The 113479-nt window shown below is 63.2% G+C and carries 105 protein-coding genes, 1 tRNA gene and 1 pseudogene (1 of these 107 only partly in view); 43 read left to right on the top strand and 64 right to left on the bottom strand.

From position 1 onward, the window contains the following. Window positions 1-49, top strand: partial view of a biliverdin-producing heme oxygenase gene (locus tag ACFZCE_RS09560; RefSeq protein WP_390938317.1) — the 3' portion only. Its footprint begins 545 nt before the window's first position; the window shows 49 of its 594 coding nt (coding positions 546-594); its start codon lies off the left edge, out of view; the stop codon is at window positions 47-49. 40 nt (window positions 50-89) lie between these two features. Beyond that, the gene (locus tag ACFZCE_RS09555) at window positions 90-434 is read left to right on the top strand and encodes a DUF454 family protein (protein ID WP_390938642.1); all 345 of its coding nucleotides are present in this window, start codon (window positions 90-92) and stop codon (window positions 432-434) included. 4 nt (window positions 435-438) lie between these two features. Here ACFZCE_RS09555 and ACFZCE_RS09550 read toward each other — a convergent pair whose 3' ends face one another. From ACFZCE_RS09550 to ACFZCE_RS09385, 34 genes and pseudogenes are all read right to left on the bottom strand, one after another. Continuing rightward, the gene (locus ACFZCE_RS09550; RefSeq protein WP_390938316.1) at window positions 439-1767 is read right to left on the bottom strand and encodes a TolC family outer membrane protein; all 1329 of its coding nucleotides are present in this window, start codon (window positions 1765-1767) and stop codon (window positions 439-441) included. Between the two features lie 3 nt (window positions 1768-1770). Then, the gene (locus ACFZCE_RS09545) at window positions 1771-3114 is read right to left on the bottom strand and encodes an HlyD family type I secretion periplasmic adaptor subunit (RefSeq protein WP_390938314.1); all 1344 of its coding nucleotides are present in this window, start codon (window positions 3112-3114) and stop codon (window positions 1771-1773) included. After that, window positions 3114-4868, bottom strand: coding sequence for a type I secretion system permease/ATPase (locus ACFZCE_RS09540; RefSeq protein WP_390938312.1), 1755 nt, complete (start codon window positions 4866-4868; stop codon window positions 3114-3116). The genes ACFZCE_RS09545 and ACFZCE_RS09540 overlap by 1 nt, the downstream gene beginning before the upstream one ends. A gap of 80 nt (window positions 4869-4948) precedes the next feature. Continuing rightward, window positions 4949-5557 (bottom strand): heme acquisition protein HasA, encoded by a 609-nt coding sequence (locus ACFZCE_RS09535; protein ID WP_390938310.1) that lies wholly within the window; start codon window positions 5555-5557, stop codon window positions 4949-4951. A gap of 64 nt (window positions 5558-5621) precedes the next feature. Beyond that, window positions 5622-8369: a TonB-dependent hemoglobin/transferrin/lactoferrin family receptor gene (locus tag ACFZCE_RS09530; RefSeq protein ID WP_390938308.1), complete on the bottom strand. Its 2748-nt coding sequence runs from the start codon at window positions 8367-8369 to the stop codon at window positions 5622-5624. 175 nt (window positions 8370-8544) lie between these two features. Continuing rightward, window positions 8545-9525 (bottom strand): FecR domain-containing protein, encoded by a 981-nt coding sequence (locus ACFZCE_RS09525; protein WP_390938306.1) that lies wholly within the window; start codon window positions 9523-9525, stop codon window positions 8545-8547. A gap of 68 nt (window positions 9526-9593) precedes the next feature. After that, the gene (locus tag ACFZCE_RS09520; RefSeq protein WP_390938304.1) at window positions 9594-10097 is read right to left on the bottom strand and encodes a sigma-70 family RNA polymerase sigma factor; all 504 of its coding nucleotides are present in this window, start codon (window positions 10095-10097) and stop codon (window positions 9594-9596) included. A 297-nt stretch (window positions 10098-10394) separates the two neighbouring features. Then, entirely contained in the window at window positions 10395-10721 is a 327-nt protein-coding gene (imm45, locus tag ACFZCE_RS09515; RefSeq protein ID WP_390938302.1) for an Imm45 family immunity protein, read from the bottom strand. Between the two features lie 47 nt (window positions 10722-10768). After that, window positions 10769-11341 (bottom strand): hypothetical protein, encoded by a 573-nt coding sequence (locus ACFZCE_RS09510; RefSeq protein ID WP_390938300.1) that lies wholly within the window; start codon window positions 11339-11341, stop codon window positions 10769-10771. Window positions 11342-11717: 376 nt separating this feature from the next. Further along, window positions 11718-12194 carry a lytic transglycosylase gene (locus tag ACFZCE_RS09505; RefSeq protein WP_390938298.1) on the bottom strand — a complete coding sequence of 159 codons (477 nt, stop codon included), beginning with the start codon at window positions 12192-12194 and terminating at the stop codon, window positions 11718-11720. A gap of 360 nt (window positions 12195-12554) precedes the next feature. Continuing rightward, on the bottom strand, window positions 12555-12845 hold the full coding sequence (locus tag ACFZCE_RS09500; RefSeq protein WP_390938297.1) for a barstar family protein: 291 nt from the start codon (window positions 12843-12845) through the stop codon (window positions 12555-12557). An 846-nt stretch (window positions 12846-13691) separates the two neighbouring features. Then, a complete protein-coding gene (locus ACFZCE_RS09495; RefSeq protein ID WP_390938295.1) occupies window positions 13692-13940 on the bottom strand; it encodes a hypothetical protein in 249 nt (82 codons plus the stop codon). A gap of 74 nt (window positions 13941-14014) precedes the next feature. Beyond that, window positions 14015-14275 carry a hypothetical protein gene (locus ACFZCE_RS09490; protein WP_390938293.1) on the bottom strand — a complete coding sequence of 87 codons (261 nt, stop codon included), beginning with the start codon at window positions 14273-14275 and terminating at the stop codon, window positions 14015-14017. A gap of 327 nt (window positions 14276-14602) precedes the next feature. Next, window positions 14603-14932, bottom strand: coding sequence for a hypothetical protein (locus tag ACFZCE_RS09485; protein WP_390938291.1), 330 nt, complete (start codon window positions 14930-14932; stop codon window positions 14603-14605). Beyond that, window positions 14925-15230, bottom strand: coding sequence for a DNA/RNA non-specific endonuclease (locus tag ACFZCE_RS09480; RefSeq protein WP_390938290.1), 306 nt, complete (start codon window positions 15228-15230; stop codon window positions 14925-14927). Before ACFZCE_RS09480 ends, ACFZCE_RS09485 begins: the two co-directional genes overlap by 8 nt. A gap of 84 nt (window positions 15231-15314) precedes the next feature. Next, complete coding sequence (locus ACFZCE_RS09475) at window positions 15315-15764, bottom strand: hypothetical protein (protein WP_390938288.1); 450 nt, start codon at window positions 15762-15764, stop codon at window positions 15315-15317. Next, window positions 15761-16069: a hypothetical protein gene (locus ACFZCE_RS09470; protein ID WP_390938286.1), complete on the bottom strand. Its 309-nt coding sequence runs from the start codon at window positions 16067-16069 to the stop codon at window positions 15761-15763. The genes ACFZCE_RS09475 and ACFZCE_RS09470 overlap by 4 nt, the downstream gene beginning before the upstream one ends. Before the next feature lie 265 nt (window positions 16070-16334). Next, window positions 16335-16646 (bottom strand): annotated as a pseudogene (locus tag ACFZCE_RS09465) (transposase); the annotation flags it as partial. 423 nt (window positions 16647-17069) lie between these two features. Beyond that, window positions 17070-17570, bottom strand: a complete 501-nt coding sequence (locus ACFZCE_RS09460) for an Imm70 family immunity protein (RefSeq protein WP_390938284.1) — start codon at window positions 17568-17570, stop codon at window positions 17070-17072. Continuing rightward, window positions 17567-19360, bottom strand: coding sequence for a hypothetical protein (locus ACFZCE_RS09455; RefSeq protein WP_390938283.1), 1794 nt, complete (start codon window positions 19358-19360; stop codon window positions 17567-17569). The genes ACFZCE_RS09460 and ACFZCE_RS09455 overlap by 4 nt, the downstream gene beginning before the upstream one ends. 315 nt (window positions 19361-19675) lie before the next feature. Continuing rightward, window positions 19676-19945, bottom strand: a complete 270-nt coding sequence (locus ACFZCE_RS09450) for an SMI1/KNR4 family protein (protein WP_390938281.1) — start codon at window positions 19943-19945, stop codon at window positions 19676-19678. Between the two features lie 122 nt (window positions 19946-20067). Next, window positions 20068-20178, bottom strand: a complete 111-nt coding sequence (locus ACFZCE_RS09445) for an HNH/ENDO VII family nuclease (protein WP_390938279.1) — start codon at window positions 20176-20178, stop codon at window positions 20068-20070. Between the two features lie 190 nt (window positions 20179-20368). Next, window positions 20369-20839, bottom strand: a complete 471-nt coding sequence (locus tag ACFZCE_RS09440; RefSeq protein ID WP_390938278.1) for a hypothetical protein — start codon at window positions 20837-20839, stop codon at window positions 20369-20371. Continuing rightward, window positions 20839-24798, bottom strand: a complete 3960-nt coding sequence (locus ACFZCE_RS09435) for a hemagglutinin repeat-containing protein (protein WP_390938276.1) — start codon at window positions 24796-24798, stop codon at window positions 20839-20841. The genes ACFZCE_RS09440 and ACFZCE_RS09435 overlap by 1 nt, the downstream gene beginning before the upstream one ends. A 901-nt stretch (window positions 24799-25699) precedes the next feature. After that, window positions 25700-27118, bottom strand: coding sequence for an FAD-dependent oxidoreductase (locus tag ACFZCE_RS09430; RefSeq protein ID WP_390938274.1), 1419 nt, complete (start codon window positions 27116-27118; stop codon window positions 25700-25702). Window positions 27119-27222: 104 nt separating this feature from the next. Then, window positions 27223-31671 (bottom strand): glutamate synthase large subunit, encoded by a 4449-nt coding sequence (gltB, locus tag ACFZCE_RS09425; protein WP_390938272.1) that lies wholly within the window; start codon window positions 31669-31671, stop codon window positions 27223-27225. 358 nt (window positions 31672-32029) lie between these two features. Continuing rightward, window positions 32030-33619, bottom strand: coding sequence for an AAA family ATPase (locus ACFZCE_RS09420; RefSeq protein ID WP_390938270.1), 1590 nt, complete (start codon window positions 33617-33619; stop codon window positions 32030-32032). Window positions 33620-33626: 7 nt separating this feature from the next. Further along, entirely contained in the window at window positions 33627-34733 is a 1107-nt protein-coding gene (aroB, locus tag ACFZCE_RS09415) for a 3-dehydroquinate synthase (RefSeq protein ID WP_390938268.1), read from the bottom strand. 57 nt (window positions 34734-34790) lie between these two features. Further along, the gene (gene aroK, locus ACFZCE_RS09410; protein ID WP_390938265.1) at window positions 34791-35309 is read right to left on the bottom strand and encodes a shikimate kinase AroK; all 519 of its coding nucleotides are present in this window, start codon (window positions 35307-35309) and stop codon (window positions 34791-34793) included. 4 nt (window positions 35310-35313) lie between these two features. Beyond that, the gene (gene pilQ / locus ACFZCE_RS09405) at window positions 35314-37440 is read right to left on the bottom strand and encodes a type IV pilus secretin PilQ (protein ID WP_390938263.1); all 2127 of its coding nucleotides are present in this window, start codon (window positions 37438-37440) and stop codon (window positions 35314-35316) included. A 32-nt stretch (window positions 37441-37472) separates the two neighbouring features. Further along, window positions 37473-38000 carry a pilus assembly protein PilP gene (locus ACFZCE_RS09400; RefSeq protein ID WP_390938261.1) on the bottom strand — a complete coding sequence of 176 codons (528 nt, stop codon included), beginning with the start codon at window positions 37998-38000 and terminating at the stop codon, window positions 37473-37475. Then, entirely contained in the window at window positions 37997-38665 is a 669-nt protein-coding gene (locus ACFZCE_RS09395) for a type 4a pilus biogenesis protein PilO (RefSeq protein ID WP_390938640.1), read from the bottom strand. Before ACFZCE_RS09395 ends, ACFZCE_RS09400 begins: the two co-directional genes overlap by 4 nt. A 2-nt stretch (window positions 38666-38667) precedes the next feature. Continuing rightward, window positions 38668-39237, bottom strand: a complete 570-nt coding sequence (locus ACFZCE_RS09390; protein WP_390938258.1) for a PilN domain-containing protein — start codon at window positions 39235-39237, stop codon at window positions 38668-38670. Then, complete coding sequence (locus ACFZCE_RS09385) at window positions 39237-40301, bottom strand: type IV pilus assembly protein PilM (RefSeq protein ID WP_390938256.1); 1065 nt, start codon at window positions 40299-40301, stop codon at window positions 39237-39239. The genes ACFZCE_RS09390 and ACFZCE_RS09385 overlap by 1 nt, the downstream gene beginning before the upstream one ends. A 183-nt stretch (window positions 40302-40484) precedes the next feature. On the opposite strand from ACFZCE_RS09385, the gene ACFZCE_RS09380 reads away from it, so the two are divergent. Then, window positions 40485-42935: a PBP1A family penicillin-binding protein gene (locus ACFZCE_RS09380; protein ID WP_390938638.1), complete on the top strand. Its 2451-nt coding sequence runs from the start codon at window positions 40485-40487 to the stop codon at window positions 42933-42935. 75 nt (window positions 42936-43010) lie between these two features. Here the strand turns inward: ACFZCE_RS09380 and ACFZCE_RS09375 are convergent, their stop codons facing one another. Then, complete coding sequence (locus tag ACFZCE_RS09375; protein WP_390938254.1) at window positions 43011-44279, bottom strand: malic enzyme-like NAD(P)-binding protein; 1269 nt, start codon at window positions 44277-44279, stop codon at window positions 43011-43013. Between the two features lie 255 nt (window positions 44280-44534). Continuing rightward, on the bottom strand, window positions 44535-44753 hold the full coding sequence (gene rpmE, locus ACFZCE_RS09370) for a 50S ribosomal protein L31 (protein WP_390938252.1): 219 nt from the start codon (window positions 44751-44753) through the stop codon (window positions 44535-44537). A gap of 156 nt (window positions 44754-44909) precedes the next feature. On the opposite strand from rpmE, the gene ACFZCE_RS09365 reads away from it, so the two are divergent. The 10 genes from ACFZCE_RS09365 to ACFZCE_RS09320 all read left to right on the top strand — a co-directional run bounded on the left by ACFZCE_RS09365 (window position 44910) and on the right by ACFZCE_RS09320 (window position 57176). Then, window positions 44910-47129, top strand: coding sequence for a primosomal protein N' (locus ACFZCE_RS09365; protein WP_390938250.1), 2220 nt, complete (start codon window positions 44910-44912; stop codon window positions 47127-47129). Between the two features lie 105 nt (window positions 47130-47234). After that, complete coding sequence (gene argS / locus ACFZCE_RS09360; RefSeq protein ID WP_390938249.1) at window positions 47235-48971, top strand: arginine--tRNA ligase; 1737 nt, start codon at window positions 47235-47237, stop codon at window positions 48969-48971. Between the two features lies 1 nt (window position 48972). Next, the gene (locus ACFZCE_RS09355) at window positions 48973-49650 is read left to right on the top strand and encodes an SPOR domain-containing protein (RefSeq protein ID WP_390938247.1); all 678 of its coding nucleotides are present in this window, start codon (window positions 48973-48975) and stop codon (window positions 49648-49650) included. Window positions 49651-49791: 141 nt separating this feature from the next. Further along, complete coding sequence (hslV, locus tag ACFZCE_RS09350; protein ID WP_390938245.1) at window positions 49792-50322, top strand: ATP-dependent protease subunit HslV; 531 nt, start codon at window positions 49792-49794, stop codon at window positions 50320-50322. A gap of 22 nt (window positions 50323-50344) precedes the next feature. Next, the gene (hslU, locus tag ACFZCE_RS09345) at window positions 50345-51679 is read left to right on the top strand and encodes an ATP-dependent protease ATPase subunit HslU (RefSeq protein WP_390938243.1); all 1335 of its coding nucleotides are present in this window, start codon (window positions 50345-50347) and stop codon (window positions 51677-51679) included. A gap of 82 nt (window positions 51680-51761) precedes the next feature. Next, window positions 51762-52136 (top strand): gamma-butyrobetaine hydroxylase-like domain-containing protein, encoded by a 375-nt coding sequence (locus tag ACFZCE_RS09340; protein ID WP_390938241.1) that lies wholly within the window; start codon window positions 51762-51764, stop codon window positions 52134-52136. 132 nt (window positions 52137-52268) lie between these two features. Next, complete coding sequence (phaC, locus tag ACFZCE_RS09335) at window positions 52269-53954, top strand: class II poly(R)-hydroxyalkanoic acid synthase (protein WP_390938239.1); 1686 nt, start codon at window positions 52269-52271, stop codon at window positions 53952-53954. Between the two features lie 23 nt (window positions 53955-53977). Further along, window positions 53978-54886: a poly(3-hydroxyalkanoate) depolymerase gene (phaZ, locus tag ACFZCE_RS09330; protein ID WP_390938237.1), complete on the top strand. Its 909-nt coding sequence runs from the start codon at window positions 53978-53980 to the stop codon at window positions 54884-54886. Continuing rightward, complete coding sequence (phaC, locus tag ACFZCE_RS09325; RefSeq protein ID WP_390938235.1) at window positions 54883-56568, top strand: class II poly(R)-hydroxyalkanoic acid synthase; 1686 nt, start codon at window positions 54883-54885, stop codon at window positions 56566-56568. Before phaZ ends, phaC (ACFZCE_RS09325) begins: the two co-directional genes overlap by 4 nt. Next, a complete protein-coding gene (locus ACFZCE_RS09320; RefSeq protein WP_390938234.1) occupies window positions 56565-57176 on the top strand; it encodes a TetR/AcrR family transcriptional regulator in 612 nt (203 codons plus the stop codon). The genes phaC (ACFZCE_RS09325) and ACFZCE_RS09320 overlap by 4 nt, the downstream gene beginning before the upstream one ends. Before the next feature lie 5 nt (window positions 57177-57181). On the opposite strand, the gene ACFZCE_RS09315 is transcribed toward ACFZCE_RS09320, so the two are convergent. The 3 genes from ACFZCE_RS09315 to ACFZCE_RS09305 form a co-directional block, all read right to left on the bottom strand. After that, entirely contained in the window at window positions 57182-57889 is a 708-nt protein-coding gene (locus ACFZCE_RS09315; RefSeq protein WP_390938232.1) for a phasin family protein, read from the bottom strand. A 31-nt stretch (window positions 57890-57920) separates the two neighbouring features. Then, the gene (locus ACFZCE_RS09310; protein ID WP_390938230.1) at window positions 57921-58355 is read right to left on the bottom strand and encodes a phasin family protein; all 435 of its coding nucleotides are present in this window, start codon (window positions 58353-58355) and stop codon (window positions 57921-57923) included. Window positions 58356-58585: 230 nt separating this feature from the next. Beyond that, window positions 58586-58861, bottom strand: a complete 276-nt coding sequence (locus tag ACFZCE_RS09305) for a polyhydroxyalkanoic acid system family protein (protein ID WP_390938228.1) — start codon at window positions 58859-58861, stop codon at window positions 58586-58588. A gap of 113 nt (window positions 58862-58974) precedes the next feature. On the opposite strand from ACFZCE_RS09305, the gene ubiE reads away from it, so the two are divergent. The 10 genes from ubiE to ACFZCE_RS09255 all read left to right on the top strand — a co-directional run bounded on the left by ubiE (window position 58975) and on the right by ACFZCE_RS09255 (window position 66629). Further along, a complete protein-coding gene (ubiE, locus tag ACFZCE_RS09300; protein WP_390938226.1) occupies window positions 58975-59745 on the top strand; it encodes a bifunctional demethylmenaquinone methyltransferase/2-methoxy-6-polyprenyl-1,4-benzoquinol methylase UbiE in 771 nt (256 codons plus the stop codon). Further along, complete coding sequence (locus tag ACFZCE_RS09295) at window positions 59745-60368, top strand: SCP2 sterol-binding domain-containing protein (protein ID WP_390938224.1); 624 nt, start codon at window positions 59745-59747, stop codon at window positions 60366-60368. The genes ubiE and ACFZCE_RS09295 overlap by 1 nt, the downstream gene beginning before the upstream one ends. Further along, window positions 60365-61972 carry a ubiquinone biosynthesis regulatory protein kinase UbiB gene (gene ubiB / locus ACFZCE_RS09290; RefSeq protein WP_390938222.1) on the top strand — a complete coding sequence of 536 codons (1608 nt, stop codon included), beginning with the start codon at window positions 60365-60367 and terminating at the stop codon, window positions 61970-61972. Before ACFZCE_RS09295 ends, ubiB begins: the two co-directional genes overlap by 4 nt. A 48-nt stretch (window positions 61973-62020) precedes the next feature. Next, window positions 62021-62422, top strand: coding sequence for a phosphoribosyl-AMP cyclohydrolase (gene hisI / locus ACFZCE_RS09285; RefSeq protein ID WP_390938219.1), 402 nt, complete (start codon window positions 62021-62023; stop codon window positions 62420-62422). Continuing rightward, a complete protein-coding gene (locus ACFZCE_RS09280) occupies window positions 62415-62750 on the top strand; it encodes a phosphoribosyl-ATP diphosphatase (protein ID WP_390938218.1) in 336 nt (111 codons plus the stop codon). Before hisI ends, ACFZCE_RS09280 begins: the two co-directional genes overlap by 8 nt. A gap of 24 nt (window positions 62751-62774) precedes the next feature. Beyond that, the gene (locus tag ACFZCE_RS09275; protein ID WP_390938216.1) at window positions 62775-63041 is read left to right on the top strand and encodes a twin-arginine translocase TatA/TatE family subunit; all 267 of its coding nucleotides are present in this window, start codon (window positions 62775-62777) and stop codon (window positions 63039-63041) included. Between the two features lie 3 nt (window positions 63042-63044). Continuing rightward, window positions 63045-63464 (top strand): Sec-independent protein translocase protein TatB, encoded by a 420-nt coding sequence (tatB, locus tag ACFZCE_RS09270; protein ID WP_390938214.1) that lies wholly within the window; start codon window positions 63045-63047, stop codon window positions 63462-63464. After that, entirely contained in the window at window positions 63461-64249 is a 789-nt protein-coding gene (gene tatC / locus ACFZCE_RS09265) for a twin-arginine translocase subunit TatC (protein ID WP_390938213.1), read from the top strand. The genes tatB and tatC overlap by 4 nt, the downstream gene beginning before the upstream one ends. Continuing rightward, window positions 64246-64953 (top strand): 16S rRNA (uracil(1498)-N(3))-methyltransferase, encoded by a 708-nt coding sequence (locus ACFZCE_RS09260; RefSeq protein ID WP_390938211.1) that lies wholly within the window; start codon window positions 64246-64248, stop codon window positions 64951-64953. Before tatC ends, ACFZCE_RS09260 begins: the two co-directional genes overlap by 4 nt. Window positions 64954-65048: 95 nt before the next feature. Further along, window positions 65049-66629 carry a methyl-accepting chemotaxis protein gene (locus ACFZCE_RS09255; RefSeq protein WP_390938209.1) on the top strand — a complete coding sequence of 527 codons (1581 nt, stop codon included), beginning with the start codon at window positions 65049-65051 and terminating at the stop codon, window positions 66627-66629. Window positions 66630-66778: 149 nt separating this feature from the next. Here the strand turns inward: ACFZCE_RS09255 and mdoH are convergent, their stop codons facing one another. From mdoH to ACFZCE_RS09210, 9 genes are all read right to left on the bottom strand, one after another. After that, on the bottom strand, window positions 66779-69346 hold the full coding sequence (mdoH, locus tag ACFZCE_RS09250) for a glucans biosynthesis glucosyltransferase MdoH (protein WP_390938207.1): 2568 nt from the start codon (window positions 69344-69346) through the stop codon (window positions 66779-66781). Then, on the bottom strand, window positions 69339-71147 hold the full coding sequence (locus ACFZCE_RS09245; RefSeq protein WP_390938205.1) for a glucan biosynthesis protein: 1809 nt from the start codon (window positions 71145-71147) through the stop codon (window positions 69339-69341). The genes mdoH and ACFZCE_RS09245 overlap by 8 nt, the downstream gene beginning before the upstream one ends. 318 nt (window positions 71148-71465) lie before the next feature. After that, a complete protein-coding gene (gene dtd / locus ACFZCE_RS09240) occupies window positions 71466-71903 on the bottom strand; it encodes a D-aminoacyl-tRNA deacylase (protein ID WP_390938203.1) in 438 nt (145 codons plus the stop codon). Next, window positions 71900-72871: a prolyl aminopeptidase gene (gene pip, locus ACFZCE_RS09235; protein ID WP_390938202.1), complete on the bottom strand. Its 972-nt coding sequence runs from the start codon at window positions 72869-72871 to the stop codon at window positions 71900-71902. The genes dtd and pip overlap by 4 nt, the downstream gene beginning before the upstream one ends. A 73-nt stretch (window positions 72872-72944) precedes the next feature. Continuing rightward, on the bottom strand, window positions 72945-73766 hold the full coding sequence (locus ACFZCE_RS09230; protein ID WP_390938201.1) for a betaine/proline/choline family ABC transporter ATP-binding protein: 822 nt from the start codon (window positions 73764-73766) through the stop codon (window positions 72945-72947). Then, window positions 73763-74611 carry an ABC transporter permease subunit gene (locus tag ACFZCE_RS09225; RefSeq protein WP_390938200.1) on the bottom strand — a complete coding sequence of 283 codons (849 nt, stop codon included), beginning with the start codon at window positions 74609-74611 and terminating at the stop codon, window positions 73763-73765. The genes ACFZCE_RS09230 and ACFZCE_RS09225 overlap by 4 nt, the downstream gene beginning before the upstream one ends. 56 nt (window positions 74612-74667) lie before the next feature. Next, the gene (hutC, locus tag ACFZCE_RS09220) at window positions 74668-75417 is read right to left on the bottom strand and encodes a histidine utilization repressor (RefSeq protein WP_390938198.1); all 750 of its coding nucleotides are present in this window, start codon (window positions 75415-75417) and stop codon (window positions 74668-74670) included. 78 nt (window positions 75418-75495) lie between these two features. Beyond that, the gene (locus ACFZCE_RS09215; RefSeq protein WP_390938196.1) at window positions 75496-76050 is read right to left on the bottom strand and encodes a lipocalin family protein; all 555 of its coding nucleotides are present in this window, start codon (window positions 76048-76050) and stop codon (window positions 75496-75498) included. Beyond that, window positions 76047-76301, bottom strand: coding sequence for a hypothetical protein (locus ACFZCE_RS09210; RefSeq protein ID WP_390938194.1), 255 nt, complete (start codon window positions 76299-76301; stop codon window positions 76047-76049). Before ACFZCE_RS09210 ends, ACFZCE_RS09215 begins: the two co-directional genes overlap by 4 nt. Before the next feature lie 265 nt (window positions 76302-76566). On the opposite strand from ACFZCE_RS09210, the gene ACFZCE_RS09205 reads away from it, so the two are divergent. Next, a complete protein-coding gene (locus ACFZCE_RS09205) occupies window positions 76567-78462 on the top strand; it encodes a methyl-accepting chemotaxis protein (RefSeq protein WP_390938192.1) in 1896 nt (631 codons plus the stop codon). Window positions 78463-78504: 42 nt separating this feature from the next. Here ACFZCE_RS09205 and ACFZCE_RS09200 read toward each other — a convergent pair whose 3' ends face one another. Both ACFZCE_RS09200 and ACFZCE_RS09195 read right to left on the bottom strand, forming a co-directional pair. Further along, window positions 78505-79512 carry a class 1 fructose-bisphosphatase gene (locus ACFZCE_RS09200; protein WP_390938191.1) on the bottom strand — a complete coding sequence of 336 codons (1008 nt, stop codon included), beginning with the start codon at window positions 79510-79512 and terminating at the stop codon, window positions 78505-78507. 202 nt (window positions 79513-79714) lie between these two features. Beyond that, window positions 79715-82156, bottom strand: coding sequence for a glycogen/starch/alpha-glucan family phosphorylase (locus ACFZCE_RS09195; protein ID WP_390938188.1), 2442 nt, complete (start codon window positions 82154-82156; stop codon window positions 79715-79717). A 183-nt stretch (window positions 82157-82339) separates the two neighbouring features. Between ACFZCE_RS09195 and ACFZCE_RS09190 the strand changes: the two genes are divergently transcribed. Beyond that, complete coding sequence (locus ACFZCE_RS09190) at window positions 82340-82744, top strand: YkgJ family cysteine cluster protein (protein WP_390938186.1); 405 nt, start codon at window positions 82340-82342, stop codon at window positions 82742-82744. Between the two features lie 249 nt (window positions 82745-82993). Here the strand turns inward: ACFZCE_RS09190 and typA are convergent, their stop codons facing one another. Together typA and thiI are read right to left on the bottom strand one after the other, a co-directional pair. Beyond that, on the bottom strand, window positions 82994-84805 hold the full coding sequence (gene typA / locus ACFZCE_RS09185) for a translational GTPase TypA (RefSeq protein ID WP_390938184.1): 1812 nt from the start codon (window positions 84803-84805) through the stop codon (window positions 82994-82996). A gap of 133 nt (window positions 84806-84938) precedes the next feature. Continuing rightward, complete coding sequence (gene thiI, locus ACFZCE_RS09180; RefSeq protein WP_390938182.1) at window positions 84939-86393, bottom strand: tRNA uracil 4-sulfurtransferase ThiI; 1455 nt, start codon at window positions 86391-86393, stop codon at window positions 84939-84941. A 329-nt stretch (window positions 86394-86722) separates the two neighbouring features. Here thiI and glnA point away from each other — a divergent pair, with 329 nt between their 5' ends. From glnA to ntrC, 6 genes are all read left to right on the top strand, one after another. Then, the gene (gene glnA / locus ACFZCE_RS09175; RefSeq protein ID WP_390938180.1) at window positions 86723-88132 is read left to right on the top strand and encodes a glutamate--ammonia ligase; all 1410 of its coding nucleotides are present in this window, start codon (window positions 86723-86725) and stop codon (window positions 88130-88132) included. A gap of 160 nt (window positions 88133-88292) precedes the next feature. Beyond that, window positions 88293-88844, top strand: a complete 552-nt coding sequence (aroQ, locus tag ACFZCE_RS09170; RefSeq protein ID WP_390938177.1) for a gamma subclass chorismate mutase AroQ — start codon at window positions 88293-88295, stop codon at window positions 88842-88844. A 61-nt stretch (window positions 88845-88905) separates the two neighbouring features. Then, complete coding sequence (locus ACFZCE_RS09165; RefSeq protein ID WP_390938175.1) at window positions 88906-89436, top strand: DUF4124 domain-containing protein; 531 nt, start codon at window positions 88906-88908, stop codon at window positions 89434-89436. Further along, entirely contained in the window at window positions 89436-90032 is a 597-nt protein-coding gene (locus ACFZCE_RS09160; RefSeq protein ID WP_390938173.1) for a DUF4124 domain-containing protein, read from the top strand. The genes ACFZCE_RS09165 and ACFZCE_RS09160 overlap by 1 nt, the downstream gene beginning before the upstream one ends. A 270-nt stretch (window positions 90033-90302) precedes the next feature. Beyond that, window positions 90303-91388 (top strand): nitrogen regulation protein NR(II), encoded by a 1086-nt coding sequence (glnL, locus tag ACFZCE_RS09155; RefSeq protein WP_390938171.1) that lies wholly within the window; start codon window positions 90303-90305, stop codon window positions 91386-91388. Then, complete coding sequence (ntrC, locus tag ACFZCE_RS09150) at window positions 91385-92821, top strand: nitrogen regulation protein NR(I) (protein WP_390938169.1); 1437 nt, start codon at window positions 91385-91387, stop codon at window positions 92819-92821. Before glnL ends, ntrC begins: the two co-directional genes overlap by 4 nt. A gap of 746 nt (window positions 92822-93567) precedes the next feature. Here the strand turns inward: ntrC and ACFZCE_RS09145 are convergent. Next, window positions 93568-94011: a hypothetical protein gene (locus ACFZCE_RS09145; RefSeq protein WP_390938167.1), complete on the bottom strand. Its 444-nt coding sequence runs from the start codon at window positions 94009-94011 to the stop codon at window positions 93568-93570. On the opposite strand from ACFZCE_RS09145, the gene ACFZCE_RS09140 reads away from it, so the two are divergent. Continuing rightward, a complete protein-coding gene (locus ACFZCE_RS09140) occupies window positions 94010-94465 on the top strand; it encodes a TrmH family RNA methyltransferase (protein WP_390938165.1) in 456 nt (151 codons plus the stop codon). The genes ACFZCE_RS09145 and ACFZCE_RS09140 overlap by 2 nt on opposite strands. 41 nt (window positions 94466-94506) lie before the next feature. Here ACFZCE_RS09140 and secB read toward each other — a convergent pair whose 3' ends face one another. From secB to ACFZCE_RS09125, 3 genes are read right to left on the bottom strand one after another with little or no spacing between them, the layout of a single operon-like run. Then, complete coding sequence (gene secB / locus ACFZCE_RS09135; RefSeq protein ID WP_390938164.1) at window positions 94507-94983, bottom strand: protein-export chaperone SecB; 477 nt, start codon at window positions 94981-94983, stop codon at window positions 94507-94509. A 33-nt stretch (window positions 94984-95016) separates the two neighbouring features. Continuing rightward, window positions 95017-95271, bottom strand: a complete 255-nt coding sequence (gene grxC / locus ACFZCE_RS09130) for a glutaredoxin 3 (RefSeq protein WP_390938162.1) — start codon at window positions 95269-95271, stop codon at window positions 95017-95019. Window position 95272: 1 nt separating this feature from the next. Beyond that, the gene (locus ACFZCE_RS09125) at window positions 95273-95686 is read right to left on the bottom strand and encodes a rhodanese-like domain-containing protein (protein ID WP_390938160.1); all 414 of its coding nucleotides are present in this window, start codon (window positions 95684-95686) and stop codon (window positions 95273-95275) included. A 195-nt stretch (window positions 95687-95881) separates the two neighbouring features. On the opposite strand from ACFZCE_RS09125, the gene gpmI reads away from it, so the two are divergent. From gpmI to ACFZCE_RS09105, 4 genes are all read left to right on the top strand, one after another. Further along, window positions 95882-97417: a 2,3-bisphosphoglycerate-independent phosphoglycerate mutase gene (gene gpmI, locus ACFZCE_RS09120; RefSeq protein ID WP_390938158.1), complete on the top strand. Its 1536-nt coding sequence runs from the start codon at window positions 95882-95884 to the stop codon at window positions 97415-97417. Between the two features lie 101 nt (window positions 97418-97518). After that, the gene (locus ACFZCE_RS09115; RefSeq protein ID WP_390938156.1) at window positions 97519-98826 is read left to right on the top strand and encodes a peptidoglycan DD-metalloendopeptidase family protein; all 1308 of its coding nucleotides are present in this window, start codon (window positions 97519-97521) and stop codon (window positions 98824-98826) included. A gap of 38 nt (window positions 98827-98864) precedes the next feature. After that, entirely contained in the window at window positions 98865-100214 is a 1350-nt protein-coding gene (locus ACFZCE_RS09110) for a S41 family peptidase (protein WP_390938154.1), read from the top strand. Between the two features lies 1 nt (window position 100215). Further along, on the top strand, window positions 100216-100992 hold the full coding sequence (locus ACFZCE_RS09105; protein WP_390938152.1) for a divergent polysaccharide deacetylase family protein: 777 nt from the start codon (window positions 100216-100218) through the stop codon (window positions 100990-100992). A 139-nt stretch (window positions 100993-101131) separates the two neighbouring features. Here ACFZCE_RS09105 and hisF read toward each other — a convergent pair whose 3' ends face one another. The 5 genes from hisF to ACFZCE_RS09080 all read right to left on the bottom strand — a co-directional run bounded on the left by hisF (window position 101132) and on the right by ACFZCE_RS09080 (window position 105809). Further along, window positions 101132-101902 carry an imidazole glycerol phosphate synthase subunit HisF gene (hisF, locus tag ACFZCE_RS09100; protein ID WP_390938150.1) on the bottom strand — a complete coding sequence of 257 codons (771 nt, stop codon included), beginning with the start codon at window positions 101900-101902 and terminating at the stop codon, window positions 101132-101134. Between the two features lie 78 nt (window positions 101903-101980). Next, window positions 101981-102718, bottom strand: coding sequence for a 1-(5-phosphoribosyl)-5-[(5-phosphoribosylamino)methylideneamino]imidazole-4-carboxamide isomerase (gene hisA / locus ACFZCE_RS09095; protein ID WP_390938148.1), 738 nt, complete (start codon window positions 102716-102718; stop codon window positions 101981-101983). A gap of 98 nt (window positions 102719-102816) precedes the next feature. Beyond that, entirely contained in the window at window positions 102817-103455 is a 639-nt protein-coding gene (hisH, locus tag ACFZCE_RS09090) for an imidazole glycerol phosphate synthase subunit HisH (protein WP_390938146.1), read from the bottom strand. Continuing rightward, window positions 103456-104049 (bottom strand): imidazoleglycerol-phosphate dehydratase HisB, encoded by a 594-nt coding sequence (hisB, locus tag ACFZCE_RS09085; protein WP_390938144.1) that lies wholly within the window; start codon window positions 104047-104049, stop codon window positions 103456-103458. A gap of 113 nt (window positions 104050-104162) precedes the next feature. Further along, a complete protein-coding gene (locus tag ACFZCE_RS09080; RefSeq protein WP_390938142.1) occupies window positions 104163-105809 on the bottom strand; it encodes an MFS transporter in 1647 nt (548 codons plus the stop codon). A gap of 354 nt (window positions 105810-106163) precedes the next feature. Between ACFZCE_RS09080 and ACFZCE_RS09075 the strand changes: the two genes are divergently transcribed. The 4 genes from ACFZCE_RS09075 to ACFZCE_RS09060 all read left to right on the top strand — a co-directional run bounded on the left by ACFZCE_RS09075 (window position 106164) and on the right by ACFZCE_RS09060 (window position 109882). Further along, entirely contained in the window at window positions 106164-108386 is a 2223-nt protein-coding gene (locus ACFZCE_RS09075) for an AsmA family protein (RefSeq protein ID WP_390938140.1), read from the top strand. Beyond that, on the top strand, window positions 108383-109447 hold the full coding sequence (gene mutY / locus ACFZCE_RS09070; RefSeq protein WP_390938138.1) for an A/G-specific adenine glycosylase: 1065 nt from the start codon (window positions 108383-108385) through the stop codon (window positions 109445-109447). The genes ACFZCE_RS09075 and mutY overlap by 4 nt, the downstream gene beginning before the upstream one ends. Next, the gene (locus tag ACFZCE_RS09065) at window positions 109444-109716 is read left to right on the top strand and encodes an oxidative damage protection protein (protein WP_390938136.1); all 273 of its coding nucleotides are present in this window, start codon (window positions 109444-109446) and stop codon (window positions 109714-109716) included. The genes mutY and ACFZCE_RS09065 overlap by 4 nt, the downstream gene beginning before the upstream one ends. A gap of 90 nt (window positions 109717-109806) precedes the next feature. Then, a tRNA-Phe gene (locus tag ACFZCE_RS09060) sits at window positions 109807-109882 on the top strand. Between the two features lie 85 nt (window positions 109883-109967). On the opposite strand, the gene ACFZCE_RS09055 is transcribed toward ACFZCE_RS09060, so the two are convergent. After that, a complete protein-coding gene (locus ACFZCE_RS09055) occupies window positions 109968-110222 on the bottom strand; it encodes a Txe/YoeB family addiction module toxin (protein ID WP_390938134.1) in 255 nt (84 codons plus the stop codon). After that, window positions 110219-110470: a type II toxin-antitoxin system prevent-host-death family antitoxin gene (locus ACFZCE_RS09050; RefSeq protein ID WP_390938636.1), complete on the bottom strand. Its 252-nt coding sequence runs from the start codon at window positions 110468-110470 to the stop codon at window positions 110219-110221. Before ACFZCE_RS09050 ends, ACFZCE_RS09055 begins: the two co-directional genes overlap by 4 nt. 138 nt (window positions 110471-110608) lie before the next feature. Here ACFZCE_RS09050 and ACFZCE_RS09045 point away from each other — a divergent pair, with 138 nt between their 5' ends. The 3 genes from ACFZCE_RS09045 (at window position 110609) to ACFZCE_RS09035 (ending at window position 112004) form a co-directional block, all read left to right on the top strand. Beyond that, window positions 110609-111067: a hypothetical protein gene (locus ACFZCE_RS09045; protein ID WP_390938132.1), complete on the top strand. Its 459-nt coding sequence runs from the start codon at window positions 110609-110611 to the stop codon at window positions 111065-111067. Between the two features lie 53 nt (window positions 111068-111120). Next, window positions 111121-111573, top strand: a complete 453-nt coding sequence (locus ACFZCE_RS09040) for a DUF3828 domain-containing protein (RefSeq protein WP_390938130.1) — start codon at window positions 111121-111123, stop codon at window positions 111571-111573. 101 nt (window positions 111574-111674) lie between these two features. Next, complete coding sequence (locus tag ACFZCE_RS09035) at window positions 111675-112004, top strand: hypothetical protein (RefSeq protein ID WP_390938128.1); 330 nt, start codon at window positions 111675-111677, stop codon at window positions 112002-112004. A gap of 75 nt (window positions 112005-112079) precedes the next feature. Here ACFZCE_RS09035 and gabP read toward each other — a convergent pair whose 3' ends face one another. Next, complete coding sequence (gene gabP / locus ACFZCE_RS09030; RefSeq protein ID WP_390938126.1) at window positions 112080-113462, bottom strand: GABA permease; 1383 nt, start codon at window positions 113460-113462, stop codon at window positions 112080-112082. Window positions 113463-113479 lie beyond the last annotated feature (17 nt).

Raw genomic sequence — 113479 nt, 5'->3', positions numbered from 1 at the left:
CGAGGCCTTCGAGCGCTTTGGCGCGCACCTGGAGCGTTGCTTTGGCTGAGCTGCCGAACACCCGGCCGTTACTGCTGCGCTGGTGCTGGATAGCACTGGCGTACCTGTTCATCGGCCTGGCGTTTCTTGGCGCGATCCTGCCCGGCTTGCCCTGCACCGAGTTCGTGCTGTTGGCCGCCTGGGCCGCCAGCCGCGGTTCGCCGCGCCTGGCCGCGTGGCTGGAGCAGCATCGGCTGTTCGGGCCGATGCTGCTGAACTGGCGCAACGGCGGGGTGATCAGCCGGCGCACCAAGGTCACCTCGGCGGTGGCTATGCTGGCCAGCCTGGCGATCATGGTGCTGACGGTCAGCCATCGGCCGTCGGTGTACTTTGCCGCCGCCGGCATGGCCTGCGGCGCGGCGTTTATCTGGTCGCGGCCAGAGCGGCGTAAGTGACCCCTCATTGCCCTCGTTGGAAAAACCGCGCGACCGCTACGAGGTCTGCCTCATCGAGGTGGCCGGCCAAGTACTTCAGTTGCAGCCAGGCATTGAGGTAACCGTAGCGCGCCTCGGCGAGGTCGCGGCGGGCGCTGTAGCGCTGCTGCTGCGCGTCGAGCACATCGAGGTTGACCCGCTCACCACCGGCCACGCTCTGGCGCGTGGCCTCGACCAGTGCCTGCGCAGCCTCGGCGGCAAAGCCGTAGGCGCGGACCTTCGCCACCGCGCTGGTACACAGGTTGAACTGTTTGCGCAGGTCATTGAGCAGCGTGTTGCGCTGCGCATCGTACTCGTAGTTTGCCTGGGCGTAGCTCGCGCTGGCCTTGCGCTGGGCCGCCAGCACACCGCCGCCGGCAAACAACGGCACACTGACTTGCAGGCCCAGGCTGCCGGTGTCGTACTCCTGGCCATAGGTGTTTTCGGTTTCCGAGCGGGTACGCCGTGCGCTGGCGTACAGCTTCAAAGTGGGTAGGTGCCCTGCCCGCTGGCGCTCCACTTCCTGCTCGGCCACCTCCAGGCCATGGCGCTGCCCCGCCAGCTCGGCGTTGGCCTGCATGGCCAGGTCGCGCCAGGCTTCGAAGCGCGCCGGCTGCAAGCTGGGCACCGTGAACGGCTCGGCCAGCGGCGCCAGTTGTTCCAGGCTGACCGGCGCGCCAGTCATGGCCTGCAGTTCGCGCAGGGCCCCGTCGAGGGCATCGCCGGCCTCCAGCTCTTGGGCTTGGGCCAGTTCGAAGCGGGCCTGGGTTTCCAGGATGTCCGTGCGCGTGCCCTCTCCGGCCTCGAAGGTATGCCGGTTCATCTGCAACTGCTCGGCGTAGGCACGCCGTTGTGCCCGGGCCAGGTCGATTTGCTCGCCCGCCAGCAGGGCTTGGCTGTAGGCGGCAAACACCCTCACCACCAAGGCTTGGCCGCGCCCCCGAAACTGCTCGCCAGCCAGCGCCGCGCGGGCCACGCCCTGGCGGTACTGGGCCCAGGCCGCGTAGTCGAACAGCGGTTGCTGCAGGGTCAGCGCGCCCACGCTGCTGGTGTAGTTGCGGTGCACGCTGCCGCCACCGGTGCTCGTTGGCGCGGTCACGTCAGCGCGGTTGCGCGCGGTCTGGTAGGCGTAGGAGAGGTTCGGCAGCAGGTTCGCCAGGCCGATGCGACGCTCCTGCAGGCCGGCCTCGTGCTGCTGGAGCGCCGCCTGAAAGGCCGGGTCGTGGCGCAGCGCCAACGCGTAAGCGTCGAGTACATCGACCGCGTAGGCGCCGCGGCCAACCAGCAACAGGGTAAACATCAGGGCAATACGCATCGCTTACTCCTCCGACAGCGCCAGGTGGCTGCGGTCGAGCAGCGGCTTGAACAGGTAGCTCAGCAGCGAGCGCTCCCCCGTGCGCACGAACGCCTCCACCGGCATGCCCGGCCGTAGCACCTGGCCCTGCAACGCGCTCAAGGCGGGGCCGGCCACTTGCACGCGCACCAGGTAATAGGGCTGGTTGGTTTTTTCGTCGACCAGCCGGTCGGCCGATACCAGGCTGACCTGCCCCTCCACCCGCGGCGTACGGCTTTGGTTGAAGGCCACGAACAGCAACTCGACCCGCTGCCCGGGGGCCAGCCGGTCGACCAGGTCAACCGGGGCACGGGCATCGACCCACAACGGCGCGCCGCGCGGTACCAGCTCCATCAACGGCTGGCCGGCGGCCACCACGCCGCCTTCGGTAAACACGTTCAGGCCCACCACCGTGCCGGCCACCGGCGCGCGCAGTTGGGCATGGGCGAGTTCGAATTCCGCGCTGCCCAAACGGCTGTGCAAGTCGGCGGCCCGTACCCGGGCGTCGGCCAGTTGCTCGCGCACGTCTTGCTGGTATTCCTCGCGGCGCTGCTCGGCCTGCAGCCGGGCCTGCAGGATTTGCCCACGGGTGCGGCCGGCGCTACCGGCATCTTGCGCGAGATCACTGTTGAGCTGGCCGTACTGGCGCTCAAGTTCCAGCACCCGGTTGCGCGCCACGAAGCCCTGGGCCGCCAACCCGCGCAGCCCTTCGAGCTGCCCCGCCAAGGAGGCGGCCGCCTGTTGGTGCTGGCGCTGAGCCGCGAGCGTGGCATCCAGGCTGGCCTGGTAACCGGCGATGCTCTGCGCCAGCCCGGCCAGCTCAAGGCGCAGGGCTGCGCGGCGGCTGGAGAGCAGTTGCCGTTGCAGTTCCATGATCGGCGCTACCTCCGTGGCCGCCGAGGCGCTCAGGGCTGACGGGAACTCGACCCTGTCCAAACCATCGCGCTCGGCACTGAGCCGCGCCTGGGTGGCCAATGCGCTCAAGTACTGAGTACCCAGCGACAGCCGCTCGGACGCGGCGCGGGTGGTGTCGAGGCTGAGCAGCACCTGCCCGGCCTCGACAGCGTCACCCTCCTTGACCCACAAGCGCTGCACGATACCGCCGCTGGGGTGTTGCACCGCCTGGCGGTTGCCGGCCACCACCACCTGGCCGCTGACGGCCACGCCTTTATCCAGCGGCGCCAGCGCGGCCCACAGCACGAAACCACCGAAACCGGCCAGCAACAGGCCCCAGCCAAGGCGTGAGTAGCGGCGATCATCGGCGGGCGCGGGGGCCTGGGGCGGCGCTGGCGGTGTAGACAGGGGGAAAGGTGCGACCGAACCGGCCATCATTGTTTTCCTTGCGGTTCAGGGCGGGCCACGGCGTAGTTCAGGCCGAACGCGGTGCTGGGCCTGGGCGCGGGTGCTGCCGGGCGGGCCACGGGCTTGAGGATTTCGGCGGTGGGGCCGAACGCTTGCTGGCGGCCAGCGGCGAGTACCAGCAACTTGCCGGCCACCGCCAGCAGGGCAGGCTTATGGGTCACCAGCACCACGGTGCGGCCTTGTTGGCGCAGGCTTTCGATGGCGGCCAGCAGGGCCTTCTCGCCGGCGTCATCGAGGTTGGCGTTGGGCTCGTCGAGTACGATCAATGCCGGCCCGCCGTACAGCGCCCGGGCCAGGCCCACTCGCTGCTTTTGCCCGCCAGACAACCCAGCGCCGCCCTCCCCCAGCTCAGTGTCGTAACCGGCTGGCAGTTGGAGGATCAATTCATGCACCCCCGCCAAACGCGCGGCGGCAACCACCTGCGCGGGGTCGGCTTGGGCGAAGCGGGCGATGTTGGCGGCCACGCTGCCGGCGAACAGCTGTACGTCTTGCGGCAGGTAGCCTATGTGTGGGCCCAGCGCGGCGCGGTCCCAGTGCTGCAGGCTGGCGCCGTCCAGGCGTACGTGGCCGGCGAGCGGCGGTGCGATGCCAACCATCGCGCGCGCCAGGGTCGACTTACCGCTGCCCGAGGGGCCCACCACACCCAGCACCTCGCCGGGTTCGAGGCTAAAGGCCAACTGGTGCAGGCACGGGGCTTGGCTACCGGGCGCGCAGGCCACCAGTTGCTCGACCCGCAAGCGGCCTTCGGGCACCGGCAAGGGCATGCCCGGCTGGCGCGGGGGCTGCGCCCGCAGCAACTGGCTCAGCCGCTCATAGGCCAGCCGCGCCTGTGCCCATTGCCGCCATACGCCGATCAGTTGGTCGATCGGCGAGAGTACCCGGCCCATCAGGATCGACCCGGCGATCATCATGCCGGCGGTGATCTGTTGGTCCAGCGCCAGCCAAGCGCCCAGGCCGAGCACCAGCGATTGCAGCGCCAGGCGCACGTACTTGGCAGCCGCGGTGAAGCGCGCGCTGGTTTCGCTGGCGTGGTTTTGCCAGCCCAGCGCGCCCCGCTGCAGCCGCGCCCAGTGTTCACGCATGGCGCCAAGCATGCCCATCGCCTCGATGGCATCGGCCTGGCGCAAGCTGCCCTGGGCCTGTTGCTGGGCCGCGATGGCCAGGCGCGAAGCCTCGGCCATGGCCTGGCGTTGCAGGCGCTGGTTCAGGTACGCCAGGGCGCCGAGTACACAGGCACCGGCCAGCGCCAGCAGGCCGAGCCACGGGTTGAACAGGAAGATCACCAACAGGTAAACGGGAAACCACGGCGCATCGCAGAACGCGAACAGCGCCCCGCCGGTGGCGAACTGGCGCAGGCTTGCCAGGTCGGCCAGCGCCTGGGCGCTGGCCTGGCGTGGCTCGCGCAGGTTGTGTTCGAAGGTGGCATCAAATACACGCTGGCCGAGCTGCGCGTCCAGGCGTACGCCCAGGCGGATCACCAGCGCGCTGCGCACCCACTCAAGTACCCCAATGAAGGTAAACATCCCCACCACCATCAGGGTCAGCATGGCCAGGGTGGTGGCATTGCTCGAGGGCAGCACCCGGTCGTACACCTGCAACATGTACACCGCGGGCGTGAGCATCAGCAGGTTGATCACCGCCGAAAACACAGCCACGTTGGCGAACCCCGCGCGGCACTGGCGCAGGGCGATCAGAAATTCGTTGGCGGTAAGCCGAGGCATGGAAAGCGTCCAGGTAGGAGGTGGCGCCGCGGCCCACAGGCCTCGGCGCCACACAACGGTTCAGAAACGGCGTGCCGGCATCAGGCCGCCAGGGCCAGGTCGCTTTCGCTGAACGCCGCCACACCCACGGTGGCCAGCTCAGCCGCGCCCACCTGGGCCAGTTCGGCCACGGTGATGGTCTCGAAGGTTTCGCTGGCGCCATAGGTGCTGTTGTAGCTGGCGATCGCGCTGGCGAAGGAATCTTCCAGCCCGGCCAGCAGGTCGGAGAGTTGGCTGAGCACGTCGCCGTTGTCGGCATCGAGGGTGAGCAGGTCGGCCAGCGCCGCGTTGGTGGTGCTGCTGTCCCAGCCCAGGTCGGTGATGCTGAAGGTCACGTCGGTCAGGGTGTAGTTGCCGCTGCTGGTATTGAGGTTGGTACCGTTGAGGTCTTCGCCGAACGCCAGGCTATCGAGGTTGCCGGTAACCACGTGGCTGAGGATGTTGTAGCTCAGGCCGGTGTCGCTTTCGGCGATGAAGCCGTAGCTGGTGGCCGAGGAGCTGGCGTACTGGGTGCCCGCCAGGTAGCCGGTGTTGAAGCCACCGGTATTGCCAGCGCCATGGGCGGCGGTGCCGAAGTTATACGCCCAGGCCTCGACCAGGTCAGTCAGGGTGTAAGCGCTGTAGGCAGTGGTAGTGCTCAAGGTTGCCATTGTCTCTCTTCCTTTTGAGGTGGCACGCAAACCGGCGTGCCGCGGTTTCCCTTGGGGGAAGCTGCTAGAACCGATACTCCATGCTGCCCACCAGCGTGCGCCCGCGGGCCAGGGTGAGGTTGGTCAGGCTGCCGGAATCGCCCATCGCCACCAGGTAGGCCTGGTCGGTGAAGTTTTCCAAAAGCAGGCCGAGGTTCAGGTTGGGAGTCACCCACCAGCTGGCGTAGGCATCGAAAACCCGGTAGCGGGGCCAGATGCGCTGGCTCAGGGTGCTGTTGTTCTGTTCGCTCTGGTCGGCCGTATCGCCCTCGCTGTAGCGAACGCGCAGGCCCAGGTCGAGGCTTTGGTCGAACCAGCGGCTACCGACGGTCAGGGCGCCACGGTCGGCCGGCATGTAGGCGGCGTTGCCGAAAATCGAGCCACACAGCACCTGGCTATTGGCCTCGTTATTGGCGGTGTAGGCGCGCACAGTGCTGTACACCGGCACCACCAGCCCCGAGGCCAGCGTTCGCGTGCCGGTTTGCACGCGGATGCTGGGCTGCGAACTGTCGCTTTGAACGATCCCGCCGAGGTAGGCCGAGTTGGCACAGAAGGTGTTAGAGCCAACCATATGGGTGTAGGTCAGGTCGCCGTAGTAACGGCCGGTGTCGTAGCTCAGCTTGTAGTCGATACCACGAAAGCGGGTGGTTTCAAGGTTGTTCACATAAGCCATCTTCGAGCCGAAGGCGGGCACCGTGGCGCCCGGAGTGTCGATGGCCAGGTCGAGGAAGGCAAAGTCATCTATGCGGGTGTTGAAGTACGCCACCTTGGCCCGCAGCCGGTCACCGTTAACGAACAGCGAGTCCTTGACGATGTTGAAGCCCACTTCGTAGTCCCGCGAGCGCTCGGGCTTGAGGAACGGGTTGGGGTACACCCGCTCGGTGCCACCACCGTGGGGGCGGCCGCTGGTGAACACCTCGGTCACCGTGGGCGGGCGCCAGCCACGCCCGTAGCTGGCGTACAGTTGCAGCCATTCCAGGCCCGGCTTGACGCCAAGGCTGGCCGACGGTGAAAACCGCCCCTGGCTTTCATCCACATCGTAGGTGTAGGTGCGGGTCGCCAGGCCGTACTCACCCTCGGCGCCAGCACCGGTGCGGGTCAGCCCGGCAGTGCCGCTCATGCGGTAATGGTCATAGCGCAGGCCGGCGCTCATGGTCAGCCAACCGCCGTAATCCCAGGTGAGGTTGTTGAACAGGCTGGCCATGGTGCGTTCGCCGTCGGGGTTCACCCCAGTGGCGTAGGGCTTGGTGGTATCGCCATCGAGGTCGCCGTAGTTGTTGGGGCGAAATGCGTCGCGGTACAGCTCGCCGCCATAGTTGTAGGCCAGCGTGCCGGCCTTGCCGAGGGCAAAGCGCGAGGTGTTTTCCAACTGCACGCCGTAGGTGTCGGTGCGGTAGTGGGCGGTGGCGGCATCGACGGTGAGCGTGGCGGCGTTGCGCTGGAAGTTGCGCGTACTGACGTAATAGAGCTTGGCCTTTACCTCGACCAGCGGGTTATCAGGGCTGTAGCTGTAGTCCAGGCCGGTGCTTTTGCTTTCGAGTTGGTTGCTGCCGTTGAGCTTGTAGACGGTGGCAGCGGTGCTGTTGGAGTTGACCGGGTCCCAACTGGCGTCGGCATAGCCCACCCGGGTGTTGGCATGGGTCAGTTGCAGGCGTTGGTCGTTCGGCAGGTTCAGGCCAAACTTGGCCAGGTACGAGCGCTGCACGGAGCCTGCGTACTGCACTTCGTCCCGGCGCCAGCGCTCACCGGCGGCGGCGTATTGGCCATCGTACTGGCCGCCGATGAAATCACTGAGGTTGCCAGTGCCTTTGCTGCCGGCATCGTAGTTGCCGACGTGGCGTTCGCTGTAGCCAAACACCCCATCCCACACCTCGTTGCGCACCGCGAACACGCTGCTGCCGGTGAAATGCATGCCATTGGCCGCGGCGCCGATACCATGGCTGGCGCGCAAGCGGCCGCCCACTTCCTGGCCAGGCTCGAGGATGTCGCCCACCTCAAGGGTATGAAACGTCGCAATGCCGCCCGACACCCCCGCCCCGCCCTGGGCCGCGGAACTGCCTTTGTAGATGTCCAGCCCGCCGAGCAGCTCGGGGTCTACGTAGATGGTGCCGTTGCGCGCCTGATGGCCCATCTGCGCGTAGTTCTGGCGCATGCCGTCGATGTTCATGTTCACCCGGCCGTAGTCCTGCACGCCGCGGATGTTCACCGACAGCCCCGGGTCACGCAGCGACACGGCGCTGTACACGCCTTCGGTTTCCTCGAGCAGGTCGGCGGCGTTGCGCACGATGTGCCGGTCCATCTGCTCGCGGCCGATGTGCGCCACTGAGCGCGGGGTTTCGAATACCCGATCCTGGGCGGTTTCAGTGCGGCCGGTGATGTCGACCGGGCCGAGCAGCAGGGCGTCGCCCTGGGCTTGCAGGCGCTCGAGGCTGACGCTGTGCTCGTTCTGGAAGCTGTAGCTCACTGGGTTGCTGCCCAGCAGCAAGGCCAGGGCCTCGCGCGGGGTATGCTCGCCGGTCACGGCCATGCTGCGCAGGCCGGCCAGGCGGGTGCTTTCGAAGAACACCTGCACCCCAGCCTGTTCGGCATAGGCCAGCACGGCCTCGCCGAGGGGCTGGGCGGGAATGTTGAACGGCACGCGCACGGTGTGCGCGGTGGCCGCGGCAGCCGTAGCCGGCGCGGCATGGGCGGGGTACCAGGCAAGGGCCAGCAGGCCCAGAGTCACGGCGGCTGCCAAGGGGGTACGGCGTGGCAGGCGGGGGGTTGTATCCATTGGTGCGTCCTGATGCTTCTCGTTGTATGGCAGCGAATGCAAATCACTATCATTTTGTTCGGCTCGGAAACAAAGACGCGCCACCGGCAAAAACCCAGTAAGGTTTTTCCCGGTTTTTTTTCAGGAAGGTTTTCAGCGGGCGGCCGCGCGCCAGAGCTGGCGCGGGCTGGAAGGGTCAGTAGAGTACGGTCAGGCCGGGCAGGTTGAACTGGCGGGCGCCAAGCTCGCGGCTGAAGGTGTCGGCCAGGCCGCCGAGGCTGTCGAGGCGAAACAGCCCGCTGACCTCACGGGCGGCCAGGGCGCGGTTGGCGATCACGATATGCCCCGGCGCGTAGCGTTGCAGGCGCGCGACCACCGCCTGCAACGGCTCGCGCTCGAAGATCACCTGGCCCTGGCGCCAAGCCGTGGCGCGGGTTACATCGAGGCTGAGCGGCTGCACCCCGCCCGCGGCGCTGTAGCTCACGCTTTGCCCCTGCTGCACCACCCGCTGCGCCTCGCCCTGGCGCGGCGGGCTGGCCAGCGCCACCGCCACGCTGTGCTCGAGCACGCCAACCCAGGCCCCGCCGCCGCCCTCGCCCACCACGAACTGGGTACCCAGCGCACGGGTGGTGGCGCCGGCGTACTCGACCACGAACGGCCGCTGCTCGGCACCCACCCTGGGCGCCACCGTGAACACCGCTTGCCCGCGCAACAGGCGGATGCGCCGCTCGCTGGCGGTGTACGCCAGGTCAAATGCGCTTTGCGCGTCGAGCGTCACCTGGCTGCCGTCGGGCAGGTCGAGGCTGCGCACCTGCCCGGTGCCGCTGGCGTAATCGGCGAACAACGGCGCCCAGGCTTGCCGCGCGCCCGGCAGCGCCACGCCAAGCGCCAGCAGCAACACTGCCGCCACCGCCGCGCCACGCCAGCGCCGCCGCCGCACCGGCCGGGCCGCGGGCAGGTGGGCAGGTGCTGGCGCAGCCGTAGGCGCTGCCAGGTCGCCGAGCGCCGCCCAGGTGCTGAGGGCGAACTCCAGCGCGGCCACATGGCGTGGGTCGGCGGCCTTCCAGGCGTTCAGCTCGCCACGGGCATCGGGCGGCAAAACCCCTTCGTTCAAGCGTACCGCCCAAAGCGCGGCGGCATCGCGGATTTGCTCCTGGTCAGGTGCTTGGCTGGTCACGGGCTAGGCTCTGTTTTTTCTGGTTATCGATGAGACGTTCGGCAACGGTATTTCCGGTAACGGGCCACTCATGTGGGCACCTGCAGCAGGCGCATCACCTCGGCCAACGCCTTGGCCAGGTGCTTTTGCACCGAGCTTTCGGAAATCCCCAAGCGCGCCGCCACTTCGGCGTAGGTCAGCCCTTCCAGGCGGTTGAGGCGGAAAATCTCGCCCGTACGCTCGGGCAACCGCGCCACCGCCTGCTGCAGCCGCTGGCGGTGCTGCGCCTCGATGCTGCGCTCGTCGAGGGTGGGCACATCTTCGAGAATGCCAGCCAGCTCATCGTGCCCCACGCTGTCGGTTTTGCGCCGCTGCTGCTGGCGCAGGTGGTCGATGAACAGGTTCTGCGCGGTGCGGTACAACCAGGCCTGCACATTGCCGATCGCCCCAAGGTCGCGCTGCTCGGCCAGGCGTACGAAGCTCTCCTGGGTGAGGTCTGCGGCCAGGTGCAGGTCACTGCCCTTGCGCCGCAGGTAGAGCTGCAGGGGCTGGGCGTGCAGCTGGAACAAACGCTTGAGGTCGGTTTCGGACAAGGTTGCATCCTGGCAAGGCTCGCGTGGGGGGGCTATGGTAGCGGATTTTGTTGAGAATTTGTCGCATTTGAGGGTGAGAGGGCTGCTTCTTTAGGAAAGTGCACTAAAAATAGGTTGGTTTTGTAGCCGGTAATCACAACAAGGCTGATGGGGCTTTAGTGATTGTTGAAATAAAACAGCATGAAATCTAACGGTTTTTCATAGGGATAAGCACACTTTACCCTCAACAACTACTTCGAGGAATCCGTCCCAAAGGCTCTCTGGCGGGGCATACTCACCCTATCTATTCGCAGGCTCTCAGATCGCCCCATCAGCATCATATCCAAAAATTAGCAATACATTGGATAATTGACATTCTGGATATACCCAAAAATCCCAGTTCTTAACTAACCAAGCCTTGCTCAGCGCACCGGGAAAGGGTGCTGCTTCTTTAGGTAGGAGCACTAAAGTCAGCCCGGCCTTGTAGCCAGTAGTAACCATAAGGCCGGTAGGGCTTTCTTGATCATTGGAATCAAACAACATGAAATCCACTGATTTTTCATAAGGATAAGCACCCTGCACTCTTAACAGACTACCTCGAGGAATTACATCTTCGGGAAACTCTTGAAGCCTGATACGTTTCATAATTACCTTACCCTAAGGTCATGCACACCGGCTTTTCCGCAAGCGAATTAGCCAATAACCCCTGAAATCACACACAACGCAGTGATGATTTGATCTGGATGATCTTCCAGCGGGACTCCCCAACCGGTAACCTCCAGCCCTCCATAATTCTGATCGGTACAAAACCACTCTTCAGCACTATCAAAATTCAAAATTGCAAACGGCAATAAATCTGAAACCAGATTACCTAAACCAACACCTCCTGGCGAAGTGCCTTTGTAGACAAGATTTTGCGAACGGTCCCCAGGAAAACTAAAATCATACACCTTAACGGCATAAACCCTCCCCCCTCTGATCATCACTGATAGAGCAGGTGTTCCTTTTAACATCTCATTGACAACGGAGTCGTCAAACAGGAAAAAAGAGTAGCCGCCGTTTCCAAACTCGTCCAAGCCACGAGTTCTCAATCGGAGAATTGGCGAACCCTCAAATTTATAAAGTTGGCCACTTGCATCAACCAAATACTCGAGAAATACACGAGACAGCACTTCGTCGCTCGCACCAAGCGGTATACCTGCGAGAGATATGGATGGCACAACTGGAGCAAACCACGATATTGAAAAGCATTTAGATAGTGTCATTCCGGAACCCACTTGTTAGAGTGTCGAGTTGAATATCACACTTTGCCCCTAAGGATTAAAACACACGCCCCGAATAAAACCTTGATCTACTTACTACATGCAAATTCAATCCCAAACTTCACCCCTCCAACACTTAAATTAGTCTCACAACCAGTCCAGGCATCTGCTCCGGCAGTCAATTTATTAGCGGAATAAGTATTCACGCAACTAATCAACAACTCTGAGCCCGCATCAACTAGGACCTGCCCGACTTTATGACATATCTCCTAATCACTCACTAGATACCACCTGGGGAATTTTTGAAATCAACAATCACTGGACGTCAACCATCAATAGAGCACCCCCTTGAAATTGATAATGAAACTCACCTACCTGTTCATCTATCAGCTTTTGTTAAATTAGAGTAACAACCAAATATGGGGATTTTTTCATAATTCCGAGACGGCTCGAAACTGGATCTGGCCTCTTCAATCTCATGAGAATTGAATTTTTCTCGCCTGATAACAAGGCTGCCTTCCTCATTGAAAATATAGGACTCCCCACCTATGACCTCGTCTCCATCCGCTTCAAATTTACGATGAGTCGCCATAGTCAAAAATAAATTATCCGCATCTGTTACTTTAAATTGGTAGGTCAGATACTCACGACACTTTCTATCTAAAAAACCGACACCAACCATTCCTTTGTCTATGGAGAACTCAACAAAGCAAGATGGCGCAGAGTCCGACCCAATGAGAGCCGTATATGACTCGCCCGAGAGATGCCTAGAATGTGCCAGAGATTCATCCATAGGCTCTATCGCAAACTTTTTCATCCGAAACCAAGACTTACAATAATAAATAGGCAGACCCATCAACACACCTTCCCATTAGTATCTCTAACTAAAAACCCTGCCTTATTGCCAGAATCCAAGATGGCTTTTTAAATTACTCCATTCTGTGGAGGAACCTCCAGAATAATGGTCTCTTGCAATTTTTGGCCATCCAAAACCCTCTAGATGTAACTTTCGCAATGGTCGCGCCAGAAGGGTACTTCGTAATAGCCTCACCATTTAGCTCTTTGCTGTCGCCTCTGAGCCTCAGAAAACTGTGTCAATTTACGAGAGACGATTTCGCCATTTATGGGGTTATACGAATCAACACGACAATAGCCATTCCCCTTGTGGTCGCTGAATATAAACTTCTTTATTCGGGTAGTTCTTAGACTGGGCTCATCACTCAAGAGCAAAATCAAACCCCTCGGAGAATCTTAAGAAGTTCGAGTGCACAGATTCTAGCACCGCCAATATCTTATAATAATCATCACCCATATTACCTTTGGAGTTTTTATGGCCCTTCCAAATCAGTAGGCATGGGCACTCCACCCCTCCAAAAAGAGTATCTCGCAAAGCACTTAAATTTGCACCGTAGTACTTAGAAATACCCAACTGCCTAGCAAACTGCCGGTGAAAATCCTCACTTGGCCTCAACAAATCCCCATCGATAAATATCTTTGTCTTAATCATTTCCAAGCCCCTATATCTTTGAACCTAGATCGCAGCTTGAAATTGGATTCAAAGAAAAACAGATAGATGCACCATCAGGTCCGCCATAAATTTTCCCGACTTCAGAGTTTTCGAATAGAAGAGTAATCTAATGCCTTTTGCACCCTTAAATCAATCCAAACTCTCGCAACCTTACCTCACTCACAAACTCCAATCCCCCAATCTCGACCTTAGATCCATCTGAGTAATGGGAGTGGCCACAGACATTACACTGAAAAGCCAACAATCCGTTCTGGTTTCCTATAAAAATGCGCATAGCAGGAGATTCACACCTAGGGCATTGTTCATCAATCTCGATAGTAACCAACTCCTCTATCGTATCGCGTAAAAACCGCGCAATTGCCTCTACGTCGCTGGCCTTATAGCGTAAAATAATTCCTCTAAAATGAGCTATGTCGTCAAGTCTAAAAGTCGAAAACTCAACGGGCATCAATTTCTCATTCACGTTCGAAAGCTGATCGAAACTATAGGCCGAGAACGGATCGACAGCGAAATATTTGTAATTGCGCCTTATCCACATAAGAATCATCTCGAGCACATCCCTCGGCGATGACTTATCACCCAAGAGCGTCACAGTCGATTGCAACTCATGCCAGACTTTTGTAGAGAGAGATCGCATCAATTACCCGCCTTAACTGGAAAGGTTGTGATCAGGTTGCCGGCTTTGTCGGTGAATACTTTTATCACAGAGGTGGGGATGACTACAGAACGGGTACAACTTGAGTGCGGAAAGGGTGCTGCCAGAGGGCAAACAGGGTGCAAAAACACCGGTGCAAGGCCGGTGCTGGGAATATCAATTTAGTGCAGCTAACTTAACTCAATTGATTTTAACTGCCCTTCCTCATCACACAAAATAACTACTGTGCCGTAATGACAATCCAGAGTTATTACTTTATCCTTATACTCCTCATCAACAATCCGAGATGCCTTGCGAGTAGAGCTGTCAAATTTAATCTCTAGAAAGTAGCCCTCCCCATTATCTTGATTTGGCAAGGAATCTTTATTGCCTTGCGCAAATAGGATTTTTTGAATTTCCTCAATATGAATTGAAGCCACAAGCCCTCCGAAAATTCAAGGTAACGGGACAGAATCGCCCTTGCCTAACATTTGGGGCTTCTACTGATGAGCAACTACTCCTCGATCAACCCCAGCGTTTCTCCCAAGCTTTCCACAAACGCTGCCTGCTCATCTGAGTACTCTATTGCAATGCTTTTAAACTGCAAGCACAAAGATGATTTAGATTCAAAGTCCATCATTTGCAATGTCGAAGCTAATTGTTCAAGCCCCTGCATTGCAGCATCTGGATTCAAGGCATCTCCCCCCGAAAACTCAAGGAGCATAGCAAACTCAACAATGGCTTGCGCAACGTGCTTATTAATTTCCTGGCTCACGAATCACCTTCACTGAAATATTTTTAATGCCTACCCAAGAGCCAGCAGAAATTTGTTACGCAGATGCTCGATGCTCTGATCGCTCAAGCCACGACTAAAGCGAACAGCGAAGGAAGGGAGGTTTTGCAGTAAGCAGATAAAACACCACCGGCACGAGGTCGGTGCAGGATGAGAACATCTATCAAATATGAGCAGAAATTCGTTTATAGAAAAACTCATAAAAACCTGAAGCGCAATTAACAATCTCACCAGACGGAAGCCGAAGACTCAGATTAAGTCTGAGACTTTTACACCTCAGCCTCTACATCTAAACCTACTGCTTAATTTTCAAGAATAAATAAAGTCTATACTTATCTTAACTTTAACCAAGTCCAAGATCACCTCACAGCCACTCCACGCTGGCAGCCCACCTGTAAGTTTATTCTCAACATACCAACTGCACAGCTCTGTTAAAAGTTTTAAAATATCTGTATTGGCTCGCCCGCCTGCCGTGAACCAGGCAACGACACCTTGTTCATCAATGTAGTCATACTCATACTCACAGCTATCTAGCTCTTGAGATAGCTGTACACGCATTATAATTTTACAGGCTCCGGCGGGAGCAACTTCAATTAAAACTCCCCCAATGTCATTGTAGATATCATCATCACTACGCATCAATCCCCCCCGGTGAGCTTTTAAATACAATCTCTTTTGGACGAGCACCGCCTATTGGATACTCCACATTAAAGCTATCTGGCCGAACACTGTTGCCAGAATACACAGGCTCAATCTTCACGCTAACCTGCTTGCCCTCCTTAAGTGCAGATGCGCATGTATTCTCCATAGATTTCCAAGTACCTTTATTCAAGTTCCCATTCATGGGAAGGAGGTTCAAGCCCTCCCCAGGCCCGTTGAATATACTAGCAATCAAGTGCCCACCTTCGTCCCCACTGATGCCGCACTTGCCTGCCACACATTAGCAGGGCTTCAAGTTCTTTCAGGCGGAGAATGGAGTCTGGTTAACAAGCCATGCACCAGCCGTTTTGATTAAAAAAGATTAAGAAACTAGCTGCTCCCCCGATAAAATCACGTCTTCGGCCAAGACATGGAACGCAACATTTTCAGATAAAAACTGAATGCTAAAATGCCTTATCCCTGATAACTCACCACTCGACACCGAATGCGCGGACTCCAGGCTAACCCGAACAAACTCTGAATCTACAAACTCGGTCAACTCACCCAGCCTAAATTTACTTGAGTCACCCTCAAATTCAAAAAAGGCGCTACCTGGGAAACTAACTCGCACAAAATCACGCACAAATTTGAAAACAATTTCCCTTCTTAAGCTAAGTACAACGTCAACTCCATCAGTATCTGAGTCATCTCTCTCGTATTCGACATCAAGTACTACGTCAGCCCCTACTGAGCGGAATGACACTTTTGACTCGCCATACCCTGGTAACCACTCATACGGATTCAAGATTAATTTTGGCTGACCAATCTTCATGGACGCACCGACTTAAGTTGCTCCGCCCCTGTAGGTGGGATCTTATTATTTAGCTGATCAGCCGCTAATTCATTGAAAGTCTTGCCCGGATAAGCCTCAACACCCGACGCGAATTTCGTTGTCCGAGCGCCTAGGCCCAGGCGCGGCGCGACTTCCCAGCGCGTTACGCCCAGGTGATGCTCCGGCGCCGCGTAAAACGGCCCCGACGCGACTTTCGGCGTTGCAAGCTGCACGCCCAGAACCGCCCCGGCCAGCAACAGCAGGCATAACCAGAGCAGCGGATTTCCAGAGTGGATTCTGTTCATGGGCACCAGCTTAGCGGCGTGGCCAGCGTTGCGCAGCTAAAAACTCAAGCCCCTGTCCGGCGCAGCCGCCGGGCAGGGCGGGTGCCAACAAGCGCAGCGCGTTAGCCTTGGCGCAGGTTGGTGAAGGGGCGGTGGCCCGCACCTCGCCCTCAGCGCGGCGCGTAGCCCGTCTCGGCCGGCGCCTTTTGCAACTGTTTATCATCATTCGGAATCAGCGGAGCGCTAGGTCCTACAGTTTCCCCGCGAAGCAATGCCTGGTTGCTCGCTAGGCTCTGTACGAAACTAATTTTCGCAAACACCGAAGCGAGCAGGCGAGCGTGACCATGGCTGAAAAGCTTCTGGCCAGCTTGTCGTAACGGCTTCCGATGCGGCGATTTTCCTTAAGCCAGCCGAACATCCTTTCGATGATGTTGCGCTGCACATATTTGGGCTTGTCGAACAGTCGAGGCAGCCCTGGCCGGGGCTTCCGCTTCATTGATCTAAGCGGGATCACAGGCTGCATGGGGTACCGGTTGCAGTATTGACGCAGGGCCTCTGCGTCGTAGCCTTTATCGGCCAGCAACCATTTGCAGCGCTCAGGACTCGTCTGCAATTTCATAGCGCTTGGCCACCAAAAAATCTCCACCTTCGAGGGGTGAATACTTTACTGAATTCAGCGGCTTGCGCTCGTCTGAATGGTTTCATCCAATTTCGTACAGAGCCTAGAAGGCAGAAGTCGGATAACCAATTGATACATAGAAAAAATACTCACCTCGCAAGAGGTGCGTGATGTGTATTGAAATTTTGCTCCTGTTAAGGAGCGAAAAATCGTGCTGAAAAAAGGGCGTATTGAGCAGGTAGACCGTAGGTCGTAAGGATGGGTGCGGAAGGTGTGCAACCTGAGTGCAGAAAGGATGCAACGTGGGAGCAAAAGGTAAGCAAATAGATAGCAAAAGAGCTGCAAATCGGATGAAAAAACACCGGCGTTAAGCCGGTGCTAAAAAAATAGAATTTCTACAGATCAGCGACGCCAGAAAGGTAACTCGTCAGAAGCAAGAGAGTTATACAAATCTTCGGAACGATTCACATCAAAAACATAATCAGGCGCGTCGGTAAAGCCGATTCTTAAAGGGACGTAATCATTAAATTCTTTATAAAAAACATCTGAACATTCGACAGCATCAAAAATAATTTTGAAGAAACGAGCAAAGATGTCAGCCAGAGTATTACCACTCAAAATCAAACGAGTATTTTTCTCGTCCACCCCGAAAGCACTTATATCAAAGCTATCCGCAGGAATGCTATTAAACTCAGCCCTTACACTCTCTAAATCCATCTTTAAATCAGCCAGTTCGTTTTTGCTTAAAGAGCGACAATAAAGCTTCTCTGTAACCAAGGGATACTTGCTTCCTCTTTTGCCGCCCTCTAGAAAAAACACAACTGACTTAAAAAAACAGTCAACATCAGAGGCTGGACCTAAGACAGATATTGTCATTGCGGCAAGAACACCTACATTTTTCATTCTGCTTTAAACCTGATGGATGAGGAAGATATTGCCCCATTTGACCTATCAACTATTCCACGAACTATTTGCGCGCGCTGCACAGGCGTAACAGCTTGCCCTCGAATATCAATAACCACTTGCTGCTGCATTCCCTGAGGCAAGTTTTCAGCTCGCTGAAGGACTTGCTTGGAAACATTACTAATCAATCCGCTTTGATTATTTGCGATGTTGTAGTTTTTCACTTCAACACTGCATACGTTACCTATACACCAGTCTGGACGAACACTACCCGAAGTACCGTAAGGAACTTCTTGTCCATTTTTATAACTGACTTGTGGGCGAGCTCCAGTACCAAGATCAGCGCCGACATCAATTTCAGACTTTTGGGGTGTGGGACGAACAGGTGTCCCAGTAGAGGCAAGATCATCTACCTTTCCAGCAGCGCCACCAGTTGCTTTTGCACCACCCCCAACAGCAACAACCCGCCCCGCCGCCTTACCCGCAACTCCCGTCGCAACCTGGGTGATACTATCAATCAAATACCGCGCCCCGACAACATCAATGCTGCCGTTGATCACCTCCGCCGTCGGATCGTCAGCATAAGCCTTGCGACCTTCACTGTCGCTGGTCCGGACATCGTCAACCGGCACCCCAGTCAACTTGCTCGCCAGCAGGATTGAAAGCTCGTGCTTTACGTCATCGATTTTCTCGCCCACTGTCTGGGCAATCGCTTGCTGCACCAACGTATTAACGAGGAATTTCGCTGGCCCCATCGCCGCCTGTGCAAGCAGGAGGGCTTTGGCAACGTCCTCACCCGGTAGGCTGTCCGCCAGCGTAACCACAGCTCCTAGAAACGCCTGGCCCTGCCCCAAGGTGATACTGGTGGCTGGCAGCTCTAGCCCATCAGCAGTTGAAATGGGCATAACCCCAATCGTCGCTTTGCTCGGGCAGGTGCCCTGGCAACTCGCAAGCTGTTGGCCCAGGGTGGCCAGATCTACCAGAGCGTCGAGCCCTCGCTGAGGGAGGCCGTTCATAACCTCGGTGGCTGCACCCGCGGCGACCAGCCCTTTAGCCACGCTCAACGCTTGGTCATCGCCCAGCTTTGCCCGCAATCCCGGCGGCAGCTGATCCACCGTCAACGCCATCGACCTGTACTGGTTGACGATGGTCGTTACGCCATCGGATATCTGCTTCTGCTGTGCATCTCCATAGTTCGTTAGGCCATCGCGCCACCGGCGGCCCGTCTCTTCGTAGTGAGTAATCGCATCGATGGCTGAACTGGTGACATACACATCCGTCCGATGCACCTCATCCCGCGTCACCTCATAAGCCTTGCTCGGGTCACGGTTCAGCCCGGCGGTAGAATCCTCACCCGGCGCATCCCCCCGCACCACAATCTCACCCGCACCCACCGTGGCACGCACCGCTTGTTGCCGGTCGGTGGTGGCGTTGTAGCCTTGCACGCTCCAGTTGTTCTGCCCTGGCTCGCCCTTGCCGGTCTGGCTGTTGTCCTGGGTGCCGCCGGTGCCATAGCTGCCGCCTACGTTCAGGTAGTAGCTGTGCTCTTTGTCCAGCCCGGCGATGTCGGCGTAGCCCAGGGTTTGGGTATCGAGCTTGAGCTTGCCGGTGTCTGAATTGAGCAGTGCGCCGTTGAGCTGGGTGTGCTCACCCGTGACGATCGCCAGCTGCCCAGCGGCGGTGATCGCGGTCTGCTCGGTGACCCAATGGGTTTCGCCGGTGGTACGCCCATAGCCCAGCGAGCCGCTGGCACTCGCCCAGCCCAGCCCGACCGTGACGGTGGCACTCACATCCTGCTGCTTGCCGCTGGCCTTGCAAGCAACGACCAAAGCGAGCAGCGAAGGAAAGGAAATTTTACAGTAAGCAGATAAAACAACACCGGCACGAGGCCGGTGTAGGATGAGGACATCTATCAAATATGGGCAGAAATTCGTTTATATAAAAACTCATAAAAATCTGAAGCGTAATAAACACTCTTGCCAGACGGAAGCCGAAGACTCACTGGGGGCATTCACCATCTTTAAACTTTGAATAGTCAAAGAAAAAGACTCCCCCTATATCAGTTTCGCTAATCACAAGCTTTTTGCCATCTACCAGATTATTTTTCATACCCACAATATGTTGACAGACAATATCCCCCCATTGACACCCTCAAAGTCCACACCATAGATACTGTAATTTTCTTCAGTACCAATCTCTCCACCCACATACGTCTTTAAAAACCACTTGTACGACCTTAGCAGTTTAAGCTCTAGCCTCTGCTCCGCCTTCTGAATCCAGTCGTCACCCACACGATCGGCCTCACTACCAAAGCACACGATATCAGGGTGCAGTGATACTAAATCCTCAATTTGATGCGTCGTAACTTGGCTCATTCTCAATTCCTAAAATCTGCAGATCGTTGCTGCCAGTATTGTACCTTCCACTTATCAAAAGCAGCCCTCTCAATTCCAGAAGGAATTGTATTAGGGTTAATGTTAATAGTTGCGCTATTGGTTTAGTGAAAGCTCTGCGTCATTTCTGCAATAGGTCCAGACTGTGTTTGCGTCATATGGTGAAGGTTCACTGATTTTCCATCTACACCAATGGGCGCTCGGCCAGAGGCCATACACTCAGCCTTAGCACCCGTTATGACCTTGCCACCTTCACGCCAACTAGCCTGCAAGTTAGTATCAAATAAAGCATTCCGCTGAAAAACCTTATTCCTATCAAACTGAATAGGATCTTTTGACCAGAAATTACGCTGTTGGGTGAAAACAGAACCCGCCTATGTAGCATTCCCTATTCCTTATGCACCTTTATCTCACAGAGGTAAGGCTCACTCCCTCACTGATCACGATTTCCTCTGGGATCTCATCATAGATAAAAAGCTCATCACCTAAGTTCAAAATGAACAGGCAAAAATCGTTATCAAACGAGAGAGCAACGCCTATCACTAGGTTTTCTGTTAAGGACTGCACAAGTGATGCTGACACCAAATACTTTCCCACAACATCGGAGAAATAAAGTTCATCAGAAATACAAAAAATTTCTTGCCTGCCGTACTCACCTAGATCGCAGCTTGAAATTGGATTCAAAGAAAAAAAGATGGATGAACCATCAGGTCCGCCATAAACCTTCCCAGCTTCAGAGTTTTCGAATAGAAGAGCAATCTCTTGAAAAGCAGAATCCCTCTCGAAAGAGAAAACATGAGACAGAGCATTTACTGATAGCAACTTCTTACCGAGCACTGCTAACAGCCAATCAACCATAAGTCTAGTGGAGCTCATTACCTGACACCTCCCTTTAATGCGCTCTGTACAGATGGATTCTGAATTGCCCCATCTTTCAAGATGGTAACGAACGTTCCATCAGGCTTAGTGACGACCACATCATTACCCTTAATCCTGAAAAACACATCACCCCGTGCGCCATTTTCCCCTTGCCCAGCAAAAGTCCCAGGAACTACCTTTTCAGGGTTACTCGCAACGTCATGAATTTTGTCGAGTACCATTTTACGATCTGCTGGACTAGCCGCATTGCCGCCGAAATCTTCAACGTGCTTACCGAGCTTTTTACCTAGCTGCTTCGAATCTACCTTAAATGCTGCACCAGCCCCTACGCCACTTGCTGGAATGGACGTAGCGCCAGGTTTTGGAAGAAGACCGGAAACTTCCCCTTTTGCACCACTCCCAACGGTAACAGTCCGCGCGACTACCTTACCACCTACCGGTACGCCCACACCAAGCGCAATATCAAGGAGCGTAGACGCCCCCTTCAGATAGGTATCGCCTTCCTGATCAAGCATGCCCGCATCATGCAAACGCTTGAGATACGCATCACTGGCCGCAATGTCGCTGCTCGAATTACCGCTAAGCGCCGCAGCCGTTGTCAGCGCAACCTGGTCCTTCACCGCCTGGATCTGATCCCCTAGCAAGGCGCCCACCAGCGCATTCCCCGCTAGCCCAACCGCAGCCTTGGCTGGCCCCATCGTCGCTTGAATGCTCAACGCAACCAATTGCGCCTTCTCAGGGTCCAGCGCGCTGAGGTAACTACCCACTACCTCCATTTTCGCCAGCAGTAATTGACCAGGGGTCTTCACCACGAGACCGCTAGTCTCCGCAACCTGCCTATTACCTTGCTCGTCAGCCCAGGCGTACCCATCCTTGTAAGGAACTTGACCGCCTTGCGAGCAACCTGTCTGGCCAACACAGGTGCCGGTGCCACTGTCGTACTGCGACAAAATCTGGGCCGCCGCTTTTACAAACTCGAGGTCGCCAGGGGTCAGCTGTGCCAGCTCCGCAGGCGACTTGCCATTGCGGACCAGATTCTTGGCAATCAGCAGGGCAGTTTCATCACTCCCTAATGCCGACTTTGCGGAAGCAGGTACTTCGTCGATCGATAACTGCTGCGCTTGTATTTCATGCCAAGCCCTCTCAGCCGCCTTGCCTGCTCCACGTACCAAGGCAGCGCCCTGATCCAACGCAGCCTGGGTGTTGTCACCATACTGGGCTAGTTGGTTTTTCCAATTATCGACGGTGGCAAACGGGTGCAGCGCGGCATTTATCGAGTTCGACGAGGCATACACATCCGTCCGATGCACCTCATCCCGCGTCACCTCATAAGCCTTGCTCGGGTCACGGTTCAGCCCGGCGGTAGAATCCTCACCCGGCGCATCCCCCCGCACCACAATCTCACCCGCACCCACCGTGGCACGCACCGCTTGTTGCCGGTCGGTGGTGGCGTTGTAGCCTTGCACGCTCCAGTTGTTCTGCCCTGGCTCACCCTTGCCAGTCTGGCTGTTGTCCTGGGTGCCGCCTGTGCCATAGCTGCCGCCTACGTTCAGGTAGTAGCTGTGTTCTTTGTCCAGCCCGGCGATGTCGGCGTAGCCCAGGGTTTGGGTATCGAGCTTGAGCTTGCCGGTGTCTGAATTGAGCAGCGCGCCGTTGAGCTGGGTGTGCTCACCCGTGACGATCGCCAGCTGCTCAGCGGCGGTGATCGCGGTCTGCTCGGTGACCCAATGGGTTTCGCCGGTGGTACGCCCATAGCCCAGCGAGCCGCTGGCACTCGCCCAGCCCAGCCCGACCGTGACGGTGGCACTCACATCCTGCTGCTTGCCGCTGGCCTTGCCGGTATCGGGTACCGAGCTCACGGTGAGGTCGCGGCCTACCTCGGCGCTCACGCTGTCAGCCCGCAGCTGCGCGCCAGCTACCGTGGTGTCGCGGCCGCTGGCCAGGTGCATGGCATTGCCCGCTTGCACCTGGGCCATCTGCGCCTGGTTGGCTTCGCGGTCGAGGGTGCCCTTGCCCATGCTTACGCTGGCGTACACGCCAACGCCTTGTTGCCCGACTGTCAGCCCTACTTCGCCGCTGCCACTGTGGCGGGCGTCCTGGCTGGCGGTAGCGTTCTGCGCAGCGAGGATATTCAGGTCGTTGCCCGCTTTGAGCTGAACATCGCGCCCGGCACTGGCCTGGGTGCCGATCAGGGTCAAGTCGTTTTGCGCGGTGGCGTTGAGGTCGCGGCCAGCGCTCAGGCTGCTGGCCAGAGAGGTTTGCTGGCTGCTGTTCTGGTCAGCTACGCCGCTGCCCGCGCCGATGCCCACCTTGAAGCCGTTGGTGGTGCCGCCCTTGATGCCACCGTTGCTTTGTTGCTGTTCGCTGTGTTGGCTTACTTGGCCGTTGGCCACACCCAGGGTTATATCTCGGGCGCCAAGATTGATGTCGCGGCCGCTACTGAGCTGGCTGCCATTGATGGCCAGGGTGTCTCCAGCCACCAGGGTGGTGTCGCCGCCGGCGTTGATCGTCGAGCCACGGGCGCCGACGGTAGTGCCAGCACTGCTCTCCCGGGTTTTGCTATTGCCCAGCGTGCCGTCGAGGGTAGGGCCACGGGCAAACTGATCAAATGCATCCACCGCCGCGAGGGTGCTCGAAGCTTTGCTGACGCTGTCTTCGCCTTTGCCCGCGCCTTTGAGGGCATCGGCGGTATTGCCCAGGTTGTGATTGACCGTCACGCTGGCGCCTGAGCGTGACAGGCTCGCCTCGCTACTAGCGGTGTCACGCTCGCGAGCGGCTTCCAGGGTGATGTTGCGCCCGGCGGAATACGCCACATCGCGCACCGCGCTGACATCCGAACCGCTTTGAACAATATCGCGCCCGGCCGCCAGGGTCACATCCCAGCCGTCCAGCGTGGAAGGGCTAGCGCCGTCGTGGCCTTGGGTGGTTTTGCCTTTGGCAGCCTCCTGCCCGGCAAATGCGCTGAACCCATTGCGGTCAGCGCTCAGGCTCAGCCCGGCGGCCGTTTTGCTGCTCCAGCTCGCTTGTTGGGCGGCTTCGCTACCAGCGGCCAGGGTTATGTCGCGGCCGGCATTCAGGGCCAGGGTGCCGTCAGCGCTCACGGCGCTGCCGGTCAGGCTGATGTCGCGCGCCGCGTTGAGCGAAGCGTCGTTACCCGCGCTAACCGAACTGCCAATGTTGGTCGCCTGGCTGCTCTCATGCCCGCTTTTCCGGCCCTGGGCGAGGCTAATACCAAAGCCGGTACCGCCTCCGCTGCCTGTTAGGCTCGAGCCGCCGACGAGCGACAGGCCCACTTTCTTCTTCCAGGACTCTGCGTACACATACGCTTCATTGCTGCCAGCGTTAAGCCGCACGTCACCGCTGGTATCCAGTACCCCCGCCTGCAGTTGCGCATCGTGCCCAGCCTCCACGGCACTGGCGCTCAACTGCACATCCCGGCCGGCAACCAATACTGCATCGTTGCCGGCGGCCAATACGCTACCCGCTTGAGTGGTCTGGGTCTGTAGCTCGGTGCGGCCGCTTTTTGAAAGGCCGAACATCCCCGATTTGGTTTTCTTGCTCGAGGCGCCGCTTTCGTTCTCCCCGGCCGCCACGGTTACGTCGCCCGTGCCGCCCAGCAGCAGGTCATTGCCGGCCGCCAGCCGGCTGCCGATCACGGTCACATCACGGCCACCATTGAGGCTTACGCCGCCATCGCTGCCCTGTTGGCTGTTGATGGTCAGGTCGTGCCCGGCGTTGATCACCGAGGCCACATTGGTGCTGTCGTAGCTTTGGGTTTCACGGGTACTGGCCAGCGCGACCGGGCCCACAGCGGTGTTCTCGGCGGGGTTGCCGGTGCCTTGGCCGCTGAGGCGGAACAAGCCGTTTTGCCCACTGGGCAGGCTGAAGCCCGGCAGCGTGGTAGGGCTGACTTGCTGTTGCGCCAGCGCCGGCGGCAGTTGTGGGTTCAGCGCCACCACGGTGGCGTAGGGGCTGCCGGGGGCGCTGGTGTCGGTGCGGCATCGGCCAGCCGCGCGTAAGCGCCTACGTCCGAGGTGCGCTGAGTACGCAGTACGCGGGGGGGTCTGTGTCTGAGGTTTTAGGGCCTATCGCCCGGCACAGCCGGCCTCCCACGGGGTCTGTGTTGTCTAGTAAATCAAGTACTTACATAAATCTGGTGGGAGGCCGTGGTCCGGCACTCCGGCTGCGCCGGGCGAGGGGCCAATCAGGTGATGCGCTCGGTAAAACCACCTAAAAAAATCCATGGCTTCTAAGCCTCGATTTAGCGCTCTGATTGCTTTAGTGAATAGCATTACGGCACAGCCTGCCCACGACGGTGAATTGAAATCACAGGAAGGGCTTGGGGAATGCTCTTGCTCTTGCTTTTGCTTTTGCTTTTGGTGCGCGATCGCCCAGGCGCCGCCGAACGCGCGATTCGGGAGGCCGAGTGGAGGTGTCGCGGAAGGGGTCGAGGCGCAGGGATGCGCCGAGAGCGGCGATTGGCCAGGGATGGCCCTTCGCCGCGGGCCCCTGGAGCGGCGCCGGAGCGAGGGAACCCCCGCCGTAGGCGGGGGCCGGACGATTGAGCGCAATGCCTTTTGGTTACTTTTGGGCGAAACCAAAAGTAACCCGCCGTAAGGGCGGAAAGGTGAAGTGGTGTCTCCAGAAAAAACGGATCAGCTCACTGGCTCAAAACCATAGAATCTCCCACGGGCGGCGTATTTCCCTTTAAATCAAGGGTTTACACAAATCTGGTAGGAGGCCGTGGTCCGCTACTCCGGCTTTGCCGGGCAAGGGGTTTGAGGGCCCACGCCCCCATAAAAAAACCCAGCCGGTTCAGGGCTGGGTTTTCTGGGAAGGCACCAAACGCCAGAGGGCTTACACCCCGAGGTAGTCCAGAATCCCTTCCGCCGCGGTGCGGCCTTCGAAGATGGCAGTGACCACCAGGTCGGAGCCGCGCACCATGTCGCCGCCGGCGAACACTTTCGGGTTGCTGGTCTGGTGCTTGTACTGCGCCTGCGCTGGGGCGACCACGCGGCCCTGGCTGTCGACGCTGATGCTGTGCTGCTCGAACCAGCCGGCCGGGCTGGGGCGGAAGCCGAAGGCGATCACCACGGCGTCGGCCGGGAGGATTTCTTCGGAGCCCGGGATCGGCTCGGGGCTGCGGCGGCCGCGGGCGTCGGGCTCGCCCAGGCGGGTTTCGACCACTTTCACGCCTTCGACTTTGTCTTCACCCACGATCGCGATCGGCTGGCGGTTGTAGAGGAACTTCACGCCTTCTTCCTTGGCGTTTTTCACCTCTTTGCGCGAGCCAGGCATGTTCGCTTCGTCACGGCGGTAGGCGCAGGTCACGGTTTTCGCGCCCTGGCGGATCGACGTGCGGTTGCAGTCCATCGCGGTGTCGCCACCGCCCAGTACCACTACGCGCTTGCCCTTCATGTCGACGAAGTCTTCCGGGGCTTTTTCAAAGCCCAGGTTGCGGTTCACGTTGGCGATGAGGAAGTCGAGCGCGTCGTGCACGCCCGGCAGGTCTTCGCCGGGGAAGCCGCCCTTCATGTAGGTGTAGGTGCCCATGCCCATGAACACGGCGTCGTATTCGGCCAGCAGTTGCTCCATGGTCACGTCGGTGCCCACGTTGGTGTTCAGGCGGAACTCGATGCCCATGCCGGTGAACACTTCGCGGCGGTTGCTCAGCACGCTTTTCTCAAGCTTGAACTCGGGGATGCCGAAGGTCAGCAGGCCGCCGATTTCAGGGTTCTTGTCGAACACCACCGGGGTCACACCGGCGCGCACCAGCACGTCGGCGCAGCCCAGCCCGGCAGGGCCGGCGCCGATGATCGCGACGCGCTTGCCGGTGGGCACCACCCGCGACATGTCGGGGCGCCAGCCCATGGCGAAGGCGGTGTCGGTGATGTACTTCTCGACCGAACCGATGGTCACCGCGCCAAAGCCGTCGTTGAGGGTGCAGGCACCTTCGCAGAGGCGGTCTTGCGGGCACACGCGGCCGCACACTTCCGGCAGGGTGTTGGTCTGGTGCGAGAGTTCGGCGGCAGCGAGGATGTTGCCTTCGCTGACCAGCTTCAGCCAGTTGGGGATGAAGTTATGGACCGGGCACTTCCATTCGCAATACGGGTTGCCGCAACCCAGGCAGCGGTGCGCCTGGTCGGCCGATTGCTGCGGCTTGAAGGGTTCGTAGATTTCCACGAATTCCTTCTTGCGCTGGCGCAGCAGTTTTTTCTTCGGGTCTTTGCGCCCTACTTCGATGAACTGAAAGTCGTTACTCAAGCGTTCGGACATGGTCGCCTCTCGGCGCAGCTATCAGCGTCAGGCTTCAAGCTGCAAGCATAAATTCGGTGTCGGGGGCAGCGTGCCCCAAGCGTGGCTTGGGGCTTGCGGCTTGCTTATTGCGGGTTGGCCCGCGTCGAAGACAACAGGTTCTTGAGGCTGGCGGCCTTCGGCTTCACCAGCCAGAAGCGGCGCAGGTAGTCGTCGAGGTTTTCCCAGACGTTACGGCCCCATTCACTGTCGGTCTCTTGCACGTATTCGGCCAACACGCTGTCCAGGTGGCTGCGGTAAGCCTCCATCGCCTCGCCGCTGATCCGCTGGATTTCCACCAGTTCGTGGTTCACGCGGTCCACGAAGGTGTTGTCCAGGTCCAGCACGTAGGCAAAGCCCCCGGTCATGCCCGAGCCAAAGTTGTAACCGGTTTTGCCCAGTACGCAGACGAAACCACCGGTCATGTACTCGCAGCAGTGGTCGCCAGTACCTTCGACCACGGTGTGCACACCCGAGTTACGCACGGCGAAACGCTCACCGGCGGTGCCGGCGGCGAACAGCTTGCCGCCGGTGGCGCCGTACAGGCAGGTGTTGCCGATGATGGCGCTGTCTTGGGTTTTGAACGGGCTGCCTTTGGGCGGCACGATCACCAGCTTGCCCGCCGCCATGCCCTTGCCCACGTAGTCGTTGGCGTCGCCTTCGAGGTACAGGTTCAGGCCGCCGGCGTTCCACACGCCGAAGCTTTGCCCGGCGGTGCCCTTGAAGCGGAAGGTGATCGGCGCGCCGGCCATGCCCATGTTGCCGTAGCGCTTGGCGATCTCGCCCGACACCCGCGCGCCGATGGAACGGTCGCAGTTGCACAGGTCGATCTCGAACTCGCCGCCGCTTTTACGCTCGATCGCGGCCAGGGCCATGTCGACCATCTTCTCGGCGGTTTCGCCCTTGTCGAACGGCGGGTTGCGGTCAACCTGGCAGAACTGCGGTTTTTCCACCGGGATCAGGTCGCTGCCCAGCAGCGGTGTGAGGTCCAGGTGTTGCTGCTTGGCGGTTTCACCCGGCAGCACGTCGAGCAGGTCGGTGCGGCCGATCAGCTCGCCGAGGCTGCGCACGCCCAGGCGCGCCAGCCACTCACGGGTTTCTTCGGCCACGTAGGTGAAGAAGTTGATCACCATGTCGACGGTGCCGATGTAGTGGTCTTTGCGCAGCTTGTCGTTCTGGGTGGCCACGCCGGTGGCGCAGTTGTTCAGGTGGCAAATGCGCAGGTATTTGCAGCCCAGGGCGATCATCGGCGCGGTGCCGAAGCCGAAGCTCTCGGCGCCGAGGATGGCCGCCTTGATCACGTCGAGGCCGGTTTTCAGGCCGCCGTCGGTCTGCACCCGCACCTTGCCGCGCAGGTCGTTGCCGCGCAGGGTCTGGTGGGTTTCAGCCAGGCCCAGTTCCCACGGCGAGCCGGCGTACTTGATCGAGGTCAGCGGCGAAGCGCCGGTGCCGCCGTCGTAGCCAGAGATGGTGATCAGGTCGGCATAGGCCTTGGCCACGCCGGCGGCGATGGTGCCCACGCCGGCCTCGGACACCAGCTTGACCGACACCAGCGCCGCCGGGTTGACCTGCTTGAGGTCGTAGATCAGCTGCGCGAGGTCTTCGATCGAGTAGATGTCGTGGTGCGGCGGTGGGGAAATCAGCGTAACGCCGGGCACCGCATAGCGCAGCTTGGCGATCAGGCCGTTGACCTTGCCGCCGGGCAGCTGGCCGCCCTCGCCAGGCTTGGCGCCCTGGGCCACTTTGATCTGCAGCACTTCGGCGTTGACCAGGTATTCCGGGGTCACGCCAAAGCGGCCGGTGGCCACCTGCTTGATCTTCGAGCTTTTGATGGTGCCGTAGCGGGCTGGGTCTTCGCCGCCCTCACCGGAGTTGGAGCGCGCGCCCAGGCGGTTCATCGCCTCGGCCAGGGCTTCGTGGGCCTCTGGCGACAACGCGCCGAGGGAAATCCCCGCCGAGTCGAAACGCTGCAGGATCGCTTCCAGTGGCTCGACGTTTTCGATCGCCAGCGGCTGCTCGGCTTCCTTGACCTTCAGCAGGTCGCGGATCATCGACACCGGGCGTTGGTCGACCAGCGCGGAGTATTCCTTGAATTTCTCGTAGCTGCCTTGCTGCACGGCGGCCTGCAGGGTGTTCACCACATCGGGGTTGTAGGCGTGGTATTCGCCACCGTGCACGAACTTCAGCAGGCCACCTTGCTGGATCGGCTTGCGCGCGCTCCAGGCTTCGGCGGCCAGGGCTTTCTGCTCGGCTTCGAGGTCGACGAAACGCGCGCCCTTGATGCGGCTGGCCACGCCCCGGAAGCACAGCTCGGTGACGTCATCGGCCAGGCCGATGGCTTCGAACAGCTGCGCGCCACGGTACGAGGCGATGGTCGAGATGCCCATCTTCGAGAGGATTTTCAGCAGGCCCTTGGTGATGCCCTTGCGGTAGTTCTTGAACACCTCGTAGAGGTCGCCCAATACCTCGCCGGTACGGATCAGGTCGCCCAGCACTTCATAGGCCAGGAACGGGTACACCGCCGAGGCGCCGAAGCCCAGCAGCACGGCGAAGTGGTGCGGGTCACGGGCGGTCGCGGTTTCGACCAGGATGTTGCTGTCGCAACGCAGGCCTTTTTCGACCAGGCGGTGGTGCACCGCGCCGGTGGCCAGCGCGGCGTGCACCGGCAGCTTGCCCTGGGCGATGTGGCGGTCGCTCAGCACCAGTTGGCTGTGGCCGGCGCGCACGGCTTCCTCGGCCTGGTCGGCGATGTTGCGCACCGCTGCTTCCAGGCCCAGGGCCTGGTCGTAGTTGAGGTCGATCACGTAACGCTGGAAGCCTTCGCGTTCCATCGTCATCAGCGTGCGCCACTTGGCCGGGGAGATCACCGGCGAGCTGAGGATCACCCGCGAGGCGTGATCGGCGGACTCTTCGAAGATGTTGCGTTCGGCGCCCAGGCAGATTTCCAGCGACATCACGATCGCTTCGCGCAGCGGGTCGATCGGCGGGTTGGTGACCTGCGCGAACTGCTGGCGGAAGTAGTCGTACGGGGTGCGCACACGCTGCGACAGCACCGCCATCGGCGTGTCGTCGCCCATCGAGCCGACCGCTTCGTAGCCTTGCTCACCCAGCGGGCGCAGCACCTGGTCGCGCTCTTCGAAGGTGACCTGGTACATCTTCATGTACTGCTTGAGCTGCTCGGGCGAATAGAAAGCCGAGCCGTGGTCGCTGTCTTCGAGGGTGGCCTGGATGCGCGTGGCGTGCTTGCGCAGCCACTGCTTGTAGGGGTGGCGAGACTTCAGGCGGTTGTCGATGTCGTCGGTTTCGAGGATCTGCCCGGTTTCGGTATCGACCGCGAGGATCTGCCCCGGGCCTACACGGCCCTTGGCGATCACGTCTTCGGGCTTGTAGTCCCACACGCCGATTTCCGAGGCGAGGGTGATGTAGCCGTTCTTGGTGGTGACCCAGCGCGCCGGGCGCAGGCCGTTGCGGTCGAGTAGGCACACCGCGTGGCGGCCTTCGGTCATCACCACGCCGGCGGGGCCGTCCCACGGCTCCATGTGCATGGAGTTGAATTCGTAGAAAGCGCGCAGGTCGGAGTCCATCGTTTCGACGTTCTGCCAGGCCGGCGGAATGATCATCCGCACGGCGCGGAACAGGTCGATGCCGCCGGTGACCATCAGCTCGAGCATGTTGTCCATGCTCGAAGAGTCGGAGCCCACGCGGTTGACCAGCGGGCCGAGCTCTTCGAGGTCGGGGATCACGTCGTTGAGGAACTTGGTGCGCCGCGCCAGTGCCCAGTTACGGTTACCGGTGATGGTGTTGATCTCGCCGTTGTGGGCGAGGAAGCGGAACGGCTGCGCCAGCGGCCATTTCGGCATGGTGTTGGTCGAGAAGCGCTGGTGGAACACGCAGATCGCGGTTTGCAGGCGCTCGTCACCCAGGTCAGGGAAGAAGGCGGCGAGGTCCGCCGGCATCATCAGCCCTTTGTAGATGATGGTCTTGTGCGAGAACGAGCAGATGTAGTGGTCGGTGTCTTCGGCGTTGGCCACCGACGAACGGCGGCGCGCGCTGAACAGCTTGATGGCGAACTGCTGGTCGGTCAGGCCTTCACCGCCGATGAACACCTGCTCGATCTTCGGCAGGCGCTCCAGGGCCAGCTGGCCGAGCACGCGGGTGTCGATCGGCACTTCGCGCCAGCCGATCAGCTCGAGGCCAGCGGCGAGGATTTCGCGGTTCATGTTCTCGCGGGCGGCGGCGGCCTTGGCGTCGTCGCGGTTGAGGAACACCATGCCCACCGCGTACTGGCGCGGCAGCTCACGGGCGAACTGCTGCTGGGCCACGGCCCGCAGGAACTGATCCGGCTTTTGAATGAGCAAGCCACAACCGTCGCCGGTCTTGCCGTCGGCGTTGATCCCACCGCGGTGGGTCATGCAGGTCAAGGCTTCAATGGCCGTGTTCAGCAGATCATGGCTGGGAACGCCCTGCATATGGGCGATCAGGCCAAAGCCGCAGTTATCCTTGAACTCGTCGGGACGGTACAGACCTGTTTTCATAGACACTTTCTCACCAGGCTGCCTGTTTTTCAGGCAAATTCTTTACTTTTCAAGCAGTTACGCCCGCACTGAACGTACGCCAGCTTTAGCGGGGCAAATGGGCGGTCATTGTACACAGCGCAGGGTAGCCTCACAAATTTTACGACGAATTGTCATAAAATCGTGTCGCCAAATTGAATGTTATTGGCGCGGCATCGTGTTAGCTATACGGCAGAGCCTACGGTGATATCGGCTTGTGGCGCAATGCCTGTAGGCGGCCACGGCTCGTTATCAGGGCAGAAAAGCCCGCCGCGCGGGGCGCGGCGGGCTTTTCAGGTGTTGCGAGGAACGCCGGTGGCCAGGGTAAGGCCACCGCGCCTTAATGGGCCGAGGCGAGCTCTTGTTGAACGCTGGCGACGGTTCTAGGCCAAGGTTTACCAGCCTGGACCTTCGCTGGCAAGTTCTTGATCGCTGCCACGGCGGCATCCCGGCTTGGGAAGTTGCCATAGGTGATCACGTACAGCGGCTTGCCCTGCAGGGTTTTCTTGAAGTAGCGGTACTGGCTGCCCTGCTCGCGCACATAGGCCTGGGCGGTGGTTTCGTTGCTGGTGCCGAGGATCTGCACCACGTACGAACCCGGCGCCTGGCCGCTGTACCAGCTGCCCCCGGCGGCTGGCTTGGCAGCGGCGGCGGTTTTCTCGGCGGGTTTTTCAACCGGTTTTTCGATCACCTTGGGCGCCGGCTTGGCGGTGGCCAGCTGGCTGGCGGGCTTGGCCGGCTTGTTGGCGGCGGGCTCACCCATCGGCTGGGTAGCCGGGGCGGCGGGCGGCAGGCTGTTGGGCGCCGAAGCCACGCTGCCGGCGGGCGGCGCGCTGGTGGTCACGGTGGGCGGTGCGACCGAGCCATTGGGCATCGGCGTGCCTTCGTCGGTGTCGCCACCGGCGGCGGAGGCCAGCGGCTCGCGCACCACCGGCTGCTGGCCGTTCATGGGCAGCGGCTTGCTGTTACCGGCAAATTCGATCGACGGGTTGCCGTCCTGGTTGGGCTGGGCACTGCCCGGCTGGCCCTGGCCCAGTGGCAATTGGGCCTGTACCGGCGCATTGCTTGGCGCCTTGCTGCGGCCAGACATCACCCCGGCGGCGGCGACAACCACCACCACGACGGCGGCGGCGCCCATTACTAGCTTCTTCGGCATCTTGAACCCCATGGTTGGACGCTTCACCGCAGAGCGGCTGGCGATCATCGCCTCGATCATCGAATCCCGGGCCGCCTGGTTGATAGGGCCAGGCCAGCCACCGGAGGTTTCGTGAATGTCGGCAATCTGGTCGTTGGTCAACAGCTGAACGCCCTGCCCCGCGCCTTCCAGGCGCATGGCCAGGTATTCACGTGTTTCTTCTACGGTGTACGGCAGCAGCTCGATGACGTGGTACAGCTCACCGGCGATGCTGCCCTGCTCCAGTTGGTCGAGCAACGCGGGCTCGCCGAACAGGAACACATGGGCGCGGCCTTCGGGGTTGCCCTGGGCCAGCGCCAGCAGCGCTTCGAGTGCCGAATCGTCGAGTTGTTCCGCGTCGTCGACGAGCAGGTACACCTCTTGGCCGGTCAGGCCCAGTTGCACCACCTGGGAAATGATCGAGCCCACCTCGGCCTGCGCCGCGCCCAGGGCCTGGGAAGCTTGCGCGAGCACGCTGGCGGCATCGCCGGCGCCGCGGGCGGGGATCACCACGCTCTGCACCGACTGCTTGTTGGTGCTGGCCACCAGCGCCTGGCGCAGCAGCGTTTTACCGCTGCCCTGGGGGCCGCTGACCACCAGCATCATCTGGCTGTAGCGCGCCAGGTGGTGCAACTGCCCCAGCACCGGCTTGCGCTGGGCGGGGAAGAACTTGAAGCCAGGCACCCGCGCCGCGAACGGGTCATGGTCGAGCTGGTAATGACCTAAAAAAGCCTCGTCGGCATGCAGACTGGACATGGAACCCTCATTCACCTTGCAACTGGGCAACGATGCCCGCGTAATCCGCGGCCAGCGTAGCCTTGAGTATTTCGTGTGGATAGTCGTCGGTCACCACGGCCTCGCCGAGGCGGCGCAGCAGCACCAGGCGCATGCGCCCATCGAGGACTTTTTTATCCACGGCCATGTGCCGCAGGAAGTCTTCCGGGGCCATTTGCGCTGGCGGCACCACCGGCAAACCGGCGCGCAGCAGCAGGCGCAGGCTGCGGTCGCGCTCGGCCTGGGTGATCCAGCCCAAGCGCATGGACATTTCCAGCGCCATCGCGGTGCCAGCGCCCACGGCCTCACCGTGCAGCCACACGCCGTAGCCCATGTGGGTTTCGATGGCGTGGCCGAAGGTGTGGCCAAGGTTGAGCGTGGCGCGCACGCCGTTCTCGCGCTCGTCGGCATTGACCACATCAGCCTTGGCCTGGCACGAGCGGCGGATCGCTTCGGTCAACGCGCGCGCATCCAGCGCCATCAGCGCGGCGGTGTTTTCTTCCAACCAGGTAAGGAACGGCTCGTCGCAGATCAACCCGTACTTGATCACCTCGGCCATGCCCGCCGACAGCTCGCGGGTAGGCAGCGTGCGCAGCGAGGCGGTGTCGATCACCACGGCCTTGGGCTGGTAGAACGCGCCGATCATGTTCTTGCCCAGCGGGTGGTTGATGCCGGTTTTGCCACCCACGGAAGAGTCGACCTGGGACAGCAGCGTGGTCGGCACCTGAATGAAGTCCACCCCGCGCTGGTAGCAGGCGGCGGCGAAGCCGGCCATGTCGCCGACCACCCCGCCGCCGAGGGCGATCACGGTGGTGCGGCGGTCATGGCGGGCGCTGAGCAGGCCGTCGAAGATGGTTTGCAGGGTTTCCCAGTGCTTGTGCGCTTCGCCGTCGGGCAGCACCACGCTGATCACCGAGCGCCCGGCCAGGGCCTGTTCGAGCTGCGCCAGGTACAGCGGGGCGACGGTTTCGTTGGTGACGATCGCGACCTGCTTGCCGGCCAGGTAGGGCAGGAAGCATTCGGGGTTGGCCAGCAGGCCCTCGCCGATGTGGATCGGGTAGCTACGCTCGGCCAGTTCAACCTTCAGTGTTTGCATGTTTTCCGCCAATCGTGGGCTTCGCTGCCCCTTGCTTGTTGTAATGCCTGCGCGGGCTCAACGGGGTGGCAGTTCCCGCAGCCGTTCGAGGATATCGAGCACGACCATGCGTGGCGGCCGCTCGTCGGTTTCTACCACGATGTCGGCGATTTCCCGGTACAGCGGGTCACGCAGCGTGAGCAGCGCCCGTAGGGTACCTGCTGGATCGGCGGTGCGCAGTAGTGGCCGGTTGCGATCACGGGCGGTGCGCCCGACCTGCTGCTCCACCGAGGCGTGGAGATAGACCACTCGCCCACCGGCGTGCAGGGCCTTGCGGTTTTCGTCGCGCATCACCGCGCCACCGCCCGTGGCCAATACCAGCCCATCATACGCGCAAAGCTCGGCGAGCATCGCGGCTTCGCGCTCGCGAAAGCCGGCCTCTCCTTCCTTGTCGAAGATCCAGGGGATATTGGCGCCGGTACGTGTTTCGATTTCCTTGTCGGAATCCTTGAACGGCAAGCGCAGCTCTTTGGCAAGCAAACGGCCGATGGTGCTTTTCCCAGCCCCCATCGGCCCAACGAGTATCAGGTTTCGCACAGCATCAACGGCCCACGGCAATCGCCTGGTTATTCATGATACGGGGGGTCAGGAACACCAGCAGCTCAGTTTTGTCGTCGGAGACGGTATCCCGACGGAAAAGGCGACCAATGTACGGTACGTCGCCCAGAAATGGCACTTTTTCAGTCGTCTTGCTCTGAGAGTTGATGAATACCCCACCGATCACGATGGTTTCGCCGTCGTTGATCAGCACCTTGGAGTTGATCTCGTTCTTGGTGATCGGCGGCACGCCCAGTACCTCGTTGAGGTAGTCGGGTTCGTCCTTGGTCACCTTCACTTCCATGATGATGCGGTTATCTGGCGTGATCTGCGGGGTCACCTCCAGCGACAACGCCGCCTCCTTGAAGGATACGGTGGTCGCGCCGCTGGAGCTCGCTTCCTGGTAGGGGATCTCAGTACCGCGCAGGATCTTAGCGGTTTCCTTGTCGCTGGTCACGACCTTGGGCTGCGACACCACCTCGCCGTTGCCGGTGGCTTCCATGGCCGACAGTTCCAGGTCGATCAGCGTGTTGTTGGTCACGAAACCGATGCCGATACCGCTGGTGGCATTGGCCGCGCCCAGGTCGACGAACGGCACGTTGGTGCCCACGCTGGTCCCGGTGTTGCCGGCTTCGTCGCCGTTGTCGTCGAGGCCGTAGATGGTGGTGTTGCCATGGCCGGTGGAGGTACCCCCCCAACGCACGCCAAGGGCCTTGTCGTAGTTGACGGTGGCTTCGACGATGCGCGCTTCGATCATCACCTGGCGGACCGGGATGTCGAGCTGGGCGACGATACGGCGCAGTTCGTCGAGGCTCTCTTGGGTCTGGTAGGCGATGATGCTGTTGGTGCGGTCATCGACGGTGATCGAGCCACGGGTTTCGCCGCCGCTGTCGGCGCCCGCGGCGCCCTTGCCGCCCGCGCCGGTCACCGACTGGAACAGCTTGGCGATGTCCGAGGCCTTGGCGTAGTTCACCTGGATCAGGTCGCGGCGCAGCGGCGCGAGGTCCTGGATCTGCTTCTGCGACTCCAGCTCCTGGCGCTCGCGGGCGGCGATCTCGTCGGCCGGGGCCACCAGCAGCACGTTGCCGACCTTGCGTTTGTCCAACCCCTTGGTTTTCAGCACCAGGTCCAGGGCTTGGTCCCACGGCACGTTCTGCAGGCGCAGGGTGATGTTGCCCTGCACGGTGTCGCTGGCCACCAGGTTGAGGTTGGTGAAGTCGGCGATCAGTTGCAGCACCGAGCGCACGTCGATGTCCTGGAAGTTCAGCGAGAGCTTGTCACCGGTGTAGATGTTCTTGTCGGCATTGCGCCGCGCCACGTCATCGGTGCTCAGGGGCCGCACGCTGATGGTCAGGCGGTTGTCGGTCTGGTAGGCCGAGTAATCGTAGGTGCCAGTGGGCTCGATGGTGATGGTGGAGGTGTCTCCGGCCATGGTCGAGCTGACGTACTGCACGGGCGTGGCGAAGTCTTTGACGTCCAGGCGCACCCGCAGTGGGTCGGGCAGTTGGGTCTTGGCGAAGGTGAGCACGATCTTGCCACCCTGCTCTTTGATGTCTGGGGCGATGCCGGCCTGGTTGAGGTCGACCACCACGTTGCCTTCGCCCAGCTCACCGCGGGTGAAGTCGACGTTGCTGATCGCCTTGCCGGCGATCGCCGGGCTGCGCGCCGGGGCGGCCGCAGCAGCGCCACGGGCAGTGGCCACCGGCGGCGGCACGGCGGCCTTGGCGGGCCCGCTGGCCTGCAGCGCGGCGGCGCCTTCGCCGATCAGCACGTACACGTTGTTGCCTTCGGCACGGGTGCTGTAGGGCGCCAGGGTGTTCATGTTGATGATCAACCGGGTGCGGTTCTGCGCCTCGACCACCACCAGGCTGCGGGCATTGCCCGAGCCCAGGTCGCGGCTGCTCGAGGCCAGGCGGTTGGTCACCCCGGGCAGGTCGAGGGCGATCCGCGCCGGCTGGTCGGTGGTATAGCCTCGCGGGGCCGGGACCGGGCTGTCGAAGGTGAGCTTGAGCTCCATACGGTTGCTCGGCAAGCTCGCCACGTCGATCGCCTTGAGGTTCGCGGCAAGCACCATTGGCGACAACAGCGCCATCCATAGCGAAATGCCAACGGCGGAGAGAAGCCTATTCATCATCGAATTCCACTATGCATGCTGACCACACCTTACGAATGCTCCTTGAGGGGGATGGTGCGCGGGCGCTCGATCCAGCCGCCCTCCCCATCTGGCACCAGTTCGACCACATCGACTTCGGCATCCGTGATAGCCACGATTTTGCCATCATTCTGCCCGAGATAATCGCCTACCTTCACCCGGTGTACGCCGCCGGCGCCCCTGACCAGCGCAAAGCGGCCGGCCGGGTTTGCCAGCGTACCCACCATCTCGAACTCTTCGATATTGAAGCCTTCGAGAAACTGCTTGACCCGGTTCGGGTCGGGCTTGATCAACCGCGAGCCTTTCGGCTTGGCCGCCAGATCGATACGGATCGGCGGTTGGAACGGGCTGCGCAGGTTCGAGGCCATGTAGGTGAACGGCTCGTAGGCCTGGAACCGCGGTATCGGTTCTATCTGGCCCTTGGGCTTGGCGTTCACCTCGGCCATGAACGCCTTGATGTCGCTGTAATCGTCGCCACCACAGCCGCTGAGCGCCATCGCCAGCACGGCCAGGCACAGGGGTTTGCTCCATGGCTTCATGGCTGGCCTCCCGGTGCGGCGGGCTTGGCGGGCGCGGCGCTGGCCGCGGCGTCGTTTTTCTCGTTGTAACGGTATGTTTTTGCCAGCACGCTCATGCGCAACTGGCTCGGTGAACCTTCACTGGCCGGCTTGATGTCGAAATCGTGCAGGGTAACGATACGCGGCAGGCTCGACACGCCACTGACGAACGTGGCCAGGTCATGGTAGCTGCCGGTGACGGTCATCTGTATCGGCAGCTCAACGTAGAACTGTTGGGTCACCTCCGGCAGCAGTTTGATTTCTTCGAACTGCAGGCCGGCGCCCAGGCCGGTACGGGTGATGTCTTCGAGCAGGCCCGGCACTTCGGTGTCGCTGGGCAACTGCCGCAGCATGGCGCCGAAGGTGGTTTCCATTTCCTGCATCTGGGCAGTGTAGGCCTCCAGGTTCGCGGCCTGGAACGCTTTGCTCTGATATTGCTGCTTGAGCTGGTCTTCCTGGCCGATGCGGTTGTCGAGGTCGGCTTCGAGGTCCTGGATGTGCAGGTAATAACCCAGGCCCAGCAGGATCAGCATCAGCAGCACGGCGGCGATGCCCTTGATCGCATTGGGCCAGGAGCCAATGTTGTTGACGTCGAGCTCGCTCAGCTCGACCTGGCGCAGGCTCTCGATCCACCCCTTGAGGTCGATTTTCATTGGCCGTCAGCCTCCCCATCGCCTTGGGGCCGGGTTTGCCGCACGTTGAGCTGGAAGGCGTTGTTCTGCTCGCTCTCGCCGCTGCCGGCCTTCACCTCGCTGAGGCTCGGCGCGGTCAGCCACGGCGAACCCTCGAGGTTACGCATCAGCTCGGACACCCGGTTGTTGTTCTGTGCCGCGCCACTGATGGCGATGTTCTGCCCGACCATCTTCACCTCGGTGTAATACACGCCGTCGGGCAAGGTGCGCGCCATCTGGTCAAACACCCGGCCGATGATCGGCCGGTTGCCTTGCAGGTCCTGGATGATCTTCATCCGCGCGATCAGCTGCTTGCGCCGCGCCTTGAGGTCGCTGATGGCCTTGATGCGCACGTCGAGCTTGGCGTTTTCCTGGGCGATGAAGTTGTTGCGAGCGGTTTGGGTGGCGATTTCGGCGCTGATCACTTGGTCGGCGGCGAACACCACCAGCACGCAGAAGGCCGCCACGGCGCCCAGCAGCACGAAGAATTGCTTCTTTCGTTCTTCGCGGCGCTGTTCGCGCCACGGCAAGAGGTTAATGGTTGCCATCAGTCGAAGCTCCTCAGCGCCAACCCGCAGGCGATCATCAGCGCCGGTGCGTCGCTGGCCAGCGCACCGGCGTTGACCTTGCTGTTGAGGGCCATTTCGGCGAACGGGTTGGCCACCATGGTCGGCGTGCCGAGGCGTTGCTGCACCAGTTGGTCGAGCCCGGGGATCGACGAGGTACCGCCGGCGAGCATGATGTAGTCGACATCGTTGTACTGCCCGGCGGCGAAGAAAAACTGCAACGAACGCGAAACCTGTTGCACGACGGCATCCTTGAACGGTTGCAGCACCTCGGCCACGTAGTCGTCGGGCAGGCCACCCTGCTTCTTGGCAAGGCCGGCTTCCTCGACGCTCAGGCCGTAGCGGCGCTGGATTTCCTCGGTCAGCTGGCGGCCGCCGAACAGTTGCTCGCGGGTGTAGATGATGCGCCCGTCGTGCAGCACGCTGAGGGTGGTCATGGTGGCGCCGATGTCCATCACGGCGACGGTCAGCGGCCGGCCGGGCTCACCCAACTGGGTGGCGATCATGCCGTAGGCGCGCTCCAGCGCATAGGCCTCGACGTCAACCACCCGCGCGGTCAGCCCGGCCACAGCCAGGGCGGTCTCGCGCACCTCGACGTTTTCCTTGCGGCAGGCGGCCAGCAGCACCTCGACCCGCTCGGGGTTGCGCGCCGAATAGCCCTGCACCTCGAAGTCGATGGCTACCTCTTCGAGCGGGTAGGGGATGTACTGGTCGGCCTCGACCTTGAGCTGGTTTTCCATTTCGTCGTCAGACAGCCCGGCGTCCATCTCGATGGTCTTGGTGATCACCGCTGAGCCGGCCACGGCCACGGCCACCGCCTTGGTGGAGGTTTTCGCCTTGACCAGCACGCGCGCCAGCGCATTGCCGACCCCTTCGAGCTCGGCAATGTTTTTCTCGACCACGGCATTGGCGGGGAGCGGCTCCACGGCGTAAGACTCGACCTTGAAACGGCCGCCAGAGCGGCTCAATTCGAGGAGCTTGACCGAGGTTGAGCTGATATCGATCCCCAGAAGCGAATGCGCTTTTTTGCTGAAGAGTCCTAGCACTACCGATTCCCTAGCATTATCCGCGACTTACGGACCATTTATGTTACAAGGCATTTAATAGCAGTCTTGACAGAAGCGCAAATGACGCTCCGTACCAAATTGCTTATAATGCCCAGCGCTTTTTTCCACGCGCTCAGCCCGCGTGGTTAACCCATTATTTTTACTGGAAATCCAAAAGCCTTGATCCGCCTGCTCAAGTTCGTTTGCTGGTCCATCCTCGCGGTTGTTTGCGGGTTGCTGCTCGGCCTGAGCGGTGCGTACCTGTATCTTAGCCCCAGCCTGCCGTCCGTCGAGGCACTAAAAAGTGTCCAACTGCAAATTCCTCTCAGGGTATACAGCAGTGATGGGAAATTGATAGCAGAATTCGGCGAAATGCGCCGATCGCCTATCAAATTCGCAGAGATCCCGCCGCAATTCATCGCTGCACTGTTATCCGCCGAGGATGACAATTTCGAGAACCACTTCGGCGTCGACCCGAGCAGCCTGGTGCGCGCCGCCGGCCAGTTGGTGACCACCGGCCACATTCAGACGGGCGGTAGCACCATCACCATGCAGGTGGCGAAGAACTACTTCCTCACCAGCGAACGCAGCTTCTCCCGTAAAAGTAACGAAATCCTGCTTGCCCTGCAGATCGAACGCCAGCTCACCAAGGATGAAATCCTCGAGCTGTACGTGAACAAGATCTACCTCGGCAACCGCGCCTACGGCATCGAGGCGGCCTCGCAGGTGTACTACGGCAAGTCGATCAAGGACATCTCCCTGGCGCAGATGGCCATGCTCGCCGGCCTGCCGAAGGCGCCGTCGCGCTTCAACCCGCTGGCCAACCCGACCCGCGCCAAAGAGCGCCGCGACTGGATCCTGGGGCGCATGTACCGCCTCGGTAAAATCGACCAGGCCAGCTACCAGGCGGCGATCGCCGAGCCGATCAACGCCAGCTACCACGCGCCAACGCCTGAGGTGAACGCGCCGTGGATCGCCGAAATGGCCCGCGCCGAGATGGTCGGCCGCTATGGCAGCGACGCCTATACAGAGGGCTTCCGGGTGACCACCACGGTGCCCAGCGACCTCCAGGCCAATGCCAACAACGCCGTGCTGGCCGGGCTGATCAGCTACGACCAGCGCCACGGCTACCGTGGGCCAGAGTCGCGCCTGCCGGGCAAAACCCACGAGGCCTGGGTCACCGAACTGCAGCGCCAACGCACCGTGGGCGGGCTCGACCCGGCCATCGTCGCGCAGGTGAGCAAAGACGGCATCACCGTGACCACCCGCGACGGCAAAGACGAGCACGTGGCCTGGGACAGCATGAAATGGGCACGCCCGTACATCAACGCCAACAGCGTGGGCAAGGCGCCGGCGCAACCGGCCGAGGTGGCGCAGGTGGGCGACCTGGTGCGCGTACAGCGCCAGGCCGACGGCAGCCTGAAGTTCAGCCAGGTGCCCAACGCGCAAAGCGCGCTGGTGTCGCTCGACCCGCACGACGGCGCGATCCGCGCGCTGGTCGGCGGCTTCGCCTTCGAACAGAGCAACTACAACCGCGCCATCCAGGCCAAGCGCCAGCCGGGCTCGAGCTTCAAGCCGTTCATCTACTGCGCGGCGCTCGACAGCGGTTACACCCCCGCCAGCCTGGTCAACGACGCGCCGATCGTGTTCGTCGACGAATACCTCGATAAAGTCTGGCGGCCGAAAAACGACACCAACACCTTCCTCGGCCCGATCCGCCTGCGCGAAGCGCTGTACAAGTCGCGCAACCTGGTGTCGATCCGCGTGCTGCAAAGCCTGGGCGTAGACCACACCATCGACTACATCAGCCGCTTCGGCTTCAACAAGCAAGACCTGCCGCGCAACCTGTCGCTGGCCTTGGGTACCGCAACGCTGACGCCGATGGAAATCGCCACCGGCTGGAGCACCTTCGCCAACGGCGGCTTCAAGGTGCAGCCGTACCTGATCGCCAAGATCGAAAGCCGCAGCGGCGACACCCTGTTCACCGCCAACGCGCCACGGGTGCCTACGCCGCAGGAAGAAGAAGCACGCATGCAGCAGGCCGCCAGCCAACCGGCCGCCACCCTCAGCGTGGCCAGCAGCAACGACACCACCGCCGCGCTGCAACCGGCACCGGTGGCGCCAGCGCTGGCCGAGCGGGTGGTCGACGGGCGCACCACATTCATCCTCAACAGCATGCTCGAGGACGTGATCAAGAAGGGCACCGGCCGCCGCGCGCTGGCACTCAACCGCGATGACCTGGCCGGCAAAACCGGTACCACCAACGACTCGAAAGACACCTGGTTCTCCGGCTACAACGCCGACTACGTCACCACCGTATGGGCCGGTTTCGACCAACCCGACACCCTTGGCCGCCATGAGTTTGGTGGCACCGTGGCGCTGCCGATCTGGATGGACTACATGGGCGCGGCGCTCAAGGGCAAGCCGTCGCACACCCAGGCCGAGCCCGAGGGCGTGGTCAGCGTGCGGGTAGACCCCGCCAGCGGCCGCGCGGCCACGGCCAGCACCCCGGATGCCTACTTCGAACTGTTCAAAAGCGAAGACACGCCGCCGTCGGTCAACGAACTGGGCAACGGCCAGGCACCTGGCAGCCCGCTGCCGGCGGGCGAAGGGGCGCCGATGGATCTGTTCTGATCCCGGCGTTACAAAGCCAGCCCTGACAAAAAAGCCCCGGCCAATGGCCGGGGCTTTTTTTCAACCGGCTGAACCTCAGCCGTTGAACACTTCATCCACGCTGTTGAGCGGGTAGTGCTTCGGGTAGCCCTGGGTGGCCACACCGCTTTTGATCGCGGCCTTGGCCACGGCATCGGACACCAGCGTCAGCAGGCGCGCGTCGAGCGGCTTCGGAATGATGTACTCGCGGCCGAACTCCAGCGAATCGACCTTGTACGCCTTGCACACTTCCTTGGGCACTGGCAGCTTGGCCAGGTCGCGCAGGGCCAGGGCGGCGGCGATCTTCATCTCTTCGTTGATGCGCTTGGCGCGTACGTCCAGCGCACCACGGAAGATGAACGGGAAGCCCAGCACGTTGTTGACCTGGTTCGGGTAGTCCGAACGGCCGGTGGCCATGATCACGTCGCTGCGGGTAGCGTGGGCCAGTTCCGGGGAGATTTCCGGGTCTGGGTTGGAGCAGGCGAACACGATCGGGTTGGTGGCCATGGTTTTCAGGCCTTTGGCGCTCAGCAGGTTCGGGCCGGACAGCCCAACGAACACGTCAGCGCCGTCGAGGGCGTCAGCCAGGGTGCGCTTGTCGGTTTCGTGGGCGAACACCGACTTGTACTGGTTCAGGTCGTCACGGCCGGAGTGGATCACGCCCACGCGGTCGATCATGTAGATGTTCTCGACCTTGGCGCCCATGCTGATCAGCAGCTTCATGCAGGAGATAGCCGCGGCGCCGGCGCCCAGGCACACGATCTTCGCGGCCTTGAGGGTTTTACCGGCGATTTCCAGGGCGTTCAGCATGCCGGCGGCGGTGACGATGGCGGTGCCATGCTGGTCGTCGTGGAACACTGGGATGTCGCACTGTTCGATCAGCGCGCGCTCGATCTCAAAGCACTCAGGGGCCTTGATGTCTTCGAGGTTGATGCCGCCGAAGGTGATGGAGATGCGCTTGACGGTGTCGATGAAGGCTTGCGGGCTTTCCGAGTCGACTTCGATGTCGAACACGTCGATGCCGGCGAAACGCTTGAACAGCACGCCTTTACCTTCCATTACCGGCTTGGACGCCAGCGGGCCGAGGTTACCCAGGCCGAGGATGGCGGTGCCATCGCTGATCACGGCGACCAGGTTGCCCTTGCCGGTGTACTTGTAGGCCAGCTCGGGGTCGCGACCGATTTCGCGCACCGGCTCGGCAACGCCAGGGCTGTAAGCCAGAGACAGGTCACGCGCGGTGGCGGTGGCCTTGGTGAGTTCTACGCTCAGCTTCCCCGGGCGGGGTTGGGCATGGTATTCGAGAGCGGCAGTTTTCAGGTCTGTCATGGTGGCGTTCCGCTTTTACTGTTGAACTTTTCGGACCGACGAGCATACGCACAAAGAAAATAGCCTACAAGACTGGCCGGTCACGGCTGTCAAGTGGTAAGCCGTTAGACTTTCTGCCAAGTTGTCGCACCTCAGCGCGGGGCAAAAACAGAATACACCCAGGTTTAAAATTGTATACAACCGAACATCCGGGCAAGAAAAAGGCGCCTCGCGGGCGCCTTTTTCTGTACCTGCCCGAAGGCAGGCTCCAGAGCCTTACTTGCTCTTGGCACCGAATACGCCGAAACGATCGGTGAAGCGCTGTACGCGACCGCCGGTGTCGAGGGTCTTCTGCTTGCCGGTGTAGAACGGGTGGCACTCGTTGCACACGTCGAGGCCCAGCGGGCCTTTCATGGTGGAACGGGTTTCGATCACGTTACCGCAGCTGCAGGTAGCGGTGAGGGCTTCGTACTTCGGGTGGATTTCAGGCTTCATGGTTGATTCCTCTGCACTGCGTGCCGCCACCCGGCACCATTGCCGGATACCGCACGTATTTGGGCTGCGAATACTATCAGAGCGCGCCGGATAATCAAGCTGCGCCCCCTGCCAGCGGTCTGGTAGGCTTGGCCCTTTAGCCCCGTGAGCACTGCCTTGCCCGCCATCATCCTGCGCGTCGCCCTGCCCTCGCCGCTGCGGCGCCTGTTCGACTACCTGGCGCCCGCGGGCCTGGGCCGCGAGGCCTTCACCCCGGGCATGCGCCTGCGGGTGCCGTTCGGCCGCCGCGAGATGATCGGCGTGCTGGTGGAAGTGGCCGAGCACAGCGACGTGCCCACGGAAAAACTGCGCCCGGCCAGCGCCCGCCTCGACCACGAAAGCCCGCTGCCGGCCAGCGTGCTCGAGCTGTGCCTGTGGACCGCCCAGTACTACCAGCACAGCCTGGGCGATACCCTGAGCTGGGCGCTGCCGGTGCTGCTGCGCCAGGGCGAGCCGGCGCAGGCGCGCCAGGAACGCTACTGGATCGCCGCGCCCAACGCCCGCGCCGACGACCCGCGAATCAAGAACGCCCCGCGCCAGCGCGAGGCCCTGGCCACGGTGGCGCAGCACCCCCACGGCGTGGCGCACTCCCAGCTCACCCCGCTGCAATTGGCCAAGAACACCCTCGACAGCCTGCTGGCCAAGGGCCTGGTGGCGGTGGAAACCCGCACCCAGCCACCCAGCGCGCGCCACGAGCACTGGCTGGCCCAGCCCGAGCTGCCGCTGAACAGCGAGCAGCAAGCCGCCTACCAGGCGGTGCAGGCCGGGCTGGGGCGGTTTCACTGCTATCTATTGGCCGGGGTGACCGGCAGCGGTAAAACCGAGGTGTACCTGCAGTTGATCCACCAAACCCTCAAGGCCGGCAAGCAGGCGCTGGTGCTGATCCCGGAAATCAACCTCGGCCCGCAAACCTTCAGCCGCTTCGCCCAGCGCTTCAACGCGCGCATCGCCCTGCTGCATTCCTCGGTGAATGACCGCGAGCGCCTCGACGCCTGGCTGGCCGCCCGCGATGGCGACGCCGACATCATCATCGGCACCCGCTCGGCGCTGTTCACCCCAATGAAGCGCCCGGGGCTGATCATCATCGACGAAGAACACGACGGCTCCTATAAACAGCAGGAGGGCCTGCGTTACCACGCCCGGGACCTGGCCATCGTGCGCGCGCGGCAAGAGAACGTACCGGTGCTGCTGGGCTCGGCCACGCCGTCGCTGGAAAGCTGGCACAACGCCTATAACGGCCGCTACGGCCTGCTGCGCCTGCAACACCGGGCGGGCCAGGCCCAGCCGCCACGGTTCTTGCGCCTGGACGTAAAAAGCCGCCCGCTCGACAGCGGCATCAGCCCACCGCTGCAACAGGCGATCGGCCAAACCCTCGCCCAGGGCCAGCAGGTGCTGGTGTTTCTCAACCGCCGTGGCTTCGCCCCCACACTGCTCTGCCACGAGTGCGGCTGGCTGAGCGAATGCCCGCGCTGCGACGCGCGCACCACCGTGCACCAGCGCTCCGGCGAACTGCGCTGCCACCACTGCGGCCACAGCGAACCCAAGCCGCGCGCCTGCCCCAAGTGCCGCTGCGTTGACCTGCGCCCGGTGGGGGCCGGCACCGAGCGCGCCGAAGAGCGCCTGCAGGTGCTGTTCCCAGACGTGCCCGTGTTACGGGTGGACCGCGACAGCACCCAGCGCAAGAACGCCATGGAAGAGCTGTTCGCCACGGTCAACCGCGGCGAGCCGTGCATCCTGGTGGGCACGCAGATGCTCGCCAAGGGCCACCACTTCCCGCGGGTTACGCTGGTGGCGATTCTCGATGCCGACGGCGGGTTGTTTTCCGCCGATTTTCGCGCCCCGGAGCGCATGGCGCAGTTGATCGTGCAGGTGGCCGGCCGCGCCGGCCGCGCCGAAGAGCCCGGCAAGGTGATCATCCAGAGCCACCTGGCCGACCACCCACTGCTGGTGCAGCTCACCGAAGAAGGCTACTTCGCCTTCGCCGAACAGGCCCTGAGCGAGCGCCGCAGCGCCGGCTGGCCGCCGTTCGCGCACCTGGCGCTGCTGCGCGCCGAGGCGCACAAGCCCGGCCAGGCCGAGGCCTTTCTCGACCAGGCCTGCGCGCTCGCTGAGGGCTGGTTGCGCGCCCAGGGCACCGAGGGCGTGGAACTGCTGGGGCCGGTGCCGGCCCCCATGGAGCGGCGCGCCGGCCGCTACCGCGCGCAGCTGTTGCTGCAGGCCAACGCCCGCGCCGGCCTGCACCGTTTGCTCGCCGCCTGGATGCTCGAACTGGAACAACTGCCCAGCGGCCGCGTGGTGCGCTGGTCGCTGGATGTCGACCCGGTCGACCTGTTCTGATTCAAAGTGCCAGGGTTGGCAAGGCCGGCATGGAACAGGATAATGCCCGGTTTCATACACCTGCCCCCGATGCGCCGCGCCTCGCAGCGGTCGAACGAGACCACCATGAAAGACACCATTCGCCTGCTGATCCAACAAGCCCTTGCCCACCTGGTGGCCCAGGGCGTGCTGCCCGAAGGGTTGTCGCCGGTGATCCAGGTCGAGAACACCCGCGACAAAAGCCACGGTGATTTCGCCAGCAACATCGCCATGATGCTGGCCAAGCCCGCCGGCATGAAGCCGCGCGACCTGGCCGAGAAGCTGATCGCGGCGCTGCCGGAGAGCGAGCAGGTGAGCAAGGTCGACATCGCCGGGCCGGGCTTTTTGAATTTCTTCCAGAACACCGGCGCGCTGGCCGCCCGCCTCGAGGCCGCGCTGGCCGACGCCAAGCTGGGCGTGACCAAGGCCGGCCCGGCGCAGCGCGTGGTGGTCGACTTGTCCGCACCAAACCTGGCCAAAGAGATGCACGTGGGGCACCTGCGCTCGACCATCATCGGCGATGCCGTGGCCAATGTGCTGGAGTTTCTCGGTGACACGGTGATCCGCCAGAACCACGTGGGCGACTGGGGCACCCAGTTCGGCATGCTGCTGGCCTACATGCAAGACCACCCCACCGACAGCGACGAGTTGGCCGACCTCGAGAACTTCTACCGCGCCGCGAAAAAATGCTTCGACGAATCCGAAGCCTTCGCCGAGCGCGCCCGCGGCCTGGTGGTCAAGCTGCAAGCCGGCGACCCAGACTGCCTGGCCCTGTGGAAGCGCTTCAACGCCCTGTCGCTGTCGCACTGCCAGGCCACCTACGAACGCCTGAACGTGAAGCTCACCCCAAACGACGTGATGGGTGAGAGCGCCTACAACGACGACCTCCCCAGCGTTGTGGCCGACCTGCGCAGCCAGGGCCTGCTGGTCGAGAGCGAAGGCGCCCAGTGCGTGTTCCTCGACGAATTCAAGAACGCCGAAGGCAACCCGCTGCCGGTGATCGTGCAAAAGGCCGGCGGCGGTTACCTCTACGCCACCACCGACCTCGCCGCCGTGCGCTACCGCAGCAACGTACTCAAGGCCGACCGCGCCCTGTACTTCGTCGACCAACGCCAGGCGCTGCACTTCCAGCAGGTGTTCGAGGTGGCGCGCCGCGCGGGCTTCATCAGCAACGGCATGCAGCCCGAGCACATGGGCTTTGGCACCATGAACGGCGCCGATGGCCGGCCGTTCAAAACCCGCGACGGCGGCACCGTGAAGCTGGTCGACCTGATCAACGAAGCCGAATTGCGCGCCTATGCCCTGGTGAAAGAAAAAAACCCCGAGCTCGACGACGCCAGCCTGCGCGAAATCGGCCGGGTAGTGGGCATCGACGCGATCAAGTACGCCGACCTGTCGAAGCACCGCACCAGCGACTACTCGTTCAACTTCGAATTGATGCTGAACTTCGAAGGCAACACCGCGCCTTACCTGCTGTACGCCTACACCCGCGTGGCGGCGGTGTTCCGCAAGGTCGGCAAAAGCTTCGAGGAAGCTGAGGGCCAGATCGTCCTCGAGGCCGAACAGGAACAAGCCCTGGCCGCGCGCCTGGCGCAGTTCGCCGAAACCCTCAACACCGTGGCCGACAAAGGCACCCCGCACACCCTGTGCGCGTACCTGTACGACATCGCCGGGCTGTTCTCCAGCTTCTACGAGAACTGCCCGATCCTCACCGCGGCCACCCCCGAGCAGCAGGCCAGCCGCCTGCGCCTGGCGGCACTGACCGGCCGCACCCTCAAACAGGGCCTGGAGCTGCTGGGCCTCGAAACCCTGGAGCGCATGTAAGTTGGCTGCGAAGAAACCTGCACCCAAACGAGGCGCCAGCCGCAACCAACCTCCCGCGAAAAAGCCGATTCCAGGATGGGTATGGCTGGCGGTCGGCCTCACGGTCGGCGCCTTTATCGTGTTCTTGATGAAGCTCGACCCCAGCCGGGACGAGGTCAAGCGCACCAAGCCCGAGCAGCAGAAGGCCGACAAGATCGCCGAGGCCAACAAGCTGCCGCCGAGCCCGGCGCAGATCAAGCCGAAGTACGACTTCTACACCCTGCTGCCGGAGTCCGAGGTGATCGTGCCGCCGGAAGCGGTGCCGGAAAAAACCCCACCGGTGCCGGCCCAGCCGGTCACCCCGGAGGTGGCGGCGAAAATCGACACCGCCCGCGCCCAGGCGGCGCTGTCTGGGCAAACCCCGCCGCCGGCGCCACCGGTGGTCAAGCCGGCGGCCACCACCCAGTACTTCCTGCAGGCGGGCTCGTTCCGCCGCCAGGCCGATGCCGACCGCGTGCGCGCGCAAATCATCCTGCTGGGCCAGGCGGTGCAGGTGGAGTCGGGCACGGTGAAAGACGACACCTGGTACCGGGTACTGGTCGGGCCGTTCAGCAACCGCGAGCAACTGACCGCGGCGCAGAAGATGCTCGCCGGCAGCGGCTTCAATAACTTGCTGTTGCAGCAACGCCAGACCCGCTGAGGTTCAAGGGCCCTTCGCCTGGCGAAGGGCCCTGCCCCCGGGGCACACATCTCTTGCCCCTTGAAGCTTGAACCTTGCCCTGGCCATCCCCATATCCACGCTCATAGGGCATTTTCGCCCCGCTGCGTGGAGATTCTCCCCTTGACCACCATCGTATCCATCCGCCGCCACGGCAAAGTCGTCATGGGCGGTGACGGCCAGGTTTCCCTGGGCAACACCGTGATGAAAGGCAACGCGAAGAAGGTCCGCCGCCTGTACCACGGCGAAGTGATCGCCGGCTTCGCCGGGGCCACCGCCGACGCCTTCACCCTGTTCGAGCGCTTTGAAGGCCAGTTGGAAAAACACCAGGGCCACCTGATTCGCGCCGCCGTCGAGCTGGCCAAAGATTGGCGCACCGACCGCTCGCTGAGCCGCCTCGAAGCCATGCTGGCGGTGGCAAACAAAGACGCCTCGCTGATCATCACCGGCAACGGTGACGTGGTCGAACCCGAAGACGGCCTGATCGCCATGGGTTCCGGCGGCGGCTTCGCCCAGGCCGCGGCCCGCGCCCTGCTGAACAAAACCGATTTGTCTGCCCGTGAAATCACCGAGGCGGCACTGAACATCGCGGCCGACATCTGCGTGTTCACCAACCACAACCTGACCATCGAGGAGCAGGACCTGGCGCAGTGATGCGTAAGGCCCAAGCACGCCCATGTCCATGACCCCCCGTGAAATCGTCCACGAACTCAACCGCCACATCATCGGCCAGGACGACGCCAAGCGCGCCGTGGCCATCGCCCTGCGCAACCGCTGGCGGCGCATGCAACTACCGGCCGAGCTGCGCGCAGAAGTCACCCCGAAGAACATCCTGATGATCGGCCCCACCGGCGTGGGCAAGACCGAAATCGCCCGGCGCCTGGCCAAGCTGGCCAATGCCCCGTTCCTGAAGGTTGAAGCCACCAAGTTCACCGAGGTGGGCTATGTGGGCCGCGACGTCGAGTCGATCATCCGCGACCTGGCCGACGCCGCGCTGAAGCTGCTGCGTGAGCAGGAAGTGATCAAGGTACGCCACCGCGCCGAAGACGCCGCCGAAGAACGCATCCTCGACGCGCTGCTGCCGCAAGCCCGCAGCTTTGGCGACGACGCCCCGGCCAGCGCCGATTCCAACACCCGGCAGTTGTTCCGCAAGCGCCTGCGCGAAGGCCAGCTCGACGACAAAGAGATCGAGATCGAAGTGGCCGAAGCCATGGGCGTCGACATCTCCGCGCCGCCGGGCATGGAAGAAATGACCAACCAGCTGCAGAACCTCTTCGCCAACATGGGCAAGGGCAAGCGCAAGGCGCGCAAGCTGAAGGTCAAGGAAGCACTCAAGCTGGTGCGCGACGAAGAAGCCGGGCGCCTGGTCAACGAGGAAGAACTCAAGGCCAAGGCCCTCGAAGCGGTCGAGCAGCACGGCATCGTGTTCATCGACGAAATCGACAAGGTGGCCAAGCGCGGTAACGTTGGCGGCGCCGATGTGTCGCGGGAGGGTGTACAGCGCGACCTGCTGCCGCTGATCGAAGGCTGCACAGTGAACACCAAGCTGGGCATGGTCAAAACCGACCATATCCTGTTCATCGCCTCCGGCGCCTTCCACCTGAGCAAGCCAAGCGACCTGGTGCCCGAGCTGCAAGGCCGGCTGCCGATCCGCGTTGAGCTGAAAGCACTGACCCCAGGTGACTTCGAGCGCATCCTCAGCGAGCCGCACGCTTCGCTCACCGAGCAGTACCGTGAGCTGCTGAAAACCGAAGGGCTGGGCATCGAGTTCGCCCCGGAAGGCATCAAGCGCTTGGCGGAAATCGCCTGGCAGGTGAACGAAAAAACCGAAAACATCGGTGCCCGCCGCCTGCACACGCTGCTCGAGCGGCTGCTCGAAGAAGTGTCGTTCAGCGCCGGCGACCTGGCCGGTGCGCAAGGCGATGCGCCGATCCTGATCGACGCCGAGTACGTTAACGCGCACCTGGGCGAGCTGGCGCAGAACGAAGACCTGTCGCGGTATATTCTCTGAGCGTTGCAAGGGGTAAGCTGCAAGGGGCAAGTGGCCGCCGCTTGTAGCTTGCCACTTGCCCCTTACCTGCCGAGCCTTTTCCATGCCAGCCCTACCTTCCGCCATCCACCTGCACAAAGCCAGCAAGGCCCTGGCCCTTACCTATGGCGGCACCACCTACACGCTGCCGGCCGAGTTCTTGCGCGTGCATTCGCCTTCGGCCGAGGTGCAGGGCCACGGCAAGCCGATCCTGCAATTCGGCAAGCTGGGCGTGGGGCTGAACAAGGTCGAGCCGGCCGGCCAGTACGCGCTCAAGCTGACCTTCGACGACGGCCACGACAGCGGCCTGTTCACCTGGGACTACCTCTACGAGCTGTGCACCCGCCAAGACGCCCTGTGGGCCGACTACCTGGCCGAGCTGCACAAAGCGGGCAAGTCTCGCGACCCTTCGGAATCGGCCGTTCGGCTGATGCTATGAAATAAAAACTTGCGGGCTCGCTGAAAATAGGCTTGCTTGCGCATTCGCTCGAACTTCGTTACCAGTGCCCGTTGGGGCGTCGGTGTGTCGCGCCCCACCGACACCGGCAAGCTGGCGGATGGAGCAAGGCGGATGAGCAACAAGCACTCGGATGAACTCAAGAGCCAGATCGCAAAGAACACACTGGGGCTGAACCCGATCATCGGGCTGCGGCGCAAGGATTTGCTCTCCTCGGCGCGCATGGTACTGCGCCAGGCGATGCGCCAGCCGCTGCACAGCGCCAAGCACCTGGCCAACCTCGGCACGGAACTGAAAAACGTACTGCTCGGCACCTCGGCGCTGGCGCCGGAAAAAACCGACAAGCGTTTTCTCGACCCCGCCTGGACCCAGAACTACCTCTATCGGCGTTACCTGCAAACCTACCTTGCCTGGCGCAAAGAGCTGCACGCCTGGATCGAGGCCAGTGAACTGAGCCCACAAGACATCCACCGTGGGCACTTCGTGATCAACCTGCTCACCGAAGCCCTGGCCCCCAGCAACAGCCTGGCCAACCCCGCGGCGATCAAGCGCTTTTATGAAACCGGCGGCAAAAGCCTGCTCGACGGCCTCACCCACCTCACCAAAGACCTGGTGCACAACGGCGGCATGCCCAGCCAGGTGAAGATGAGCGCCTTCGAGGTGGGCAAGAACCTCGGCGTGAGCGAGGGCGCGGTGATCTACCGCAACGAGGTGCTGGAGCTGATCCAGTACAAGCCGCTGACCGAGCACACCTTCGAGCGGCCGATGCTGGTGGTGCCGCCGCAAATCAACAAGTTCTACGTGTTCGACCTCAGCCCGGAAAAAAGCCTGGTGCGCTTCCTGCTCACTCAGCAGGTGCCCACGTTCATCGTGAGTTGGCGCAACCCGACCAAGGCGCAGCGCGAGTGGGGGCTGTCGACCTACATCGAGGCGCTGAAGGACGTGGTCGACGTGGTTTGCGCGCTGACCGGCAGCAAGGACGTGAACCTGCTTGGCGCCTGCTCCGGCGGCATCACCTGCAGCGCGTTGCTGGGCCACTATGCCGCGCTGGGCACACCGAAGGTCAACGCCACCACCCTGGTGGTGAGCGTGCTCGACACCAACCTCGACAGCGACGTGGCGTTGTTCGTCGATGAACAAACCCTGGAGTCGGCCAAGCGCCACTCTTACCAGGCCGGCGTACTCGAAGGCCGCGACATGGCCAAGGTGTTCGCCTGGATGCGCCCGAACGACCTGATCTGGAACTACTGGGTGAACAACTACCTGCTCGGCAACGAGCCGCCGGTGTTCGACATCCTCTTCTGGAACAACGACACCACACGCCTGCCGGCGGCCTTCCATGGCGATTTGATCGAGATGTTCCGCAACAACCCCCTGGCCCGCCCCGGCGCGCTGGAGGTGTGCGGCACCCCGATCGACCTGCGCCAGGTCACCGCGGATGTGTTCTGCGTGGCCGGCAGCAACGACCACATCACCCCTTGGCCGGCCTGCTACCGCTCGGCGCAGCTGTTTGGCGGCAACGTTGAGTTCGTGCTCTCCAGCAGCGGGCACATCCAGAGCATCCTCAACCCACCCGGCAACCCCAAGGCGCGCTTCATGACCAGCAACACCCCGCGCATGCCGGCCAACGCCGAAGCCTGGCAGGAAGACGCCATCAAGCACACCGACTCCTGGTGGCTACACTGGGCGCAATGGTTGGGCGAACGTTCCGGCAAGCTGAAAAAAGCCCCCGCCCTGCTTGGCAGCAAAGCCTACCCGGCCACCGAAGCGGCGCCCGGCACCTACGTGCACGAACGCTAACGCCGCGCCAAAGGATCGCACCCATGCCCTTACCGTACGTCTTCAGGACGGTGGACATCGACGGCCAGGCCATTCGCACCGCGGTACGCCCGGGCAATGGCCGGCTGACGCCGCTGTTGATCTTCAACGGCATCGGCGCCAACCTCGAGCTGGTGTTCCCCTTCGTTGCCGCGCTCGACCCAGACCTCGAGGTGATCGCCTTCGACGTGCCGGGGGTGGGCGGCTCGAGCACGCCGCGGCTGCCGTATCGCTTTCCCGGGCTGGCCCGGCTGGCGGCGCGCATGCTCGATTACCTCGACTACGGCCAGGTCAACGCCCTGGGGGTGTCGTGGGGCGGCGCCTTGGCCCAGCAGTTTGCCCACGACCACCCCGAGCGCTGCAAAAAGCTGGTGCTGGCGGCCACCTCGGCCGGCGCGGTGATGGTCCCCGGCAAGCCACGGGTGCTGATGCTGATGGCCAGCCCACGGCGCTACATACAGCCCTCGCACACCGTGCGCATCGCCCCGGAAATCTACGGCGGCAGCTTTCGCCGCGAGCCCGACCTGGCCATGGCCCACGCCAGCAAGGTGCGCTCGACCAGCAAGCTGGGCTACTACTGGCAACTGTTCGCCGGCCTGGGCTGGACCAGCGTGCACTGGCTGCACCACATCCACCAGCCGACCCTGGTGCTGGCCGGCGACGACGACCCGTTGATCCCGCTGATCAACATGCGCCTGCTGGCCTGGCGCATCCCCAATGCCCAGCTACACATCATCGATGACGGCCACCTGTTCCTGATCACCCGGGCCGGCTCAGTGGCGCCGATCATCATGAACTTCCTCGACGAGGAGCGCGACCGCGCGGTGGTGCACCCGCAACCGGCGGGGCAGGCCGCGACCAAGCCCAGCACCGTTGTGCATAAACCCGAACGCCCCAGGAGTGCCGCCAAATGAAGGACAAAGTCATCAAGGCCACCGTGCATTCACCGGCCGCGTTCATCAATGCGCAAAGCGCGATTACCGGGCTGTCTAGCCGTGACCTGCTCTCAACCCTCGGCAGCGTCGCCCGCCACGGCCTGCGCCACCCGCTGCACACCGCCCGCCATGCGCTCAACCTGGGCAGCCAGCTGGGCAAGGTCGCGCTGGGCGAGAGCCTGCACCAGCCCAACCCCCGCGACCGCCGCTTCAGTGACCCTTCATGGTCGCTCAACCCGCTGTACCGGCGTGGCCTGCAGGCCTACCTCAGTTGGCAAAAAGAAGTCCGCGAGTGGATCGAAGACAGCGGCATGCCGGATGACCAGCGCCTGCGCGCGCAATTCATGTTCGCCTTGCTGCACGATGCGTTCTCGCCCACCAACTCGTTGCTCAACCCGCTGGCGGTCAAGGAGCTGTTCAACTCCGGCGGCCTGAGCCTGCTGCGCGGCGCCGGGCACCTGCTCGACGACCTGCGGCACAACCACGGCCTGCCGCGCCAGGTCGGCCGCGATGCGTTCGAGATCGGCAAGAACCTGGCCACCACCGCCGGCGCGGTGGTGTACCGCAACGAGGTGCTGGAGCTGATCCAGTACGGCGCCATGAGCGAGAAACAACACAAGCGCCCGCTGTTGATCGTGCCGCCGCAGATCAACAAGTTCTACATCTTCGACCTCAGCCCGGCCGGCAGCTTTGTGCAATACGCCCTCAAGCACAACCTGCAGGTGTTCATGGTCAGCTGGCGCAACCCCGAGGCGCGGCACCGCGAGTGGGGCTTTTCCACCTACGTAGAGGCGCTGGAAGAAGCCCTCAACGCCTGCCGCTCGATCACCGGCAGCCGTGACCTCAACCTGCTGGGCGGCTGCGCTGGCGGCTTGACCATGGGGCTGCTGCAGGGCTACCTGTCGAAAAAGCGCCAGCTCGGGCGGGTGCACTGCGCCACCTACCTGGTCAGCCTGCTCGACAGCTACATCGACAGCCCGGCGTCGCTGTTCCTCGACGAAGAAACCCTCGAAGCCGCCAAGCGCCGCTCCTACCAAAAGGGTGTGCTGGAGGGGGGTGAGATCGCCCGGCTGTTCGCCTGGATGCGCCCCAACGAGCTGATCTGGAACCACTGGATCAACAACTACCTGCTGGGCAAAGAGCCGCCGGCGGACGACATCCTCTACTGGACCAACGACAACACCCGCTTGCCGGCGGCGCTGCACGGCGACCTGCTGGACTTCTTCAAGCACAACCCGCTGACCCGCGAAGGCGGCATGGAGATCCGCGGCCACGCCATTGACCTCAACCAGGTCGACGTCGAGACCTTCAGCGTGGCCGGCATCAACGACCACGTGACGCCTTGGGATTCGGTGTACCGCTCTTCGTTGCTGCTCGGCGGCAGCGGGCACCGCTTCATCCTGGCCAATGGCGGGCACATCCAGAGCATCCTCACCCCGCCCGGCAAGGCCAATGCCAGTTGGATGGAAAGCCCCAAGCTGCCCACCGACCCACGCGCCTGGTACTACGACGCCAAGGAGCACGAGGGCAGTTGGTGGCCGGAATGGCTGGGCTGGATACAAGAGCGCTCGGGCCCCACCAAAGAGCCGGTGCAATCCCTCGGCAGCGAGAAGTTTCCGGTGCTGGAGGCCGCGCCGGGCAGTTACGTACAGGGCCGATGAAAACCACCGAGCGCATCCTCGAATGCGCCCTGGGTTTGTTCAACCAGCTAGGCGAGCCGAATGTCACGCCGGTGCAGATCGCCTCGGCACTGGGCATCAGCCCGGGCAACCTGTACTACCACTACCACGGCAAAGAGCCGATCGTGCAGGCGCTGTTCGAGCGCTTTCGCGCCGACACCGCGCCGCTGCTGCACCCACCGGGCGGGGTGCGGCTGGCCACCGAAGAGCTGTGGTTGTTCCTCCACCTGCTGGCCGAATGCATGGCCGGCTACTGCTTTTTGTTCCAGGACCTGTCGAACCTGGCTGGGCGCATGCCGAAACTGGCGCGTGGCTTGCGCCAGTGGCTGGCGACCCTGCGCCAGGCGCTGGGGCGGGTGCTCGGCGCTTTGCACGCGGGCGGCACACTCAGCGCCAGCGGCCAGGCGCGCGCGGCCCTGGAGGAGCAATTGCTGTTCACCCTGGTGTTTAGCCCGGATTACCAGCGCGTGTTCGGCCAGCCACCAGACCCGGGGCGGGCAGTGCACCAGATGATGCTACTGCTGGCCCCGCACCTGGCGGCGCCGGCGCGCCAGGAAGTGGAAACCCTGGCGCTGAGCTACGCCCGCTAGGCGCCTCAGGCGCTGGCGGAAGGCGTGCTGGGCGGGGTGGCCGCCGGCGCCGGGCTGCTGGCCGAGTTGGCGCTGCTGGCCGAGGTGGCTGGCTTGGCGCTGGCAGGCTTCTTCACCGCGGGCTTTTTCGGCGCCGCTGGCTTGGCCGCGGCCGGTTTCGGCGCGGCCTTGGCCACGGGCTTTGGCGCAGCCTTGGCGGCCGGCTTGGGCACCGGCTTGGCCGGTTTGCTCGCCGCGGCCTTGCTCGCGGGTTTTTTCGCCGGTGCCGGCTTGAGCGGCGCGGTGCGCGCCACGGTCGGTGCCGGGGTGACTTCCTTCATCGAATGGCCGGTGAGTTTTTCGATCTGCCGGGTCAGGCTGTCGACCTTCTGGTGCAGGCTGGCCACCTCGTGGCGGCTCGGCACGCCGATGCGCGATATCGCGCTGTTCAGGCGCTTGTCGAAGGCCTCTTCCAGCTCGCTCCATTTGCCCAGGGCTTTTTCCTTCACCCCGCCCACGCGGCTTTTGGTGCCAGCCTTCACGCTGTCGACTTCGTCGCGGGCGATCTTCTCGGCCTTTTCGCCGTCTTCGACCAGGCTGTCGAACAGCTTGTTGCCGTCACTGCTGACCTTGGCATAAGCGCCCAGCCCCGCGAGCCAGATCTGCCGCGAGTACTTTTCGATGCCGGCAACCCAGCCGCCGGCTTCTTTTTCGAGTTTCTTCTTGCTAACCATGGGGTTCCTCACTGTTGCGAGTGGTGGGGGCTCAACCTTTGCGGGCAGCCAGCTCTACCAAGGCCTTGAGCTCATCGAGCTTGGCCGAGAGGGCGTCCATGTCACGCCGCGCCGGGATGCCGATACGGTTGAGGGCACCGGCCACGCGGGCATCGAAGGCGTCTTCCAGGCGGCTGACCTGCGCCTCGAGGCGGCCTTCGGTCTTGACCACGTCGAGCTTGGCCTGTTCCACCTCGGCCTCGAGCACCTTGCCTTCCTTGCGCACCCACTGCTTGCCGCGCTTCTCCACGCCTTCACCGGCCTTGATCAGTTCGTGGGCATAGTGCAGCCCGGCGCGGCCCAGCTTGGCGTAAAAACCGAGGCCGGCGAGGAACAGCTTGCGGGTGTACGAGCGCGCCTGGCGCGCGGCTTTTTCGACGGGTTCGGTGGGCACCGACACGGTTTTGCGTAGGGTCAGGGTTGCCATGCTGCACCTCCTTGAACAGGATGATCAAAGGTTGCCGGGCGTGAATGGCCCGTTCAACGGTGCAGCGTAGATGGGGAAATTAGAAAGGGCGGCCTAATTTGGGCAGGAGCAAGCTGAAAGGGAGAGAGGGCGAGAGGCAAGCGGCAAGCGGCAAGCGGCAAGCAAAGGCAAAAGCAAAAGCAAAACCCGCCCCCCACTTGCCACTTGCCCCTTGCCCCTTCCCGAAGGGCTCACCCCAAATACTTATCCAGCGCCTTGTTGATCTCCGCCTCGATCATCGGCGCCATCATCGACAGCATCATGCCCAGCTTCAACTCGACCTTGACCTTGTCTTCGGCCACGTGCACCTGCCCGGTGATGCCGCTGCGCTTGAGCTGCACGTGGTCACCTGCCCACTGGGCCTCGATGTCGTATTTGCTGACGAGCTTGTCAACCAGCTTTTCAGCGCGCTCATGGGCAACGCTGTAACCCAACTGGTGTTCGCGCTCAACGGTAATCTGGCTCATCGGCCACCTCGGTCAATTATCAAGGCGCTTATTCTAGCGGTGTCGGCGTGGTCGCAGACAAAGCTTGTGCGCAGGGATTAGAATGGCCGGTAATTTTTTCCGGTGACAGCGAAATGACTGAAGAGCGCAAAGGCGGCAACGCCGAACCCACCACCCATTTCGGCTACAAAAGCGTACCCGAAAGCCAGAAAGCGGAAAAAGTCGCCGAGGTGTTCCATTCCGTCGCCGCCAAGTACGACGTGATGAACGACCTGCTCTCCGGCGGCATGCACCGCTTGTGGAAGCGCTTCACCATCGAGCTGTCGGGCGTGCGCCCGGGCAACCGGGTGTTGGACATCGCCGGCGGCACCGGCGACCTGGCGCGCAAGTTCTCGCAACTGGTGGGCCCTACCGGTGAAGTGGTACTGGCCGACATCAACGCCTCGATGCTCAAAGTGGGCCGCGACCGCCTGCTCGACCTCGGTGTGGCCGGCAACGTGCAGTTCGTGCAGGCCGACGCCGAGAAGCTGCCGTTCCCCGATAACCACTTCGATTGCGTGACCATCGCCTTCGGCCTGCGCAACGTGACCCATAAAGAAGACGCCCTGCGCTCGATGCTGCGGGTGCTCAAGCCAGGCGGCCGGCTGCTGGTGCTGGAGTTCTCCAAGCCCACCAGCAAGTTGATGGCCAAGGCCTACGACGCCTACTCGTTCGCCTTCATGCCACTGGTGGGCAAGCTGGTGGCGAACGACGCCGCCAGCTACCGCTACCTGGCCGAATCGATCCGCATGCACCCCGACCAGGAAACCCTCAAGGCGATGATGGGCCAGGCCGGCTTCGACCGGGTCACCTACCACAACATGACCAGCGGCATCGTGGCCCTGCACCGGGGTATCAAGCCCTGATGCTCGAACGCGCCCTGCTGGCCAGCGCCGAGGCGGGCTTGAACCGAGCCCTGCGCATGGATGCCACTGCCCTGCCCCGCCTGCAAGCGCTGGCCGGCAGCGTGATCGAGGTCGACTGCCTGCGCCCGGCGCGCAAGCTGTACCTGCTGCCGGGTATCGACGGCATCCTGCTCGCCAACCACTGGGAAGCCCCGGCCAGTTGCGCACTGCGCGCGCCGGCCAGCCGGCTGGTCGAGCTGGCGGTGCGCCGCGACAAAACTGCGGTGCTGCACAGCGCCGACGTTGAGCTGCAGGGCGACAGCGGCCAGTTGATGGCGCTGGTGGCGGTGCTGCAAAGCCTCGAGCTGGACTGGGAGCACGAGCTGGCCCGCTGGCTTGGCCCGGTGGGCGCGGCGCTGCTCGGTGGCCACCTGCGCTTGCGCGGCCGCTGGGCGGCCCAAGGCGCCGGGCGGCTGCGCGAAAGCCTGGCCGATTACCTGAACGAAGAGGCACGCACCCTGGTCGGAAAGCGTGAAGCCGAAGCACGCCTGGGTGAGCTCGACGCCCTCAAGCTTGCCACCGACCGCCTGGAGGCCCGCCTCGCGCGCCTGTCCCGAACCCTTGATTCCAGCCAGAACGCATGAAGCTGCTCGCCGTCCGCCGCCTGTTCCGTATCCTGCGTGTAGGCATTCGCTACCGCCTCGATGACCTGATCCTGGCCCTGCCGCTGCCGTGGTGGCTGCGCATCTTCCGCCTGGCCATGCCCTGGCGCTGGCTGCCGCGGCGCAACCGCCAACTCAGCCGCGGCGCTTGCCTGCGCCTGGCGCTGCAGGACCTTGGGCCGATCTTCATCAAGTTCGGCCAGTTGCTGTCTACCCGCCGCGACCTGCTACCCAACGACATCGCCGACGAACTGATGCTGCTGCAAGACCGCGTGCCGCCGTTCGACCCCCAGCAGTCGATGCAGCTGATCGAGGCCCAACTGGGGGCGAAGATCACCCAGGTGTTCAGCCGCTTCGATGTCGAGCCGCTGGCCTCGGCCTCGGTGGCGCAGGTGCACGCCGCGCGCCTGAAGTCTGGCGAGGAAGTCGTGGTCAAGGTGGTGCGCCCAGGCCTGAGGCCGGTGATCAGCGGCGACCTCGCCTGGCTGTTCCTGCTCGCCCGGCTGGCTGAGTGGTTGTCTGCCGACGCGCGCCTGCTGCACCCGGTCGACGTAGTCGCCGACTATGAAAAAACCATCTACGACGAGCTCGACCTGCTCCGCGAGGCGGCCAATGCCAGCCAGCTGCGGCGCAACTTCGAAGGCTCGACGCTGCTGTACGTGCCGCAAATCTATTGGGACTGGTGCCGCCCGAAAGTGCTGGTGATGGAGCGCATCTACGGCGTGCCGGTCACCGACCTGGCCACCCTGGCGGACCAACGCACCGACATGAAGCTGCTCGCCGAGCGCGGCGTCGAGATTTTTTTCACCCAGGTGTTCCGCGACAGTTTCTTCCATGCCGACATGCACCCGGGCAACATCTTCGTCAGCACCGTGACCCCATGGGACCCGCAATACATCGCCATCGACTGCGGCATCGTCGGCAGCCTGACCCCGGAAGACCAGGATTACCTGGCGCGCAACCTGTTCGCGTTCTTCAAGCGCGACTACCGCCGGGTGGCGCAGTTGCACATCGATTCGGGCTGGGTGCCGGCGCAAACCAAGCTGAATGAATTCGAAGCGGCGATCCGCACGGTGTGCGAGCCGATCTTCGAAAAACCGCTGAAAGACATCTCCTTCGGCCAGGTACTGATGCGCCTGTTCCAGACCGCGCGGCGCTTCAACATGGAAGTGCAGCCGCAACTGGTGCTGCTGCAAAAAACCCTGCTCAACATCGAGGGCCTGGGCCGCCAGTTGTACCCCGACCTCGACCTGTGGAGCACCGCCCAACCGTACCTGGAGCGCTGGATGCGCGAGCGGGTAAGCCCGAAAGGGCTGTTCCGTAATGCCCAGTCACAATTTGAGCAGTTGCCGTACCTGGCCGGGATGGCCCGCGACTTGCTGGAGCGTATGTCGGCGCCCCACCATGAAGACCCACCACCGCCGTGGAAGCACAGCAGCCGGGTGTTCGCGCTGCGGCTGGTGGGTGGCATCCTGCTCGCCGGTGGTGGCGTGATGGCCAACAGCGGCACGGCGATCGACACCCTGCAAGCCTGGCCGGCCTGGGTGATGCTGGCCACCGGTTTGTATCTGGTCGTGCGTGGATAGCCACTGGCCGCGGTGGCTGGCACTATAGAAAGAGTTTCGGAGTAGAACATGAAAGACTGGCTCGACGAGATCAACTGGAACAGCGACGGCCTGGTACCGGCCATCGCCCAGGATCACAAGACCGGGCGCATCCTGATGATGGCCTGGATGAACCGCGAATCCCTGGCCCTCACCGTGGCCGAAAACCGCGCCATCTACTGGTCGCGTTCGCGCGGCAAGCTGTGGCGTAAAGGCGAAGATTCCGGCCACGTGCAGCACCTGCACGAACTGCGCCTCGACTGCGACGCCGACGTGATCGTGCTCAGCGTTGAGCAGGTGGGCCAGATCGCCTGCCACACCGGCCGCGAAAGCTGCTTCTACCGGGTGCTGCAAAACGGCGCCTGGAACACCGTCGAGCCCGTGCTCAAAGACCCAGCCGCCATCTACCATGCGGGGCACAGCCATGAGTGATACTCTCAGCCGCCTGGCCGCCGTGCTCGAAAGCCGCAAGGCCGCCGAGGCAGACACCTCCTACGTGGCCAGCCTGTATAAAAAGGGCTTGAACAAGATTCTGGAAAAGCTCGGCGAAGAGTCGATCGAGACGATCATTGCCGCCAAGGACGCCGAGAAAACCGGCGATTGCAGCGATGTCATCTACGAGACCGCCGATCTGTGGTTCCATAGCCTGGTGATGCTCGCCCAACTGGGGCAGCATCCGCAGGCGGTTCTGGACGAACTCGACCGGCGCTTCGGGCTATCTGGCCACGATGAAAAAGCCGCCCGCGCGCCGTCCGCCTGACCGATTACATTCGAGGAATTGACCATGGGTATTTTTGACTGGAAGCACTGGATCGTCATCCTGATCGTCGTGGTGCTGATCTTCGGTACCAAGAAGCTGAAAAACCTCGGCGCCGACGTGGGCGAAGGCATCAAGGGCTTCCGCAAGGCCATGAACGACGGCGAGAAAGAAGACCAACCGCAGCCGCCGCAAGAGCCACCCCGCGCGCAAACCAGCTCGCCGCTGAACCAGCAGCCGCACACCATCGACGGCCAGCACCACAAGGTCGAAGAGCCAGCGCGCAAGGATTGACCCATGTTCGGGATCAGCTTTAGCGAATTGTTGCTGGTCGGGCTGGTCGCCCTGCTGGTGCTCGGCCCTGAGCGCCTGCCGGGTGCCGCCCGCACCGCCGGGCTGTGGATTGGCCGGCTCAAGCGCAGCTTCAATTCGATCAAGACCGAAATCGAGCGCGAGATCGGCGCGGATGAAATCCGCCGCCAACTGCACAACGAGCACATCCTTTCGCTGGAGCAGGAAGCGCGCAAAATCCTCAACCCCGAGGCCGAGCACAAGCCCGCGGCGCCACCGGCCAACCCCGCCGAGGGTAGCCATGGCAGCGTGCCCACGGCACCGCAGGCCGCCGACCCCGCCGCCCCGCAACAGGCCGAACTGCCGCTGGCGCCCAGCGCGCCCACGCCGCCCACCGCGCCCCACGACTCGACGAAAGCACCATGAGCGATTTGCCCGAACACGACCAGCCGATGCCGCTGGTCTCGCACCTGACTGAACTGCGCACGCGCCTGTTGCGCTGCGTCGCGGCCGTGTTCCTGGTGTTCGCGGGGCTGTTTTCCTTTGCCCAGCAGATCTACACCATCGTTTCCGCGCCATTGCGCCAGTACCTGCCAGCCGGCGCGACGATGATCGCCACCGACGTCGCCTCGCCGTTCCTGACGCCGTTCAAGCTGACGATGATCGTCTCGCTGTTCATCGCGATCCCGATCATCCTCCACCAGATCTGGGGCTTCATTGCCCCCGGCCTGTACAAGCATGAAAAACGCGTGGCGGTGCCGCTGCTGGTGTCGAGCATCTTTCTGTTCTACGCCGGCATGGCCTTCGCGTACTTTTTCGTGTTCCCGCTGATGTTCAAGTTCTTCGCCTCGGCCACCCCCGATGGGGTGTCGATGATGACCGACATCACCGCCTACCTCGACTTCGTCATGACGCTGTTCTTCGCCTTTGGCGTGGCGTTTGAAATCCCCGTGGCCGTGGTGCTGCTGGTGTGGATCGGCGTGGTCGACGTGAAGTACCTGAAAAAAGCCCGGCCGTACGTGATCATCGGCTGCTTCGTGGTCGGCATGATCCTCACTCCGCCAGACATCTTCTCGCAAACCCTGCTCGCCGTGCCGATGTGGATGCTGTTCGAAGTGGGTGTGTTGTGCAGTGGGCTGATCCGCAAGCGCGGCGACGCCCCGGACGAAGCCCCCAGCGAAGACGGCAAACCGCCTGTGCCACGCGCGTGAACCTGCTCTTGCTCGAAGAGGCCGACTTCATCGCGGCCGACCGCGTGGTGCTGCGTGACCGCCGCCTGACCCACCTGCATGAAGTGCACCGCACCGAAGCCGGCGCGCGCCTGCGCGTGGGCCGGGTCGGCGGCCTGATGGGCGAAGCGCTGGTCGAACGGCTGGGCACCCATGAGGCGGAGCTATTGGTCAGCTTCGACCAAGCGCCGCCGGCCAAGCTGCCGCTGACCCTGGTGCTGGCCCTGCCGCGGCCAAAGATGCTGCGCCGGGTGTTTCAAACCGCCGCCACCCTCGGCGTGCCGCGGTTGATCCTGGTGAACAGCTACCGGGTGGAAAAAAGCTTCTGGCAAACCCCGTTCCTGCAGCCCCAGGCCATCCGCGACAACCTGGTGCTGGGCCTGGAGCAGGCGCGCGACACCGTGCTGCCCGAGGTGATCATCGAAAAACGCTTCAAGCCCTTCGTCGAAGACCGCCTACCGGCCCTGGCCGCTGGCACCCTGGGGCTGGTCGGCCACCCCGGCGCCTACCCGGCCTGCCCCCGTGGCGTAAGCGCGCCGGTGACCCTGGCGATCGGCCCGGAAGGCGGCTGGATCCCCTATGAAATCGACCTGCTTGGCCAGGCAGGCCTGGCGCCGGTGCAGATGGGCGAGCGGATTCTACGCGTTGAAACCGCCGTCACCGCCCTGCTGGCGCGGCTGTTCTAGGCGCGATTACAAGCAAAGAATCAGGCTGGTCTACAGTTTCCTTGTCCTGCGCCGATCACTACGCGTGGAATCTGCACATCGACAAGGAGTTCATGATGCCTGCCTCTTCCGAAGGCCTGTTCGCTGACCTCAGCGTACGTTACAAACTAGCCCTGGGCTTCGGCCTGATCCTCTGCCTGACCGTGCTGATCGCCTTGATCGGCTGGGCCGGGTTGTCTTCCTTAACCGAGCGTGGAGACAAACTGGCCGCGGTGTCCGAAATGGGCGCGCTGGCCCGCGACATGCGCATCAACCGCCTGAATTATTCGCAAAACCGCGATGCCACCCATGCCGGCAGCATGCGCGCCACCCTCGACAGCGCCGACAGCGTGGCCAAGCAAACCCGCGCCCTGCTGACTGCCCCTGAAGACGTGCAACGCACAGACCAGTTCATTGCCGCGGTGGCCGACTACCGCGCCCAGTTCGCCGCGTTGGTGGCCATCGACCAGGGCGGCAGCGGCGATGCCCAGCAGCCCCTGGGCCGCATGCAAGCGATCGGCAGCCAACTGCTCGACCTCAGTAGCGCGATCACCCAATCGCAAACCGCCAAGCGCGACAGCGACAGCACCCGCGCCAAGGCGCTGCTCGGGGGCGGCGCGCTGGCCGCGCTGCTGCTGGGGCTGGCCGGTGCCTGGCTGATCACCCGGCAGATCGTGTTGCCGCTGCGGCGTACCGTCGAAGCGGTCAACCGGGTAGCCGATGGCGACCTGACGCAAAACCTCAACAGCCAACGCCGGGATGAACTGGGCCAACTGCAGCAAAGCATCGCGCGGATGAACCAGAACCTGCGCCAGCTCATCAACGGCATCGCCGACGGCGTGCGGCAGTTGGCCAGTGCCGCCGAGGAGTTGTCGGCGGTGACCGAACAAACCAGCGCCGGGGTGGCCAACCAGAAGCTTGAAACCGACCAGGTGGCCACGGCTATGAACGAGATGGTCGCCACCGTGCAAGACGTCGCGCGCAATGCCGAACAGGCCAGCGAAGCCGCCACCGCGGCGGACCAACAGGCCCGCGAAGGGGACCGGGTGGTGGGCGAGGCCGTGGGCCAGATCGAGCGCCTGGCGCTGGAGGTGCAGCGCTCCAGCGAGGCCATGGGCCGGCTGGAGAAGGAGTCGGAGAAGATCGGCGGGGTGTTGGTGGTGATCAAGTCGGTGGCGGAGCAAACCAACCTGCTGGCGCTCAACGCGGCGATCGAAGCGGCCCGCGCCGGCGAAGCCGGGCGCGGCTTTGCGGTGGTGGCCGATGAGGTGCGCAGCCTGGCCCAACGCACCCAGCAATCCACCGAAGAAATCGAAGGCCTGATTGCCGGCCTGCAAAGCGGCACCCAACAAGCGGCCAGCGCCATGGGCAACAGCCGCTCGCTGACGGAGCACAGCGTAGACCTCACCCGCCGCGCCGGTACCGCGCTGGGCAGCATCAACCGCACGGTATCGGCGATCCAGTCGATGAACCAGCAGATCGCCACGGCGGCCGAGCAGCAAAGCGCGGTGGCCGAGGCGATCAACCAGAGCATCGTCAATGTGCGGGGAGTGTCTGAGCAGGCTGCTTCGGCCAGCGAGGAAACCGCGGCCTCCAGCATGGAACTGGCGCGGCTGGGCACGGAGCTTCAGGGGATGGTGGCGCGGTTCAAGGTGTAGGGCCGCCTGTGACGGCCCATCGCCCGGCACAGCCGGCCTCCCACCAGATGTGTAAATGCTCGGTTTACGAGCCAACACAGAACCTGGTGGGAGGCCGTGGTCCGGCACTCCGGCTGTGCCGGGCGAAGGGCCCACCAGCCTTGAGGCGATCAGGCCAACTGCGCGGCCTGCACCTCGGGCTGCAGCGGCAGCGCCGGCGCATGAGGGTCGGCGGCGAGCGAGTCACGCCAGGCCTTCAGCCATGGCTCGCTGCGTTCTTCCCACACACGCTGGTGCAAGCGCGCCAGGGCGATCGGGTCGCTGAGGATCGCCAGGCGGTCGTTGCCCTTGATCGAACCTGGGCCACCTTCCAGCGCCTTGGCGATCCAGCGCTCGCGGTTGCCCTCGATCAGCGCATGGCCAGGCTTGTGCCGGGCGGTTGCCAGGGCGCAGGCCAGGGCGTTCTGGCGGGGGTCGACCACACTGCGCACGAAGCCGTCTTTCAGCGCGTGGTAGCGGTTCTCGTAGGTGTAGCGGTCGGTCGCGGCCAGCGCTTCAGGCACGTTGTACTCTTCCGGGATGAGGAAGAATTTTTCGTCCTTGGCGCGCAGGCCGAGGTTGGTGCGGCTGGAAATCACCGACACCGGGATCGCCATCATCAACGACACCACGATCGGCGCCAGCCACCACAGGAAGCTTGGGTTCAGCCACCACACCAGCAGCGACCACAGCGCCCCCAGCACGAACTGCGAACCGTGGCGGCGCACCGCCTCGCTCCATGGGGTGGAGTCGTCGTCACGCTGCGGCGAGTTCCACACCGCCGCCCAGCCGAGGAACGCGGCCAGCACGAAGCGGGTGTGGAACAGCATGCGCACCGGCGCCAACAGCATCGAGAAAAGCATCTCGACCAGCATCGACACCGTCACCTTGAAGCGCCCGCCGAACTCCGTCGCGCCCTGGGCCCAGATCAGCACGATGCTGAGCAACTTGGGCAGGAACAACAGCACCACCGTGGTGGAGAACAGCGCGATGGCTTTGTCTGGGTGCCACTGCGGCCACAGCGGGTACAGCTGCCGCGGCTCGAGGAAGTACGCCGGCTCCATCAGGGTGTTCACCGCCAACAGCGCGGTCGACAACACCAGGAAGAAGAACCACAGCGGCGCCGACAGGTAGGACATCACCCCGGTCAGGAACACCGCGCGGTGCACCGGGTGCATGCCCTTGACCAGGAACAGGCGGAAGTTCATCAGGTTGCCGTGGCACCAGCGGCGGTCGCGCTTGAGCTCGTCGAGCAGGTTGGGCGGCAGTTCTTCGTAGCTGCCAGGTAGGTCGTAGGCGATCCACACGCCCCAGCCGGCCCGGCGCATCAGCGCCGCTTCAACGAAGTCGTGGGAAAGAATAGCCCCGGCGAACGAACCCTTGCCCGGCAACGGCGCCAGCGCGCAGTGCTCGATGAACGGCTTCATGCGGATGATCGCGTTGTGGCCCCAGTAGTGGGATTCACCCAACTGCCAGAAGTGCAGGCCAGCGGTGAACAGCGGGCCGTACACGCGGGTGGCGAACTGCTGCAGGCGCGCATAGAGGGTATCCATGCCCGAGGCCTTCGGCGCGGTCTGGATGATGCCGGCATCTGGCGAGGCTTCCATCAGCCGCACCAGGCTGGTGAGGCATTCACCGGTCATCACGCTGTCGGCGTCGAGCACCACCATGTAGCGGTAGTCTCCGCCCCAGCGGCGGCAGAAGTCGTCGAGGTTACCGCTTTTGCGTTTCACGCGGCGGCGCCGGCGGCGATAGAAGATGCGCCCGAAACCACCGGTCTCGCGGCACACATCAAGCCAGGCCTGTTGCTCGGCCACGGCGATGTCGCCGTCGTAGCTGTCGCTGAGCACGAAGAAATCGAAGCGGTCGAGGTCACCGGTGGCGGCCACCGATTCGAAGGTCGCGCGCAGGCCGGCGAACACCCGTGGTACGTCTTCGTTACAGATCGGCATCACCAGTGCGGTGCGCGCGCCCGGCTCGATCGGCTCGGAGCCGGCGCTGGCACCGGAAATCCGGTACTTGTCGCGGCCGGTGAGCAGCTCGAGAAAGCCCATCAGGGCTGTCCAGAAACCCGCCGACACCCAGCAGAAGAGGATCCCGAAGAGGATCAGAATGCTGGTTTGCAGTACATACGGCAGCACCTGTTGGGCGCTGATCAGGATGGGCTGGCGGGCCACCTCCTGCAGGTCGACCAGGGCCCAGCCTTGGTACGGCATCAGGCCCTTCATGTAATAACCGGCCACAATCGTTTGGCCGATCATCAGGATCAACAGGATGTACCGGCGCAGCGAGCCGACCATGCGCCAGCGGGCCTTGGGCAGGTCGCGCTTGTCGCTGGTGGGCTGCGGGGTTTGCGGCTTGCCGGTCAGGCGCCGCCAGCCACGGGTGACCAGGTTGGTCTTCCATGGCTCGGGCACCACGCGGGTGCGGTTGATCGGTGGGGTGGCCTTGAGCTTCACCCGCCCGGCCGGGTCGAGCACGAGCATTTCTTGCTCGTGCAGGTCGGCGGCGCTGCCGACGGTCAGGCGTGGCCCGACCGAGGCTTGGGCGTTGCCATCGGCCGAGGGTTTCTCGGCCAGGCGCTCGTGCAGTTCAGCGAAGGAACCGCAGCGCGAGAGTTCCGCGCGCTGCTGCTCACTCAGGGGCAGATGGGCCAGGTATTCGCTGATCGACTCTGGCTGTTGCTGTGGATTAGTCATCGGCGGGCAACTGGTAGCTCCAGGTCTCGGTCAGCACTTCTTCCTGCTTGACCGGCTCGGCTGGGGTGGGCGCAGCCTCTGCAGGCTGCTCAACTTTGGCGTCGGCCGGCTTGTCGGCCTTCGCGCCCTTGGCGGGATCTTGCGCGGCGACCTTGTCGGCCTTGGCCTTCTCGGCCTTGGCTTTTTCTGCCTTGGCGGCCTCTTCCTTGGCCTTCTCGGCCTTGGCGGCTTCTTCCTTGGCGGCATCGGCCTTGGCGTCGGGGTTGACCACGTCCTGCACCAGGGCAGCACGCATTTCGACGTTCTTGCTTGGGTCTTTCACCTTGACCCGCAGGGTCAGGCGCCAGCCCTGGGTTTCAGGGTTGTAGCGCACGCTGTTCTCGACCACGTCGGCGTTGTCGCTGACGCTGACCTGGCTGCGCACCGGGGCATCTTCGAGCATGGCCTTGAGTTTCGGCCCTTCGAAGTCGACCAGGAAGGCCACGCTGCCGTCAGGCTGGCGCACCAGGTTGGACTGCTTCACGTCACCGGTGGAGCGCAAGGTCTGCTTGACCCAGGCTACATCTGGCGAGTGCACGGCGTCTTCGTCCATGGTCCAGTGGATGCGGTAGTTGGCTTCGAGCGGCTGGCCTTTTTCCGGCAGCTTCTCGGGGTTCCAGTAGGCCACGATGTTGTCGTTGGTTTCGTCACCGGTCGGGATCTCGACCAGGTTGACGGTCCCCTTGCCCCAATCGCCGCGGGTTTCGACCCAGGCGCTCGGGCGCTTGTCGTAGCGGTCGTCGAGGTCTTCGTAGCGGTAGAACTCACGGCCACGCTGCAGCAAACCGAAGCCTTTCGGGTTCTCGATGGTGAAACTGCTCACCGAGAGGTGCTTGGGGTTGTTCAGCGGGCGCCAGATCCACTCACCGTTGCCGTTGGCAATCGCCAGGCCGCTGGAGTCGTGCAGCTCACGGCGGAAGTTGAGCACTTTCGACGGCTGATTGGCACCGAACAGGTACATGCTGGTGAGCGGCGCAACGCCCAGGCGGCTGACTTGGTCACGCAGGTAGATGCGCGACTGCACGTCGACCACGCTGTCGCTGCCCGGGCGCAGCACCAGGCGGTAGGCACCGGTGGAGCGCGGCGAATCGAGCAGTGCGTAGATGATCAGCTGCTTGTCTTCGGGGTTGGGTTTTTCGATCCAGAATTCCTTGAAGCGTGGGAATTCCTCACCCGACGGCGCGGCGGTGTCGATCGCCAGGCCACGGGCCGACAAGCCATACACCTGGCCCTTGCCGACCACGCGGAAGTAGCTGGCGCCGAGCATGGTCATGACTTCGTCGAGTTTGTCTGACTTGTTGATCGGGTACATCACCCGGAAGCCCGCCCAACCGAGGTTTTCGGTGGTTTTCGGGTCGAACTGCAGGTCACCGTAGTCGAACCGGGCCGGGTCGTACTTGATCTCTTCAACGGTGGTGGCGGTCACCTCGTTGATTTTCACCGGCGTGTCGAACTGCATGCCCTGGTGGTAGAACGACAGCTTGAACGGGGTTTTGTCTTCAGCCCATTCGACCTTGTCGCGGCGGAAGTGGATCTTCTGGTAATCGGCGAACTTCAGGTCGCGGAATGCCGGCGGCAGGTTGCTTTTGGGCGCTTCGAACTTCTGCCCGGCCAGGTCTTTGGCCTTGGCGGCAACGTCGTCCAGGCTGAAAGCCCAGGCCGGTGCCGAGGTCATCAGGCACGCCAGAGCAGCCCCGCTCAGCAAGGCCGCCCATAGCCTTCCGGCAGTTGTTCTTTCTTTGTTACAAGGACTAACAATCACGAGCTACCCTCGCCGAAAACAGATCATTGAACCAACGGCCAGCTGAAAATTGCCGGGTTGGCGAGCATTGTTCGGACTCCCAAAGGGCTAAATGATTCCCTTGGCCAGCCCCGGACGCTTGAACTTCGAGCCTACCCGGTTTGGCAAAACCGTGAATCCCTGGCGCGCGATTATCTAGCAGCCTGCTAAAGAGCGCATCAGGGCAAGTGAACAATTTAAGCTACAAACCGCATTTTTTGCTGCGTGGGCGGGTTTTTTTGGTGGGTAGCCAGCATGGGTGGCCACTACATGGCCAAGGGTGGCCGATACGCCGCCCTCTTATACCTGCAGCATGAAGGTAACCGGGCCATCGTTGACCAGGTGCACCTGCATGTCGGCGCCAAACTGGCCGCTGCCCACCTGGGGGTGTTTGGCTTGGGCCTGGGCCAGCAGGTAGCTGAACAGTTGCGCGCCCAACTCGGGCGGCGCGGCGGTGGAAAAGCTCGGGCGCATGCCGTTGCGGGTGTCGGCGGCCAGGGTGAACTGCGACACCAGCAGCAAGCCACCCTGCACATCCACCAACGAGCGGTTCATCTTGCCGTCGGCGTCGCTGAACACCCGGTAGCCGAGCAGTTTGTGCAGCAGTTTGTCGGCGTGGGCGGGGGTGTCTTGCGGCTCGACCGCAACCAGCACCAGCAGGCCGTGGTCGATCGCACCGACCACCTCGCCAGCCACCTCGACCCGCGCGCCGCGCACGCGCTGCAGCAGGCCCCTCATGCTTCTTCGAGGGGCAGGTCGAGCAAGCGCCGGGCCATCTGGTCGGCGGCGCGCACCAGGGCGTCGGTGATGCCCGGCTCGGAAGCGGCATGGCCGGCGTCGCGAATCACCTTCAGCTCGCTGTTCGGCCAGGCCTGGTGCAGCTCCCAGGCGTTGTCCAACGGGCAGATCACGTCGTAGCGGCCATGCACGATCACCGCCGGCAGGTGGGCGATCTTGTGCACGTCGCGGATCAGTTGATCCGGCTCGAGGAAGGCATTGTTGACGAAATAATGGGTTTCGATGCGGGCAATCGACAGCGCCCGCGACGGCTCGGAGAAACGGTCGACCACCAGCGGGTTGGGGCGCAGCGTGGCGGTGCGGCCTTCCCACATCGACCAGGCCTTGGCGGCGTGCATCTGGGCGATCTGGTCGCTGCCGGTGAGGCGCTTGTAGAAGGCCTTGAGCAGGTCGCCGCGTTCGTCGGCCGGGATCGGCGCGAGGTAATCCTGCCAGTAGTCGGGGAACATCCGGTTGGCGCCTTCCTGGTAGAACCAGCGGATTTCCTGCGGGCGGCAGAGGAACACGCCGCGCAGGATCAACCCGTGCACGCGCTCAGGGTGCTTTTGCGCGTAGGCCAGCGCCAGGGTGGACCCCCACGAACCGCCGAACAGCACCCACTTGTCGATGCCCAGGTGCTCACGGATGCGCTCGAGGTCGGCGACAAGGTCCCAGGTGGTGTTGTTTTCGAGGCTGGCATGGGGCGTGGAGCGCCCGCAGCCGCGCTGGTCGAAGGTGACGATGCGGTACAGGTTGGGGTCGAAATAGCAGCGGCTGGCGGCGTCGCACCCGGCGCCTGGGCCACCGTGGATGAACACCACCGGCAAGCCATGCGGCGACCCGCTTTCATCGACGTACAACACATGGGGCGCTTCCACGGCCAGATCATGCCGGGCGTAGGGTTTGATCTGCGGGTACAAGGTCTGCATCAGACGCTCCGTAAGGGGAAGATTCTGCCGTTGGCATCATAAACCCTAATCGCGGCAGGGAGATAGGCGTGCTTCACAACACCGCGAAGGCCCGCCGCTGCACGAAACGGTCGACGTAGGCGTCTGCCGGGTGGCTGAGGATCTCCCGCGGGGTGCCCACCTGCACCAGCCTGCCGTCACGCAAGATGGCAATCCGGTCGCCCAGGCGCAGGGCTTCGTCGAGGTCGTGGGTGATGAACACGATGGTTTTGCGCAGGCGCTGCTGCAGCGTGCGCAGTTGGTCTTGCATGTCGGCGCGGATCAACGGGTCGAGCGCGCTGAAGGCTTCGTCCATCAGCAGGATGGGCGTGTCGACCGCCAGGGCCCGGGCCAGCCCCACGCGCTGGCGCATGCCGCCGGAAAGCTGCCCCGGATAGGCCTGCTCGAAGCCCTTGAGGCCGACCGTTTCGACCCAGGCCATGGCCTGCTCGGCGCACTCGGCGGGGCGCCCCCCGCGCAGGCGCAGGCCATAGGCCACGTTGCCCAGCACGGTTTTGTGCGGCAGCAGCGCGAAGCTCTGGAAGACCATGCTCACCTGCTGCCGGCGGTACTCGCGCAAGGCCTTGGGGTTGAGCGCCAGCACGTTTTGGCCGCCGACCAGGATGCGCCCCTGGGTGGGGTCTATCAGCCGGTTGAGGTGGCGCACCAGGGTCGACTTGCCCGAGCCCGACAACCCCATGATCACGAAACACTCGCCGGCGGCGATGCTCAGCGAAACGTCCGCCACCCCCACCACGCAGCCGGTGCGGGCGAGGATTTCGTCTTTGCCCAGGCCCTGGGCGAGCAGTTCGAGCGCCGACCGCGGCTGCCGGCCGAACACCTTGGTCACCTGTTGCAGCTCGATCGCGGCCATCATTCACCTCGCCGGCGCGGTTGGCCATAGGCCTGGGTGATGCGGTCGATCACCACCGCCAGCGCGACGATCGCCAAGCCGGCCTCCAGGCCGCGGCCGATGTTGAGGGTCTGGATGCCGGTGAGCACGTCTTCGCCCAGGCCGCGGGCGCCGATCATCGAGGCGATCACCACCATCGACAGGGCCATCATGGTGGTCTGGTTGATGCCGGCCATGATGCTCGGCAGCGCCAGCGGCAACTGCACGCCGAACAACTGCTGCCACGGGGTGGCGCCAAAGGCGTTGGCGGCCTCGAGCACTTCTTTGTCGACCTGGCGGATGCCCAGGTCGGTGAGCCGCACCACCGGGGCGATGGCGTACACCACGGTGGCGAAGATCGCCGGCACCTTGCCCAGGCCGAACAGCATCAGCACCGGGATCAGGTACACAAAGCTGGGCAGGGTCTGCATCACGTCGAGCACCGGCATCAGCACCCAGCGCAGGCGCGGCCAGCGCGCCGCCAGAATACCCAGCGGCACGCCCAGCAGCACCGCCAGGGCGGTGGCCACCAGCATCAGCGCCAGGGTTTGCATGAGTTTGTCCCACAACCCCACGCTGCCTACCAAAAACAGCAGCAGCATCACCACCAGCGCCGTGAACCAACGCCGGCTGGCGTGCCAGGCCAGCGCCCCGGCCAGCAGCAACAACAGCCACCAGGGCGTGGCGCGCAGCAAGCCCTCAAGGCGCACCAGCGCCCACAGCAGGCTGTCGGACACCTCGCGCAGGGTGTCACCGTAGCGCGCCACCAATTGGTCGACGGCGCGGTTGACCCACTCGGCAATGGAAAAGGTAAGGCTGTCGGGGAACATGGGCGGCTCGCTTGGGCTTCTGGCTAGAAGCCTAGACCACGCCGCCAAGGGAATGATCAGCGGGTAAAGCGGCCTTCGAGGCGGTGCCGGGTACCTGGGTGGATCAGCCGCGCCAGGGTCACCGGGTGGCGGCCCGACCAGGTGCGCCGGCGGATCAACAAGCACGGTTCGTTTTCCGGAATCTGCAGCCACTGGCACTCTTGCGGCTCGGCCAGGATCGCCTCGACCAAGTGCTCGCCCTCAGTCAACGGCGCCACGCGGTTGAGGTAGGAGTACGGGGTTTCGCCGAGAAAATCCTGCTGCAGGTAATCCGGGGCGATGGTGGGGTTCACGTAGCGGTCTTCGATCTGCACCGGCATGTCGTTCTCGAAGTGCAGCAGCACCGAATGGAACAGCCGCTGGCCTTCGCGGATGTCGAACGCCGCGGCCATGTGCGCGCTGGCCGGGGCTTCGTGCATTTCCAGCACCTGGCAGCGGTGGCGGTGGCCGCGCTGGCGGATTTCATCGGCGATGTTGTGCACTTCGAACAGCGCCGACTGGGTTTTCGGCTCGGCCACGAAGGTGCCTACGCCCTGCATGCGCACCAGCAAGCCTTCGGCGGTGAGCTCGCGCAGGGCGCGGTTGATGGTCATGCGGCTGAAGCCCAGCTCGCTGACCAGCTCGCTTTCGGACGGCACGCGGTAATGCGGCGGCCAACTGCCGTTGTTGATCTGCTGGGTGATCATCTGCTTGACCCGGGCATACAGCGGCGCGGGGCTGTCACCCATCTGCGCGCTGAGCGAGTGGGGAATGGGCGGTGTCGGCATGAAAACCCCGGAAAACAATGACAGATGGGGCGCAGTGTAACCGCGTGGCCAGCCGCTGCATATGTCTATACAAGCTGGCTATTTGCCAATATCCGAGTCCGAGACCCGCCAGATCAGCCGGCTGGTGTCATAGCCCTGCTGGCGGGCCTTGGCCATCAGCAGTTGGCGGATGTCTTCCGGTACCGTGCGGCTGCGTGACAGCAGCCAGAGGTATCGGCGGTTGGGGTTGCCGACGATCGCCAGCTTGTAGTCGTCGCTGACGTACAGCACCCAGTAGTCACCCTTGGTGATGCCCGGGAACATCCGCGAGAAGCCGTTATCGAACTGCACCCAGAGTTTGTCGGCCTTGCCCTTCACCTGCTCGCTGGCGGTGCCATGGGCCTGCTCCCACTCGCCTTGCTGGGTGCGGCAACGGTTGAGCACGTCGACCGTGCCGCTGGGGGTGAGCTGATAGGTGGCTTCGGACTGCGCGCAGTTGCGCTGGAAGAACATCGGCAGGCGTGCCTGCTCATACCAGGTGCCCTGGTAGCGTTCGAGGTTCACCGGCCCGGCGGTGTGCGGGGCGATGTCTGGCCCGGAAGAGGCGCAGCCGGCCAACAGGCCCAGTAACAGGGCCGCCATCAGGGCTTTCATTTCAAGCCCTGTGCGGTGTACAGCACCACTTTGTCGGCGGCGAACTGAATGCTGACGAAACGCTGGTCGTCGCCCCAGGTGCAACTGGTCATCGCCAGGGCGCCGGAGCACTTGGCCGGCTCGCCGAGCAGTTGTTCTACCGATGCGCGAGGCATGCCGGTTTCGATTTTGGAATAGTTCTCCAGCGTCAGCTTGTTACAGCCAGCGAGCAGGAGGCAGAAGGTGCACAGCGCCAAAACACGGGAAGACATCAAAACACTCCGAGCCAGGGGTGACCCTTGGAACACCGTAACGGCGGGCAGTTCCCGACCGATGGAAATTCTGATGGCCTATCGCCCCGGCACCGCCGCGCGCGAAGGGCCATCCATTTGAAATAACACCCTCACCTTCGGCAGATAAACGGTACCCATGGGCATTCATGTTTTGGTCACAAAGGCCGAAATCCTGACCAGCCGCGCTGGGTTCACGATACCCGGCGCGCACTCCGATTAGCCCAATGCCACGAGCCACCGAGCTATGCGCACACATAATTTGAAATTCAGCCACAAGATCCTGCTCGTTGCCGGGTTGATCGTGGCGATCGCCTTTGCCTTGTTCGTGCTGTTCAACGATTACCGCCAGCGCCAAACGTTGCGCGAGAGCACCGAAGCCTCGATGCGTGACCTCGGCCGGCTGACCACCAGCAACATCCAGAGCTGGCTGCAGGGCCGCATCGAGCTGTTGCAGTCGATGGGCCAGCAGCTGGCCAGCCAAGGCGCGGAGCCGGCCAACCTGCCGGGTATCGTCGGCCTGCCGGCGTACCCGGCGAACTTCCAGTTGAGCTACTTCGGCAGCGCCGAAGGCTTGATGTTCTCGGTGCCCGCCGGCAACCGCCCGGCCGACTACGACCCGCGCGCCCGCGGCTGGTACAAGGCCGCCAGCAGCGCCGGGCAAACCATCGTCACCGAACCCTACGTGGCCGCCTCCAGCGGCAAGCTGGTAGTGACCGTGGCCGCCCCCGTGCAGCGCGCCGGCCAACTGATCGGCGTGGCCGGCGCCGACATCGACATGGCGCGCATCAGCGAAATCATCAACTCGCTGAACTTCAACGGCCACGGCCATGCGTTCATCGTCAGTGCCGCCGGCAAGATCCTCGTGCACCCCGACAACAAGCTGGTGCTGAAAACCCTCGCCGAAGCCTTCCCCCAGGGCGCGCCCAGCCTCACCCCCGGCTTGAAGGAGGTCGAGCAGGCCGGCAAGACCGAATTCGTCGCCTTTACCCATATCGATGGGGTGCCCTCGGCCGACTGGTACGTTGGCCTGGTGCTGGACCGCGACGCCGCCTACAGCATGCTCGGTGAATTCCGCACCAGCGCGGCGATCGCCACGTTGATTTCGGTGGCGATCATCATCCTGCTGCTGGGTGTGCTGATCCGTGTGCTGATGGCGCCGCTGCACGTGATGGGCCGCGCCATGCAAGACATCGCCGAAGGTGAAGGCGACCTCACCCGGCGCCTGGCCATCCATGGCAACGACGAGTTCGGCCAATTGGGCATGGCCTTCAACCGCTTCGTCGAGCGCATCCACGAGTCGATCCGCGAGGTGTCGTCGGCCACCGCCCAGGTGCATGAAGTGGCTGGCCGCGTAACCCAGGCCTCCAACGCGTCGATGCACAACTCCGACCAGCAGGCCAACCGCACCAGCAGTGTGGCCGCGGCCATCAACGAGCTGGGCGCCGCCGCCCAGGAGATCGCCCAGAACGCCGCCCTCGCCTCGCAGCACTCCAGCGACGCGCGCAACCTGGCCAGCGAAGGCCAGAGCGTGGTCGAGCGCACCATCGCGGTGATGGGCCAACTGTCGAGCAAGATCAGCGATTCGTGCAGCAACATCGAAACCCTGAACACCAACACGGTGAACATCGGGCAAATTCTCGAGGTGATCACCGGGATTTCCCAGCAAACCAACCTGCTGGCGCTCAACGCCGCGATCGAAGCAGCCCGCGCCGGCGAGGCCGGCCGCGGCTTTGCAGTGGTGGCTGATGAAGTGCGCAACCTCGCACACCGCACCCAGGAGTCGGCGCAGCAGGTGCAGAAGATCATCGAGGAGTTGCAGGTGGGCGCGCGCCAGGCGGTGGCGATGATGACCGAAAGCCAGAGCCAGAGCGAAAACAGCGTGGGCATCGCCAACCAGGCCGGCGAGCGGCTGGGCAGCGTGACCCAACGCATTGGCGAGATCGACGGGATGAACCAGTCGGTGGCCACCGCCACCGAGGAGCAGACCGCGGTGGTCGATACCATCAACCAGGACATCACCGAGATCAACACCCTCAACCAGGAGGGTGTGGAAAACCTTCAGGCTACCTTGCGCGCCTGCGGCGACCTCGAGCAGCAGGTCAACCGCCTGAAGCAGCTGGTCGGCAGCTTCAGGATCTGACCCGGCCCGCCCGCTGCCCATGGGGCGGCGGGCAACCCCGGCTTACTGGTGGTAGCCGGTCACGCGCTCGACTTCTTCCTTCGACCCGAGGAACACCGCCACGCGCTGGTGCAGGCCTTCGGGCTCGATGTCGAGGATGCGCTGGTGGCCATCGGTAGAGGCGCCGCCGGCCTGCTCGATGATGAACGACATCGGGTTGGCTTCGTACATCAAGCGCAGCTTGCCCGGCTTGGCCGGCTCGCGGCTGTCACGCGGGTACATGAACATGCCGCCGCGGGTGAGGATGCGGTGCACGTCGGCGACCATCGAGGCGATCCAGCGCATGTTGTAGTTCTTGCCCAGCGGGCCTTCCTTGCCGGCCAGCAGCTCGTCGACGTAACGCTTGACCGGGGCTTCCCAGTGGCGCTCGTTCGACATGTTGATGGCGAACTCGGCGGTGCTTTCCGGGATGCGGATGTTCTCGTGGGTCAGGGCGAAGCTGCCCATCTCGCGGTCGAGGGTGAAGCCGATCACGCCGTCGCCCAGGGTCAGCACCAGCATCGTTTGCGGGCCGTAGATGGCGTAGCCGGCGGCGACCTGCTTGGTGCCCGGCTGCAAGAAGGCTTTTTCGTTGAGGGTGTCGTTCTGGCTGAGGTATTCATCCGGGCAGCGCAGCACCGAGAAGATGGTCCCGACCGACACGTTCACGTCGATGTTCGACGAGCCGTCGAGGGGGTCGAACACCAGCAGGTAGGCACCTTTGGGGTACTTGCCAGGGATCTGGTAGGCGTTGTCCATTTCTTCGGAGGCCATGCCGGCCAGGTGGCCGCCCCACTCGTTGGCCTCGAGCAGGATTTCGTTCGACAGCACGTCGAGTTTCTTCTGCACTTCACCTTGCACGTTCTCGGTGCCCATGCTGCCCAGCACCCCACCGAGGGCACCCTTGGACACGGCATGGCTGATTTCCTTACAGGCACGCGCGACCACTTCGATAAGGAAGCGCAGATCGGCAGGGGTGTTGTTGCTGCGGGTCTGCTCGATCAAATAGCGGCTGAGGGTAACGCGGGACATGGAAGAGCTCCGTTCAAGGGGAGTGAAAAACCCGCGCAGTGTACAGGGCGGGCGGGGGGCTAGCGAGCCTGGGCGTTGGCAGCCAGGGGATCAGACTGCCTGGCCCGGTTTGAGTTCGCGAGCCCGCCCGTTTCGAGTGGCACGTTACAAGCGGCGAACCTGCGCTGGCGGCTTGAGGCTCGCGGCTTGCCACCAAAGGCCCTTACAGGGCCTTCCAGATCTCCTTGGCGTACTCGCCGATGGTGCGGTCCGAGGAGAACCAGCCCATGCGCGCGGTGTTGTAGATCGCCGAGCGCCACCACAGCTTCGGTTGGCGCCACAGTTCCTCGACCTTCATCTGCGCGTCCCAGTACGACTCGAAGTCCGCGCACACCAGGAAGCGGTCGTAGTTGAGCAGCCCATCAACCAGCCCGGCGTAGCGGGACGGGTCATCCGGCGAGAAGGTACCGCCGCGCACGGCCTGCAGCACGTCGTTGAGGCGGTGCGAGCCGGCGGCCACGCCGTGGGCGCTGAAGTCGCCGTGCTGCTTATGCGCCTCGACCTCGTCGGCCTTCATGCCGAAGATGAACATGTGCTCGGCGCCCACGTGCTCGCACATCTCGACGTTGGCGCCGTCGAGGGTGCCGATGGTCAGCGCGCCGTTGAGGCCGAACTTCATGTTACTGGTACCGGAGGCCTCGTAACCGGCGGTGGAAATCTGCTCGGACAAATCCGCCGCCGGGATGATGCTCTCGGCCAGGCTGACGTTGTAGTTGGGCAGGAACACCACCTTGAGCAGGCCACGCACGGTCGGGTCGTTGTTGACGGTGCGGGCGATGTCGTTGGCCAGCTTGATGATCAGCTTGGCCTGGTAGTAACTGGCCGCGGCCTTGCCGGCGAAGATCTTCACCCGTGGCACCCAGGGTTTTTCCGGGTTGGCGCGGATCGCCTGGTACAGCGCCACGGTGTGCAGCAGGTTGAGCAGCTGGCGTTTGTATTCGTGGATGCGCTTGACCTGCACGTCGAACAGGGCTTTGGGGTCGACCGTGATGCCGAGGCGGTCCTGGATGATCCGCGCCAGCGCCTCCTTGCTGTGCAGGCGTTGGTCGGCGAAACGGCGCTGGAACACCGCGTCGTCGGCGAACGGCTCAAGGCCTTTGAGCTGGGTTTCCGGCGCGTCGAGCAGGCCTTCGCCGAGTTTGTCGACCAGCATATGGGTGAGCTTGGGGTTGCTCTGGTACAGCCAGCGGCGGAAGGTAATGCCGTTGGTTTTGTTGTTGATGCGCCCCGGGTAAAGGCCGTTGAGGTCTTTGAACACGGTGCTGCGCATCAAGTCGGTGTGCAGGGCAGACACCCCGTTGATGCTGTGCGAGCCGATGAACGCCAGGTTGCCCATGCGCACCCGGCGGCCGTTGCTTTCGTCGATCAACGACACCGAGCGCAGCAGGTCGAAGTCGTGCATCTCTTTGGCGCGCAGGCCGTCGATGTGCTCGGCGTTGATCAGGTAGATGATCTGCATGTGCCGCGGCAGCATGCGTTCCATCAGGCCCACCGGCCAGGTTTCCAGCGCTTCGGGCAGCAGCGTGTGGTTGGTGTAGCAGAGGGTGTCTACGGTCACCTTCCACGCCTCGGCCCATGGCAGCTGGTGGATGTCGACCAGCAGGCGCATCAGCTCGGCCACGGCGATCGACGGGTGGGTGTCGTTCATCTGGATCGCGGCGTGCTCGCCCAGGCTGGCCACCGTGCCATGCATGTTGATGTGCCGGCGCAGCAGGTCTTGCAGCGAAGCCGACACGAAGAAGTACTCCTGGCGCAGGCGCAGCTCTTGGCCGGCCTCGGTGCTGTCGGCCGGGTAGAGCACGCGGGAGATACTCTCGGCGCGGGCCACATCAGCCACGGCGCCAAGGTGGTCACCGGCGTTGAAGCGCTCCAGGTGGAGGTCTTCCATGGCGCGGGCACGCCACAGCCGCAGGGTGTTCACGCTCTTGCCGCGCCAGCCCACGACTGGGGTGTCGTACGCCACCGCGCGCACCGTTTCACTTGGCAACCACACCTGCCGGCCGAGGTCGCTGGCCTGCACATGGCCGCCGAAGCTGATCGGGTAGATCACCTCCGGGCGTTCGAACTCCCAGGGGTTGCCGAAATCCAGCCAGGTTTCGGTCTGCTCCTGCTGCCAGCCGTCGATCACCGCTTGGCGGAACAGCCCGTGCTCATAGCGGATGCCATAACCGTGGGCGGCCACGCCGAGGGTCGACATGCTTTCCATGAAGCACGCCGCCAGGCGCCCGAGGCCGCCGTTGCCCAGTGCCGCGTCGGGCTCGAGCAGTTTGATCTTGTCGAAGTCCACCCCCAGGCCGTCGAGTGCTTCGCGGGCCACGTCGAGCAGCCCGAGGTTGCTCAGGCTGTCGACCAGCAGGCGGCCGATGAGGAACTCCAGCGAGAGGTAGTACACGCGCTTTTGCTGGCTGCGGTAGATCTGCCGGGTGTGGTCCATCCAGTGCTCGACCATATGGTCGCGCGCCGCCAGGGCAATGGCTTCGAACCAGTCGTGATCGAAGGCATGCTCGGGGTCCTTGCCTACCGCGTAGGTGAGTTTTGCGAGTACGGCGTCACGAAATTCGTTCACATCGACTTTAACTTTACGGGCAAGCGGTTCCTGAGACATGAGGCGTCCTCGGTGGCTTAAAAGGAAGCGGATTGATTCAGACTAGACCGTCTGACCGAAGGTGGCCTGCCGGGTTCGCGCGCTTTTACACAGAAAAAAATAAAAAACCGGCGAGTGGATATTTATTAACCAACGCGTACGCGTATCATCGCGCGCCTCCGATGAACCTTGCGTGAACCCCTGATGAGACCGACCCTGATCGCCGCGGCCGAAGTAGACCGCCTGGAAACCTGGCAGAAGTACGCCAGCCACATGTGTGGCGGCTGCATGTCGATTTGCTGCACGCTGCCGGTGGAGGCGCGCATCAAGGATTTGATCCGCATCGGCGTGGTGGATGAATTCGAAAAAGACGAGCCACCGAAGAACGTGGCCAAGCGCCTGCAGAAGGAAGGGATCATCGAGCGCTTCAACCAGAAGAGCGGGATTTTCACCCTGGCGCGGATGAGCAACAACGACTGCCTGTACCTGGATAAAAAAAGCCGCCTGTGCACCATCTACGACAAGCGCCCCGACACCTGCCGCAACCACCCGAAGATCGGGCCGCGGCCGGGGTATTGCGCGTACAAGCCCAAGCCGGCTGCCAGGTAATGGCCGCGGGCAATTTTAGCTCTTCATAGAGGCGTTCAATCTGCGAGCTCTGCTAATTCTGTGCATGAGCTGACTGGCCCATCGCCCGGCATAGCCGGCCTCCCACGAGCTCTGTGTTGCCAAGTAAATCAAATACTTACACAAACCTGGTGGGAGGCCGTGGTCCGGCACTCCGGCTGTGCCGGGCGAAGGGCCCGCGAACACCCATAAAAAAAGCCGGCTTTCGCCGGCTTTTTTCATACCTGAAGGTTAGCCCTTCGAAGCACGCTTACGCTCGTTCTCGTTCAGCACTTTCTTGCGAAGGCGGATCGATTTCGGGGTCACTTCCACCAGTTCATCGTCATCGATGAACTCCAGCGCCTGCTCAAGGGTGAACTTGATCGGCGGCACCAGGGCGATGGTTTCGTCTTTGCCCGAAGCACGCATGTTGTCGAGCTTCTTGCCCTTGGTGGGGTTGATCACCAGGTCGTTGTCACGGCTGTTGATGCCGGCCAGCTGGCCTTCGTAGATTTCCTGGCCAGGCTCGAGGAACAGCTTGCCGCGGTCCTGCAGGGTTTCCAGCGAGTAGGTCAGGGCTTTACCGGTGGCCATCGACACCAGCACGCCGTTCTGGCGGTGGCTGACTTCACCGGCCTTGACCGGGCCGTAGTGGCTGAAGGTACCGGTGAGGATACCGCTGCCGGAGGTCATGGTCAGGAAGGCGTTACGGAAGCCGATCAGGCCACGGGCCGGAATGGTGTATTCCAGGCGGATGCGCCCTTTGCCGTCCGGGACCATGTTGGTCAGGTCGCCTTTGCGCAGGCCCATCTGTTCCATCACAGCACCCTGGTGCTGCTCTTCGATGTCGATGGTCACGGCTTCGTACGGCTCTTGCTTCTCGCCGTTGACTTCCTTGATCACCACTTCAGGGCGCGAGATGGCCAGTTCGAAGCCTTCGCGGCGCATGGTTTCGATCAGTACCGAGAGGTGCAGCTCGCCACGGCCGGAGACCTTGAACTTGTCGGCGCTGTCGGTTTCTTCAACGCGCAGGGCAACGTTGTGCAGCAGTTCTTTTTCCAGGCGCTCTTTGATGTTGCGGCTGGTGACGAACTTGCCTTCCTTACCGCAGAACGGCGAGTCGTTGACCTGGAAGGTCATGCTCACGGTCGGCTCGTCGACGCTCAGCGGCGGCAGGGCTTCGACATTTTGCGGGTCGCACAGGGTGTCGGAGATGAACAACTGGTCCATGCCGCTGATGCAGACGATGTCACCGGCTTCAGCATCGCCGACTTCAACGCGCTGCAGGCCGTGGTGGCCCATCAGCTTGAGGATACGGCCGCTGCGCTTCTTGCCTTCGGCGTCTACCGCGACCACCGGGCTGTTGGCCTTGATGCGGCCACGGGCGATGCGGCCGATGCCGATCACGCCGAGGAAGCTGTTGTAGTCCAGTGCCGAGATTTGCATCTGGAACGGGCCTTCGGCGTCGACTTTAGGCGCCGGCACGTGGTCCAGGATGGCCTGGAACAGTGGGTCCATGTTTTCGGCCATTTCCGATGGGTCGTTACCGGCGATACCGTTCAGGGCGCTGGCGTAGATGACCGGGAAGTCGAGTTGCTCTTCGGTGGCGCCGAGGTTGTCGAACAGGTCGAACACCAGGCCGAGGACTTTGTCCGGGTCAGCGCCTGGGCGGTCGACCTTGTTGATGACCACGATCGGGCGCAGGCCGGCCTTGAAGGCCTTCTGGGTCACGAAGCGGGTTTGCGGCATCGGGCCGTCCTGGGCGTCGACCAGCAGCAGCACGGAGTCGACCATCGACATCACGCGCTCTACCTCACCGCCGAAGTCGGCGTGGCCGGGGGTGTCGACGATGTTGATGTCGAAGCCGTTCCATTTGATGGCGGTGTTCTTCGCCAGAATGGTAATGCCGCGCTCTTTTTCCTGGTCGTTGCTGTCCATCACGCGTTCGTCGTTCAGCTCTTTGCGGTCCAGGGTGCCAGACAGCTTCAGCAGCTTGTCGACCAGGGTGGTTTTACCGTGGTCAACGTGGGCGATGATGGCGATGTTGCGAAGATTCTCTCTCACAGGTATGTCTCGATCGATGAATGCGTTGTTTGCCGCGCCCCAAGGCGCGGCAGGCTTGAATAGGCAGTGTTACAAAGCGGCCCGGGCGTCGGGTGGGCGATGGCGGATGCTGCCGCCATTGAGCCCCGGGATTCTATGCCGGACGATAAACGCGCACATTGGCGTGCCCCTCGCTGAGCAGGTGATGAGCATGCAGGCGGCTCATGACACCCTTATCGCAGTACAGAAGATATTGCCGGCTGGCGTCCAGCTCCTTGAAGCGGCTGTTCAGAGCATAGAACGGCAGCGCCTTGACTTCGACACCGTCCAGCGCCAGGGGTGCGTCTTCCTGGGCGTCGGGGTGGCGGATGTCGATCACCACCTGGCCGGGCAGTGCCTGGGCCACGTGTTCCACTTCGACGGCCTGGCCGAGTTCCTCGATCACATGGTCGATCGACACCAGCCGGGCGCGCTCCAGGGCGCGCTCGAGCACCGCCATGTCGAAGCGGGTTTCTTCACGCTCGACCCGGTAGCCGCGGGCCGCGGTGGTTGGGTTCACCGAGATCACGCCGCAGTATTCCGGCATGTGCTTGGCGAAATCGGCGGTGCCGATGGCCACGGCGGTGTCGATGATGTCTTGCTTGTGGCTGGCAAGCAATGGCCGCAGCACCAGCTTGGGCGTGGCGGCGTCGATCACCGTGAGGTTGGTCAGGGTCTGGCTCGACACCTGGGAGATCGCCTCACCAGTGACCAGCGCGTCGATCTGCAGGCGGTCGGCCAGGCGGCTGGCGGCGCGCAGCATCATGCGCTTGAGGATCACGCCCATCTGCGGGTCGTCGACCTTGGCGAGGATCTCGCCCACCACCTCTTCGAACGGCACGCTGATGAACAGCACCCGGTGCGAACTGCCGTACTTCTTCCAGAGAAAGTGCGCGACCTCCATCACCCCCAACTCGTGGGCACGGCCGCCGAGGTTGAAGAAGCAGAAGTGGGTCATCAGGCCGCGGCGCATCATCTGGTAGGCCGCCACGGTGGAGTCGAAGCCGCCGCTCATCAGCACCAGGGTTTGCTCCAGCGCGCCCAGCGGGTAGCCGCCCATGCCTTCATGGCGGCTGTGCACCACGAACAGCTGTTGGTCGCGGATGTCGAGGCGCACCTCGACCTCGGGCTGCTTCAGGTCGATCCCGGCGGCGCCGCACTGCTGGCGCAGCTGGCTGCCCACGTAGCGGTCGACGTCCATCGAGCTGAAGGTATGGCGCCCGGCGCGCTTGCAGCGCACGGCGAAGCGCTTGCCGGCCAGCAGCGGGCCGAAGTGTTCTTTGCACTTGGCGACGATGTCGTCGAAATCGCCCAGCGGGTAGTGGGCCACCTGCAGGAAATGCGCGATGCCCGGCGTGCAGGCCAGGCGCTCGATGATCTCGCGCAGCACCTTGGGGTCCTGCTGCTTCGTGTTGACTTCCAGGTTGTCCCACACGCCCGTGACGGAAATGTCCGGGTCGAGCTCGCGGGTCACCAGCCGGATGTTCTTCGCGAGCTGGCGGATGAACCGCTTGCGCACGGGAGGGCTTTTGATGGTGATTTCTGGGAAGACTTTAACGATAAGTTTCATGGAACTGCACGCACGCAGAGGCCCGCTAAAAAAGGGGCGGCATTATAGCGGAAATTGTTCAAGGTTTGACCAACTATCGTCGGCTGATTAACGGTGCCGCAATTTGGTGCAAAATGATTATCCATCGCACCATTTTGGCGCCTTGCCATTGGCGATTTTTTGCGCAAACGCCCGCCAGCGCTCGCATTTTAAGGGTGCTGCCCAACTTTGGGCACTGGCATGCAAATTGCTCCCTTGTGAGGCAGGTTGCCAAGGCTGAGTATTCGTGGCCGGCACCACCCACATTGCAGGGCTGCCCATTACCAAGCCCTGACCACCCGGAGGACAGCATGTCGAAGACGGTTCAACTCATCAAAGATCATGACGTTAAGTGGATTGATCTGCGCTTCACCGATACCAAAGGCAAGCAACAGCACGTCACCATGCCTGCGCGTGACGCGCTTGACGACGACTTCTTCGAACACGGCAAAATGTTCGACGGCTCCTCGATCGCTGGCTGGAAAGGCATCGAAGCCTCCGACATGATCCTGATGCCGGACGACGAAACCGCTGTGCTCGACCCGTTCACCGAAGAGCCGACCATCATCCTGGTCTGCGACATCATCGAACCGTCGACCATGCAAGGCTATGACCGCGACCCACGCGCCATCGCCCACCGCGCCGAGGAATACCTGAAGTCCACCGGCATCGGCGACACCGTGTTCGTCGGCCCGGAGCCAGAGTTCTTCATCTTCGACGGCGTGAAATTCAAGTCCGACATCTCCGGTTCCATGTTCAAGATCTTCTCCGATCAAGGTTCGTGGATGACCGATGGCGACATCGAAGGCGGCAACAACCTGGGCCACCGCCCGGGCGTGAAAGGTGGTTACTTCCCGGTTCCGCCGGTCGACCACGACCACGAAATCCGTACCGCCATGTGCAACGCCCTGGAAGAAATGGGCCTGACCGTTGAAGTTCACCACCACGAAGTGGCGACTGCCGGCCAGAACGAAATCGGCGTCAAGTTCAACACCCTGGTGAAGAAAGCCGACGAAACCCAAACCCTGAAGTACGTTGTTCACAACGTTGCTGACGCCTACGGCAAAACCGCGACCTTCATGCCGAAGCCTCTGTACGGCGACAACGGTTCGGGCATGCACGTGCACATTTCCGTCTCCAAAGACGGCAAGAACACCTTCGCGGGTGAAGGCTATGCCGGCCTGTCCGACACCGCCCTGTACTTCATCGGCGGTATCATCAAGCACGGTAAGGCCCTGAACGGCTTCACCAACCCGTCGACCAACTCCTACAAGCGCCTGGTACCTGGCTTCGAAGCCCCGGTCATGCTGGCCTACTCGGCCCGTAACCGTTCCGCTTCGATCCGTATCCCGTACGTGTCGAGCCCGAAAGCCCGCCGTATCGAAGCCCGCTTCCCGGATCCGGCTGCCAACCCCTACCTGGCCTTCGCTGCACTGCTGATGGCCGGCCTGGACGGTATCCAGAACAAGATCCACCCAGGCGACGCCGCCGACAAAAACCTGTACGACCTGCCGCCTGAAGAGGCCAAGGAAATCCCGCAGGTGTGCGGCAGCTTGAAAGAAGCCCTGGAAAACCTGGACGCCGACCGCGGCTTCCTGACCAAGGGCGGCGTGTTCAGCGACGACTTCATCGACGCTTACATCGCGCTGAAGAGCGAAGAAGAGATCAAGGTCCGCACCTTCGTTCACCCGCTGGAATACGACCTGTACTACAGCGTCTAAGCCAGCACCGCGGCACAAGAAAGGCCACCTCGGGTGGCCTTTTTTATCTGCCGGGCGAAGGGCCCTGAGGCCATTCACACCCTGAAAAACACCCGCCCCTCTGCCCTCGCGAAGCCATGGCATGCTTGCCGCCCCTGAAAATGGCGCGAGGAGCCCACCCATGAGGCCAACCCCCATCCTGCTGCTGAGCACCCTGCTCGCCACCAGCGCACACGCCGCCACTACCGCCGGCAGCGAAGCCATCGGCCCCTTGATCGGCCTGATGAACGAACGCCTGGCGCTCGCCCTGCCGGTTGCCAAGGCAAAATGGGAGAGCGGCGCGGCGGTACAAGACCGCCCCCGTGAACACCAGGTGCTTGAGCGCGTCGCCGCCCAGGCGCCCAGCCAAGGGGTACCCGCCGCCTGGGCGCGGCAGTTGTTCTCGGCGCAGATCGAGGCCAGCAAAACCCTGCAGTACTTTTACATCCAGAGCTGGCTGGCCGGCAGCCACACAGGCTTCGATACACCCGCACGCCCACTGAGCGAGATACGCCCACAGCTCGACCAGTTGCAGGCACGGATACTCACCCAGATGGCCCTGGCTGAACCCTATCGAACACACCCCGATTGCCCGCTGAAGGTACTGGAGGCCATCACCCAGCAAACGCCGGACACCTTTACCCGCGCCGCCCTGGCTCGCGCCAGCGCGGAACTCTGTGCAAGCCAGGGCTAGCCGTTTTATGCTGGCACCCTCAGGCCACGCCCCCCGGGCGGCCGTTGTACGAGTGCCGACCATGCGCTGCATCGCCCTTGCCCTCTGCCTGCTGGCCCCCTTGCCGGCCCTGGCGCAGATCTACAAATACACCGACGCCAACGGCAACACGGCCTACACCAACCAGCCGCCAGACGGCACCAAGGGCGCCAAGGAAGTACAACTGCCACCGCTGAACAGCGTGGCGCCCGGCAACGGCGCCGCCGCGCCCAAGCCGGCCACCGCGCCCACGGTGAGCAACCCGCAACCCCAGCAAGCCACCACGGCCTACGCCACCCTGCAACTCACCGGCCTGCCCAGCGCCGAGGCCCTGCGCGCCAACAATGGCACCTTCACCGTGGGCGTGGCCCTGCAGCCGCGGCTGGCCCCAGGGCACATGCTGCAATTGCTGCTCGATGGCAAACCCTATGGCACCCCCAGCAACGTGCCGCGCCTGCAACTGGTGAACATCGACCGTGGCGAACACAGCCTGGCGGTGCAGGTGCTGCAGGGGCAAACCATGCTGCAACAAAGCGACACGGTGACCTTCACCGTGCAGCGGGTACACCGCTGATGCCGCGCCACTGGCTGTTGTGGCTGGCCCTGGCCTGCGCGCCGGCCTGGGCCCAGGTGTACACCTACGTGGATGCCAACGGTAACCGGGTGTACACCGACAAACCGCACAAGGGCGCCACCGCCGTGGCCCTGCCGCCCACCAACACCCTCAGCGGCACCCCGCCGCCGGCCCCGGCGCCGCGGGTCGAGCGGCCCAAGCCAACGCGGGTGGTGCACTACAACATGCTGCGCATTCTGGCGCCCGCGCCCGACGCCACCGTGGCCCACGCCGCCGGCGAGGTGGTGGTGACCGTGAGCAGCGACCCGGCGCTGGTGGCCGAAGACGCCTACGAACTGCTGCTCGACGACAAACCCACCGGCACCCCTGGCACCAGCCCGGTGATGCTGCTGCGCAACGTCGACCGCGGCGCCCACCGCCTGGCGGTGCGCATCGTTAACCCACAAGGCAACGTGATCGAGCAAACCGCCCCGCAGGTGTTCTACATGCAGCGCGTGTCACTGAACCAGAAACGCCGCACTCACCCTTGCAAAGACGCCGATTACGGCGTGCGCCCGGAGTGCCCGCTGTCACTGAAGCCAGCAGACGACGATTGAGCTCGCTTGCACCAGCCTGGCGCGCACCATTAGAGTGCAATGCGATGCACTCTAAACTCACTTGATACGGCCGCAAAACCTCAAGCCTGCGGAAACCCTCGCGTTTCAAGCCCACAGGCCGGCCCCCCAATGCAACGCCCGGAAATAAAACCGCTTCTTTTCGGAGCCTTGGTTTGGATTTTGCATTTTCAGTGCATCAGCGGATTGCCCGCGCCCGCTACCGGACCACTTCGCCGGTTGCCATGTGCCAAAAGAGGTCAAGATCAGCATATGACCATCAGCGATACGCTGCACAGGTTGTTACTCGACAACCTGACCACTGCAACGATTCTGCTCAACGCCGAGTTGCGGCTGGAGTACATGAACCCGGCCGCGGAAATGCTGCTGGCCATCAGTGGCCAACGCAACCACGGCCAGTTCATCAGCGAACTGTTCACCGAGTCCAGCGAGGCGCTGAACTCCCTGCGCCAGGCGGTCGAGAAGGCACACCCGTTCACCAAGCGCGAAGCGATCCTCACCGCGATGACCGGCCAGACCATCACCGTCGATTACGCTGTCACGCCCATTCTTAACCAGGGCCGTACCTTGCTGCTGCTCGAGGTGTTGCCACGCGACCGGCTGCTGCGCATCACCAAGGAAGAGGCCCAACTGTCGAAGCAGGAAACCACCAAGATGCTGGTGCGCGGCCTGGCCCACGAAATCAAGAACCCGCTGGGCGGGATCCGTGGCGCGGCGCAGTTGCTCGACCGGCAACTGCCCGATGACAGCCTCAAGGACTACACCAACGTCATCATCGAAGAGGCCGACCGCCTGCGTAACCTGGTCGACCGCATGCTTGGCTCGAACAAGCTGCCCTCGCTGGCCATGTGCAACGCCCACGAAGTGCTGGAGCGGGTGTGCAGCCTGGTCGAGGCCGAAACCCAGGGCGGCATCAGCCTGCTGCGCGACTACGACCCGAGCATCCCCGACGTGCTGATCGACCGCGAGCAGATGATCCAGGCGGTGCTGAACATCGTGCGCAACGCCATGCAGGCCATCAGCGGGCAGAACGAACTGCGCCTGGGCCGCATCACCCTGCGCACCCGCGCCATGCGCCAGTTCACCATTGGCCATGTGCGCCACCGCCTGGTGGCCAAGATCGAGATCATCGACAACGGCCCGGGGATCCCCGCCGAACTTCAGGAAACCATTTTCTATCCTATGGTCAGCGGCCGCCCGGACGGTACCGGGCTGGGGCTGGCCATCACCCAGAACATCATCAGTCAGCACCAAGGGTTGATCGAGTGTGAGAGCCATCCCGGCCACACCACGTTTTCGATCTTCCTGCCGCTGGAACAAGGAGCCGCCTCGTCATGAGCCGTAGTGAAACCGTGTGGATCGTCGATGACGACCGTTCCATCCGCTGGGTCCTGGAAAAGGCCCTGCAACAGGAAGGCATGACCACCCAGAGCTTCGACAGTGCCGATGGCGTAATGAGCCGGCTCGCCCGCCAGCAGCCTGACGTGATCATCTCCGACATCCGCATGCCCGGCGCCAGCGGCCTGGACCTGCTCGCGCGGATCCGCGAGCAGCATCCGCGGCTGCCGGTGATCATCATGACCGCCCACTCTGACCTCGACAGCGCGGTGGCCTCGTACCAGGGCGGCGCCTTCGAGTACCTGCCCAAGCCGTTCGATGTGGACGAAGCCGTGTCGCTGGTCAAGCGCGCCAACCAGCACGCCCAGGAACAACAGGGCATGGACGTGGCGCCCACGCTGACCCGCACCCCGGAAATCATCGGCGAAGCGCCGGCGATGCAGGAGGTGTTCCGCGCCATCGGCCGCCTGAGCCACTCGAACATCACCGTGTTGATCAACGGTGAGTCGGGGACCGGTAAAGAACTGGTCGCCCACGCCTTGCACCGCCACAGCCCACGGGCGGCGGCGCCGTTCATTGCGCTGAACATGGCGGCGATCCCCAAGGACCTGATGGAATCGGAGCTGTTCGGCCACGAGAAAGGCGCCTTCACCGGCGCCGCCAACCTGCGCCGCGGCCGCTTCGAGCAGGCCGACGGTGGCACGTTGTTTCTCGACGAAATCGGCGACATGCCGGCAGACACCCAAACCCGCCTGCTGCGCGTACTGGCCGACGGCGAGTTCTACCGGGTTGGCGGCCACACACCGGTGAAGGTCGACGTGCGGATCATCGCCGCCACCCACCAGAACCTCGAAAGCCTGGTGCACGCGGGCAAGTTCCGCGAAGACTTGTTCCACCGCCTGAACGTGATCCGCATTCACATCCCGCGGTTGTCTGACCGCCGTGAAGACATCCCCACCCTGGCCAAGCACTTCCTCGCCCGCGCCGCGCAAGAGCTGGCGGTCGAGCCGAAGCTGCTCAAGGGCGAAACCGAGGATTACCTGAAGAACCTGCCGTGGCCGGGCAACGTGCGCCAGCTGGAAAACACCTGCCGCTGGATCACCGTGATGGCTTCGGGGCGCGAGGTGCACATCAGCGACCTGCCGCCCGAGCTACTGAGCCTGCCGCAAGACGCCGCGCCAGTGACCAACTGGGAGCAGGCCCTGCGCCAGTGGGCCGACCAGGCGTTGTCACGCGGCCAGTCGAGCCTGCTCGACAGCGCCGTACCCAGCTTCGAACGGATCATGATCGAAACCGCGCTCAAGCACACCGCCGGCCGCCGCCGCGACGCCGCCGTGCTGCTGGGCTGGGGCCGCAACACCCTGACTCGCAAGATCAAAGAGCTGGGCATGAAGATCGACGGCGGCGACGATGATGACGATGGTGATAACTAAGCGCTAGGCCCTCACAGAGGGCCCTTCGCCCGGCACAGCCGGCCTCCCACGGGTTCTGTGTTGCCTCGTAAATCAATGGCTTACACAAATCTAGTGGGAGGCCGGCTGTGCCGGGCGAGAGGCCCTGAAGCTCATGCACAAAATCAGCAGAGCTCTCAGACTGATCCCCTTCATGAAGCCATGAGATGGCTTAAGTGAACAGCACTCCGGCTATGCCGGGCAAAGGGCCCTAAACATTTTTTCACCATAATGTTTCAGCCCGGTGCACCACGCACCCACCTTGCACCGCACCAAGGCGCGCCCGCGCCACCCGCCGCAACCGCCCCCCTCACCTGCTCCACCTACTCAGCGTTTAGCTCGCCGCAAACAAAAATAAAACCCTTTAAATTCATAGGCTTAAATTCATACAGCTGAATTTTGGCCAACCCAGTTCAAAACTGGCATGCCCCCTGCAATAAGACTAACAAGACCCAGTTTTGGGGACCTTGGTACAGGCAGGCCGGGGATTCCCCTCTTTAACACCGGGACTTGCAGGCCCACATGGCCGCAAGCCCACACCGCTTTTGGGGGCCGAGGTACAGGCAGGCCGAGGAATCCCCTTCTTTACATCGGAGCTCAGGCTCCACGCTTTGAGGACCTTGGTACAGGCAGGCCGGGGATCCTCCTTTACACCGGAGCCGTGCCCACGCGGGCGCAGGCTCCCCCCTTTCGGGGACCTTGGTACAGGCAGGCCGGGGATCCCTCTTTTATTCCTCCCGGAGGCTGACACTCAGCCTCCAGCGCCCTTCTACTTCAACACCTTCCCAGCTACCGCTCAGGTGCCGCGCGGCGACCACGCTCAGCAGCAGGCCGCCGTCGGCCTGGCGCAGTGACCATTTCACCGGGTGCCCTTGCACCAGCAGTTCACCACTGGCCGGCGCGCCACGCGCGCGCAACAGCATGGCAAAGGTGCCCTGGGGCGCGGCCGCCTGCACCTCAGGCTCGCCCTGCAGCCACAGCACCAGGGTATCGGGGTGCAGTTCGATGCGGTCGAGCGAAGGGACCTCGGGCGTGGTCACGCGGCCGATCATCATCCCCACCAACAAGCCGATGATCGCCAGCGAACCGAGAAAACGCGGCCACAGGCTGGATCGTGGTGGCAGCGCTTCAGGGGTAGAATGCTGCCTGTCTTTGTGCTCGGAGCCGTGCATGTTTCACGTCATCCTGTTTCAACCGGAAATACCGCCCAACACCGGCAACGTTATCAGGCTATGCGCCAACAGCGGCTGCCACCTGCACCTGATCGAACCGCTGGGGTTCGAACTCGATGACAAGCGCCTGCGCCGCGCCGGCCTGGATTACCACGAGTATGCACCGTTGCAGCGCCACGCCGACCTACCCAGCTGCCTGGCAGCCCTGGGTAACCCGCGGGTGTTCGCCTTCACCACCAAGGGCTCGCAGCCGTTTCACAGCGTGGCGTTCGAGCCGGGCGATGCGTTTTTATTCGGCCCGGAAAGCCGCGGCCTGCCGGAAGAGGTGCGCGAGCAGTACCCGCCGGAACGCCGCCTGCGCCTGCCGATGCGCGAGGGCAGCCGTAGCCTGAACCTGAGCAATACGGTGGCGGTGGCGGTGTATGAGGCGTGGCGCCAGCAGGGCTTTGCCTGAGCGCCTACCGCGGGGCTTGGCGCCCCGCGGCCAAGGCTGGCTTAGGCCTGGGGGGCTTCGCCGGCTTCTTGCAGGCGCTGCAGCTCTTGCGCGTACAGGGCGTCGAAGTTCACCGGGGCCAGCATCAGCGCCGGGAACGAGCCACGGGTGACCAGGCTGTCGAGGGTTTCGCGGGCGTACGGGAACAGGATGTTCGGGCAGAACGCGCCCAGGGTGTGGCTCATCGAGCCCGCGTCGAGGTTTTTGATCAGGAAGATACCGGCCTGTTGCACTTCAGCGATGAAGGCCACTTCTTCGCCGTTCTTCACGGTGACCGAGAGGGTCAGCACGACTTCGTGGAAGTCGTTTTCGAGGCCCTTCTGGCGGGTGTTCAGGTCAAGGGAAACGCTCGGCTCCCAGGCTTGGCGGAAGATCGCCGGGCTTTTCGGGGCTTCGAAAGACAGGTCGCGTACGTAGATGCGCTGCAGCGAGAATTGCGGCTCGTTGTCGGCAGCGGCGGCGGTGTTCTGATCGGTCATGGCGATTGCCTTCTTGGCTTGAGGTTTACAGGTTCAAAGGCCCAGCAGCGCATCGAGCTTACCGGCGCGCTCCAGGGCGTAAAGGTCGTCGCAGCCGCCTACGTGGCGGCCGTCGATCCAGATTTGCGGCACCGAGGTGCGGCCAGCCTTCTGGGCCATCTCGGCGCGCAGCTGGGGCTTACCGTCTACCTTGATCTCTTCGAAGTCGGCGCCCTTGCCGTTGAGCAGGCCCTTGGCGCGCATGCAGTAGGGGCACCAGTCGCTGGAATAGATGACGACCTTGGCCATATCACTTCACCACGGGGAGGTTGTCGGCGCGCCAGCTGGAGATGCCACCACCCAGCTTGGCCGCGGTATAGCCGGCCTTGAGCAGGTCGCGGCACACGGTGCCGGCGTGCTGGCCCATGGCATCGACGATGATCAGGGTTTTGCCCTTGTGCTTGTCGAGCTCGGCCATGCGCGCGGTGAGTTTGTCTTGCGGGATGTTCAGCGCGTCGACGATGTGGCCGCTGGAGAAGTCTTTCTTGTTGCGGATGTCGATCACTACGCCTTTTTCGGCGTTGACCAGCGCGGTCAGTTCACGCGGGCTGAGGGCACGGCCACCGCCTTGCATTTCGTGGAGCAGCAACAGCACCAGCAGCACGGCAAAAATGCCCACGAGCAGGTAGTGATTGGTGGCGAATTCGATCAGATGAGCGACCATCAGCAGGTTCCACGGCGTTAAAATGGCGGCCAGTATACACACCCGGCAGGGCCGGCCAAAGCCCGCCCAGCGGCAGTTTCATGGAACCGCGGGGGCGCTGGCGGGTCTGTGCCAAGCCATGCAACGTTTTTCGTCAAGCGCGGGTGTTTTACCCTAAAATACCCGCCCTCCAATAACAGCTGCGAGCCCGAGCCCATGACTACCACGCCCAAGCCCCTGGTCCTCATCATCCTGGACGGATTCGGGCACAGCGAAAGCCACGAATACAACGCCGTATACGAGGCGAAAAAGCCCAACCTCGATCGCCTGGTGGCCACCCAGCCCAATGGCTTGATCTCCGGCTCCGGGATGGACGTAGGCTTGCCCGACGGGCAGATGGGCAACTCCGAGGTGGGCCACATGAACCTCGGCGCCGGGCGCGTGGTGTACCAGGACTTCACCCGGGTGACCAAAGCCATCCGCGACGGTGAGTTCTTCAACAACGAGGTGCTGTGCGGCGCGGTAGACAAAGCCGTGCAGGGCAAAAAGGCCGTGCACATCATGGGCCTGCTCTCCGACGGCGGCGTGCACAGCCACCAGGACCACCTGGTCGCCATGGCCGAGCTGGCCGCCCAGCGTGGCGCCGAGCACATCTACCTGCACGCCTTCCTCGATGGCCGCGACACCCCGCCGAAAAGCGCGCAGGGCTCGCTGGAGCTGCTCGACGCCACCTTCGCCCGCCTGGGCAAGGGCCGCACCGCCAGCCTCATCGGCCGCTACTTCGCCATGGACCGCGACAACCGCTGGGACCGCGTGGCCGCCGCCTATGAGCTGATCGTCGACGGCACCGCCGAGCACCACGCAAAAATCGCCGTCGAGGGCCTGCAGGCTGCCTACGAGCGCGGCGAGAGCGACGAATTCGTCAAGGCCACCACCGTGGGCGAGGTGGTCAAGGTCGAAGACGGCGACGCCGTGGTGTTCATGAACTTCCGCGCCGACCGCGCCCGCGAGCTGTCGCGGGTGTTCGTCGAAGACGGCTTCGCCGACTTCCCGCGCAAGCGCCAGCCGCAGCTGGCCGCCTATGTGGGCCTGACCCAATACTCGGCGAAAATCCCGGCCCCGGCCGCCTTTGGCCCGAGCAGCCTGCACAACGTGCTGGGCGAGTACCTGGCCAACAACGGCAAAACCCAGCTGCGCATCGCTGAAACCGAAAAATACGCCCACGTCACGTTCTTCTTCTCGGGCGGGCGTGAAGAGCCCTTCGAGGGCGAAGAGCGCATCCTGATCCCGTCGCCGAAGGTCGCCACCTATGACCTGCAGCCAGAAATGAGCGCCCCCGAGGTGACCGACAAGATCGTCGAGGCCATCGAGCAGCAGCGCTTCGACGTAATCGTGGTCAACTACGCCAACGGCGACATGGTCGGCCACAGTGGCGTGCTGGCCGCGGCCACCAAGGCGGTGGAATGCCTCGACACCTGCGTGGGCCGCATTGCCGCCGCGCTGGAGAAGGTTGGCGGCGAAGCGCTGATCACCGCCGACCACGGCAACTGCGAAATGATGGAAGACGAAAGCACCGGCCAGGCGCACACCGCGCACACCACCGAGCCGGTACCGTTCATCTACGTGGGCAAGCGCAAGGTCAGCGTGCGCGAAGGCGGCGTGCTGGCCGACGTGGCACCGACCATGCTGTTCCTGATGGGCCTGGAAAAACCCGCGGAAATGACCGGCCACTCGATCCTCGCCGACGCCTGAACCCGGCCCCACCGGGGCGCGCCCGCGCCCCGGTTGTTGTCGAAACATTTTTACGGGGCGGGCATACTAGGCCTTTCCCTCCATACGGTGCCCTCCCCTCGATGCTTCGCACCCTTCTCGCCTGCTTACTGGCGTGCATGATGCTGCCGGCCCTGGCCGACGACAACGACCGCGCGCAAACCCAGCAGCAAATCGAAAAAACCCGGCAAGACATCGCCGACCTGCAGAAAACGCTCGGGCAGATCCAGCAAGAGCGTACCGGCGTGCAAAAAGACCTCCGCGACACCGAAACCGAGATGGGCAAGCTGCAAAAGCAGGTGGAGGCCCTGCAAACCGAACTAAAAAAGAGCGAAAGCGAACTTCAACGCCTGGACACTGAGAAAAAAAAGCTCCAGGGCGCCCGCACTGAACAGCAGCGCTTGATCGCCATCCAGGCGCGCGCGGCTTACCAGGGCGGGCGCCAGGAATATCTCAAGCTGCTGCTCAACCAGCAGAACCCAGAGAAGTTCGCGCGCACCCTCACCTACTACGACTACATGAGCCAGGCGCGCCTGCAGCAGTTGCGCAGTTTCAACGAAACCCTGCGCCAGCTCGCCGACGTCGAAAAGCAGATCTCCCTCGAACAGGCCCAGCAGCTGGTGCAGCAAGGCCAGCTCGACGACCAGCGCCAGGCGCTCGACAAGGTCCGCCAGCAGCGCCAAGCGGCGCTGGCCAAGCTCAACGACCAATACAAGGCCGGCGACAGCAAGCTGCAGGCGCGCCAGGAGGACCAAGCCGAGCTGGGCAAGGTGCTCAAGGCCATCGAAGAGCGCATCGCCCGCGAGGCCCGCGAGGCCGAAGAAGCCCGCCAGCGCGCCCTCGCCGCCCAGCAGGAAGAAGACCGCCGGCGCCGCGAAGCCGCCGCCAGCGCCAGCCGCAATAAACCGGCCGACGACGACGAACAGCCCGCCGCCGCGCCGAAACGCAGCCCCGGGCAGATGGTCTCCAGCGCTGGGCAAACCTATGGCGGTGCTTTCGATGCGGCCAAGGGAAAACTTCCATGGCCGGTTGATGGTCGATTGTTGGCGCGCTACGGGGAAACCCGCGGCACGGATGAACGGACCAAGTGGGATGGCGTGATGATCGCCGCCCCGGCCGGCGCAACGGTACGCGCCGTGCACGGAGGGCGCGTGGTGTTCGCCGACTGGTTGCGCGGCGCCGGACTTCTCGTCATTCTCGACCATGGCAACGGTTACCTGAGCCTGTACGGGCACAACCAGACCCTGCTCAAAAGCGCCGGGGACGTGGTCAAGGCCGGAGACGCCATTTCGACCGTCGGCACCAGCGGCGGGCAGGACACACCAGCACTGTATTTCGCCATTCGCCAGCAAGGTCGGGCGACCGACCCCGCACAGTGGTGCCGCGGTTAACGCAGCACCGGTAAACCAGGATCAGGAGTTCGTTCGACATGCTGCATTCGTCCCGCCTTACCTCGCTGGCCGCCACCCTTGCGCTGGTGATCGCCGCGCCGCTGGCGCGTGCCGCCGACCCCGCGCCGGCCGCCGCGCCCGCGGCCTCCCCGGTGACCGCGCCGGCGCCGGCGGCGAAGAACCCGCTGCCGCTGGACGAACTGCGCACCTTCGCCGAGGTCATGGACCGCATCAAAGCGGCCTACGTAGAGCCGGTCGACGACAAAACCCTGCTGGAAAACGCCATCAAGGGCATGTTGAGCAACCTCGACCCGCACTCGGCCTACCTCGGCCCTGAAGACTTCGCCGAGCTGCAAGAGAGCACCAGCGGCGAATTCGGCGGCCTGGGCATCGAAGTGGGCGTGGAAGACGGCTTCGTCAAGGTGGTCTCGCCGATCGACGACACCCCCGCCAGCCGTGCCGGCATCCAGGCGGGCGACCTGATCGTGAAAATCAACGGCCAGCCCACCCGCGGCCAGAGCATGAACGAAGCGGTCGACAAGATGCGCGGCAAGGTCGGCGAGAAAATCTCCCTGACCCTGGTGCGCGATGGCGGCCAGCCGTTCGACGTGACCATCGCCCGGGCGATCATCCAGGTCAAGAGCGTGCGCGCCCAATTGCTCGAAGACGGCTATGGCTACCTGCGCATCACCCAGTTCCAGGTCAAAACCGGCGAGGAAGTCAGCAAGGCCCTGGCCCAGCTGAAAAAACAGAACGGCAACAAGAAGCTCAACGGCCTGGTGATGGACCTGCGCAACAACCCTGGCGGCGTGCTGCAAGCCGCAGTGGAAACCGCCGACAACTTCCTCACCTCCGGCTTGATCGTGTACACCAAGGGCCGCCTGCCGAACTCCGAGCTGCGCTTCAACGCCGACCCGGTCGACCAGAGCGAGGGCGTACCGCTGGTGGTGCTGATCAACGGCGGCAGCGCCTCGGCGTCGGAAATCGTCGCCGGCGCCCTGCAAGACCAAAAACGCGGCGTGCTGATGGGCACCGACAGCTTCGGCAAAGGCTCGGTGCAAACCGTGCTGCCGCTGACCAACGACCGCGCGCTGAAGATCACCACCGCGCTGTACTTCACCCCTAACGGCCGCTCGATCCAGGCCCAGGGCATCGTTCCGGACGTTGAAGTGCGCCAGGCCAAGGTCACCGCCGAATCCGACAGCGAAACCTTCAAGGAAGCCGACCTGCAAGGCCACCTGGGCAACGGCAACGGCGGCGCCGACCGCCCCAGCCGCCAGGCCGCACCGGCCACCAACGGCAAGAAGGCGCGCCCGCAAGACAGCGACTTCCAGCTCAGCCAGGCGTTGTCGTTGCTCAAGGGCCTGAAGGTGACCCGCGGCAATTAACATGCGCCGCGCACTCAAGGCCTGGCTGGCCGCCGCGCTGTTCGCGGCGTGCTGGCCCCTCGCGGCGCTGGCCCAGGGGCCGGCGTACATTTCGATCATCATCGATGACCTGGGGCAAAACCCGGTGCGCGATACCCGCGCGCTGAACCTGCCCGGGCCGGTCACCCTCGCGGTGATGCCAGACACCCCCCACGCCGCGGACTTCGCCCGCCAGGCGCACAAGGCGGGTAAAACGGTGATCATCCACATGCCGATGGACCCCGCCGGCGGCCCCTTCGCCTGGCACCCAGCCCTTTCCCCCGAAGAACTGCAAGCCCGCCTGCTGGCCGCGTTCAAGGCGGTGCCCTACGCCGCCGGGCTGAACAACCACGAAGGCAGCCGGATGACCTCACAGCCCGAGGCGATGGCGGCACTGATGGCCACCCTGCAGCAGCGGCGGATGTTCTTTATCGACAGCCGCACCAGCGCCAAAACCGTGGCCGCCGCCAAGGCCCAGGCGATCGGCCTGGCCAGTGCCTCGCGGGACGTGTTCCTCGACGACACGCGCACCGCGGAGGCCATCAGCGGGCAGTTGCAAGCGGCGATCCGCCTGGCGAAGAAGCAGGGTTCAGCCTTGGTGATCGGCCACCCCTACCCGGTCACGCTGGATGTGCTCGAGCGCGAGTTGCCGAAGCTTCAGGCTGAAGGGGTGCGGTGGATACCCGTGCGGCAGCTGATTGCCGAGCGGGGCAACCAGGCCATGGGCGGGCATGGCAAGGGTGGGGTTTACCCGCAGTAACAGGCGAAGGGCCCTTCGCCCGGCACAGCCGGCCTCCCACGGGTAGCGTGTTGGCTCGTAACTCAAGCACTTACACAAATCTGGTGGGAGGCCGTGGTCCGGCACTCCGGCTGTGCCGGGCGATGGGCCCTGAAGCCGATCACCGCACCACGATCCCCCGCGCCGCCATGTAGGCCTTAGCCTCGGGCACCGTGTACTCGCCAAAGTGGAAGATGCTCGCTGCCAGCACGGCGCTGGCGTGGCCTTCGATCACCCCGTCGGCCAGGTGCTGCAGGTTGCCCACACCCCCCGAGGCGATCACCGGGATGCCCAGCGCATCGCTGATGGCGCGGGTCACGCCGAGGTCGAAGCCGTTTTTCATGCCGTCCTGGTCCATGCTGGTCAGGAGGATTTCACCGGCCCCCAGGCCTTCCATTTTTTTCGCCCACTCCACCGCGTCGAGCCCGGTGGGCTTGCGCCCGCCGTGGGTGAAAATCTCCCAGCGCGGGGTTTCGCCCTCGGCGGAGACCTTCTTGGCATCGATGGCCACCACGATGCACTGCGAACCAAAACGCGCCGCCGCCTCGCCGACGAACTCCGGGTTGAACACCGCGGCGGTGTTGATCGACACCTTGTCGGCACCGGCGTTAAGCAGGTTGCGGATGTCTTGCACGGTGCGCACGCCGCCGCCGACGGTCAACGGGATGAACACCTGGCTGGCCATGCGCTCGACGGTGTGCAGGGTGGTGTCCCGGCCATCGACGCTGGCGGTGATGTCGAGGAAGGTGATCTCGTCGGCACCCTGCTCGTCGTAACGGCGAGCGATTTCCACCGGGTCGCCGGCATCACGGATGTTCTCGAACTTGACGCCCTTGACCACCCGGCCGTTGTCGACGTCCAGGCAAGGGATGATGCGCTTGGCCAGGGCCATTGAGGTTCTCCGGTAGAGAGGCAAGCTTCAAGCTGCAAGCACTTGTAGCTTGCAGCTTGCCACTAAAAACTCCGGGCGCTAGCCCGCGTAATTATCACAAAACGCCTGTGCTTCAGCCACGTCCAGGGTGCCTTCGTAGATGGCACGGCCGGTGATGGCGCCGATGATACCGGGGGCGCCGGCCTCGAGCAGGGCCTTGATGTCGCCCAGGTTGTGGATGCCGCCAGAGGCGATCACCGGGATGCGCGTGGCTTCGGCCAGGGCCTTGGTGAAGGGCACGTTGCAGCCCTGCATCATGCCGTCCTTGGCGATGTCGGTGTAGACGATCGCCGCCACGCCGTCTGCTTCGAAACGCTTGGCCAGGTCGATCACCTGCACGCTGCTGACCTCGGCCCAGCCGTCGGTGGCGACAAAGCCGTCTTTGGCATCGAGGCCGACGATCACCTTGCCCGGGAAGGCCTTGCAGGCCTCGGTCACGAATTCCGGCTGCTTGACCGCCTTGGTGCCGATGATCACGTAGCTCACGCCCGCCTTGACGTAGTGCTCGATGGTCTCGAGCGAGCGGATGCCGCCGCCGATCTGGATCGGCAGGGTCGGGTAGCGCTTGGCGATCGCGGTGACCACTTCACCGTTGACCGGCTGGCCTTCAAAGGCGCCGTTCAGGTCGACCAGGTGCAGGCGGCGGCAGCCGGCGTCTACCCACTTGGCGGCCATGCTCACCGGGTCGTCGGAGAACACCGTGGAATCGTCCATGCGGCCTTGGCGCAGGCGTACGCAGGCGCCGTCTTTGAGGTCGATGGCGGGGATGATCAGCATAAGAACACCTTTGACAAGCAGGGGTAAGGGGCAAGCTACAAGCGGCCAGCCCAAGGGCGGCGCGATCGTTTGCAGCTTACGGCTCGAAACGTGGGGCGCTACCAGCGCCCATCCCACGCCACGAAGTTCTGCAGCAACTGCAGCCCATGGGTGTGGCTTTTTTCAGGGTGGAACTGCACGGCGAAGCGCGAGCCCTCGGCCAGCGCCGCGGCGAAATCGACGCCGTAGTGCCCGCGCCCCACCACCTGGCCGGGCTTGCCGGCCTGGATGTAGTAGCTGTGCACGAAATAAAACCGCGCCATGTCGGGGATGCTGTGCCACAGCGGGTGGTCGACCGCCAGGCGGATCTCGTTCCAGCCCATGTGCGGCACCTTCAGGTGCTCGCCGCCTTCCACCAGGTCTTTGCCGAAAAAGCGCACCTGGCCGGGGAACAGGCCGATGCAATCGACCCCGCCGTTCTCTTCGCTGCGCTCGAGCAAGGCTTGCATGCCCACGCAGATACCGAGGAAGGGGCGGTCCTGGCTGACTTCACGCACCAGGCTGTCGAAGCCCAGGTGCTTGATCTCGGCCATGCAGTCGCGGATCGCGCCCACACCGGGGAACACCACGCGGTCGGCCTCGCGAATCACCTTGGCGTCGCTGGTGACCAGCACCTTGCCGGCGCCCACGTGCTCCAGCGCCTTGGCCACCGAGTGCAGGTTGCCCATGCCGTAGTCGATCACCGCTACCGTTTGCATTTACAGCACACCCTTGGTGGAAGGCATTTGCCCGGCCATGCGCTCGTCGACCTCGACGGCCATGCGCAGCGCGCGGCCAAAGGCCTTGAACACGGTTTCGATCTGGTGGTGGGTGTTGGTACCACGCAGGTTGTCGATGTGCAGCGTCACCTGGGCGTGGTTGACGAAGCCCTGGAAGAACTCCTGGAACAGGTCGACGTCGAACCGGCCCACCACCGCGCGGGTGTAGGGCACGTGCATCTGCAGGCCGGGGCGGCCGGAGAAGTCGACCACCACGCGCGACAGCGCTTCGTCGAGCGGCACATAGGCATGGCCGTAGCGGCGAATGCCTTTTTTGTCACCGACTGCCTGGGCAAATGCCTTGCCCAGCGTAATGCCGACGTCTTCGACCGTGTGGTGGTCGTCGATGGCCAGGTCACCCTTGCATTCGATGTCCAGGTCGATCAGCCCGTGCCGGGCGATCTGGTCGAGCATGTGCTCAAGAAAAGGCACGCCAATATCGAACCGGGCCTTTCCGGTGCCATCCAGGTTGATCGAGGCTTTGATCTGGGTTTCCAGGGTGTCGCGCTCGACGAACGCCTTACGTTCGGCCATCACCAGCTCCGCAATGAATCATGGGGCGAAAAGGCGGGCATTATAAGGCCATCCGGGCGTTCTATACAGCGGCAATTGCCCGCCACGCCAAGCGGCGGGCGGGCAATCGAGGGTCAGAAGAGTACAGCGACCTTCTGCAGGGTGACGATCACACCCCAGGCGAGCGGGATGCCCACGGCCAGCCAGGCAGCGATCACCACCGGGCGGGTGCCTGGCGCGGCGTGCCATTCCAGCGCGTTGCTGGCGCCAGCGGCGGTTTTGTCATGGCCGATGGCGCGCTCGGCGGCCAGTTGCTCGTCGGTCATGAAGTACTTGTCGGCCACCGGCCGCACCAGGGCGTTGCAGATGAACCCCACCACCAGCAGGCCGACCAGGATGTACAGGGTTTTGTCGTACACCGCCGCGGGGGCGACACCGGCCTTGAGCTGGTACTCACGCAGGTAGTTGACCAACACCGGGCCCAGCACGCCGGCGGCGGCCCAGGCGGTCAGCAGGCGGCCGTGAATGGCGCCGACCATTTGCGTGCCGAACAGGTCGGCAAGGTAGGCCGGTACCGTGGCAAAACCACCGCCGTACATCGACAGGATGATGCAGAACGCGGTGACGAACAGCACTACGTTGCCCAGGTGGCCAAGGTTCGGTACCAGGCCGTAGAGCGCGGCGCCCAGGGCGAAGAACACGAAGTAGGTGTACTTGCGGCCGATGTAGTCGGAGAACGACGCCCAGAAGAACCGCCCGCCGATGTTGAACAGGCTGAGCAAGCCGGTGAAGCCGGCGGCAATCGCGGCGACCTGCTTGAGCTGGTCAGCGCTGAGTTCCTTGAACGACAGCGTGGTGCCGATCAACTGGCCACCGAACACTTCCTGCAGCAGCGGCGAGGCCATGCCGAGGATGCCGATACCGGCCGAAACGTTCAGGCACAGCACCAGCCATACCAGGGCGAACTGCGGGGTTTTCCAGGCCACGCTGACGTGCACGTGGCGGTCGGTGATCATGCCGCTGGCTTTTTTCGCCGGGGCGGTCCAGCCCTCGGGCTTCCAGCCGGTAGGCGGCACACGGTAGGTGAGCGCGCCGCCGATCATGAAGATGAAGTAGATCAGCGCCATCACCAGGAAGGTTTGCCACACGCCAACATTACCCGGCGCGGCAAAGTAACCCATCAGCGTGGTCGCCAGGGGGGCGCCGACCATCGCGCCGCCACCAAAGCCCATGATCGCCATGCCAGTGGCCATGCCGCGTTTGTCTGGGAACCATTTGATCAGCGTCGACACCGGCGAGATATAACCCAAGCCCAGGCCGATACCGCCGATCACCCCGGAGCCGACCCACATCAGCCAGATTTGGTGGGTGTACACGCCCAGCGCCGAGAGCAGCAGGCCGCCGCACCAGCAAATGGCCGAGACCACACCGGCTTTGCGTGGCCCGGCGTGTTCCAGCCAGCCACCCCAGATGGCCGCCGAGCAGCCGAGGAAGATGAAGAACAGCGTGTAGACCCAGCCCAACAGCGAGATGGGCCAATCGCAGGTGCTCGAAAACACTTGGCTGATGAAGCTCATGTCGGCCGGGCATGCCGTGCCGATGGCTTTGGACAGTGGCAACCAGAACACCGAGAAGCCATAGGCCATGCCGATGCACAGGTGGATGGCCAACGCGGCCGGTGGTACCAGCCAGCGGTTGAAGCCGGGCTTGGCGATGATGCGTTCTTTCGACAGAAAAGACGCTTGAACGGCCTGGTCGCCGTTCGAACTGCTAGAGCTCATTATTATTCCCCCAGATGAGATTGGCTCGATACCTCCCAAGCCGCGCACGATCTTCATGCACGCAAGGCTACGATCGTTTTATCGGCAGGCTTGGTAAAAACGCGACAGTTTGCCGCAGTGAGGCGCGAGAACGGGCGCAAGGTTAACATTTGTTTCAGCCGTTACAATCAAACTGCCAGCACCTTTTTCGCCCTTCTGTGACGCTGTTGGCCAGTCCCACCCATGGCGCAAGCCTAGCCAATGCAGGAACCGCCTGCCGGCCAGCCGGTCCCAGGCTGCTGTGGTTTTAACCACGATGGCGCTGCGCCTATACTGGGCCGCCCTCTTTTAAGAACTGACCGACAAGGACCCGCCATGAAAGCCTTCGGCAAGATAATGGGGATCTTCGTGCTCGGGTTGTTGCTGATCCTGGTAGCGTTGGGCTTCGCCCTGACCCACCTGTTCGATCCCAACGACTACAAAGACGAAATCCGCCAACTGGCCCGTGACAAGGCCCACGTTGAGCTGACCCTCAACGGCGACATCGGCTGGAGCCTGTTCCCCTGGCTGGGCCTTGAGCTGCACGACGCCAGCGTGGCCACCTTGCAGCAGCCCACTACGCCGTTCGCCGACCTGCAACTGCTCGGGCTGTCGGTACGGGTGCTGCCGCTGCTGCGCAAGGAAGTGCAGATGAGCGACATCCGCGTCGAGGGCCTGAACCTGAAACTGGCCCGCGATGCCAATGGCCACGGCAACTGGCAAGACATCGGCAAGCCCCTGGCCAGCGCCGATGCCCCTGCCGGCGGCCAGCCCGCCGGCAGCGACCCCGCGGCGGAAAAACCCGCCAGCAACGAGCGCCCGGTCAAGCTCGACATCGACAGCCTGACGGTGAACAACGCCACCGTGAGCTACAGCGACGAGCAAAGCGGGCGCAACTTCAACGCTGAAAGCATCCAGCTGAGCACCGGCGCGGTGCACGAGGGCGCGGACATTCCGCTCAAGCTGACCGCCTTTATCGGCACCAACCTGCCGCAGATGCGCGCCCGCACCGAGCTGGCCGGGCAACTGCGCTTCGACCGCGCGCTCAAGCGTTACCAGTTCGAAGACATGCGGTTGTCTGGCGAGGTGTCTGGCGAGCCACTGCAAGGCAAGACCGTGACCTTCTCGACCCAGGGCCAACTGCTGGCAGACCTGGCCGCCAACGTGGCGGACTGGAGCAACCTGAAGCTGGCCGCCAACCAGATGCGCGCTCTCGGCGAGCTGCACCTGCGCAACCTCGACAGCGACCCGCAGCTTTCTGGCGCGCTGTCTATCGCCCAGTTCGACCTGCGCGCCTTCCTCGACGGCCTGGCCCAACCCCTGCCCGCCACCGCCGACCCGGCCGCGCTGACCTCGGTCGAGCTGGTCGCACGGCTGCAAGGCTCGAAAAACAGCCTGGCCCTGGAAGACCTCACCGCCAAGGTAGACGGCGCCACTTTCAATGGCCGCCTGGCCGTGGATGATTTCGCCAAGCAAGCCGTGCGCGCCCAGCTCAAGGCCGACCGCTTCAACGCCGACCGCTACCTGCCGCCAGCGAGCAAAAACGCCGAAGGCCAGGCCGCCGCGCGCAAGGCCGAGGTGCAAGGCACCGAGGAGCAAGCCGTGGCCGGCGCCGGCACTACGCCGCTGCCGGATGCACCGAGCAAGGGCGCCTGGAGCGATGACCGCCTGCTGCCGGTCGAGCGCCTGCGCAGCCTGGACCTGAACGCCGACCTGGCCTTCGGGCAGCTCACGCTGAAGAAGCTCGCCATCGACAACGCCGTGCTCAAGGCGCAAAGCCAAGGCGGCCTGGCCACCCTGCAAACCCTCGGCGGCGAGATTGCCAACGGCCGCTTCGAAACCCACGGCACCCTCGATGCCCGCGGCGACACCCCCAAACTGGCCCTGCAAACCCAGTTGCAACGGGTGCCGGTAGAGCTAGTGTTGAAGGCCCAGAACCCCGAGCCACCGGTGCGCGGCGCGCTGACCCTGAACAGCGACTTCAGCGCCAGCGGCAACAGCCAAAAAGCGCTGGTCGACAGCCTCAATGGCGACGGCCGCTTCACCCTCGAGAACGGCGTGCTGGTCAATGCCAACCTCGACCAACAGCTGTGCCAGGGCATCGCCACCCTCAACCAGAAAAGCCTGAGCAGCGAGCCACGCGGCAAAGACACCGCCTTCCGCCAGCTCGCCGGCAGCCTGAGCATTCGCAACGGCGTGGCCAACAACCCAGACCTCAAAGCAGCGATCAACGGCCTGAGCGTGAACGGCCAGGGCGACATCGACCTGCGCACCCTGGGCATGGACTACACCGTGGGCGTGGTGGTCGAAGGCGACAAGAGCGACCTGCCCGACCCGGCCTGCCAGGTGAACGACCGCTTCGCCAACATCGAAGTGCCGATCCGCTGCCGTGGCCCGCTGGAACTGGGCGCCAAGGCCTGCCGCATCGACCGCCAGGGGCTGGCCAGCGTGGGCGCGCAACTGCTGCGCAACCGCGTTGAAGACAAGCTCGACGAAAAACTCGGAGATAAAGTGAGCCCGCAAGTCAAAGACGCGCTCAAGGGGCTGTTCAACCGATGAGCCCCGAGCAGTTTTCCGGCGCCGTGCTGGACTGGTACGACACCCACGGCCGCCACCACCTGCCCTGGCAACAGGGCATCACCCCGTACCGGGTGTGGGTGAGCGAAATCATGTTGCAGCAAACCCAGGTGAGCACCGTGCTGGGCTACTTCGACCGCTTCATGGAGGCCTTGCCCACCGTGCAAGCGCTGGCCGAGGCGCCTGAAGACGAAGTGCTGCACCTGTGGACAGGCCTGGGCTACTACACCCGCGCGCGCAACCTGCAAAAGGCCGCGCAGCAGGTGGTGCGCGAGCACGGCGGGGAATTCCCCCGCGATGTAGAGCAACTGCAAAGCCTGCCCGGCATCGGCCGCTCCACCGCCGGGGCGATCGCCAGCATCAGCATGGGCCTGCGCGCGCCGATCCTCGACGGCAACGTGAAACGCGTGCTGGCGCGCTTCACCGCCCAGCATGGCTACCCCGGTGAACCGGCGGTGGCCAAGGCCCTGTGGGCCACGGCAGAGCGCTACACCCCCCAGGCCCGGGCCAACCACTACACCCAGGCGATGATGGACCTGGGCGCCACCCTGTGCACCCGCAGCAAGCCCACCTGCCTGCTGTGCCCGGTGCAACAGGGCTGCCGCGCCAACCTGCTCGGCGAACAGGGCCGCTTCCCCGAACCCAAGCCGCGCAAGGCGATCCCCCATCGCAGCACGCTGATGCCGCTGCTGGCCAACGAAAGCGGCGCCATCCTGCTTTACCGGCGGCCCTCCAGCGGCCTTTGGGGCGGGCTGTGGAGCCTGCCAGAGCTCGACACCGTGGCCGACATCGAGCACCTGGTCGAACAGCACGCGCTGGTGCAACTGGGCGCCCGCCAACTGCCGGGGCTGACCCACACCTTCAGCCACTTCCAACTGGCCATCGAGCCCTGGCTGGTGCGGGTGCAGGCCCACGCCGCGCCCGTGGTCGAGGCCGACTGGCTCTGGTATAACCTCGCCACCCCGCCACGCCTGGGCCTGGCCGCCCCGGTCAAGAAGCTGCTCAAGCACGCCGCCGAGGCCCTCACTGGAGAACCGCAATGACCCGCACCGTACTGTGCCGCAAGTACAACGAACAACTGCCCGGCCTGGAACGCCCGCCCTACCCGGGCCCGAAAGGCGAAGACATCTACAACCACGTGTCGCAGAAGGCCTGGGCCGACTGGCAGAAGCACCAAACCCTGCTGATCAACGAACGCCGCCTGAACATGATGAACGCCGAAGACCGCAAATTCATCACCCAGGAGATGGACAAATTCCTCTCCGGCGAGGAATACGCCAAGGCTGACGGCTACGTGCCGCCCTCTGAATGAGGCCCGCGGGCGTAAGCGGCGGGATTAATTGAAATTTTTTTCAACTCGCGCTTGACGCGCCCCTGAAAAACCCGTTTAATGCGCCCCGTTGCCCAGGTAGCTCAGTCGGTAGAGCAGGGGATTGAAAATCCCCGTGTCGGCGGTTCGATTCCGTCCCTGGGCACCACTCATACCGAAAAGCCCCCGAGATCGTGAGATGTCGGGGGCTTTTTTCATTGGCCAGGCGTGGCGCCCCGCACCCCATGCGCTGCTTAGTAGTGATAACGCAGCTGCGCAATCACCAGGTCGCCGCCAATGGCCTTGTAGACCATCCGATGCTCATCGGTGATGCGCCTTGACCAATATCCCGCCAAGGCGTGCTTCAGCGGCTCCGGTTTGCCCCGCCCTTCAAAAGGCTGCCGCTGCGCCTCTTTGATCAGCGCGTTGATTCTAAGAAGGACCTTGCGGTCATGTGCTTGCCAGTAGAGGTAATCTTCCCACGCAGCATCTGAAAAAATCAGCCTCATTCAGCCAGGGGCCTTTCAACGCCCGCACCGGCCTCCAGTTGCTCGATCGCCTTGATCAAGCGCTTGGCATTGGCCGGGCTACGCAGCAGGTAGGCCGTTTCGGCCAGGGCCTGGTAGTCGTCCAGCGCCATCAGGACCACGGACGGCTGGCCATTCCGGGTTATGATGAGTGCTTCGTGGTCATCGCATACGCGGTCCATCGTTTTAGCCAGGTTGGCCCGGGCCGCCGTGTAAGAAATAGCGTCCATTTGCGCCTCCTCTGCAAGTACAGAAACCTGTACAGTTTTGGCACCCCCACATTGCGCCGTCAAGCGTGCGAACATTTGAACCTCCTCGGTGACGTTTAGCTTCTGCAACGCCCCGCATTCTTCCAGAAGGACACCCCCATGCCCTCCCCTCGCAAACAGCAGAAACAAAAGCGCCGGGCCTCGACCAAGGCCAAGGAAAAGCGCATCGCCCGCAACAGTGGTGGCGAGCGCCGTGATCCTTTTGCCGCGGTGCCATCGGACGACCCGCTGAACGAGCAGGGCAACATCACCCCCGACACCCTGCTGTCGGCCATGGAAGACAGCGGCGAGCTGGTCGAGCTGTTCGAAACCCTGGCTGCCGAGCATGCCAAGGGCCAGCAGGCGCTGTGCGAGGCGTTCCTGACCATCCCGCCGATGCTGCGCCTGGTGCAGATCTGGGAAGAGCAAGACCTCACCGACTTCATCTTCGGCTTCCTGATCAGCTACAAGCAGTGGCGCGACAACGTCGACGACGAGCAGGCGGTGGAATGGCTCGAGAGCGAAGCGTTCCAGCGTGACTACGTGGCGGCTTCCGAAGCGATTGCCGCGCGCGCCTGATCGTTGGAGAATCAGCGCGTTCGCTGCCCCTTCCACGCCCGTAAGGAACTTCGATGAAACGGCTGCTCGTACTGTTCGCCCTGACCTTGTTGCAACCTGCCTTCGCCCTGGCCGACGCCAGTTGGTCGGCGCGGCAGACCACCGAAAAGTTCTACGCCTGGTACATGGACAGCTTCAGCAAGGACCAAGCGCCGCTGAACGACGACGTGGCGCAGATGAAGCAGTACGTGGCCGACGCCCTGCTCGATGACCTGCGCAAGCAGATGAACAGCGACGAGGGCCTGGAAGAGGACTACTTCGTTAAGTCCCAGGACTACGACGACACCTGGCTGACCCACATCAAGGTGGTTGAGCGCAGCGCCAAGGCCAGCAGCGCCACCGAAGAAGTCACCCTGGGCACCACCCAGGACAACAGCGTGATCGTCAGCGTGACCCTTGCCAAGGGCAAGGACGGCTGGCGCATCACCAAGGTCGACCCGATCAAGACCGGCATCACCCCGGACTGAAGCGGGTTTACCGAACCTTTACGTTTTCCAGACAGCGCCTTACACGCCTTCGGGGTTTCATACACCTACGGCGAACGGTTAAGTCGCCCAAGGAGAACGCCATGTTTTCGAAGATGACCAAAATTCTGCTGCTGTCTGGCTGCCTGATCGGCGCCGGGGTGGCATCCACCAACGCCTCGGCGCAGCCCAGCGACGTGATCGTCCCGGCCCTGGCCGGTGCCGCAGTGGGGGCGATCATCGCCGGTTCGCTCGACAACGGTGGGCACCATCACCGCGACCACTATGACCGCGGCTACTACCGCGCACCGCCACAGCCGGTGTACTACCAGCCGCGCCCGGTGTACTACGCGCCGCCGCCACCGCGCCCACGGGTGGTGTACTACCAACCGGCACCGCCGCCGCCAGCGTACTGGCACCGCGGCGGCTGGTAACCGCCCAGGCATGAAAAAAGCCGCCACCCTGATCGGGGTGGCGGCTTTTTTGTGCCCGGCGGGAGGGCCAGCCCGTCAGCCGGCGGCTACTGGGGCACCGGCCTTGCGGCGGCGATCAACGATCAACCCAGCCACCACCACACCCACGGTGAGGATGCCAGTCGCGACGATCTCGGAACGGTGCCCTTCGCCCATGGCCATCACCCCCAGCACGGCGATGATGAACACGATCACCGCGTAGGTCAGGCCTGGGAACAGCCACATGCGGAACTGCAGCTGCTCACCGCGGGCCTCGGCGTTGCGGCGCATGCGCAGCTGCGAGAAGGCGATCACCAGGTACACCAGCAGGGCGATGGCGCCGGAGCTGGCGATCAGGAAATCGAACACCTCGGCCGGGGCCACGTAGTTGGCGAACACTGCCGCGAAGGCCGCGGCGGTCGACAGCAGCACGGCCACGTACGGGGTGCCGGCGCGCGAGGTGCGCTGGGCAGCAGCCGGGGCGTCGCCACGCTTGCTCAGCGAGAACAGCATGCGCGACGAGGTGTACAGCGCCGAGTTCAGGCAGCTGGTCACGGCAACCAGTACCACGAGGTCGACGATCAGCTTGGCGTGGGGGATGCCGATCAGGTCGAGCACCGCCTGGTACGAGCCGATCTGCGGCAGGCTTGGCGAGTTCCACGGCACCAGCGCCACGACCAGGAAGATCGACACGAGGTAGAACAGGAAGATCCGCCAGATCACCGAGTTGGTGGCCTTGGAGATCTGCTTGCCCGGCTCGCGGGATTCCGCCGCGGCGATGGTCACGATCTCGGTACCCATGAACGAGAACATGGTGGTCAGCATGGCCGCCACCACCGCACCGAGGCCGTTGGGCATGAAGCCCTGGGTATCGGTCAGGTGGCTGATGCCAGACACCTGGCTACCTGGGAACCAGCCGAACATCGCGACTAGGCCAACGACGATGAAGCCGATGATCGCCAGCACCTTGAGCAAGGCGAACCAGAACTCGAACTCGCCGTAGTTCTTCACACTGAACAGGTTGGTGATGGTCAAGGCAATGGTGATGACCAGGGTGTATACCCAGATTTCGATGCCCGGGAACCACGAATGCAGGATGGCCGCGGCGGCGTTGGCCTCCAGTGGGATGACCAGCACCCAGAACCACCAGTACAGCCAGCCGATGGTAAAGCCGGCCCAGTGGCCAATGGCGCGGTCAGCGTAGGTGGAGAACGAACCGGTGTCGGGTTGCGCGACGGCCATTTCACCGAGCATGCGCATCACCAATACCACCAGTGTTCCGGCAGCGGCATAAGCCAGAAGTACCGCGGGGCCCGCGGCAGCGATCGCCTTGCCCGAGCCGATGAACAGGCCCGCGCCGATTACCCCGGCGATAGAGAGCATGGTCACGTGGCGCTGCTTGAGCCCCTGTGCCAGGCCGTTGTTTTGTGTATTGCTCATAGGACTTACCTTCAGCA

This window comes from Pseudomonas sp. NPDC007930 (assembly GCF_042958985.1).
Lineage (GTDB): Bacteria > Pseudomonadota > Gammaproteobacteria > Pseudomonadales > Pseudomonadaceae > Aquipseudomonas.
The sequence above is the reverse complement of the archived record's forward strand: the minus strand, read 5'-3'. Positions and strand labels throughout refer to the sequence as shown.

What these genes read in the sequence shown, in the direction of transcription:
- ACFZCE_RS09550 (WP_390938316.1), bottom strand. Translation starts at nt 1,767, where the DNA reads ATGCGTATTGCCCTGATGTTTACCCTGTTGCTGGTTGGCCGCGGCGCC.
- ACFZCE_RS09545 (WP_390938314.1), bottom strand. Translation starts at nt 3,114, where the DNA reads ATGGCCGGTTCGGTCGCACCTTTCCCCCTGTCTACACCGCCAGCGCCG.
- ACFZCE_RS09540 (WP_390938312.1), bottom strand. Translation starts at nt 4,868, where the DNA reads ATGCCTCGGCTTACCGCCAACGAATTTCTGATCGCCCTGCGCCAGTGC.
- ACFZCE_RS09535 (WP_390938310.1), bottom strand. Translation starts at nt 5,557, where the DNA reads ATGGCAACCTTGAGCACTACCACTGCCTACAGCGCTTACACCCTGACT.
- ACFZCE_RS09530 (WP_390938308.1), bottom strand. Translation starts at nt 8,369, where the DNA reads ATGGATACAACCCCCCGCCTGCCACGCCGTACCCCCTTGGCAGCCGCC.
- imm45 (WP_390938302.1), bottom strand. Translation starts at nt 10,721, where the DNA reads ATGAAACGTATCAGGCTTCAAGAGTTTCCCGAAGATGTAATTCCTCGA.
- ACFZCE_RS09510 (WP_390938300.1), bottom strand. Translation starts at nt 11,341, where the DNA reads ATGACACTATCTAAATGCTTTTCAATATCGTGGTTTGCTCCAGTTGTG.
- ACFZCE_RS09505 (WP_390938298.1), bottom strand. Translation starts at nt 12,194, where the DNA reads ATGGGTCTGCCTATTTATTATTGTAAGTCTTGGTTTCGGATGAAAAAG.
- ACFZCE_RS09500 (WP_390938297.1), bottom strand. Translation starts at nt 12,845, where the DNA reads ATGATTAAGACAAAGATATTTATCGATGGGGATTTGTTGAGGCCAAGT.
- ACFZCE_RS09485 (WP_390938291.1), bottom strand. Translation starts at nt 14,932, where the DNA reads ATGCGTAGTGATGATGATATCTACAATGACATTGGGGGAGTTTTAATT.
- ACFZCE_RS09475 (WP_390938288.1), bottom strand. Translation starts at nt 15,764, where the DNA reads ATGAAGATTGGTCAGCCAAAATTAATCTTGAATCCGTATGAGTGGTTA.
- ACFZCE_RS09470 (WP_390938286.1), bottom strand. Translation starts at nt 16,069, where the DNA reads ATGAACAGAATCCACTCTGGAAATCCGCTGCTCTGGTTATGCCTGCTG.
- ACFZCE_RS09460 (WP_390938284.1), bottom strand. Translation starts at nt 17,570, where the DNA reads ATGAAAAATGTAGGTGTTCTTGCCGCAATGACAATATCTGTCTTAGGT.
- ACFZCE_RS09450 (WP_390938281.1), bottom strand. Translation starts at nt 19,945, where the DNA reads ATGAGCCAAGTTACGACGCATCAAATTGAGGATTTAGTATCACTGCAC.
- ACFZCE_RS09445 (WP_390938279.1), bottom strand. Translation starts at nt 20,178, where the DNA reads ATGGCCTCTGGCCGAGCGCCCATTGGTGTAGATGGAAAATCAGTGAAC.
- ACFZCE_RS09440 (WP_390938278.1), bottom strand. Translation starts at nt 20,839, where the DNA reads ATGAGCTCCACTAGACTTATGGTTGATTGGCTGTTAGCAGTGCTCGGT.
- ACFZCE_RS09430 (WP_390938274.1), bottom strand. Translation starts at nt 27,118, where the DNA reads ATGTCCGAACGCTTGAGTAACGACTTTCAGTTCATCGAAGTAGGGCGC.
- gltB (WP_390938272.1), bottom strand. Translation starts at nt 31,671, where the DNA reads ATGAAAACAGGTCTGTACCGTCCCGACGAGTTCAAGGATAACTGCGGC.
- ACFZCE_RS09420 (WP_390938270.1), bottom strand. Translation starts at nt 33,619, where the DNA reads ATGTCCAGTCTGCATGCCGACGAGGCTTTTTTAGGTCATTACCAGCTC.
- aroB (WP_390938268.1), bottom strand. Translation starts at nt 34,733, where the DNA reads ATGCAAACACTGAAGGTTGAACTGGCCGAGCGTAGCTACCCGATCCAC.
- pilQ (WP_390938263.1), bottom strand. Translation starts at nt 37,440, where the DNA reads ATGAATAGGCTTCTCTCCGCCGTTGGCATTTCGCTATGGATGGCGCTG.
- ACFZCE_RS09400 (WP_390938261.1), bottom strand. Translation starts at nt 38,000, where the DNA reads ATGAAGCCATGGAGCAAACCCCTGTGCCTGGCCGTGCTGGCGATGGCG.
- ACFZCE_RS09390 (WP_390938258.1), bottom strand. Translation starts at nt 39,237, where the DNA reads ATGGCAACCATTAACCTCTTGCCGTGGCGCGAACAGCGCCGCGAAGAA.
- ACFZCE_RS09375 (WP_390938254.1), bottom strand. Translation starts at nt 44,279, where the DNA reads ATGACAGACCTGAAAACTGCCGCTCTCGAATACCATGCCCAACCCCGC.
- rpmE (WP_390938252.1), bottom strand. Translation starts at nt 44,753, where the DNA reads ATGAAGCCTGAAATCCACCCGAAGTACGAAGCCCTCACCGCTACCTGC.
- argS (WP_390938249.1), top strand. Translation starts at nt 47,235, where the DNA reads ATGAAAGACACCATTCGCCTGCTGATCCAACAAGCCCTTGCCCACCTG.
- hslU (WP_390938243.1), top strand. Translation starts at nt 50,345, where the DNA reads ATGTCCATGACCCCCCGTGAAATCGTCCACGAACTCAACCGCCACATC.
- ACFZCE_RS09340 (WP_390938241.1), top strand. Translation starts at nt 51,762, where the DNA reads ATGCCAGCCCTACCTTCCGCCATCCACCTGCACAAAGCCAGCAAGGCC.
- phaC (WP_390938239.1), top strand. Translation starts at nt 52,269, where the DNA reads ATGAGCAACAAGCACTCGGATGAACTCAAGAGCCAGATCGCAAAGAAC.
- phaZ (WP_390938237.1), top strand. Translation starts at nt 53,978, where the DNA reads ATGCCCTTACCGTACGTCTTCAGGACGGTGGACATCGACGGCCAGGCC.
- phaC (WP_390938235.1), top strand. Translation starts at nt 54,883, where the DNA reads ATGAAGGACAAAGTCATCAAGGCCACCGTGCATTCACCGGCCGCGTTC.
- ACFZCE_RS09320 (WP_390938234.1), top strand. Translation starts at nt 56,565, where the DNA reads ATGAAAACCACCGAGCGCATCCTCGAATGCGCCCTGGGTTTGTTCAAC.
- ACFZCE_RS09315 (WP_390938232.1), bottom strand. Translation starts at nt 57,889, where the DNA reads ATGGTTAGCAAGAAGAAACTCGAAAAAGAAGCCGGCGGCTGGGTTGCC.
- ACFZCE_RS09310 (WP_390938230.1), bottom strand. Translation starts at nt 58,355, where the DNA reads ATGGCAACCCTGACCCTACGCAAAACCGTGTCGGTGCCCACCGAACCC.
- ACFZCE_RS09305 (WP_390938228.1), bottom strand. Translation starts at nt 58,861, where the DNA reads ATGAGCCAGATTACCGTTGAGCGCGAACACCAGTTGGGTTACAGCGTT.
- ubiE (WP_390938226.1), top strand. Translation starts at nt 58,975, where the DNA reads ATGACTGAAGAGCGCAAAGGCGGCAACGCCGAACCCACCACCCATTTC.
- ACFZCE_RS09295 (WP_390938224.1), top strand. Translation starts at nt 59,745, where the DNA reads ATGCTCGAACGCGCCCTGCTGGCCAGCGCCGAGGCGGGCTTGAACCGA.
- ubiB (WP_390938222.1), top strand. Translation starts at nt 60,365, where the DNA reads ATGAAGCTGCTCGCCGTCCGCCGCCTGTTCCGTATCCTGCGTGTAGGC.
- hisI (WP_390938219.1), top strand. Translation starts at nt 62,021, where the DNA reads ATGAAAGACTGGCTCGACGAGATCAACTGGAACAGCGACGGCCTGGTA.
- ACFZCE_RS09280 (WP_390938218.1), top strand. Translation starts at nt 62,415, where the DNA reads ATGAGTGATACTCTCAGCCGCCTGGCCGCCGTGCTCGAAAGCCGCAAG.
- ACFZCE_RS09275 (WP_390938216.1), top strand. Translation starts at nt 62,775, where the DNA reads ATGGGTATTTTTGACTGGAAGCACTGGATCGTCATCCTGATCGTCGTG.
- tatB (WP_390938214.1), top strand. Translation starts at nt 63,045, where the DNA reads ATGTTCGGGATCAGCTTTAGCGAATTGTTGCTGGTCGGGCTGGTCGCC.
- tatC (WP_390938213.1), top strand. Translation starts at nt 63,461, where the DNA reads ATGAGCGATTTGCCCGAACACGACCAGCCGATGCCGCTGGTCTCGCAC.
- ACFZCE_RS09255 (WP_390938209.1), top strand. Translation starts at nt 65,049, where the DNA reads ATGCCTGCCTCTTCCGAAGGCCTGTTCGCTGACCTCAGCGTACGTTAC.
- mdoH (WP_390938207.1), bottom strand. Translation starts at nt 69,346, where the DNA reads ATGACTAATCCACAGCAACAGCCAGAGTCGATCAGCGAATACCTGGCC.
- dtd (WP_390938203.1), bottom strand. Translation starts at nt 71,903, where the DNA reads ATGAGGGGCCTGCTGCAGCGCGTGCGCGGCGCGCGGGTCGAGGTGGCT.
- pip (WP_390938202.1), bottom strand. Translation starts at nt 72,871, where the DNA reads ATGCAGACCTTGTACCCGCAGATCAAACCCTACGCCCGGCATGATCTG.
- ACFZCE_RS09230 (WP_390938201.1), bottom strand. Translation starts at nt 73,766, where the DNA reads ATGATGGCCGCGATCGAGCTGCAACAGGTGACCAAGGTGTTCGGCCGG.
- ACFZCE_RS09225 (WP_390938200.1), bottom strand. Translation starts at nt 74,611, where the DNA reads ATGTTCCCCGACAGCCTTACCTTTTCCATTGCCGAGTGGGTCAACCGC.
- hutC (WP_390938198.1), bottom strand. Translation starts at nt 75,417, where the DNA reads ATGCCGACACCGCCCATTCCCCACTCGCTCAGCGCGCAGATGGGTGAC.
- ACFZCE_RS09215 (WP_390938196.1), bottom strand. Translation starts at nt 76,050, where the DNA reads ATGAAAGCCCTGATGGCGGCCCTGTTACTGGGCCTGTTGGCCGGCTGC.
- ACFZCE_RS09210 (WP_390938194.1), bottom strand. Translation starts at nt 76,301, where the DNA reads ATGTCTTCCCGTGTTTTGGCGCTGTGCACCTTCTGCCTCCTGCTCGCT.
- ACFZCE_RS09205 (WP_390938192.1), top strand. Translation starts at nt 76,567, where the DNA reads ATGCGCACACATAATTTGAAATTCAGCCACAAGATCCTGCTCGTTGCC.
- ACFZCE_RS09200 (WP_390938191.1), bottom strand. Translation starts at nt 79,512, where the DNA reads ATGTCCCGCGTTACCCTCAGCCGCTATTTGATCGAGCAGACCCGCAGC.
- ACFZCE_RS09195 (WP_390938188.1), bottom strand. Translation starts at nt 82,156, where the DNA reads ATGTCTCAGGAACCGCTTGCCCGTAAAGTTAAAGTCGATGTGAACGAA.
- ACFZCE_RS09190 (WP_390938186.1), top strand. Translation starts at nt 82,340, where the DNA reads ATGAGACCGACCCTGATCGCCGCGGCCGAAGTAGACCGCCTGGAAACC.
- thiI (WP_390938182.1), bottom strand. Translation starts at nt 86,393, where the DNA reads ATGAAACTTATCGTTAAAGTCTTCCCAGAAATCACCATCAAAAGCCCT.
- glnA (WP_390938180.1), top strand. Translation starts at nt 86,723, where the DNA reads ATGTCGAAGACGGTTCAACTCATCAAAGATCATGACGTTAAGTGGATT.
- aroQ (WP_390938177.1), top strand. Translation starts at nt 88,293, where the DNA reads ATGAGGCCAACCCCCATCCTGCTGCTGAGCACCCTGCTCGCCACCAGC.
- ACFZCE_RS09165 (WP_390938175.1), top strand. Translation starts at nt 88,906, where the DNA reads ATGCGCTGCATCGCCCTTGCCCTCTGCCTGCTGGCCCCCTTGCCGGCC.
- ACFZCE_RS09160 (WP_390938173.1), top strand. Translation starts at nt 89,436, where the DNA reads ATGCCGCGCCACTGGCTGTTGTGGCTGGCCCTGGCCTGCGCGCCGGCC.
- glnL (WP_390938171.1), top strand. Translation starts at nt 90,303, where the DNA reads ATGACCATCAGCGATACGCTGCACAGGTTGTTACTCGACAACCTGACC.
- ntrC (WP_390938169.1), top strand. Translation starts at nt 91,385, where the DNA reads ATGAGCCGTAGTGAAACCGTGTGGATCGTCGATGACGACCGTTCCATC.
- ACFZCE_RS09140 (WP_390938165.1), top strand. Translation starts at nt 94,010, where the DNA reads ATGTTTCACGTCATCCTGTTTCAACCGGAAATACCGCCCAACACCGGC.
- ACFZCE_RS09145 (WP_390938167.1), bottom strand. Translation starts at nt 94,011, where the DNA reads ATGCACGGCTCCGAGCACAAAGACAGGCAGCATTCTACCCCTGAAGCG.
- secB (WP_390938164.1), bottom strand. Translation starts at nt 94,983, where the DNA reads ATGACCGATCAGAACACCGCCGCCGCTGCCGACAACGAGCCGCAATTC.
- grxC (WP_390938162.1), bottom strand. Translation starts at nt 95,271, where the DNA reads ATGGCCAAGGTCGTCATCTATTCCAGCGACTGGTGCCCCTACTGCATG.
- ACFZCE_RS09125 (WP_390938160.1), bottom strand. Translation starts at nt 95,686, where the DNA reads ATGGTCGCTCATCTGATCGAATTCGCCACCAATCACTACCTGCTCGTG.
- gpmI (WP_390938158.1), top strand. Translation starts at nt 95,882, where the DNA reads ATGACTACCACGCCCAAGCCCCTGGTCCTCATCATCCTGGACGGATTC.
- ACFZCE_RS09115 (WP_390938156.1), top strand. Translation starts at nt 97,519, where the DNA reads ATGCTTCGCACCCTTCTCGCCTGCTTACTGGCGTGCATGATGCTGCCG.
- ACFZCE_RS09110 (WP_390938154.1), top strand. Translation starts at nt 98,865, where the DNA reads ATGCTGCATTCGTCCCGCCTTACCTCGCTGGCCGCCACCCTTGCGCTG.
- ACFZCE_RS09105 (WP_390938152.1), top strand. Translation starts at nt 100,216, where the DNA reads ATGCGCCGCGCACTCAAGGCCTGGCTGGCCGCCGCGCTGTTCGCGGCG.
- hisF (WP_390938150.1), bottom strand. Translation starts at nt 101,902, where the DNA reads ATGGCCCTGGCCAAGCGCATCATCCCTTGCCTGGACGTCGACAACGGC.
- hisA (WP_390938148.1), bottom strand. Translation starts at nt 102,718, where the DNA reads ATGCTGATCATCCCCGCCATCGACCTCAAAGACGGCGCCTGCGTACGC.
- hisH (WP_390938146.1), bottom strand. Translation starts at nt 103,455, where the DNA reads ATGCAAACGGTAGCGGTGATCGACTACGGCATGGGCAACCTGCACTCG.
- hisB (WP_390938144.1), bottom strand. Translation starts at nt 104,049, where the DNA reads ATGGCCGAACGTAAGGCGTTCGTCGAGCGCGACACCCTGGAAACCCAG.
- ACFZCE_RS09080 (WP_390938142.1), bottom strand. Translation starts at nt 105,809, where the DNA reads ATGAGCTCTAGCAGTTCGAACGGCGACCAGGCCGTTCAAGCGTCTTTT.
- ACFZCE_RS09075 (WP_390938140.1), top strand. Translation starts at nt 106,164, where the DNA reads ATGAAAGCCTTCGGCAAGATAATGGGGATCTTCGTGCTCGGGTTGTTG.
- mutY (WP_390938138.1), top strand. Translation starts at nt 108,383, where the DNA reads ATGAGCCCCGAGCAGTTTTCCGGCGCCGTGCTGGACTGGTACGACACC.
- ACFZCE_RS09065 (WP_390938136.1), top strand. Translation starts at nt 109,444, where the DNA reads ATGACCCGCACCGTACTGTGCCGCAAGTACAACGAACAACTGCCCGGC.
- ACFZCE_RS09055 (WP_390938134.1), bottom strand. Translation starts at nt 110,222, where the DNA reads ATGAGGCTGATTTTTTCAGATGCTGCGTGGGAAGATTACCTCTACTGG.
- ACFZCE_RS09050 (WP_390938636.1), bottom strand. Translation starts at nt 110,470, where the DNA reads ATGGACGCTATTTCTTACACGGCGGCCCGGGCCAACCTGGCTAAAACG.
- ACFZCE_RS09045 (WP_390938132.1), top strand. Translation starts at nt 110,609, where the DNA reads ATGCCCTCCCCTCGCAAACAGCAGAAACAAAAGCGCCGGGCCTCGACC.
- ACFZCE_RS09040 (WP_390938130.1), top strand. Translation starts at nt 111,121, where the DNA reads ATGAAACGGCTGCTCGTACTGTTCGCCCTGACCTTGTTGCAACCTGCC.
- ACFZCE_RS09035 (WP_390938128.1), top strand. Translation starts at nt 111,675, where the DNA reads ATGTTTTCGAAGATGACCAAAATTCTGCTGCTGTCTGGCTGCCTGATC.
- gabP (WP_390938126.1), bottom strand. Translation starts at nt 113,462, where the DNA reads ATGAGCAATACACAAAACAACGGCCTGGCACAGGGGCTCAAGCAGCGC.